86 protein-coding genes and 1 pseudogene (2 of these 87 only partly in view) are annotated in these 115,343 nt (G+C 42.9%); 50 read left to right on the top strand and 37 right to left on the bottom strand.

Features of this window, described 5'->3' with window-relative positions:
- From DF947_RS10950 to DF947_RS10940, 3 genes are all read right to left on the bottom strand, one after another.
- Window positions 1-385, bottom strand: the 5' portion of a protein-coding gene (locus DF947_RS10950; RefSeq protein WP_109929726.1) for an endonuclease domain-containing protein. 122 nt of this gene lie to the left of the window's left edge; 385 of the gene's 507 nt are visible here — the first part of the coding sequence; it begins with the start codon at window positions 383-385; its stop codon lies beyond the left edge, outside the window.
- A 186-nt stretch (window positions 386-571) separates the two neighbouring features.
- The gene (locus tag DF947_RS10945) at window positions 572-1,366 is read right to left on the bottom strand and encodes a tRNA threonylcarbamoyladenosine dehydratase (protein ID WP_109929725.1); all 795 of its coding nucleotides are present in this window, start codon (window positions 1,364-1,366) and stop codon (window positions 572-574) included.
- 71 nt (window positions 1,367-1,437) lie between these two features.
- Window positions 1,438-2,103, bottom strand: coding sequence for a TatD family hydrolase (locus DF947_RS10940; RefSeq protein WP_109929724.1), 666 nt, complete (start codon window positions 2,101-2,103; stop codon window positions 1,438-1,440).
- A 105-nt stretch (window positions 2,104-2,208) separates the two neighbouring features.
- On the opposite strand from DF947_RS10940, the gene DF947_RS10935 reads away from it, so the two are divergent.
- On the top strand, window positions 2,209-2,742 hold the full coding sequence (locus DF947_RS10935) for a thioredoxin family protein (protein ID WP_109929723.1): 534 nt from the start codon (window positions 2,209-2,211) through the stop codon (window positions 2,740-2,742).
- A gap of 66 nt (window positions 2,743-2,808) precedes the next feature.
- Here DF947_RS10935 and DF947_RS10930 read toward each other — a convergent pair whose 3' ends face one another.
- Complete coding sequence (locus DF947_RS10930) at window positions 2,809-3,003, bottom strand: hypothetical protein (protein WP_109929722.1); 195 nt, start codon at window positions 3,001-3,003, stop codon at window positions 2,809-2,811.
- Between the two features lie 212 nt (window positions 3,004-3,215).
- Complete coding sequence (locus tag DF947_RS10925; protein WP_109929721.1) at window positions 3,216-4,916, bottom strand: glycoside hydrolase family 3 protein; 1,701 nt, start codon at window positions 4,914-4,916, stop codon at window positions 3,216-3,218.
- Window positions 4,917-5,397: 481 nt separating this feature from the next.
- Between DF947_RS10925 and DF947_RS10920 the strand changes: the two genes are divergently transcribed.
- Complete coding sequence (locus tag DF947_RS10920) at window positions 5,398-5,577, top strand: hypothetical protein (protein ID WP_109929720.1); 180 nt, start codon at window positions 5,398-5,400, stop codon at window positions 5,575-5,577.
- A gap of 98 nt (window positions 5,578-5,675) precedes the next feature.
- Here the strand turns inward: DF947_RS10920 and DF947_RS10915 are convergent, their stop codons facing one another.
- Together DF947_RS10915 and DF947_RS10910 are read right to left on the bottom strand one after the other, a co-directional pair.
- Window positions 5,676-6,359 (bottom strand): Rossmann-fold NAD(P)-binding domain-containing protein, encoded by a 684-nt coding sequence (locus DF947_RS10915; protein ID WP_109929719.1) that lies wholly within the window; start codon window positions 6,357-6,359, stop codon window positions 5,676-5,678.
- A gap of 99 nt (window positions 6,360-6,458) precedes the next feature.
- Complete coding sequence (locus DF947_RS10910; RefSeq protein ID WP_109929718.1) at window positions 6,459-8,597, bottom strand: S9 family peptidase; 2,139 nt, start codon at window positions 8,595-8,597, stop codon at window positions 6,459-6,461.
- 557 nt (window positions 8,598-9,154) lie between these two features.
- Here DF947_RS10910 and DF947_RS10900 point away from each other — a divergent pair.
- Complete coding sequence (locus DF947_RS10900) at window positions 9,155-10,462, top strand: erythromycin esterase family protein (RefSeq protein ID WP_109929716.1); 1,308 nt, start codon at window positions 9,155-9,157, stop codon at window positions 10,460-10,462.
- A 99-nt stretch (window positions 10,463-10,561) separates the two neighbouring features.
- Here the strand turns inward: DF947_RS10900 and DF947_RS10895 are convergent, their stop codons facing one another.
- The 4 genes from DF947_RS10895 to DF947_RS10875 form a co-directional block, all read right to left on the bottom strand.
- On the bottom strand, window positions 10,562-11,695 hold the full coding sequence (locus tag DF947_RS10895; protein ID WP_109929715.1) for a serine hydrolase domain-containing protein: 1,134 nt from the start codon (window positions 11,693-11,695) through the stop codon (window positions 10,562-10,564).
- A 39-nt stretch (window positions 11,696-11,734) separates the two neighbouring features.
- Window positions 11,735-12,535: an SOS response-associated peptidase gene (locus tag DF947_RS10890; RefSeq protein ID WP_158526262.1), complete on the bottom strand. Its 801-nt coding sequence runs from the start codon at window positions 12,533-12,535 to the stop codon at window positions 11,735-11,737.
- A 393-nt stretch (window positions 12,536-12,928) separates the two neighbouring features.
- Window positions 12,929-13,375, bottom strand: coding sequence for a hypothetical protein (locus DF947_RS10880; protein WP_109929712.1), 447 nt, complete (start codon window positions 13,373-13,375; stop codon window positions 12,929-12,931).
- A gap of 8 nt (window positions 13,376-13,383) precedes the next feature.
- Complete coding sequence (locus DF947_RS10875) at window positions 13,384-13,632, bottom strand: hypothetical protein (protein WP_109929711.1); 249 nt, start codon at window positions 13,630-13,632, stop codon at window positions 13,384-13,386.
- 376 nt (window positions 13,633-14,008) lie between these two features.
- Here DF947_RS10875 and DF947_RS10865 point away from each other — a divergent pair, with 376 nt between their 5' ends.
- The 4 genes from DF947_RS10865 to DF947_RS10850 all read left to right on the top strand — a co-directional run bounded on the left by DF947_RS10865 (window position 14,009) and on the right by DF947_RS10850 (window position 19,589).
- Window positions 14,009-14,662: a hypothetical protein gene (locus DF947_RS10865; RefSeq protein WP_109929709.1), complete on the top strand. Its 654-nt coding sequence runs from the start codon at window positions 14,009-14,011 to the stop codon at window positions 14,660-14,662.
- Complete coding sequence (locus tag DF947_RS10860) at window positions 14,659-16,746, top strand: coiled-coil domain-containing protein (protein ID WP_109929708.1); 2,088 nt, start codon at window positions 14,659-14,661, stop codon at window positions 16,744-16,746. Before DF947_RS10865 ends, DF947_RS10860 begins: the two co-directional genes overlap by 4 nt.
- Window positions 16,746-18,527: a hypothetical protein gene (locus DF947_RS10855; RefSeq protein WP_109929707.1), complete on the top strand. Its 1,782-nt coding sequence runs from the start codon at window positions 16,746-16,748 to the stop codon at window positions 18,525-18,527. Before DF947_RS10860 ends, DF947_RS10855 begins: the two co-directional genes overlap by 1 nt.
- A gap of 207 nt (window positions 18,528-18,734) precedes the next feature.
- Window positions 18,735-19,589, top strand: a complete 855-nt coding sequence (locus tag DF947_RS10850; protein WP_158526261.1) for a restriction endonuclease — start codon at window positions 18,735-18,737, stop codon at window positions 19,587-19,589.
- A gap of 211 nt (window positions 19,590-19,800) precedes the next feature.
- On the opposite strand, the gene DF947_RS10845 is transcribed toward DF947_RS10850, so the two are convergent.
- Both DF947_RS10845 and DF947_RS10840 read right to left on the bottom strand, forming a co-directional pair.
- Window positions 19,801-21,198 (bottom strand): ATP-binding protein, encoded by a 1,398-nt coding sequence (locus DF947_RS10845; RefSeq protein ID WP_109929705.1) that lies wholly within the window; start codon window positions 21,196-21,198, stop codon window positions 19,801-19,803.
- 2 nt (window positions 21,199-21,200) lie between these two features.
- A complete protein-coding gene (locus tag DF947_RS10840) occupies window positions 21,201-21,815 on the bottom strand; it encodes a DUF4062 domain-containing protein (protein ID WP_109929704.1) in 615 nt (204 codons plus the stop codon).
- A gap of 815 nt (window positions 21,816-22,630) precedes the next feature.
- On the opposite strand from DF947_RS10840, the gene DF947_RS10830 reads away from it, so the two are divergent.
- Window positions 22,631-24,655 (top strand): LTA synthase family protein, encoded by a 2,025-nt coding sequence (locus DF947_RS10830; protein ID WP_109929702.1) that lies wholly within the window; start codon window positions 22,631-22,633, stop codon window positions 24,653-24,655.
- A 286-nt stretch (window positions 24,656-24,941) separates the two neighbouring features.
- Here the strand turns inward: DF947_RS10830 and DF947_RS10825 are convergent, their stop codons facing one another.
- From DF947_RS10825 to DF947_RS10810, 4 genes are read right to left on the bottom strand one after another with little or no spacing between them, the layout of a single operon-like run.
- Complete coding sequence (locus tag DF947_RS10825) at window positions 24,942-25,403, bottom strand: hypothetical protein (protein ID WP_109929701.1); 462 nt, start codon at window positions 25,401-25,403, stop codon at window positions 24,942-24,944.
- 10 nt (window positions 25,404-25,413) lie between these two features.
- Window positions 25,414-29,673: a DUF6443 domain-containing protein gene (locus DF947_RS10820; protein ID WP_109929700.1), complete on the bottom strand. Its 4,260-nt coding sequence runs from the start codon at window positions 29,671-29,673 to the stop codon at window positions 25,414-25,416.
- 51 nt (window positions 29,674-29,724) lie between these two features.
- Window positions 29,725-32,892, bottom strand: a complete 3,168-nt coding sequence (locus DF947_RS10815; RefSeq protein ID WP_109929699.1) for a hypothetical protein — start codon at window positions 32,890-32,892, stop codon at window positions 29,725-29,727.
- Between the two features lie 58 nt (window positions 32,893-32,950).
- Window positions 32,951-34,354, bottom strand: coding sequence for a hypothetical protein (locus DF947_RS10810; protein ID WP_109929698.1), 1,404 nt, complete (start codon window positions 34,352-34,354; stop codon window positions 32,951-32,953).
- 903 nt (window positions 34,355-35,257) lie between these two features.
- On the opposite strand from DF947_RS10810, the gene DF947_RS10805 reads away from it, so the two are divergent.
- The 3 genes from DF947_RS10805 to DF947_RS10795 all read left to right on the top strand — a co-directional run bounded on the left by DF947_RS10805 (window position 35,258) and on the right by DF947_RS10795 (window position 36,998).
- Entirely contained in the window at window positions 35,258-35,524 is a 267-nt protein-coding gene (locus DF947_RS10805; RefSeq protein WP_109929697.1) for a hypothetical protein, read from the top strand.
- Window positions 35,525-35,814: 290 nt separating this feature from the next.
- Window positions 35,815-36,279: an Lrp/AsnC family transcriptional regulator gene (locus DF947_RS10800; protein ID WP_109929696.1), complete on the top strand. Its 465-nt coding sequence runs from the start codon at window positions 35,815-35,817 to the stop codon at window positions 36,277-36,279.
- Between the two features lie 80 nt (window positions 36,280-36,359).
- Window positions 36,360-36,998, top strand: a complete 639-nt coding sequence (locus DF947_RS10795) for an RNA polymerase sigma factor (protein WP_109929695.1) — start codon at window positions 36,360-36,362, stop codon at window positions 36,996-36,998.
- 637 nt (window positions 36,999-37,635) lie between these two features.
- Here DF947_RS10795 and DF947_RS10785 read toward each other — a convergent pair.
- Window positions 37,636-38,082 carry a hypothetical protein gene (locus DF947_RS10785; protein ID WP_109929693.1) on the bottom strand — a complete coding sequence of 149 codons (447 nt, stop codon included), beginning with the start codon at window positions 38,080-38,082 and terminating at the stop codon, window positions 37,636-37,638.
- Between the two features lie 135 nt (window positions 38,083-38,217).
- On the opposite strand from DF947_RS10785, the gene DF947_RS10780 reads away from it, so the two are divergent.
- The 8 genes from DF947_RS10780 to DF947_RS10745 all read left to right on the top strand — a co-directional run bounded on the left by DF947_RS10780 (window position 38,218) and on the right by DF947_RS10745 (window position 53,292).
- On the top strand, window positions 38,218-38,718 hold the full coding sequence (locus tag DF947_RS10780; protein ID WP_109929692.1) for a S24 family peptidase: 501 nt from the start codon (window positions 38,218-38,220) through the stop codon (window positions 38,716-38,718).
- An 883-nt stretch (window positions 38,719-39,601) separates the two neighbouring features.
- On the top strand, window positions 39,602-40,732 hold the full coding sequence (locus DF947_RS10775) for a FecR family protein (RefSeq protein ID WP_109929691.1): 1,131 nt from the start codon (window positions 39,602-39,604) through the stop codon (window positions 40,730-40,732).
- Between the two features lie 221 nt (window positions 40,733-40,953).
- Window positions 40,954-44,319 carry a SusC/RagA family TonB-linked outer membrane protein gene (locus DF947_RS10770; protein ID WP_158526260.1) on the top strand — a complete coding sequence of 1,122 codons (3,366 nt, stop codon included), beginning with the start codon at window positions 40,954-40,956 and terminating at the stop codon, window positions 44,317-44,319.
- A 4-nt stretch (window positions 44,320-44,323) separates the two neighbouring features.
- Window positions 44,324-45,742 carry a RagB/SusD family nutrient uptake outer membrane protein gene (locus tag DF947_RS10765; RefSeq protein ID WP_109929689.1) on the top strand — a complete coding sequence of 473 codons (1,419 nt, stop codon included), beginning with the start codon at window positions 44,324-44,326 and terminating at the stop codon, window positions 45,740-45,742.
- A gap of 56 nt (window positions 45,743-45,798) precedes the next feature.
- Window positions 45,799-47,121: a thioredoxin family protein gene (locus DF947_RS10760; RefSeq protein WP_109929688.1), complete on the top strand. Its 1,323-nt coding sequence runs from the start codon at window positions 45,799-45,801 to the stop codon at window positions 47,119-47,121.
- A gap of 1 nt (window position 47,122) precedes the next feature.
- The gene (locus tag DF947_RS10755) at window positions 47,123-49,507 is read left to right on the top strand and encodes a glycoside hydrolase family 2 protein (protein WP_109929687.1); all 2,385 of its coding nucleotides are present in this window, start codon (window positions 47,123-47,125) and stop codon (window positions 49,505-49,507) included.
- The gene (locus DF947_RS10750; protein ID WP_240615363.1) at window positions 49,504-50,661 is read left to right on the top strand and encodes an aldose epimerase family protein; all 1,158 of its coding nucleotides are present in this window, start codon (window positions 49,504-49,506) and stop codon (window positions 50,659-50,661) included. Before DF947_RS10755 ends, DF947_RS10750 begins: the two co-directional genes overlap by 4 nt.
- A 15-nt stretch (window positions 50,662-50,676) precedes the next feature.
- Window positions 50,677-53,292, top strand: a complete 2,616-nt coding sequence (locus DF947_RS10745; RefSeq protein ID WP_109929686.1) for an alpha/beta hydrolase family protein — start codon at window positions 50,677-50,679, stop codon at window positions 53,290-53,292.
- Between the two features lie 104 nt (window positions 53,293-53,396).
- Here DF947_RS10745 and DF947_RS10740 read toward each other — a convergent pair whose 3' ends face one another.
- The 4 genes from DF947_RS10740 to DF947_RS10720 all read right to left on the bottom strand — a co-directional run bounded on the left by DF947_RS10740 (window position 53,397) and on the right by DF947_RS10720 (window position 58,328).
- On the bottom strand, window positions 53,397-53,621 hold the full coding sequence (locus DF947_RS10740; protein ID WP_146202906.1) for a hypothetical protein: 225 nt from the start codon (window positions 53,619-53,621) through the stop codon (window positions 53,397-53,399).
- 367 nt (window positions 53,622-53,988) lie between these two features.
- The gene (locus tag DF947_RS10730) at window positions 53,989-54,483 is read right to left on the bottom strand and encodes a TlpA family protein disulfide reductase (protein ID WP_109929683.1); all 495 of its coding nucleotides are present in this window, start codon (window positions 54,481-54,483) and stop codon (window positions 53,989-53,991) included.
- The gene (locus DF947_RS10725) at window positions 54,480-57,677 is read right to left on the bottom strand and encodes an NAD(P)/FAD-dependent oxidoreductase (protein ID WP_109929682.1); all 3,198 of its coding nucleotides are present in this window, start codon (window positions 57,675-57,677) and stop codon (window positions 54,480-54,482) included. The genes DF947_RS10730 and DF947_RS10725 overlap by 4 nt, the downstream gene beginning before the upstream one ends.
- Window positions 57,678-57,995: 318 nt before the next feature.
- Complete coding sequence (locus DF947_RS10720; protein WP_109929681.1) at window positions 57,996-58,328, bottom strand: helix-turn-helix domain-containing protein; 333 nt, start codon at window positions 58,326-58,328, stop codon at window positions 57,996-57,998.
- 1,482 nt (window positions 58,329-59,810) lie between these two features.
- On the opposite strand from DF947_RS10720, the gene DF947_RS10705 reads away from it, so the two are divergent.
- The gene (locus tag DF947_RS10705; RefSeq protein ID WP_109929678.1) at window positions 59,811-60,041 is read left to right on the top strand and encodes a hypothetical protein; all 231 of its coding nucleotides are present in this window, start codon (window positions 59,811-59,813) and stop codon (window positions 60,039-60,041) included.
- A gap of 146 nt (window positions 60,042-60,187) precedes the next feature.
- On the opposite strand, the gene DF947_RS10700 is transcribed toward DF947_RS10705, so the two are convergent.
- On the bottom strand, window positions 60,188-65,689 hold the full coding sequence (locus tag DF947_RS10700; RefSeq protein ID WP_109929677.1) for an N-6 DNA methylase: 5,502 nt from the start codon (window positions 65,687-65,689) through the stop codon (window positions 60,188-60,190).
- Between the two features lie 54 nt (window positions 65,690-65,743).
- The gene (locus DF947_RS10695; RefSeq protein ID WP_109929676.1) at window positions 65,744-66,184 is read right to left on the bottom strand and encodes a hypothetical protein; all 441 of its coding nucleotides are present in this window, start codon (window positions 66,182-66,184) and stop codon (window positions 65,744-65,746) included.
- Between the two features lie 367 nt (window positions 66,185-66,551).
- Between DF947_RS10695 and DF947_RS10690 the strand changes: the two genes are divergently transcribed.
- From DF947_RS10690 to DF947_RS10675, 3 genes are all read left to right on the top strand, one after another.
- A complete protein-coding gene (locus DF947_RS10690) occupies window positions 66,552-66,962 on the top strand; it encodes a S24 family peptidase (RefSeq protein WP_109929675.1) in 411 nt (136 codons plus the stop codon).
- Window positions 66,963-66,971: 9 nt separating this feature from the next.
- Complete coding sequence (locus DF947_RS10685; protein WP_109929674.1) at window positions 66,972-68,213, top strand: Y-family DNA polymerase; 1,242 nt, start codon at window positions 66,972-66,974, stop codon at window positions 68,211-68,213.
- 253 nt (window positions 68,214-68,466) lie between these two features.
- A complete protein-coding gene (locus tag DF947_RS10675; RefSeq protein WP_109929672.1) occupies window positions 68,467-68,961 on the top strand; it encodes an SOS response-associated peptidase in 495 nt (164 codons plus the stop codon).
- Between the two features lie 40 nt (window positions 68,962-69,001).
- Here DF947_RS10675 and DF947_RS10670 read toward each other — a convergent pair whose 3' ends face one another.
- The gene (locus DF947_RS10670) at window positions 69,002-72,235 is read right to left on the bottom strand and encodes an ATP-binding protein (protein ID WP_146202904.1); all 3,234 of its coding nucleotides are present in this window, start codon (window positions 72,233-72,235) and stop codon (window positions 69,002-69,004) included.
- A gap of 878 nt (window positions 72,236-73,113) precedes the next feature.
- On the opposite strand from DF947_RS10670, the gene DF947_RS10665 reads away from it, so the two are divergent.
- The gene (locus tag DF947_RS10665) at window positions 73,114-74,880 is read left to right on the top strand and encodes a hybrid sensor histidine kinase/response regulator (RefSeq protein ID WP_109929670.1); all 1,767 of its coding nucleotides are present in this window, start codon (window positions 73,114-73,116) and stop codon (window positions 74,878-74,880) included.
- On the opposite strand, the gene DF947_RS10660 is transcribed toward DF947_RS10665, so the two are convergent.
- The 7 genes from DF947_RS10660 to DF947_RS10630 all read right to left on the bottom strand — a co-directional run bounded on the left by DF947_RS10660 (window position 74,881) and on the right by DF947_RS10630 (window position 82,436).
- Entirely contained in the window at window positions 74,881-75,993 is a 1,113-nt protein-coding gene (locus DF947_RS10660; RefSeq protein WP_109929669.1) for a terpene synthase family protein, read from the bottom strand.
- Between the two features lie 227 nt (window positions 75,994-76,220).
- The gene (locus DF947_RS22685; RefSeq protein ID WP_394341488.1) at window positions 76,221-76,430 is read right to left on the bottom strand and encodes a DUF6965 family protein; all 210 of its coding nucleotides are present in this window, start codon (window positions 76,428-76,430) and stop codon (window positions 76,221-76,223) included.
- Between the two features lie 124 nt (window positions 76,431-76,554).
- Window positions 76,555-77,592, bottom strand: a complete 1,038-nt coding sequence (locus DF947_RS10650; protein ID WP_146202903.1) for a hypothetical protein — start codon at window positions 77,590-77,592, stop codon at window positions 76,555-76,557.
- Between the two features lie 44 nt (window positions 77,593-77,636).
- Entirely contained in the window at window positions 77,637-79,628 is a 1,992-nt protein-coding gene (gene mobC / locus DF947_RS10645) for a conjugal transfer protein MobC (protein ID WP_109929666.1), read from the bottom strand.
- Between the two features lie 17 nt (window positions 79,629-79,645).
- Window positions 79,646-80,929, bottom strand: a complete 1,284-nt coding sequence (locus DF947_RS10640; RefSeq protein ID WP_109929665.1) for a relaxase/mobilization nuclease domain-containing protein — start codon at window positions 80,927-80,929, stop codon at window positions 79,646-79,648.
- Complete coding sequence (locus DF947_RS10635; protein WP_205940779.1) at window positions 80,877-81,305, bottom strand: plasmid mobilization protein; 429 nt, start codon at window positions 81,303-81,305, stop codon at window positions 80,877-80,879. The genes DF947_RS10640 and DF947_RS10635 overlap by 53 nt, the downstream gene beginning before the upstream one ends.
- Window positions 81,306-81,509: 204 nt before the next feature.
- The gene (locus tag DF947_RS10630) at window positions 81,510-82,436 is read right to left on the bottom strand and encodes a toprim domain-containing protein (protein WP_109929664.1); all 927 of its coding nucleotides are present in this window, start codon (window positions 82,434-82,436) and stop codon (window positions 81,510-81,512) included.
- A 141-nt stretch (window positions 82,437-82,577) separates the two neighbouring features.
- Here DF947_RS10630 and DF947_RS10625 point away from each other — a divergent pair, with 141 nt between their 5' ends.
- From DF947_RS10625 to DF947_RS10615, 3 genes are all read left to right on the top strand, one after another.
- Window positions 82,578-82,862, top strand: a complete 285-nt coding sequence (locus DF947_RS10625; protein ID WP_109929663.1) for a hypothetical protein — start codon at window positions 82,578-82,580, stop codon at window positions 82,860-82,862.
- A gap of 923 nt (window positions 82,863-83,785) precedes the next feature.
- The gene (locus DF947_RS10620; protein ID WP_109929662.1) at window positions 83,786-84,670 is read left to right on the top strand and encodes a hypothetical protein; all 885 of its coding nucleotides are present in this window, start codon (window positions 83,786-83,788) and stop codon (window positions 84,668-84,670) included.
- Between the two features lie 111 nt (window positions 84,671-84,781).
- The gene (locus tag DF947_RS10615) at window positions 84,782-86,602 is read left to right on the top strand and encodes a hypothetical protein (protein ID WP_146202902.1); all 1,821 of its coding nucleotides are present in this window, start codon (window positions 84,782-84,784) and stop codon (window positions 86,600-86,602) included.
- Between the two features lie 65 nt (window positions 86,603-86,667).
- Here the strand turns inward: DF947_RS10615 and DF947_RS10610 are convergent, their stop codons facing one another.
- A complete protein-coding gene (locus DF947_RS10610; protein ID WP_109929660.1) occupies window positions 86,668-87,186 on the bottom strand; it encodes a hypothetical protein in 519 nt (172 codons plus the stop codon).
- A gap of 137 nt (window positions 87,187-87,323) precedes the next feature.
- Between DF947_RS10610 and DF947_RS10605 the strand changes: the two genes are divergently transcribed.
- Together DF947_RS10605 and DF947_RS10600 are read left to right on the top strand one after the other, a co-directional pair.
- Window positions 87,324-88,256 (top strand): hypothetical protein, encoded by a 933-nt coding sequence (locus DF947_RS10605; RefSeq protein WP_158526259.1) that lies wholly within the window; start codon window positions 87,324-87,326, stop codon window positions 88,254-88,256.
- Between the two features lie 205 nt (window positions 88,257-88,461).
- A complete protein-coding gene (locus tag DF947_RS10600) occupies window positions 88,462-89,130 on the top strand; it encodes an RNA polymerase sigma factor (protein ID WP_158526258.1) in 669 nt (222 codons plus the stop codon).
- Here DF947_RS10600 and DF947_RS22680 read toward each other — a convergent pair.
- Window positions 89,060-89,212, bottom strand: coding sequence for a helix-turn-helix domain-containing protein (locus DF947_RS22680; protein WP_394341490.1), 153 nt, complete (start codon window positions 89,210-89,212; stop codon window positions 89,060-89,062). The genes DF947_RS10600 and DF947_RS22680 overlap by 71 nt on opposite strands.
- Before the next feature lie 235 nt (window positions 89,213-89,447).
- Window positions 89,448-89,774, bottom strand: a complete 327-nt coding sequence (locus tag DF947_RS22115; protein ID WP_146202901.1) for a hypothetical protein — start codon at window positions 89,772-89,774, stop codon at window positions 89,448-89,450.
- A gap of 139 nt (window positions 89,775-89,913) precedes the next feature.
- Here DF947_RS22115 and DF947_RS10585 point away from each other — a divergent pair, with 139 nt between their 5' ends.
- From DF947_RS10585 to DF947_RS10560, 6 genes are all read left to right on the top strand, one after another.
- Complete coding sequence (locus DF947_RS10585) at window positions 89,914-90,471, top strand: RNA polymerase sigma factor (RefSeq protein WP_109929655.1); 558 nt, start codon at window positions 89,914-89,916, stop codon at window positions 90,469-90,471.
- A 142-nt stretch (window positions 90,472-90,613) separates the two neighbouring features.
- Window positions 90,614-91,738, top strand: a complete 1,125-nt coding sequence (locus DF947_RS10580; RefSeq protein WP_109929654.1) for a FecR family protein — start codon at window positions 90,614-90,616, stop codon at window positions 91,736-91,738.
- A gap of 144 nt (window positions 91,739-91,882) precedes the next feature.
- Entirely contained in the window at window positions 91,883-95,281 is a 3,399-nt protein-coding gene (locus tag DF947_RS10575) for a SusC/RagA family TonB-linked outer membrane protein (RefSeq protein WP_158526257.1), read from the top strand.
- A 20-nt stretch (window positions 95,282-95,301) separates the two neighbouring features.
- A complete protein-coding gene (locus tag DF947_RS10570; RefSeq protein WP_109929652.1) occupies window positions 95,302-96,774 on the top strand; it encodes a RagB/SusD family nutrient uptake outer membrane protein in 1,473 nt (490 codons plus the stop codon).
- Between the two features lie 49 nt (window positions 96,775-96,823).
- Window positions 96,824-98,188 (top strand): thioredoxin family protein, encoded by a 1,365-nt coding sequence (locus DF947_RS10565; protein ID WP_109929651.1) that lies wholly within the window; start codon window positions 96,824-96,826, stop codon window positions 98,186-98,188.
- 370 nt (window positions 98,189-98,558) lie between these two features.
- Window positions 98,559-101,105, top strand: a complete 2,547-nt coding sequence (locus tag DF947_RS10560; RefSeq protein ID WP_109929650.1) for an alpha/beta hydrolase family protein — start codon at window positions 98,559-98,561, stop codon at window positions 101,103-101,105.
- Window positions 101,106-101,289: 184 nt separating this feature from the next.
- Here DF947_RS10560 and DF947_RS10555 read toward each other — a convergent pair whose 3' ends face one another.
- Both DF947_RS10555 and DF947_RS10550 read right to left on the bottom strand, forming a co-directional pair.
- A complete protein-coding gene (locus DF947_RS10555) occupies window positions 101,290-101,523 on the bottom strand; it encodes a hypothetical protein (protein WP_109929649.1) in 234 nt (77 codons plus the stop codon).
- Between the two features lie 705 nt (window positions 101,524-102,228).
- Complete coding sequence (locus tag DF947_RS10550) at window positions 102,229-102,612, bottom strand: helix-turn-helix domain-containing protein (protein WP_109929648.1); 384 nt, start codon at window positions 102,610-102,612, stop codon at window positions 102,229-102,231.
- 280 nt (window positions 102,613-102,892) lie between these two features.
- Here DF947_RS10550 and DF947_RS10545 point away from each other — a divergent pair, with 280 nt between their 5' ends.
- The 15 genes and pseudogenes from DF947_RS10545 to DF947_RS10475 form a co-directional block, all read left to right on the top strand.
- Complete coding sequence (locus DF947_RS10545) at window positions 102,893-104,230, top strand: hypothetical protein (RefSeq protein ID WP_109929647.1); 1,338 nt, start codon at window positions 102,893-102,895, stop codon at window positions 104,228-104,230.
- 322 nt (window positions 104,231-104,552) lie between these two features.
- Window positions 104,553-105,002: a hypothetical protein gene (locus DF947_RS10540; protein WP_158526256.1), complete on the top strand. Its 450-nt coding sequence runs from the start codon at window positions 104,553-104,555 to the stop codon at window positions 105,000-105,002.
- Window positions 105,003-105,441: 439 nt separating this feature from the next.
- A complete protein-coding gene (locus DF947_RS10535; protein ID WP_109929645.1) occupies window positions 105,442-105,768 on the top strand; it encodes a DUF4134 domain-containing protein in 327 nt (108 codons plus the stop codon).
- 10 nt (window positions 105,769-105,778) lie between these two features.
- Entirely contained in the window at window positions 105,779-106,222 is a 444-nt protein-coding gene (locus tag DF947_RS10530) for a hypothetical protein (protein ID WP_109929644.1), read from the top strand.
- A gap of 117 nt (window positions 106,223-106,339) precedes the next feature.
- Window positions 106,340-106,984, top strand: coding sequence for a hypothetical protein (locus tag DF947_RS10525; RefSeq protein WP_109929643.1), 645 nt, complete (start codon window positions 106,340-106,342; stop codon window positions 106,982-106,984).
- Between the two features lie 84 nt (window positions 106,985-107,068).
- Entirely contained in the window at window positions 107,069-107,746 is a 678-nt protein-coding gene (locus DF947_RS10520) for a hypothetical protein (protein WP_109929642.1), read from the top strand.
- 143 nt (window positions 107,747-107,889) lie between these two features.
- Window positions 107,890-108,261, top strand: a complete 372-nt coding sequence (locus tag DF947_RS10515; protein WP_109929641.1) for a DUF4133 domain-containing protein — start codon at window positions 107,890-107,892, stop codon at window positions 108,259-108,261.
- Window positions 108,251-109,093 (top strand): hypothetical protein, encoded by an 843-nt coding sequence (locus DF947_RS10510; protein WP_109929640.1) that lies wholly within the window; start codon window positions 108,251-108,253, stop codon window positions 109,091-109,093. Before DF947_RS10515 ends, DF947_RS10510 begins: the two co-directional genes overlap by 11 nt.
- Before the next feature lie 17 nt (window positions 109,094-109,110).
- On the top strand, window positions 109,111-109,905 hold the full coding sequence (locus DF947_RS10505; RefSeq protein ID WP_146202899.1) for a hypothetical protein: 795 nt from the start codon (window positions 109,111-109,113) through the stop codon (window positions 109,903-109,905).
- Window positions 109,906-109,989: 84 nt separating this feature from the next.
- Window positions 109,990-110,802, top strand: coding sequence for a hypothetical protein (locus DF947_RS10500; protein WP_109929638.1), 813 nt, complete (start codon window positions 109,990-109,992; stop codon window positions 110,800-110,802).
- A gap of 26 nt (window positions 110,803-110,828) precedes the next feature.
- Window positions 110,829-113,348: pseudogene (locus tag DF947_RS10495) on the top strand (TraG family conjugative transposon ATPase).
- A gap of 3 nt (window positions 113,349-113,351) precedes the next feature.
- Entirely contained in the window at window positions 113,352-113,801 is a 450-nt protein-coding gene (locus DF947_RS10490; RefSeq protein ID WP_109929637.1) for a hypothetical protein, read from the top strand.
- A 14-nt stretch (window positions 113,802-113,815) separates the two neighbouring features.
- Complete coding sequence (locus DF947_RS10485) at window positions 113,816-114,487, top strand: conjugal transfer protein TraI (protein WP_109929636.1); 672 nt, start codon at window positions 113,816-113,818, stop codon at window positions 114,485-114,487.
- A 1-nt stretch (window position 114,488) separates the two neighbouring features.
- Window positions 114,489-115,133 (top strand): hypothetical protein, encoded by a 645-nt coding sequence (locus DF947_RS10480; protein ID WP_146202898.1) that lies wholly within the window; start codon window positions 114,489-114,491, stop codon window positions 115,131-115,133.
- A gap of 13 nt (window positions 115,134-115,146) precedes the next feature.
- A protein-coding gene (locus tag DF947_RS10475; RefSeq protein WP_109929789.1) for a hypothetical protein crosses the window boundary here: on the top strand, window positions 115,147-115,343 show its 5' end (the start). 451 nt of this gene lie beyond the right edge of the window; only the first 197 of its 648 coding nucleotides appear in the window; it begins with the start codon at window positions 115,147-115,149; its stop codon lies beyond the right edge, outside the window.

The following is a 115,343-nucleotide window of genomic DNA, read 5'->3' as shown; positions in this document are numbered from 1 at the left end:
TGGCTTTATCATAAACCTCCTTGTCGTCATGACTATCGCCATCAATTTCGATTACCAAACCTAATTTTTTGATATAAAAATCAACAATATAATTTCCGATAATTCGCTGCCGATCGAAATCTATTTTATGAAAACGCTTTTTTGTAATCTGCATCCAGAACAGAACTTCGGGTAAGTTTTCTGCATACCGCAAGGCTTTCGCTCTTTCCTTTAAATTAATATTACAAGGAAGGTTTAACTTTGGCTTGTGATAAATAATTATATCATTAATTAAATAGTAATTTTTGGATGATTGATTGTTAACCACCCCGTCCTGCGGACACCCCTCCAGAGGAGGGGAATGCTGGGTGCCAAAATCGGCATTGGGGTTATTGAACTGTTGCATTTTTTAGCAATATAGTTTAGACGTTTTGTAATTCCCCTCTTTTGGAGGGGTGCCTGATAAGGCGGGGTGGTTTTAAATTATTTATGTTATTTTTTCACAACATCTAACTTACAACAATTTAAAATTTTCCCGAAATCATGATATTAACAATTGATTTGGTTCGTGTCTCCACAAAACAAATTAACGCTAAGAATTTTTTTTCTTTTTCTTCGCCAGCGTTTTATGACTAATCCTGGCTGGCCTTTCGGCCGTTTCTATCTTAAGTCCTAATAAATCTCGAATTACGACCGATGCACAAGCGCCACCAAAAGCTGCTGGAAGATAAGAAACGGTTCCGTATGCCGAACGCTTGAAATTGCTTCCATCGGTCATAATCATGGAATTTTTATCCATTTCCTCAGTAGAGAAAACGGCTTTAATTTTATCGGCTCCAATGAGTTTATTCAATCTTTTACGAACGTAACTTGCAAAAACACATTGATAGGTATCGGGTAGCATGGCAATTCTTAATCTTGTTGGATCCATTTTACCACCGGCACCCATAGAGCTTACAATCGGAATATTTTTCTCCAATGCGGTCGAAAGCAAAGTAATCTTCGGCATTACACTGTCGATGCAATCCATAATGTAATCGAATTTCGATTCTAAAATTTCCCTGCACTTTTCGGGTGTCAAAAAAGTATTTACCACATGAAGTTTCAGTTCTGGGTTGATGGCCAACAAGCGTTCCTGCATAATTGCCGCTTTACTTACGCCATGATTTGTTGCCAAAGCAGGCAATTGTCTATTCCTGTTTGTCGGGTCAACTACATCGCCATCAACAATGGTCATTTCGCCAATACCCGAGCGACAGATAAATTCGGCGGCGAAAGAACCTACCCCGCCCAAACCGATCACCAAAACATGTTTCGATTGGAGTTTATCAATTCCATCATTCCCAACTAATAGGGCAGAGCGTGAAAGCCAGCTTGTATTAGACATATTAATCCCCAACCCCTATAGGGGAGTTTTAAATTTAAAAATATATAATTTTTTGTCCCACTAAGACCCCTTTAGGGGCTTGGGGTTAAATTCAATTTCTTCCAGTCGGCAAAAATACGTGCTTTAAGTTCATCAACTGAACATTTTTTTAAATTGGCTGCAGTTTCATAAATTTTCTCGATAGGAGTTTCAGCATCATCAGTCTCCAGGAAAAAATTATCGGTTTGCTGAATAAGTTTTTGTGGCCCTGAATCTACCCTAAAAATAGAGGTTCCAAAAGATAATAGAAAACCTTTAGAAATTAACTGTTTTCCGAGGTCGTCATTTTTGTTAAAACCGTGAATAATCATCGGAACTTTAACTTTTAACCTTTCCTTAATTTCTATTAATTCTGCAAATCCTTTAACACAATGAAGTATTATCGGCTTATTCAGTTCTTCAGCCAGTGTAATTTGCCTTTCTAAAATTATGAGTTGCTTTTCTAAGCTTTCTCCTCTCACTTTATCCAATCCACATTCCCCAATCATTTTAACGTTAGGTTGTTGCGCTTTGCTTCTCAAATTTTCGAATTGAAATTCTAGGTTTTCCAACTTGGCAAACCATGGATGTAATCCAACAGATATTGGCCTGATACTGGCTAAAGGATATAAATTCCCATCTGTTAGCGATAAACTCAAAATGCTTTGAACATTTTGTTTCGGCAGTGGCTGGTGGGTATGGATATCATGATACAGCATTTCAAAAAATTAGAATTGTTAAATGTAGTTGCTCTGTAAAGAATTCGCTAATAATCTACAAAATTAGTCGACTTTATTAATTTTACGTCATCATTCTTAAAAATCATGAAAAAAATATTAATATTATTAACTGCTGTGTTAATTTCTACCGCTGCTTTCAGTCAGGCAAAAAAAGAAACGGTTCACATTTACAACCCACAGGCTAATGCCAAAGCAGATATTGCAACAGCAGTTGCAAAGGCTTCGAAAGAAAATAAACACGTGCTTTTGCAGGTTGGAGGCAATTGGTGTTCATGGTGCATTGCGTTCCACAATTTGGTTGATAGTACTGCAACTTTAAAACAATTCATTAACGATAATTTTGAAACCGTTTTGGTTAATTATAGTCCGGAAAATAAAAATGAAGCGGTTTTGGCAGATTTAGGTTACCCTCAACGATTTGGGTTTCCTGTGTTCTTAATCTTGGATGGTAAAGGCAAAGTGCTTCATATCGAAAATTCTTCTTATTTAGAAACGGAAGAAGTGGCTGCAAATGGCAAAAAGAAAGTTGGGCACGATGTGAAAAAAATCACCTCGTTTTTAAAAGGATGGACGGTTACAGCCGTAAATCCTGAAACGTATAAAGCAAAAGCGAGGTAAGGTAAAGCTTAAAGCAGAAAAGCCACAGATTTGCAGATTAATATCTGAAAATCTGTGGCTTTCTTTTTAGTCATCAGTTTCATCATCGAGATTAAGCTCATACGATGCTCTAGAGGCTTCATCAGCCTGCTCCAGCATATCTTTATCGTGCTCAATGTTGGTGTCATCACCGCTTAATTCATTTATATCGTTTACTTCGTCCTCTCTGCGTAAAGCATCATTCGGATCGCTCGAGTAATCTTCGTCTTTTGGGTCTATCATAACTTTGAGTTTTTATAATTAGATAAATGATTTAGAACATGAAATTGTTTTAAGTTTTTTTATGCTAAAAGACTAAAGCTGAAAGACCAAGGGGCTTGTTGCAAGCTACTCCGTGAATTCTGTGTTACTGTAGACAATGGGCAAATAAAAAATGCCAGATTAATTCATCCGGCATCTCTTTGTGTTCTTAGTGTCTTTGTGGTTAAACCAATCTACAACCCATCACCAAACTTATAATTCGGCAAAATGCTTACCGGTAATTTACCCGTTGGAACCAGTCGATTATTAATCACCGCGGCTGCAGAAATTTGCATGTAATCTTCTTTTTGGTATCCAATAATTAATCCTTTGCTGTTTTCTAGACCAGGTAATCCGGCCAAGTTATATGGATTGGCAAACAAAGCGAAAACTGCATTTTTTGTGCTCAATTCCTTTATAAAATTTTTAACGCCGGCATTTAATGGGATGTTATTTGCTGGCCTCGATCTGCTATCGTGAATGCCAACAATTACCTGATCGAAGGCACCGATTTCTCTTGCCACATTTGAAATTTGAGTTGCACTTGCATCTTTATCTAAAACGTAATAAACCGAGTTATAATAACCCTTAGAAATTTCTTTTTGGAACGTGGTAACCGAAGGAACGCCAATGCTGATAATTGCGGTTCTTCTAATCGGAATTAAGTTTTTAATATATTCCTTTCCTTTTAAAAGCGTAACCGAAGCGTTTGCAAGTTCTTGTACCAATGCATTGCTCGCATTGCGATTTACACCTGCAATAATGCCTTGGGTAACAATGGTGTCACGTTTATTTAGCCCAGCCCAATATTTTGCCGTAAGAATTTTTTTAACGCTTTCATCAATCACTTTCATATCTATTTTGTTTTGACGAATAGCTTTACGAACCAATTTAATTGCCCTATCACTATTTTCCGAAAGCTCCAAAATGTCGTTTCCGGCCATTATGGCCATCAAATCGGCGTTTCCATCCTTAAAGTATTTCACTACACCTTTCATATCCATGGCGTCGGTTATAATCAATCCCTTGAAACCGATTTTTTGCTTCAAAATGCCGGTAATAATTGGTTTTGACAGGGTTGATGGTAAATTGGGTGTGTTGTCCAACTGCGGAATATTCATGTGGGCAACCATTATTCCCGAAGCACCCTGCTTAACCAATTCTTTAAATGGATACATTTCCAAAGTATCCAATCTAGTCGGACTAAAGTTTAGCTGTGGCAAATCATAATGAGAATCTACATCCGTATCGCCATGCCCAGGAAAGTGTTTCAAAGAAGTTAATAAGCCACCATCCTGCATACCCTTCATGTAAGCGCCTGCTTTATTGGCAACATTGTATTTGTTCTCACCAAAAGAACGGTAATTAATTACAGGGTTTTTGGCGTTATTGTTTACATCCGCATCGGGTGCCAAGTTTAACTGCATGCCCATTCGCTTAAAATCTTTGGCTACCTCTTGTCCCATTCTGTAAATCAAATCCTTGTTTTGGATGGCGCCCAAGGTCATCTGATAAGGGAAAGATATCGTACTGTCTAAGCGCATGCCTAAGCCCCATTCGCCATCATTTGCCACAATTAGAGGCACGCGACTAACTTTTTGATAGGCATTGGTTGCTCTGGCTTGCCTAACAGGACCGCCCTGAAAGAAGATTACACCTCCAAGCTGTTCTTTTTTAATCACCATGCCTACCGAGTCGGTATATTTCTGTCCTAAATTGGTATGCGCCCTAACGAAAAACATTTGTGCAATTTTTTCTCGACGGTTTAATTTATTAAAAACAGAATCAACCCATTTCGGCTGATTGACTAACATTTCTAAATAGGTTTGCTTTTGCGCATTTGCAGAAATTGTTGCAATGCAGAAGATAATAAGGAAGAATAGATTTTTTTTCACGTGTGTTTTGTTGTATCCGATGTGCTAAATTAAGAATCAAAAAACGAATTAAACAAAAACCAATCCAAGTAATCGATTTAATACATTAGGTTGTTGATTAAATAAACACGGCCAGACTATAAAATGAATTCAATTTTATTTTTTTTGAAAACGAATGGTTCCGTAATTCTTTGGCGGCATCAGCCCTGCTGTTCGCTATAGTCCCGATGAAGAATCGGGAGCTGCCGCTGCCATCAGGTTTAGAAACGAAGTTTGTGATTTGAAAACCTCGCAGGTTTTTTATGGAATTTCTTTTTCGTAGCCTTTGCCCCTAGTAAATAAACCCGCTTTCCAAATGAAATGTTGAACGTTCATTTTCAATTTATTTGTCTGTCTCTACATTTGTTAAATCCATTCATCATAAAAAATTAAAACATAATTTATTGCCAGCGGTTAATATTAAAGGCGCTCGTTAAACAGTATTAATTAAATTTATAATGTTATGAAAAATGTAAGCACACCAAAAAACAACCCAACAACTCAGGGAAGTTCGATTGCCGATAGAGCAAACCATGATGTGAAAGTGGATAAAAAAATTCAGGGAATTACGAATGGTGGCGGGCAGCGCTCAGACCAAACCTCGAATAAGGACAACCAAAGAAAGTACGATAACAAAAAATAATTAATGGAAGATGTAATATGGAAGATGAGTAATGGTTAACGAACTTTATAGAATCCATCTTCCATCATACATTTTCCCTTTACATTTCCATTTTACTTCTAAGATGGCTCGTTTGCCAGTGCGATAATATCTTTACCTTCCAGTATTCTGCGTTCGTTGTTGTGGCTTAAAGTGTTAATCATTGCATTGGCCAGTTCTTCCATAGTACAAAAACCGTTAGGATAGATTTTTCTTCCGATAGGAAACGTCCAATTCACATATTTATAAAATTTGTGTGCATATTTTTGCGTCTTTATCGGTTTGATAAAACCTGGGCGGAAGTTAAATACTTGCTCAAAAGGCAATATCATTAAATCGTTTTCTGTTTTACCTTTCACCCTAGCCCATTTGAGTCTGCCTTTTTCGGTGCTGTCTGTTCCGCCACCAGACACATAGCAGAAAGTCATATCTTCATTTAACTTGGCCAATGTTTGGGCAACATGCATGGTTAAAGTATACGTCATTTTATAATAGGTGTCATCATCAACACCAACTGAGGAAATTCCTAATCCAAAGAAGCAGGCATTATAACCCGCTAACTGATTTTCCAATGGCGAAAAATCCAAAAAATCTTGGTGAATAATTTCTTTAAGCTTAGGATGTGCATAACCACAAGGTTTGCGGTTAATAACTAAAACTGAATCTATTTCTGGACTTTTTAGGCATTGAATTAAAATTCCCTCGCCAACCATACCAGTTGTGCCCATTATGATTACATTGTTTTCTGCTCTAGTTTTGCCCATGATTTTATTTTCTGTGTTCGTGTATCAACTTGAAAACACGAAAATTTGTTTGCGTTAAAGAAATAAAGGTCTCGATTTTCGTCGAGACCTTTATCATTACTATCTGATTACGGTGCCTTGCATTTTGTAATCTTTGGGTGGTTCAGCACCTAAAAGATTTTGTACAAAATAGTCCCAGCGTCTGCGCATCATATAAGGAGAATATGTGCCGTAGCCATGGGCACTATTTGGAAAAATTACCAAATCGAAAGATTTATTTGCTTTTTCTAAGGCTTCTACCACTAATAGCGTATTATAAGGCGGTACGTTATCGTCCATTAATCCATGCACCAACATCAATTTGCCTTTTAAGTTTTTAGCATAATTTTGATTGGCCTGTGCTTCGTAATCAGCGTTTTCTACCAAGCCATTGTAACGTTCGCCCCAATCATCCTCATAGTTTCTATTTTCGTGATTTCCTGACTCTGAAATACCAACTTTAAAGAAATCTGGATATCGGAACATTGCTCCCGCAGTTGCAAAACCACCGCCCGAATGCCCCCAAATGCCAACTTTGGTGGTATCAATTGGATATTTTTCTGATAACTGTCTAATAGCTGTAATTTGATCTGGCAAAGTATTCTCAGCCATATTGCCATAACTCATATCGTGGAAACTTTTAGAGCGATCTGGATTGCTTGTACCTTCGATAACCACAACAATAAATCCCAGTTCGGCTAAGGCCTGATTATCACCACGAGAAGCTACAAAGCTCCAGCTGCCAACACTTCCACCCTGCGGACCTGGATAAATATAATCGATAACCGGATATTTTTTATTCGCATCTATTTTGGTTGGCGTAAAGATTAATCCATAAATATCGGTTTTACCATCATGTGCCTTAACTGTAACAGGTGTTGGTGCTTTCCAGCCTGTTGCAGTTAATCTACTTACATCGGTTTTCTCTAAAGTTGTAATCAGTTTTCCATCTAAATTTCTCATTAAAGTTACCGGTGGAACATCAGGTTGTGAATACGTATCGATAAAATGCTGACCAGAAGGTGATATTGAAACGATGTGATTTCCTTCTTCAGGAGTTAAGTCTGTTAATTTTTTTCCGTCAAATCCAATTTTATAAAAATGCCCAAAGTAAGGGTTCTTTTTGTCCTGACCATTTGCAATAAAATAAAGCGTACGGGCTTTTTCATCAACTTTTAACAATCGGGTTACCACCCAATTGCCTTTAGTAATTTGATTTTTAACTTTTCCTGTGGTTGCATCATATAAATACAAATGCCCCCAGTTATCGCGTTCAGAATACCAAATAATTTCCTTTGTAGCTGGTAAATATCTCCAGTTAATTGAGCCTTGACCAGATTCGAATTGTGTTTTTACCGTTTCTTCGAAAACCTCGCGAACGGTTCCAGTAGAGGCATTGGCAATTCTAAATTTTTCTTGTTTATGATCTCTTGAAGTAGAAACAAATGCAACTTCCGAGGCATCTGCTTTCCAATCAATATCATCAAAAGTTCCACTGCTCGAAATGTCATCGCTCAAAGTTGCACGGTGCGGGTCGGCGGGGATATTGAAAGAAATTACTTTAGGATTTTCTACATCGATTACCACTCTTCTAATTGTTGGAATTTCTTTATCGCCAGGCAATGGATATTTCCACGCTTCTAGTTTTGGCGATCCCACGTTTGTGGTCACCAAATACATGTCTTTACTGTTTCTCTGATCTTGCTGAAAAGTAGCAATCTTTTTAGAGTCTGGCGACCAGCGCAAAATTGGGGCATCGCTGTGTTTCCAGCCAGCATTATCTGTTGCGTAACCATAATCTTTTATACCATCGGTTGTTAACTGCGTTAATTTTCCGCTTGCAACATCCTTAACATATAAATTGTAGTCTTTTATCAAGATTGCTTTTTTGCCATCGGGCGATAAAACCTCGTTTCTGCCACCGAAACGTCTGCCACCGGTTGGTGCCGTAGCTTTGTAATCTGTAGTAAGTGTTTTTGTTTTCTTTGCCGGATCTACCAAATAGGTTTGCTCGCCTTTATCAGTTTTTGTGGTATACCAAAATTTATCTCCATCGAGCCAGTTGGGCTGAATGTTGGCATTATCAATAAATTTTGCAGTGTTATAGCCCATAAAACTTTCGGCTCTTTCGTAATCTTTGGCAGTTAAAGAATTGCCTTGTTGAGCGGATGCAGAAACAGCCAACGCACAGGCTGTTACCGTAAGAAAATATTTATTCATTGTTTGAGTTTATTCTTCGACGATAAAAATAACCACAGTTCTTACACTTCAATTTAAAGTATTAAGAATGATACAGAATTTGACGGTTGGCAATAGCTTAGAAAAAAAGCGGAGAGGGCGGGATTCGAACCGACCTCATTTTAAGCTACTAAGGGCATTAAATACAGGAATTATATGAAAGTGCCACAATATTGCCACATGAATGTTTAGAAAGTTGCCTGACATCATGATCACTCAACCTGCAAATACTGAGGATTGATCTTGATCGTTTCAAAGAACATAATTCTAGTTAAAGTTATAAAAATCCTGCGGGTTTTACTTTTGTTCCCTCGATTATCTTTCTTAACGTCGAGCCTGATCTTAAGGCACGAAAAGTTCAGGTGATATTGCAGTTGCAAAAGGGGTAAAAGGTCAATAAGAAAAGCGGTACCAATCTTGAAATAGCACATATAGATATCTGAAATAAATTAAGGTTGTAAAAAATTGGCAATGAGGCTAATCCTGATTCGAGTAGTAACAAATAGACGCTTTTAAGGTCTAACTCCAAAGCCACTACTATGAGACTTATTCTTTTTTGCACCCTTATTATCATTTTTCCGCTGCTGTCGGTATTTGGACAACAATCAAATAGAACAACATCTTCTAATGAGATGGAATTTGTCAATTGGGCAAAGGAGAAAGCCCTTGAAATTAAAATGGAAGGGAGTCAAAATAAATCTGATGATATACTGCAGCTAAAAAAAACGCTAGCCGGGGTAAGGGTTATTGCACTCGGAGAGCCCGCTCATGGTTTTCCTGAGCCATTAGCATTTAGAAACCGCTTATTTAAGTTCCTCGTCGAAAATTGTGGCTACACCAGTATAGTTCTTGAAAGTGATCTTGCGGGAAGTCATAATGCTTCGAAATTTGTGAGTGGTCTCATCGTGAGCGCACTTGATTCAGTGAACTTGACCAGGGGGATGTCGAAGGAAAATATGGCATTGATTAGATGGATGCGAACCTACAATCAGAATGCTTCCAATAAAAGGAAAATAGGATTCTTTGGTATGGATATGCAGCAGATTGGATTCCCTGGTGATACTTCGGTACATCACATGGCCTTAGATAACACAATGGAATACCTCACCAAAACAGATAAAGAGAATGCTCAAAACTTCAAAGACCGATTAGAAACTTTTTTGCCAAGGATGTCGGTTAAAAACTATGCTGCCATCTCAATTCCTGAACATGATAAGCTGTCTGGCATCTTAGACGATCTCATCAGTTATTTTGAGAGGGAAAAGATAAGATTGATTGCCAGTAGCTCAACTGATGAGTTCGAATGGGCTTACCGTAATGCGGTTGCCGCTAGGCAAACCAATCGGTTGATAAGACTAAGTCCGCCGGAGATCCCAGGCAAAATCCCTCCCGAGGGCTGGGCATTAATGAGCAGTCGCGATGCTTCCATGGCAGAGAATGTCTTATGGGTATTACAAAGACAATCTCAAGGAGGCAATGTGCTAGTGTTCGCCCATAATGCACATGTTAAAGGTCAGCCTACGAAAGGAAGTGTTTGGGACGCATTTTCTCGACCACCTAATGCAATGGGGGAATATCTTCGTTCCCAACTGGGACAAAAACTATATATTCTTGGATCAAGTGTTGGAGCCAATATAGAAACCGCTCAGGAATATAGCTTTGATCGCGCGTTAAACAAAGTCGGCCTACCACGTTATTTTTTAGATTTAAGGCAGGCTAAAGAGAAAGCAAGGGTATTAAGTTACTTGTCAACAGAAATACCAATGGAGGCAAATACCAGAAACTTTCTTAACCTAAAACCAGTATTGTCTTTTGACGGAATTCTTTATATGGATAAAACCCAATAAAAGTGTACTGAGATGAAACGTAAATCGTAGTGATCGTTGAATCAAATCGGATTGGATATCAGGACATCAAAACAGATAATATTAAATTGTAGCGACCATTTACCGGGTCTTTGCTCCGGATTCTGAGGCCTCTTGTCTAACGAGCTTTGCCATTTCTTTTTCAAGATCGTTTCGGTTGGCCAAGCTATTAGTTAGTATAGCAAACCCTGAATTTAAGCTAGGGTAACATTGTAGAGAACTACGTGAACCACCTGTACCGCCGCTATGCTCAACGTTACGCTGACCATCTATTTCATGTAGGAACCAATTGAGACCCATTCCCTCTTGCGTCGTACCAAAAGTTGGCTGGTGTGACAAGCGAATGGCAGGATCTTTCTCTGTATTATTTGCTGCAATATAGCGGGCTAGGTCAGAGGTGCAAGAGCCCAGCGTGCCCATTGCTGGAACACCGGATAATGTCCAAAATGGTACCACCTTTTTCGCATCATCATGCGGAACTGCTACAGCTTTTGCAGATAAGAGGTGAAGATCTGTTACCGTATGGGTCATTCTCAAGGGCTTTAAAATTTGTCTGTCAACCTGGGTAGAATAGGATTTACCATAAATATCTTCCAGAATATATCCTAATAGTGCTACAGCCATATTAGAATAACCATATTTTTCACCTGGTATTGCAGCCAACTTCATTTGGCGCAACCCTTGGTACAACCCTTCCCTTCCATACCCTTTCAGCGGGTCAGCATCTTCGTATCCGGGACGTTCCCAGGCATTTGGGAAAATTCTGGTGATTCCAGACGTATGGTTGGCGAGGTGCCTGATCGTTATCGGGACATTTTGGTATACAAGGTTTGGAAATTTTCCAGGCAGGTATTTACGTATGTCGTCATCCAGTCCGACCTTATGGTCCAGCAGGGCGTGAGCAAGGAGAATTCCGGTGAATGTTTTCGTTACCGATCCGATCTCATATATCGTATTTGATTTGGGAAGTATGCCACTACCATTTCGGATCTCTCCATAATTGTAATAAAAAAACTGTCCACGCAAGATTACCACAATAGAAAGTCCCACAGCTCGCGAATCTTTATAGTAGGCACGCACTTTTTCATCAATTAATGAATCAATATGGCTGTGTAGTGGATTATCGTTGTGAATGAAATGCCGCTGCTTACTGCTGAATGACAGGAACAATAAGCTGGAAAAGATCAAGATCGATATCAGGCGCTGCAGTTTCATAGGCAAAAAATATATCTGTATTTAAAGAAAAATGGTGACCTAAATCTCTTTTGGCCAATGATCAAAATCTAATATTTCGCTGTCGATGGATTCTTGCTTTATTCTAGGGAGTTCATCATATTGCTGTTTGTTTATAATTCCATCAAGCCTGTATTCGGCACCAATCGTACACTCCTCCAGCATACGGGAAGGTATTTGGGTCATTGCAATTTCAGTAATCCTATCATCGGTTAGGTCTCCCATCAGCCATTCCCATGCAAGGTTATCGGGAAGAATACAAGGCATGCGCAATTTGGAATTATGAACCTGCTTCATTAATTCATTTGCCTGTGTGATCCCTATTGCGAAAGTCCTGGTCACCTCTCCAGTATCTTGGTTTACCCAATCACTGTACAAGCCCGGCATCCAAAAATATTCATGGCCTTTTAAACCAACCAAATGTGGATATTTGGTCGTGGCTTTAAGTTCCTGCCCTTTTTTCCCAAGCTTCGGGATATGTTGGGATTCTATAATACCGGTCGAGAACACCAGGCACCTATTTTCTCTTGCAGCATTCCTCCACATTGATGGCTTTCCACTTTCACTGACGAACAAATTTTCCCCTTTGAAATTTAGCGTGGTAAGTTTTCTTCTAAAGGCGATTGCCTCATCTGTTCCCATTTTGCCTGGCACATAGCCCCATTGCGCCTGTATGAGCTCAAAATCGCGTTTATCGTCGGTCGCAACTGCAATAGCGCATAGCGGATAATTGAATCCGTTATGAACTTCCACATTCAAAAAATCATAATTCCTCACCGCTTTTTCCAACTGCTTCAATTGGATAAATTCAGATCTGGTCACCTTTTGTCCGTTATAATAACACATACTCTATATCTGTTTATCACGGATATGATCCGCAATTAATCTGCCAATTTGCACTGCCTCTGCCTGTCTCCCCTCAGGAATGGACGTCCAAAATTTCTTGTTGTTGGGCCCTATCGCTACGGTGATTGTAAGGGGCTTTTTACTGTCGTTATAATCCACTCGGAAAACCCGTTTAGCACCAATTACATACTCCACGACCCGCACCATCTTTGATTCAATAAAAAGGTCAAACGGTGGCTCAATAGGTCGCATCATTAAAATTAATAAAAAAAATAACGAGACGTAAGTAAAAAACACTTTTAGCCATGCTGGTTAACTCCCAATAATACAAGGGCTTTCAATTGTATTTTAGCTAATGGCATATTTGACTTAATTTATTTGAATATCGCGCACTTCATCTCCGCTTATATTAGAGAGTATAACATTTAAATGTTCATCAAACTCCACATCATCATAAATTACATCTGAAAGGCAGCTTGCAAAATCGCCCAGATCTGTATCATCGGACAGTGTAAGTGCAAGGGTCTCCTGGTCGGTAAATTCTGCTGATAAAATTTCAGAGTATTTCTTTAAAAGTATGTCCTTGAAGGTCGCGCGGTTCTGCAGCTCGTGCAGGTTACCAGAGATTTCTTCCAAAAGGGGCATAAGTTCTTTGTCGTCGGTCTGGAATGCAAATTCTTCATTTCTATTCTTTACCATTACCCCGATCTTCTTTCCCTCCACATGAACATGATAGATTCCACTATCAAAATGCACAATACAGTCTTGAGCCTGTTTGGAGTCAAAAGGGTAAATATTGAAGTGATAACTGTTCATGGTATCTTTTAAACAAAATGCTGCCCGTAAAAGTTTTCCTCTATGATCTGAATGATTTCTCTTTCGTCATCGTTGGAATATGCCGTTGTTTCTGAGAGAAAAGCAACAAGTTTTCCATTGCGCCTGAACACGCATCCGTGATAATATCGATCTACCATGATATGAAAGTGATCACTACCTGCGCCATGTGCGAGCGATATTTCCACATCGCTGACCGTGCCCCAGAAATAACCTTTAAAGATGAATGATCTTATCATAGTCATCAGATTTTGTTTTGTAACGGAATTTATAATTCTCACTATTGTCAACGGTAAATGGATAACCCATTTGTTGCGTCGTAATTTTTGAATTGGTAAAATTATATTTCAACAACACAAAAATGCTAATATTATTAGTGATAAAGATATGTGTCGAATAACTTATTTCATGTAGTCCCTCGAACCTTTCTTTAGTTTGCCCAGGCATCCAATCACCGAATGCCCTAAAAAGCGTGTGGAGATCAGAGAGGACAAACAGATTCAGTGATTTGGACCGCACACATCTTGTGCATTATACAAATGCTTGATTTTTTTATTTAAATTAGATTCCATCTTCCTATATTGGTCGATATATTATTAATGCACTCAAACCACGATGGAGGAAAACCTCAATAAAAAATATAGGGATAGGCTACGTATCCTATTGATAATTTATTTCTTTTCAGAGCCATTCCAGGATAACGATAAACCTAAGGTAATAGCCCGACTTAAAAGTGAGGTTAAGGTACAAAAGCTGGATTTTCTGATCCGCTATCCAAGTTATCTATGCTATGAACTGATGCTTAAAATGAACGAAGACTCATCGATCGATAGGTCTGAAATCAAAAAGCTGGTCGGTGAAATAATAGATTCCCATGAGCCTGAAATAAGAACGATAGACATGAGGAAATTCTTGTACGGTGCTTGGGAGAACCTGGATAAAACCATAAATTTCCTAAAATCCCACGGACTTATTGATTTTGAAAGCAAAATCGACAGTTCCCTCAAGCAATATAACAAAGAATATTTCCTCACCTCATTTGGTAAACAAAAGGTTGAAAATGGTCTCAACACCATTTCAGGTCTAAAATGGTACAGTGACAGGTGTGCGATAATCAAAAAATATTTTGGAGACCTTAAGGGTAGTGAACTCAAAGCACTCCAATATGGGCATACCCAATATAAGGATGCCATGATCAATCAGTATATACATGATATAGCGGAAGAAGCCAAAAATATGTTCAACAAAGAATTTAACGAAGCGTTATGAATTTCAAGTTCGAAGAATTTGTAAAATATGTACACGAAATTTATGCAGCGGATTTCTCACTGGAAGAGGTTAAAGAAATACTTTTTCTTGAAGATGATGGCTACAATAAGAGTGTTCCGGAATCCCCTCAGAAAAGGCTACTGTTGAGGAGGATAATACTTGAAGGGAAGAAAAACGACGATAACGCTTTCAGATATGACCGCCAACTGTTTAGTGGGGTGAGTATGTGGGTCGCGGATAATCTAAAGGGGAAATCCACCATTTTCAAGGCTATCGGATTTGCGCTGACGGGCAGGGATAAGTTCACTCCCCTGGTAAAGACCTGGTTGAAATACATAGCGCTTGAATTTTCCATTAAAGATGCGGTTTACTCGGTCGAATTGAACCTCACCGGTGCACAGCTAAAAGCAGCTGTTTATGCATCTGCCATTGACAGTATTGAGCGTGAAGATCCGATTAAGTCATTCAAAAGCAAAGACGGTTTAGCCGAATTCATGCAGGAACTTTTTTTCGAAGAGTTTGACTATTACCCTATTAAAAGAGTTCAGGCATCACAACCCAGTATCAACTTAAGTGATGCAGATTTGACCTGGGTAAGCTATTACTCCTCGATATACCATCAGTCAAAAGACTATGGGAATCTCGAAATTGGTAATCAGCATGCAATGGTATTCCAAATGCTTTTGGGACTTGAATATACCTTTTCGATCCATGCACTGGAGGCAAAAGCCAAAAAGGCAGAACGTGAATGGAGCCTAAAGACAGAACAGGAAAAAAGTCAATCGATTAGCGTTGAGGATTTACAAAAACTGCGAAATGGTTTAATCGCCACAAATGAGCAGATTGTTAAATTGAGGACTAATCCGGAAAAAAAAGCAATCGAGGAAATCGAAGAAAACCTACATTCATATCAGCAATCCAGGGAGACAAAAAGACAAGAGAAATTGGAAGGCGAAGACAGGCTTTACCAAATGAAAACTGCTTTCAATACTTCTCAAGTTGAGATAAAGGAAAAACAGGATTCAATCCAGCATGGCGCCAGAGAGATCAATAAGTTCCGAAAGCTCATTATTGAATACCAGGATTATATTGATTCCGGTATATTCTTTAACAACCTGGAAGTCACCGAATGCCCGCACTGTGATCATGAAGTGGATAAGGACAAGCGTTTGCTCGAGAAGGAGTCTAAAATATGCATGCTCTGTGACCATACGATGACTGCGGAAGGAAACGATACAGAAATTTGGCAACTGAGAATAAAGGAAGCTAAGGGAGAGATCGAGCGAAATCAGCTACTTTCTCAAAAAGAGAACCAGGCACTCATCAACCTCGAACAAAAGGTTAAGATCAATGATACAAACTTCGCCCGTTTGGAAAATGAGGTGCTAAAATTAGAAACTGACCTTAGTGAATTAGACCAATCAATAAAGGCAGCTGAGGGAAATAGAAACCAAATGATAGCAGCGGCTGAGGGAGACTATTTCAGCAAATTCGAAAATCTTCTTGAGCAGAAAATCAAAACGGAAAATCAGATCGCAATTGCTGAAAAACAGGCCACTATGGAGCTGGACAATAAATTGAAAAAAAAGGCTGAAGTACTTAGAACCGGGCATGAACTGATGCTCAGGAGCAGAAAGAAACTGGGACAGGCCACCCTGTCCGAACTTGAGGCAATCATGCTCAGCCAGCTACATTCGTTAGGACTTTCCAATTACACCAGGGTCGTGATCAATCCGGACAACTTCGTCATCCACTACCACCAGGGAAATGTGGTAAATAATTTCAACGACATTTCTGAGGGCGAACAGTTAAGGGCAAAACTGGCTTTATATCTGAGCCTCATCGAACTGGATCTGGAGAAAGGTTTGGGAAGGCATCCCAGACTGATTATCCTGGATTCTCCAACGAAGGAAGAGGCCGATATCCACTTCGTGGAGGGTTTGAAGAAAACCTTATTGCATATCGAAGAAAAGTTTGGCGAGCAGGTACAGGTGATGGTGGGAACTGCAAATAGGGAACTGACAAGCATTATAAGCTCTGCCGAAAAAATTGAAGTTAGAGAAAGTGGTCAATTTGTCTTTTAATGAACATCCCTAAACAATATCAAGATTTTGACAATTTATCCGAGGCTGAGAAATCGGATTTTTTGGATAGCTTTTTTGACGAAGGCTATTTCCAGAACTATACCCCGCCTGTACTGAAAATACTTCTGCAATCCATTATCGTTCAGGAAACCAACGCGTACATCCGTCAATGTGCGCTTGAGATCTGTAGCAGTCTTGTACTCATTTCAAAACTTAGCCGGCAGACCTTACTGGGAATATTGCTCGAGGATATTGAGGATGATGCAGATCCTTTTGTACAAATATCACGTCTCCGTTTGTTGTTTCTCCACTACGATGCGAGTGCAAACGCTGACCAGGTTTTCGAGCAACTCAGCAGGCATCTGAACGCAGATGTTTCCAGCGAAGCTTTATACAGAAAAGGGCTTTTGGCCTTTCTAGCCATCCCACAAAATGGATCATCAGGTCTCATAGCAGATCTTCAATCCTGTCATTCGCTCTTTTCTGAATCCAGCAGTATTGTTGAAAACCGCGTAGATGCAGCTTATTTCGCCGCCACATGTGATTTCATCCTGGGCCTGATTTCTGGTAAGCAGGAAGAGTATCAGAACCTATTGGCTGAATGCCTAGTCTTACTCTGGAGACTCGAAATATTCAGTAATGGAGAAAATCTGAGCTTGTCCCAACACCTGGGTCAGGTTTTAAGCCTTAGTGTAGACATCATAAAGAAATTGGATGAGGAAAGCAAATGGTGGAATTACGACGCAGAGTTGAAGGAGGTTTTTGCCCTTCACCAGGATTTGATCAATGTACAGGTGAACGGAAGTCTTATCGACCAAACAATTCTTCAACAGTTCAAACAGGTAACCAGTTCTGTGATTTCCCCCCTTTATTCCAGCAATCTGATCGCATCATCAGGGAGACTTGGTGTGTTAATCGAGAAAGAGGTAGATCCGGAATACCAGCGTTTCCTGAAAGAAATACAGGATTCATTAAATCAAAACATACACAAAAAAAAAGACAACGTTCAGATCATCGCCTTTCTTGCAAGGCGATATAAGAACATTCCCTTACAACAGATAGAGGCAGATATTTCCTTGATTTCTGACGACGATCCACTGGCCCTGGCCGGGTTGATCAGCGCCTATGCAGCTAAGGATGCGACCTATTCTATGACCGGATTTCCCCAGGGTGATGAGGTTTTTGCGATGTTGCGCAAGGCTATCGAGAATTTCATACCGCAGTATCCCGTAGAGAAGTTGAATTCCTTTTCAATCGTGCTAAGCAATGTGATTGCTTACGTGGTACGGAGCATGCAGGAAAAAAAAGAATTTTTCCCAGAATTATACAACCCAAAACTGGCTACGGGCAAGACCGAGCACATTTTCCAGGAGAGCCTTTTCAGAAATCTCCGGCAATCTGGGGCAGGATTCCGATATCTGTATGAGGCCAATCAATCTGGGGCCGGGAGAGTTGACGTTACTTATAATGATAACGGCTTGGTCTTCCCGGTTGAAGTCAAGAAGACCAAAACAAAACCTACCTGGCAAGATATCCAGGCTGATTACTTAGCTCAGGCGCAGACCTATACAAACTCATATGACCAGCTAGGAATATTTATGGTTTTTGAACTATCGGACAAAACCGGTAATAACACACCAATAAATGATATCAGGGAGCTGTTCCAATTTCAGCATTTAAAAACCCACTACTCTCTGGGAGGTAATTATCCTGATGGCATTGTAAGTATAATTGTACCAGCAAATAAAGTATCGCCAAGCAGCATGTCCACCTATAAATAGAATGTTGTCTATCCATTCAGCACTAGATGTGCAGTTTGGGAGGGGTTGCGATTTTCATAATGTGCCAGGATCTTGCCGCTATGCCAGCGTCACAAAATTACTATATTTAACTTCATCAATAACCCGTATCGCAACTAACTTATGGGGGTGAAAAATTTGTATGCCATTGTACAAATAATATCATCAGCAAATTATGAATGTTTAATTATGACCAACGCAAACGAACTTAACTGGAAGGAATATGAAGCCATCACCCAGTATATCTATGGCGCGCTCGGTGCCGGGGATGGGGTTAAAGTTAAAGGCTACGGACACAACTGTAAAGTAAAAGGCAGATCAGGGGTTGAGCATCAGATAGATGTATTGACTGAACAGGTTGACGGCAAACGGATTTTGTTAACAGCTATCGAATGTAAATATGCAAAGAAAAAAGTCACCAAAGATGTGGTGATGAAGCTTTCCAAGGTCATGGAGGATTCTCAGATAGACTGTGGCATTATAGTATGTAAAGCTGGCTTTACTATGGATACCCAGACATTTGCCGAGCACGTTGGGATAAAACTTGTTGAATTACGGGAGGCTGGGAAGAGCGATGAGGAATACAAAAAGACGATGGAAATCGGCACTGTAGTATTCAATTTTGACATCAGGCATACCCGTCCAAAGATCACACGTATTGATTTCGGCACCAGAACCATAGAACATCGTGATCAGATACGGGTAATGTCCTCTATAAACCTTCGTAATAGTCATGGAGACTGGATTTCGTTTGGGAAATTTGTATCGGCGTTTTCAAAAGAACTGCAGAAGCGTGAGGAGTCAACCCAACCCACTACTATAGATTTCCCACTTAACTTTAAGCTTTACTGCGAATTTCCCGAAGGCCGGATGGGCGCTGACTGGATTTCCATCACCGGAATACTCACCCATTCAGATGAGAGTTTCAAAAAATCTTTCCGCTTGACCGATCAGGTATGGATGATTATGAATGAGCTGTTCGATCAAAGGAAACTAACTCTATCCAAGAGTGGATTGATCTGGAATTTACCATCTACCAGCTGAGGAAAGGTTTCACCACTAGAACAATACTTCTTTGTCAGTTTCGGTTATCTTACGTGTGGTTATAACCTCTTTCTCCAACAACGAGATATACAATAATCCGGTCAAATCCGGTAAATTTCCGGTAAGTCATAAAAAGCTTATTTTAGCGATAAACCTGTTATTATATTGATAATTAAATAGTTATAAATGAAAATTTATTTCACAAGGAAAGCTATCCGGTAATTTCCGGTAATTTTTTGCCTGTCCGGTAGTATCTGGTCGAAGGGCCATCACCTACTTTTTCTACCCATTGTCCGCTGACCAGTTTCGCTATATCAAGTCTTGCGGTTTTTTCTGAAATGTCCTTAAAAAAGCCGTTATAGTCTTTACTACCGAATGCCACACCCTCATGGAGGGTCTGCAGGAATATCGACATTCTTTCATTAACCACAATTTGCTCCGCAACAGAATACAGAGTCAGCGTTGTATATCCTCCCTTTGTAAGCCACTCCGGCTTTTTCAAGCCATCTCTTTCACAACTGGATAGGATGAGATCAAGGCCACGGCCCAGTTTTTCCATCTTGCCACGCAGATAGAACATATGGGAAATTGTTGGATTTCTCAAAATGGAATGGTGGGGCGATATCCGGTTTTTTCCCTCAATTATGTCATCCGGTATTTCGCCCGAATTGATAATCTCCATCCGGTTGCTATAAATGTTTATCGTGATCTCCCCGGCAACATCACCGTAATCCCGGTGTACCATTGCGTTCACTATTGCCTCATCTATAGCCTCAGAAGGAAAGCGTTCTCTCGAAAGCCTGTCCCAGTTTCCCTGTTTAAAGTCGCTTGCCATTGGGAGCGTTGTGGTGAAGTACCTTTTAAGTTCTGTAAAAGCATCGAAAAGGTTTTCCTCAATAAGATGAGAATCTGCGTAACGCTCTGCAGTCTTTTCTTCGGGCATTACCGTAATCCGGATCCTGGCCTGTGGCAGGTATTTGATCGGATCACGGCCAAATAGCAGAACAGCACCATTTTTTATAGTCTGGTAATCCTTTAACTGGAAGTAACTGAGAAAAGCTTCGGGCTGCTCCGGCAATTTTTTTCCCTTGCCGATTTTCTGCGCCTCAAAGATGGTGTTATATATCTCATCCAGGTTAAGTTCTTCCATTTCCGCATCTATAGTAGCGGACTTTTCCCATAGCGAGGTGTATTCACTTGAACTTCTGATCAATAAACTTAGGTCCTCGGACTGCGCGGGACGCACCTGTCCACGGGTTCTGACAAAGTGTTTGCCTTCGAAAGAATATGGCTGTCTGGACCCACGCACAACATTGATCAGGATCAGATCCTGTTCTTTATAACGTAATGCTTTTGCATAAACCAGTGGCTGAGGGAATATCTGGTTGGCGATCTCTATTTCGATTTGATCGGCAAGATTGTCGGCATCATCTCCGAGATAACCGGCCTGCTTATCGTTAGGGTAACCTACAACGACCCACCCCCCGTCAGAATTGAGAAAAGCACAAACGGCCCGAATGATGCTTCGGACTTCATATACCGGCAACAGTTCAAGCTGAGCGCTTTCTTTTCCTTCCAGAAGGTTCCTTAAAAATGTTTTTCTGTCCATGTTCACTTTTTCCCTTTATCGATAAGTGCTTTGATTCTTTCCGGATGTGCAAACTGGCTATCCAGGTGCATTTTGATCTGGTCAAAGTTAACATATTCCTGTACCCAATTGCCCGTCCGCTTGGAAGCTGGTTTTATATGGTCACTTATGGCCTCATTGTACATTACAATGCACCTGGTATCCATGATACCCCCATTACCTTCCAAGGATACATTGCTCATGTCGATCCGTTTTTGAGTGTGGTCTTCTACAAAGAAAGCATTTTTGAGCAGCTGCCTGGTGAAGACGACCCTGTAATCGGCGAGAACAAAACGTGGGATCTCCAATCCCCTCGCCGTTATAAATTCTGCATGGGTAATTGATTCCTTACCCCGGTCCAAGACACCTGAGCCATAGTCGGGACGGATAAAGCCAAGGAATATGTCACAGGTCTTAACAGCATCAATGCATACGTCCATGTTTGATTTGCTGCTGTCCAGGGGAAGGGTACCTGCGGCAGACATGACCACGTCATAGCCGTAGCCGTCGAGAAGTTCGCGCACGAGCTGAAGCTGGTATTCAAAATTATATACGGTCGAGGCCACGAAGACCCTAATGTTGTTCCTTTTTGCAGGCATGACAATCCTTTACGACAATGAGTATGATGTTCTGATGTTCAATTTCCCGAATTAGAGGGAGTGCTAACAAATTTACATTCTTTGAGAGAATAACGAAATTTTTGATCAATTATCGGGAAGATGCATACTGATTTATTTGACAGGTTATTGTACTAGACATTAAAGGTGTACCGCTCCTCCGATTTATTTATGATAAGCAATTATAGTTTGGCAGAGATCGCATTTTCCGGTGGACAACGGAATAATGTTTGGTTTTTTGTTATTTATTTGAGTTATTTAACCATTTTCTTCATCAGATTTGGAAAATATCAGAGCGATTACGAGATTCAAACTTTCAAACATGATGTCATATGGCCAGCGTTTCGCTGATCTGGTCCTATGTGACTGGAAAGTTTTTTGAAGAACACGTAGAAGTGATAAGAATAGTTTAGTTAATGATTATGGCAATCCCGGACGGATGTTTGGATACTGCCATGGATGGGGTTTAGATACAGTCCTCCACTGCTCCAAGGCCATCCTTTTAGTTTCTTGGGCAGTACTGTTACAGTACTGCTTTTTTGCCAATGATTTCCGTCAATGCACACCCTTCGCGGATAGGGCAGATATTGTGTTGTGAATATAGCAGAGACAACCAGAAAACCATCTTCGCATGTTTCCCGCTTAATCCTTTGGCCTGCCAGGTCTTTGACAAACCAGAGAGGGCTAGTCCAGCGGTAACTTGAGGAGCGTACAAAATCTATCGACTTTTGGCTATCATGGCTTTTGACACCTTTCCAAAGAAATTAAATAAAATGTACATTTGAGGGGATAAAGTAATGCTTGTATATGATCAGAAAGCGGCTGCGCTGTTGAATCTACCGCTCCATTACGGCAACAATCTTCTCCTGTTACGAAAAGTTAAAGTTGTTGTCAATCTAAAAATATATCGACAAATGAACGCAACTACCCCAAAACCAGAAGTCCCATCATCCAGGGCTAAACTGTTAACGGCCTCAATTACGCAAACATTGAAAAAGCTGGCTATATCATGCAGACGGTCTTGGTTTCGTCTGGGATTTTTCTTCAAACATGAAATACGCATAAAGGAATTTATAGTTATTGAACCAAGGGTTCTATGCGGAATCTTTTTGCTTGTATTATCTGGTTTCATCATTCTTTCACCCAGGCCTTGGTCGATAGCAATGCCTTCGCTTACGGGCGAACTTTACGTGACAGAAAATATCCTACGGACGGTGAGTATTTTTATAGGGATCGTATTTTCGTTTATACTTCTTTCATTCAATGTTTTTTATAAATATTTTGGAAGGTTCACCTTCATAACGTTTTTTCGAAGCAAAGAAATCCGATTCATCTTCACATTTTTTATTTCAACGCTCATTTTACTGGTCTATACTACCACCTATTTGAAAGAGTCTACTATGAGGGACAGCTATGGGGATTTCCTCTATTTGGTAAGCGTAGTGATATCGGCTTGTTTAGTGCTATCGGTTATCCCGGTCCTGATCCTTCTTTTGCGGTCTTCCCAGAACCGCAATAACATAAAAATTCTGGTTGCAAGTTTTAACAAAGAGTGGACAGAAAGTGAGTTTCTGAACCGGGTTTTTCATGGCGAGGGAAAAGGATCCAGGACCAGTGACCGTGATCCGATCAATCTTTTGATTGAAGTGGGAACAGCGGCAATCAAGGATTTTGACAGACAGAGCATTTTTGCGATCAAAAAGGAATGTATCTCACACTTCGAGAAAATCCATCGGCAGGAGCATGATTTCGTCTATGTATCACCGTTCGAGTTCTATGGGCGCATCGGTGATATGGGCCGGGCGCTTTTCCCTGTGGCAATCAAGGAGCGAAATGAAATTGCCGCGATGGTGATGATCAACATGCTTTTCGAGGCAGAGGTCTTTTACATCAGGAACTTCAAGGACTTCAATATCCACGAACTCGATGAACATATTTATGACGGTATTTTCTTTGGGGTGGCGATGAAAGAAATGTTTGTAAAGGCATTGCAGTTTAATGAGGATGGTGTTGCAGAGCATATCATAGAAAAATGCCGTTCGTGGCTGGAAGTGGTGATCAACGATTATTTACCGGGCATTAAATATGATTATCCTTCCGGGCAACGCTTCCACACGGATAAACCATCTTTTCTGGTTACAGGTATTTACCAGTCAATGCAAAAGCTTTTCAGAAACGTTTTGAGCTATAAAAAATATCAGCTCTATAAACAGATTTCGCACCTGTTCAGCGTCACCGATCTGACTATAGTCGGTTCCGGAAATACCCGCAGTACAAAGGTTTTTTTACTGCAACAGAACGGGTTATACAATATTGAGGAATTTGAGACATTCATCAAGTTTATTGATTCTGAGATATCCTTTGAGAACTATCCATTTGGAATAGCATCTTCCAGGGAACTTGACGAAGTCAAAAGCCTTGTGCCGCTACAATATGAGCTTAAAGCACTGGACATTCTTTTTACCCAGAACAAATTGAATGTTTATGTAATCAATAGTATCAAAGCAATTGCCCTGCATTCAATCTCCATTCTCAGGGATGACAATAAGACCGGCAAATCAGCTTTACAGCTGATCCTAAAAAAAATTGCGCAGATTAAAAGCTACGTTTCGGCAGGTGGCAGCGATAAACAAAAAGAGGTTTATATCCTGCTCTATAAATACCTTGAAATGATCAAGTATTTTTCCGATGAAAAAAACTTGACCGATAAGGATATTGTTGAAGTAATCCAAAATCTCTTAAGCGGCTTTGAGATGAAGGAAAACTTTGAGAGAGAACTGAACGTGAAGGGGTACTTTGTGCTGGACCATTTGGGAAACTGAGAGGAAAAACTATGTAACCCTTAACAGTGTGGGTGATACAATTTTCTGGTATTTGCTTTTGTAGCTGTAACAATCTTTCGCATATACATACAAATTTATCACGACGTAAAGGATAGGTTATTCACCAGTGCCTAGCAGCACAGGTTAATACTTCATTTGCACAAAAAAACGCTATTCCCTAAATATTTTAGCCCGTCAATACTACTGAGATGTCTGCTGCCAATCGGTGTTCTAATGCAAAAGGTCCCGCTTCCGCGGAACCTTCTGTTCATACAATCCGTTTGGCCTATTCTTTGAATTTAGACGAAGAACATTTCATTTCATTAAGGATGCGATCGAACAGGTCTTTTTTTGCTGCGGGAACCCTGTAATAGCCAACTTTTACCTGATAATATTTACGCTCTTTCCAAAACTTTCCGTTGTCAGATACTCCCTCCAATAACAGGCTATCATAACCGATCATATCTAGTCGGACGCCCGAGCCAAATTTATCAAATCTTTCTTGAGATTCGATACCCTCTAAGGCATCGGTGTATCTAATAACAGAACTGTCCTTATACCAATATTCATGTACCTGATAATGGTATTGCGCATAGCTGCGCTTGGTGTAACCCTTGGGTAATGAACATTTGCATTCATACTCGGTTTCTCGGCCCTTATATCCCTTAAAAGAAATCTGTTTTTCGCTACTGCAGCCTGCAATAAATAGGAGAACTACCGAGCAAAGCTTAAAGGTGAATTTTACCATATCGATATTGCTATTTAACAAAAATAGGGGTTAAGATTGGAATAGACAGCAACTGGGGGCCTAATATCTTGAAAGGATACGGTGGAACATATATAGGTGACCCGTTTGGATGTAACAACTGTATATTGTATACCGTGCCATTAAACTGGTGACCATATATACCTCTTAAAGGCTTGTTGAATTCTTGCCTAAGCATATTCTCAAAATAGGAAGCCCGATATTCGCTGGGTGAAAGTTCTTGTGGTGTTTCCTCATCGTTGCTTGAAATCCCATAGCTAGCTTCATATGCATGGAATAACTCATGTCCTAACTCGGTCACTGGATTTATATCAACATCACCATTGGCCAGCTGGACACCCTGACCTGCAGGATCCCAGTAAACATCGCCGCCCGATCCATCCATATTAAGCTGTTTCCACCCGTTCTTTAAAATCAGACCCATCGCATACGATGCATTACCATCTGTGGCAATAAATGCATCTCCATTGGAACCACCCGGTCTCTTGGTGTTACTCTTAATTGTTATCGTTTTCTGATAGGTGGTCAACCTATTTATTACCTGCTGACCTGTTTTCGACTTTCTCAGCTGATCCAAGCCTCGTTTCGACTGTTTTGCGAAATAATCCATTTTCCCTAAATATTCGCTGCCGTCCCTGTTGGTGACGCGTCCATCTTTCTGATATATAATTTCTACTGGCTTTCCCTTTACTGAAAACGCTATTGCAATGGTATCGCCCAGACGATCTGAATACATCATCGGATTTCCGTTCATGGGGGTATAAGGACTGATACTCTTGTTGGATTTTGGATCAAACTGATTAAACCGTCCAATACCGTCTAGCGTACGGAAGAAGGCATCATATTGATTGATACCAAATGACTGGTTGTACTCGATACTATTAAATTTGTATCTGTTTTCTGTATAGTTATTTCTCAACATGCCGGACGATAACCCAAACATTTTCTGGCCATATGGGTAATAATGTGTCTCTTCCAGCAGTCTGCCCGAGAGATGGGTAACAGTTAAATTATCAAAATATACGTTTTCTGAAGATTCGTTACAAGTCCAGATATTCAGTACCCCTGTTTTCTCAATCGGCATCTTCGAAACTACAAGACTGATCAGTGTACCAGGGTCGCCTGCAACCTGCCTTACTCCGGAACCAGATACAACCAGGTTGTACTGATCATCGTAAAGTGCAAATGCGAGGTATGCTTTTGGCTGGTTTGCATCATTTTGGCCAGGAGTGAGACCTTTTATAAATCCGTAGGCTACTCCATCCAGCTTGGTGTTCAATGCAGATCCCGGGCCTGAAATTTTAGTTCCGCCATCTGTAAGGGTTACACCACCAATTGCCGCAATCACCGAATTTGCCATGGTCGCTGGAAGGGTTGTGGCGGTATTGGCAGTTGTACTTGCCGAAACAGCTGAGGAATAGATCGCAATCGAGTCGCCTGCTTTCACTCTCAGGGCCATACCAGGTCCGACTCTTATCCCTGCTGCGACATTGGTCCGAGCGACATAATTGTTAGGATTAGTGGAATTATCCACCGGATAGGAAACCGGCTTTGAGAGCCTGGTGGCATTGATCTGTCTGAATAACTGGTTTTCTACCGTGGAAGCGGCTGTTTCCATCGTCGCCACATAAACAGCCGTATCCTTTTGGTTTCCGAGTACCATCCGCACATTCCCGAGGTGATCCCTAACAAAATAATCAAAAACAAAGGATACGGTTCCGTTTTTATAAACCGGCCTGATCCTACCTTCTTCCTGCTGGATAGACTGCAGGGTATCATTCCTATAGATACTTCCGTTGATATAATGGGTGATGATTGCTTGGTCAGGATGGGTCGTGGTATCCACATCCATCTGGACGAGTTTTTCACCTGCGCTGGAATACATGTTATAGATAGTACCGTGGCCCTTGACGTAGGTGACAGCCGGCAGATTGTGCTGGTTATATACAATGCTGTCGATGTTCTTGTTCAGATCACGCTTGATATTCCCGTTAGAATCATAAAAATAGCTTTGGGCTGAAGAATTTACCGGGGAATGGAAATCTTCCAGAATACTTGAAGGATCATTGACCGCATCTACGACCGTTTTTAGCTGGTTGCCAGATCCCTGATAGGTATAGGTTAGGCCATCTATCTGTTGTTTGGTAACCCCGTTCATACCAAATTGGCTCATAGAGGTTAGATTCCCGTTTTTATCATATGCCATTGTAGCGGAATAGTCCGCCGCGGTCTGCGACCAGGTGCTTCCATTAGTTTGTGAATAGTACGCTTTGGTAAGCCTTTTGGCTCTATCGTATGCCAGCCCGTAAGCTCGGGGGACCTTATCCCCAGCGGAGGCCCATTTTACACCCGATAACTGGCCGTCAAAATACGAACTGTCAAATCCGAAGTCATAACACAATTGCTCACCGAACCAATTAGATGTTACCGTCGGATTATCTACATAGTCAGGATTGATACCAGAGAGCCAGCCTCGGACAGTGTACTTGTATGAAAACGATTCCATCTGTTCGGAGGCTCCCGTGACGCCTATGCGCTTAATACCTGGTCTGCCCAGCTGATCGAAAGTGTTTACTGCCAATATCGATTTTGTCTCGGGAAGATCATTGATCATCATCGTGATTGAATCGTTTCGATCCATCCAGTCATAATCATACTTTCTCAAAATTCTGACTTCTGGCGTGAGCGTACTCGCCGGATTGGTCTGTCGGTTGTAGGTGCTCAGCAGCTTTCCTTTATAATCATAAAGGGAATTGCTGATATCCAGTCCTCCCCGCATGTTTTCTGCGACCTCCTGAACAATCCTTCCCTTGTCATTATAATACGGCGTTGTTACGAGTGTCTGAGCGGTAACATCTATCCGGTTGTTCTTTCCGGTAATCAGGCCCTTTACCCTGGTACTTGGAACCGATGCATTTGTTTCCGAATAAGGGTTTGCACCCGCCTGTGGTTTGTTTACGTCCGTTGTGACAAAGTTCTTCTTTCCTGGGTAATTGTAGTTATCATAATAAACATGAGTGAGTTTGTAGGTGATTGAACTTGAATCCGTCCATGGGATGGAATTGACAGGGTCAAAAGGGTAAGCATCAATTGTGTTCTGCATCTGCTCCCGATTAAACCCGAATGAGAGTATTCCTGTCATGGAGGGACGGCTTATACTATCGTAATAGTGTACTTGCCACAGGACATCCCGGCGCTGATTTCCATTCTGGGATAAGATCAAAAGGTCACGAAGGTTATAAACATTAACAATAGAGTCCATGCCTGGGCGCTTTTCCACAATCAGTCTCTCTCTACTATCAAATACATTCCGGTAACAGAGATCCGCAGAGACAGCTGCGCTTATCGTCCAGGTCCCCTGGATTGCCTCTACCGCCTTTGGGGGAATCACGAAGACCTGGTTCCCATACATATCATAGACATAATATGTGCATAGCCAGCCCATATGCGCAGTACCGGGAGCATCGGCTGCCTGTTGCTTGCGTAAAATCAGCCGGTTTTCTTTATCAAGGTATTCGACAAACCTGGTCCCCCCTTCGTCGGTTCCAGTGTTCTCCAAGAGTTCGCCTTCCGGATATATTCCCGGTGAGAAAGGGACGCCGGGAGTAGCGTTCCATATCCGTACCGAGTCGGCGACTGTATTAATCGCATAAGTTGTAATCTGTGGCCTGTTTCCACCTGTTTTCGCCCAACTATATCCTGGTGCATAGGTTTTAACCTTACGGTTCAGGGGTGAGGGTTCATATTCAAGTTCTGCTTTGAAGTTGCTTTCTCCAGGAGAGGCACTTCCTGCCGGATAAATCCCCTGATAAAATGCCGTTTGCTCCTGAAACGCATTGGGTCTGAATTTTCCTGTTGAGGTACTGGCGGCATAAGGCAGGTAAACATATTTTTCCCTCCCAAACTCATCGTACACCACGCTGCTGACCATATCGTTTCCTGAAGAGCTGCCTCCTTTAATAACGGTCTGAATTCTTTTTCCCATCCCGTCATAGTAATCTGTCATCTGTTTTACCTCGACATTGGTCCTTGCGGGGTCGGTTACCACATTTACGATATTTGAAGTTACTGCCGGTTCCCAAATTCGTATGTAGTTGATCTTTGTGTTGGTAAATGCATTGGGAACAGCATCCGATGACACTCCAGACGGCCCGCCGGATTTGGGGATATTTTGCGCCTGCACATTCTGTTGCCAGAAGCCAAGAACACAGAGCATACCCTGTATTAAAAAAATTGAGCGATAGTTAATCATACTAAAGAATTTCGATGGTAGATGTGAATTTTAGAAATACCGTTGGGATTGTTATTGCGCTATGGGAACTTGGATACCATACTGCTTGACCTGTACAATCCTGCCGTCTTTGTCCTTGGTGTACCACAACCGGCCCATGGCATCATAGTGGTAAGTGATGTGGCGGCCATTAATATCCACTTCACTATTCCTGCCGACCAGGGGTATGTATGTATAGGTTGTGACCTGGGCGAGTGAATTTGTAAAGGCATTCCTGATTTTGGCAATTTCATCCCTGACCGCCTGGTCGCTGGAAGGATTGTCCAATACAGACTGATTAAAAAGCGGGGTGATGGCAGCATATGTAGATCCTACAATCTTGGCAACGATCAACTGTTTACTATACCCATAGACAAATACCTCGTGGGCATCATTAGTTTTAGAGGACTCCAAGATATTCCCGATAGTATCAAACCTGTAGTTCGTATACCTCTCTACCAATGGATTTACACCTTTTTGAATTTGATAGTTGGCTTTTACAACCATATTTTTGAGTGAATTGGTAAATACGTAATTCACTTTGGTTGCCCCAACCATTGTACTGTTCAGAAACTCCTTTCCTTCTACGATATAATCGACCATATTCCTCTTAACCATCGTGTCGTAAACAGTGGTTCCGGGATAATTTGTGGCGTAATTGGCATAATAAGTTGATGTATCGCCCTTGCTGGTTACATTCTGTGTCCGTGAGATGTTGGTGTTGAGTGGCCAGTAATCATAAAAATAGTTCGTTTTGACCTTGAACTGTTTGTTGTCATCGGAGAACAGAATCTGTTCCTCTGTTGCGAGCCCGACAAAGTTTTGATAAAACGTAAATTTGGTCATGTCGAAATACGAATAAAAACTAGCCGGCGTGAAGTCAACCTCTTTGAAAACCCTTTGTCTGAAAGCATAACCGTTGCGGGATTGAGGGCTTGCAATGACCTTGTAAGTCTTATTAACTTTTTGCACAAGTTTAAGCGTATCACCAGATTTTTTAAACAGTGACCTAGCTGTTTCCAATGCGAATTCGTCCCTCAAAAGGGTGAAAGGGCCGGAAATGAAAGGAATTGGCGCATAATAAAATCCTCCAACCTGAGCAGTTGAAAAGGTAGAAGGCTGTATGGGCAACCGGAGTTCGTATTCAAACCTGGTAGCCCCGTTCTCCATATTATTCCCATAGGTTTCCGTTACGTCTTCGTAATAAATAGGTAAGGCCCCATGAGAAAATAAATCTACCAGCGAAGAATTCTGTTGGATCTTTGCATAGCAGATCGAATAGGTAGTATTGCTGCAATAGTTCTGGGTATAAAGTTCTTCCGTAAAAAGCGGTGTGGTAACAGGCCTTCCTGAAGAATTTGAGGTGCCGAAAACATTATAATTGTATTTTTTGATCATTGGCGGCCCGAAGTTGTTATTAGAGGCAATTGAGGCAACGCGCACACCCGCGAAGGGATCGTTATAGTAGCTGTATGTGTAACTGGTCTGTTGGAAAGAACACTGGGCACTGAGATCCTCCCCATAAACCTCCAGCCTTAGGTCAACGACCAGTGTATCGTTGGCCCCGAACCAGGAATTTGTACCTACAGATGTATAGGGGAAGGTAGCGGTAAAAGGCGAGGTCTGGCTTGGGTAGATCAGGGGTGAAGAATAGAGTGTCGCACCCGTTGCATGGTTTAAGACCACGATCTGCATTTTCTGGAGGTCGGGTGCACTTGCCAGTTGCCACGCACAATAGCCCGAGACGGTGATATCCCCGTCTGATTTTCTTAACGTCCTTACGGCAGTATACGCTTTTAGGGAATGGTCGGAGAGGCCATTTCCTGAAAGTGAAGCAAGGTAGTTTGTATAGGGAACCTGATGACTTGCGTAAACGGTATTGGATTCATAGGTCAATGAGTCATAACCGCCTGTAGGATACTCCAGTCTGATCATTGTTCCATACTTTGCCACAGTAGGGTTTATGTTGAGGTTAGTTGTGCTCGCATTATAATAGCCAAAACCATCGGTTTGCCGAACTAACCGGTCGGGAAGCCCATTGATATTATCATACATCATCTTATAGGACATGGAATCGGTCAGGTTGCCTGCTCTTAACTTTACGCCAGTTAAAAAAGGCCGTTGTTTGCCGCTTGCGAAGCTGTATTCCAGCGAAAATCTCTGGATCATGGAATCTCTGGCAATAGTTGACTGATAAAGATCAATAAGTGAAAGCAGATAATCGGAAGTGTTATCAGGCCTGTTCCGGTATCCGAAAGTAACCTTGGCATTGGAGGTGGTTTTGATATAGTTTAATTTATAAGCGTTGACATCCAGATAGACATCGCACGCCTGGTTGGTCGGAGCTGTACATCCGCAGCCGGGAGACACCGTTGACGAAGACAGTACTTTGGTGACCAATACGTTAGAAGTATAGTGAACGGAGTAAGCATCATAAACAAAGGAAGCGGTATCTTTGAAGGGAGTGATAATCGACTTGAGATGCCATGCAGTTGGATAGTAAGTTTCATCCGGCACGTATCCGTCAACAGGACATATCGTCGAGGATTTCGAGGTTTCGACAGCCCCGGCACCACCGTACCACAGGATGTTGCCCATACCGTCCGTTACCTTCCATAAGCTATTTGGAAATGCCGCTGGTATCCTTACCGCTTTGTAGGAGGTATTGCTGTTCAAGAAAATGGCAGAGTCATTGCGAAGAAAAAACTTGCCCGAAAAATTTGGAGTGCTCAAAGTGAAAAGATCTGGCTGTAAGTCATTACCAGAGGTGATTCCGTTGTGGAGCGACAAATTAATAGAATCAGTGGAAACACCCGGGACAAGCCTTCTGGTTTCATCCTTGCTAAATTCGTCCGGATCATCAAGAATTGTGCGTCTGATGGAGTATAGCCCGGTAAGAGAAAAATCAGTGCCCACCTGTCCGGCCATATCATCCACTTTAACTCCATTTGTCGCATAATGTAATGAGAGTGGAATAGTGTAGTTTTCCCGGAGTTTCAGCTCGGTCAAGGGAATATCAGCATTCCCCGACCCAGTAGACATTTCAACGGACGATGTTTTGTAATTTCCCTTAGCAGAAGCGCCAGGGGAGGTTTGCGTGACGGGAGAAAAGAAGCTTCCATTGTTTTGCTGCCCCAAGGCATTCCCTGCCTCTATTATCCATGTGATAACGAGCACAAAAACGAGTAACATTTTTTGCATAATAATTAATTGATACAGTACTTATATGTGAATGGGATGTTCTGCGATTTCACTGAGCCTAAAATGTCTGGCCAATGCGCATTTTTAGCGGTATACCCTTCGACCTGTAATCCAGCCATTCTGTGAGGTCGCACAACAGCATCAGCTGCTGCTTGGATTTGTTTCCGGTGGGAAGTTTCAGGCCCAATCCTGCCAGACCTGAGCATTTCCAGCTACTGTACCGATATAGCTCCGTGAACGCCTTGAAGGGATTCGTTCTATCGAGGTCGATACCTGCATTGAAGAAAAGGACACCTCGCAGCTGATATTCTGCAAAAGCGCGGATCCCAAACCCCCTATGGCTGAAACTGATATTCTTTATTGGAGCGCCAAGACCCAGTTTATAATAAGCGCCGAATCCGATACTGCCTTTCTTGCTCAACTTATATGCTGCCTGGACTGCGATATCGTACATGCTGGGAAAATATTTAGAGCCCCGGGTTGGCTGAAGGTTATAACCGAGTTCCAGCCGTTTAAGAAATTTTTTATTCTTCATTTCATTCGGCTCATTTGTAGGGATTTCCCCCGCATCCTTTAGGTTGAGATATTTTTTAGCCTTATCGATAACCCTGTCGGCAATCTGCTGCCTACCAGCAACTATTCCTGCAGCATCTGCTCCGGTACCCTGGAGCTGTGAACGGAAATTATCGACCATATCCCGCGTCTGTAGCCCGTCAATTGATCTGCTTTCGTTGATCAGGAAAAGATTCACGATTCCATTTACGTATGTGTTTTTGGCCATGAAGTTCATGAAAGCGGGATTTTTCTGAAGTATCGACATCGCCATCCTTTTAGCTTTGTCAGCATCCCTTAGACAATTGGTATACTCAGCAACCTTCCCGTTGAAATAAAAGGATTCTAAGCTGATGTTGTTGAGGTTTTTGCTAAGTCCCCTGTATTTTTCCAGGGGACCGGTTATCTGGGACATGGTTTGCTTGACGTAGTTCTGTACCTCCCCGGCCCGTTGAAGTTCAGATTTGACATTTTCGATATTCTTGAGTGCCGAGGTAATCTGCTCCTTGCCGTTCACCAGAGCGGAGTTATCGCCCAAAAAACCTAGGACGTTCTGAAGAGAATCCAAGCTGTTGCCTGTAACTGCTCTTTGGAAAGGAACAAATCTCTTAACCTTTCCCAGCAGACTTTCCCTCATTCTTTTAAGGCTATCGATCGAGCAAGACAGGGTTTTGCTAATGTCAGAAGCCGGATCAAGCCTGGCGAGCTTTTCCTGTATGGATGTCTGTTCTTTAATGTAAATGTCGAGGGCCTTTTTCGTTCGCCTGTTCAGGTCCTGCTCAAGTGTACGGGTTTTAGCATTTACCTCGCTCAGGTAACGGTCTGGAATTTTTCTTATCGTTGTATCTGGAGGAGATGCGTACAGCTGAACAGGCAATGCGATTGTCAGCCATAAGATGAAATACTTCATGGACAAGATTTTGGTTCGTTATGATAAAAGAAGCCTTTACATCTTTTGGATTGCATAGGCAGAAAAGGATTGGAACAGAAAAATAAGCGCAGGAATTTATATTCAGACGCCAAAATATCTGTATCAATACAGTATCTAAACTTTGCTAAAGGGAAACAGCAATCGAAATCAGGAGCGGTTAGAACTGTCAGACGGATGTATGACTGATCACTGGTATAGAATAGATAATGACCTTTCTATCGCTGAATAAATCAAGGCTGTACGGGACTGCGCAAACAAGCGTGTTAATAGAATGCAGTAATGTATTTCATGCTTACAGTTTTCTTTTGGGAATCGGAAAAATCAATATTCGCAACAATGTCTGCCCAAAATTAGTTAACAAATTTTATCAGGAGAGTTAATATCAGGTTAACAAATGACCTTTCTATAGCTTTTCGTCAATTAATTAGCTGAAAACCAGAATCTACACAGCGAGGATGTCTGCGGTTAAAGCAAATTACGGGTACATTCGTGCATTAAAGTTTTCCATTGTCTGCAGAAAAGCCGGCATCCACCGGCTTTCCATCATTAACCCTAAACTAAAATTCAACTGTTATTTATATTGGGGGGACCGTAATCGAACCGCCCCCCCATAACATCGAAACCAAAGATGGCTAGTGTGCGCCTAAAAACATATATCTGATACTAAATAAGCGTAATATTAAAGTTCGGGTCATAAATTCGGAATAATATTTCAAGCGTATCATCCTGCTCCTCTCCAATTGCCCAATCTATGCCGCGGTCATTCTTAAGTTGAAAAACTGCAATACAAATTCATTGCCATCCTATCCGAGGCAAGCTGGCAGGGACTATCAAATCAAAACTAAAAACATTAAGTTTGTATAACTCCAGGAATTATTACCAATGAATGAAGACATCAAAAACGACTGGGTAGATAACCAGTTATATATTTCCCACCGGTTCAACGGTTGGTTGAACAAAGTTCGAAAGGTCGAGCGTGTGTATCAGCTCGAAGAGCTCACCGTAGCCGAATTGTTGGATGCTGAGGGCATGACAATTCCAAAGCTCAAAAGGATCATAAAGTTCATGTCCCAAAATGGGCTGAACATGGCAATGACTGCAGCAGAAATCGGAAATGTGAACGACCAACAGTCGGATAATCAGTATTGAGTAACCCCTTCATATAACGGACGCTAATTATACTACATATCATTGTCCATATGAGAAACCATCGATGCCATAGCCAGATGTGTTTTAAACTTTATGATTAGCGAATACTCGGCATTTTTTTACTGGCGAGAAACCCTTTGAGCAATTTTGGTTGCTCTAGTATAGAGCACAGCTTATGAAGCTCAGCGTTATAATCACCAGGGATCTTGACAGCAAAAAAAAATGTTTCTATATTTAGCCCATCATTATAGCTGCAATAAATATTAACCGGTCAATATTATTGAGTCGTAATGGAAACATATTCTTTAGATCAAACCGATAAGGATATCCTAAGATGCCTTCAAAAAAACGCTAGGATATCCATCAAGGCGCTCGCGCTAACAGTTCACAAATCACAAAGTCCCATCCAACTGCGCCTGAAGCGCCTGGAGCAGCTGGGCTACATCAGATCCTATATCACCCAACTGGATTATAATAAAATCCGTGTCTATATTCTCGCTTATGTCCAGATCAAACTTCGGGAGCATAGCATGGGGCTTCTCGAGCAGTTTAATGAGGAAATGGTAAGTATTCAGGAAGTCCAGGAATGCAGCCAGACTGCAGGTTTATTTGACTTCATGCTCAAGATCTGCGTCACCGATATCCAGGCCTACCACCAGCTTATCAAGGATTTGATTACCAAGCCAAACATCGAGCAAGTAGTGAGCTCGATTGTCTTAAATCAGGGCAAAAATGAGAACAACTGGTCATTTTAAAAATCAACCCTACCCTTCTCTCTTATGATAATCACAGCTTAAATAAAGGGAAATACATCCCGCAGGAACGAAAATTAACAATGGCAGAGAAAAGCTGCCAACAAGCTATGAACCCCTACACTAACCTAAGCGATATCGAGCTTACCGAGAAATTTAACGGTAAGGACACCAGAGCCTTTGCCGAAATCTACGAACGATATTTCGCAGCCCTATTCAGTCACGCCCGCAGGATGCTTCAGGACGATGCCCAGGCAGGTGACGTCGTACAGGATACTTTTGCCTCCCTGCTTGAGCGTATGGGCGGTCAGACTTTTGAAGGGTCCCTTTCAGCCTATCTGTACGTTTCGGTTAGAAACCAGATCATTTCGTTGATGAGGAGGGAAAAGACCAAAACGAAATACCTGGATTCCCTGAAGGCCTACTTCAACTCTGGTGGCAATCCCTCCGATCAGCAGTTACTCGAAAAGGAAATGTACAGTCTTATTGAGTCGGAAATCTCCAAGCTTCCTGAAAAGATGAGAAATATCTTTGAACTTAGTAGGAAGGCACATTTGAGTTACCGGCAGATTGCCCAACTCTCGATGGTTAGTGAGGGGACAGTTAAAAAACAGGTCTATTATGCCCTCAAAATTCTGCGCAGCAGGATCAATACAAAGGTATTATTAACCTTTATGTACCTTTTGCTTGCCCTCAACCGGATATGGAGGGGACTGTTCTGACCTGAAAATGTAAATTAAAAAAATAACGCCAGGAGGGGCCACATTGGTCAAATGAATAAGTAGTTGGAAAAAGCCTTTATCCAAATTGAGCCTTTTTAAATATTTCCTGCCACTATATGGCATATAAAAATAAAGAATATAAAATAGATTGTGCTTATACGCGGTATTTTATAACTGTAATAACAAGCTTAAAGCAAAAAAAAAATGCCACTACCAGAACAGATCAGGCACAGGAAAACATTTTTTCCAATGGGTTTTCAATTTCATCCTGCGAAATATAATCTGCAAAACGAAACGTCCCATTTTTAAAAACCAAACGTCCCATTTTTGGCATAGGACACTACATTTTATTCAATGCCTGAAATAGATAGTACTCAATAGCCCACACAATACCTTCAAAATCATCTAAGGGCATGTTAACACTTTGGCGATCCCATGAACCATCACCATTCTGCATTATCGCCCAAGATATATCATTACCTACACGGACATGCCAGCCATTCCAACTAATAAGCGGCTTATATATCCAAACCTCACCTCCTTCAGTGTCTGTGAATCGAAACTCCAACATAACCAAATATAATAGAAAAGGCTGGGCAAAAACCCAGCCTTCCACTATAAATTTAGACCCGACAGCTTAAACACCCTTCTTCTCATGCTGCTTAAGCCTTTCAATCAATTCGGCCTTCTGATACATCATTTTAGCCATCTGTTGCCTCATTTCATCCTCAAACATTTTTATAAACTTAACCACGTCATCTACGATTGATTGCGGAGCAGAAAGGTAAAGCGCTTTTAGACGCATTTTAAGTAGCTGATCTGTCCCATATGGTATACCTTCCGGGTTAGTTGATTTAGCATGAATCCCAGGCTGCGGATCACTCTCCTTATCAATCAACCATTGCATTGCGTCTAACCCGTCTACACATAGGTATATTGCGTCTAAAAGCCCCTTCCTAACCTCCACAAACCTAGTATGCGCTTCTTTTCGCTGGGTAGGGGGCACGATCGCAACCCAGTTCTTATCCCTTAACGCAATAATGGTTTCGGATACATGTTGTTCAAGTTCTTGTAAGTCTTTCATTTGAATTGTTTTAAGCGAAATTATTGCCTGAAACTTTGGGAAAAAACCTGTAACTGTAGGGGATTTTTCCCCTTTTTAAAACCGCTTTAAAAGCCTTGGTAACTCTTAAATATATTAGCGATATCATCATGTGATATGCTCAGGAACAATGATGTTGCTCCTGTTGAAGTAATTCCGGTAGGTAACCAGCGGGGAAAATCTGTGATTCTTCAGTCTCAAGCCGTCCCGGTGTATGATCTTAAGGCTACAGCGGGCATTGTGGAATTAATTAGGGACAACAATTCTGGAACACACATCCCTATTGACTATTTGTATGTCCCTTACCTGCCAAAGTGTGATGGAGCACTGACTGTACGTGGTGATAGCATGTATCCGCTTTTGAAGTCTGGGGATATGGTATTGTACAAGGAAGTTAAAAACTACAATAACATCATATGGGGGGAAATGTACTTGATAGCAATCAATAACGATGGAGATGAATTTTTCTTCGCAAAGTATCTACAAAAGGGTAGCACCGCGGAGCATATCAAGCTGGTTTCTAGGAATGAACACCACCAGGAGAAGGAATTCCCGATTCGCAGTATAACCGCTCTGGCATTAGTAAAAGCTACGATCCGCATTAACACCCAATCCTAAAACGAATAGTCCAAATTTTGACCCATTAAAACCCCAAATAAGGACTAAATTAAGACCATATCCTGCAAATGATTGATTTTCAGCGATATGCATAATATCGTAGGGAATGTGTTTTGTCCTTATGGGGTATCTAACGAGGAATATTCCTGATTTTTGTATTGATTTTTTCACTATAACCCTATTCAAATGGCTGTCCGTTTAACCCATTTTTGTCACAGCAACTGTCACCCCAACTGTCACCCCAACCACAAAAAGGGGATTTTTCCTGTATGAGAATTTTCCCCGTTTTTAACTGGGGATTTTTCCTGTTTTTTGCCAGTTTTAAGCGGCTTTAAAGCCTCATTCCGGTTCAGTTTAATCCAGAAATTAACCCTATTTGCACATTAGGTTAATTAGCCCGATTAATAGTTTACCTGATATTAACCCAGAATGGAACTTTTGGGACGTTTCGTTTTTGCTGACATGGCATAAAAAAAGCGGCGCAAAGCCGCTGTAGTTGTGCGTTCTCCGCACTTTTTTATTTACTGTATTCTGGGACACTTCGTTTTAATGCCCCTAGAAAGTGCTGACCGGGTAAGGAATTACAAAAGGGCCTGATCATCCGTACGGTGAAAGAAAACCGGTATACTTTAAAACTGCAATCAAAACAATTCTATCCCTCAGCAAGCCCATGTTCCACTGTTCGGAATAAATTCGGGTGCTGGAACTCTATTGCGATTCTTTTGAGACCCAAAAGGCGCTGAAAATATCTAAATAAATGTTCACGATGTCAGACGAACGTGGAAGTCAGATGGAGATTACCTCACTGTTAAAAAAATATTAATTCCTTCTACCACTACCGGGCTACCATTGCGTATTAACATTATATAGCCCCAGACGCGTAATGGAAACCAGTGACAAAAAGTTGAAAGAAACCCTTAAGAAATTCGAAGTGGGAACATCCACCCCGGATGAACGCAAGGTCATTGAGCAATGGTACGCGCATAGATCCGCAGAGATGGAACATACTGAAGACAATGGTGAATACATTTATTATAAACACCGTATCTGGGATCAGTTGAACAATAATAACAATAGGCGCTTCTGGACCAAAATTGCTGCAGGAATGATGCTGATTCCGATGGCCGTCTACCTGATTTACTATGCCGATCACATCGTTAAGCCAAATACCGAACATCAACAAATCACAGATATTGCCCCGGGGTCCCAAAAAGCGATCCTGGTTTTGCCGGGAGGAAAAAAGGTTACGCTCGATTCATCCAATAGCTCCGCGTTATCAAAAATCTCTGCTCTGAATCATGAGCAGAGTACCCGCGGCGCAATCACTTATAAAAAGGGTCTAAACGATCAGCATACCGAAAACCACCAGATCATTACGCCAAGGGGTGGAACCTACCATGTTACGCTTTCCGACGGAACAAGGGTATGGTTGAACGCCCAGACAAAATTAAGTTATCCTGCATCCTTTAGCAGCGGCATCAGACAGGTGACCTTGATCGGCGAGGCTTATTTCGAAGTGGAGAAAGATAAAATGCGGCCTTTCCAAGTGATCACTTCCGGCCAGATCACTACCGTTCTGGGCACCCATTTTAACATCAAAGGCTACCCCGACGAAGATAATATCCATACTACTTTGCTGGAAGGAAAGGTAAAGGTTTCAGATAAACAATCCTTTGCAGTTCTGAGCCCCGGAGAAGAGTCGATAAGCTCTGATGAAGACCCGATCAGAATCCAAAAAACTGATACAACCCTTGCCAGCGCATGGCATTATGACCGTATTCTTTTTAAAAAAGCTACCATTAAAGAAATTCTTGCGCAGGCCTCCAGATGGTATGATTTCGAAGTAAGTTATCCCGATGGCGTGCCCACGGGAACATTTAGCGGCGGTATGTCGAGAAAGTCCAAACTGTCGGCCCTTCTGGAAATATTGCGCTCCAGTGGAATAGCCTTCAAAATAGAAAAATTAGAGAACAAGACGATTTTGGTCGTACATAAAAGCGAACACAAAATGTAATGAGTCGTCCCTTAATAGAGTTAACTAACCAAGTCAAACCCATAAAATCAAGGCCTATGAAGAACAAAATGTAAATGTCAATCGAGTTATAATGATAGTGAATCCATCCCAAAAAAAATACCGGAAGCGATCTGACCTGCTCCCGGTAATATCTCCATAAAGGAGATGGGATGGTTCTAGTAAACGCACCAACGTTAACCAAAAAACCAACAAACAAAAATATGAAATATTTTATTTATTCCTCCTGGCTTGGCAATCAGCTGAGGCACGGGGTAATGAAAACCTTTATCGTCATGAAGCTGTCCCTTCTCATCACGGTCATAGCGGTTCTGAATGTAAAAGCTGCAGCTAATGCGCAAAACATCAGCATTAACGTGAAGAACCAAACCATCCAGGAAATCTGTAAAGAGATAGAAAAGCAAAGCGGCTACACTTTCTGGTATAGTGATGAGCTTAACCTGCAAAAAAAACTGAGCATAACACTAAACCATTCTACCCTGACAGATGCCCTCGATGCATGCCTAAAGAAACAAGGCTTCGATTATCAGCTAATCGACAAGACAATTTTGCTTAAAAAAAAGGAAGAAAGTATAATCGATAAGGTTAAAAATCTCTTCAAACGCATCAACATCACCGGGAGGATTACGGATGAACAGGGAAATGCCATTCCAGGTGTAAATGTAACGGTAAAGGGTACCAATGCTATAACTACAACGGACAATGCCGGAAAATATAATATCGAAGCGGATGAAAATGCCATTCTGGTATTCACTTACGTAGGCTACGAAATACAGGAAACACCCGTAAACAATAGAAAAACCATTAACATCCGGTTAAAGGCAAGCGACAACCAACTGGATCAGGTACAGGTTATCGGTTACGGCACAACAACACGTCGACTAAGCACAAGCAATATCGGTAGCGTGAAGGCAGAACAAATAGCCAGGCAACCCGTTAGCAATCCATTGCTTGCACTCCAAGGGAAAGTTCCAGGTTTATCCGTTACGCAGACGAGTGGGTTTGCAGGTGCAAATGTTGACGTTACCATTCAGGGTCTTAATAGCCTTAGAAAAGGGAATGACGCATTCTATGTGATAGACGGTGTTCCATATAGTCCCCAACAAATATCTACGCCTGTTACACCAACATACTATCCTGGAAGTTCAACTGCAGGAGCCCCCACTGGGGGAAGTGCACTAAATTTTATCAATCCAGCGGATATTGAGAGTATCGAAATATTAAAAGATGCCGATGCAACAGCAATTTATGGATCAAAAGCAGCCAATGGAGCAATATTGATCACGACCAAGAAAGGAAAGATAGGAAGGATGAAGGTGGATTTAAACATGCAGAGCGGGATTGGAGAAGTGGCCAAAGAGATAAAACTTTTAGGTACCGAGGACTATCTCAAAATCCGCAGAGCAGCATTAGCTAATGATGGCACTGCGATAGGAGCAACAGATTATGACCTGAACGGCACATGGGACCAGAATACCCAACATAACTGGCAAAAGGAACTTATCGGTAATACGGCCAGTTTTACCAATCTTCAGGCGAGTATTTCCGGGGGGACGGAAAATGTCCAGTACCTTATAGGTGGAGGTTATTTGAGGGATGGCAGTGTGATGTCTTCCAAATTTAACGATACCAAGGGAAATGCACATTTCAATCTCAATGTAAAATCTCCAAACCAGAAAATCGGTGCCAACTTAACAGTGAGTTATTTACAGGATCTTAATAAAATGCCTACGGCGGATTTTACGGGATCAAGCTACATTCTGTTAGCTCCTAATTCACCACAACTGTATAACGAAGATGGAAGCATCAACTGGGCACCATTGCCAGGAAATCCTAATTCCTCAACATTCAGTAACCCCATTGCAGCTCTTGACAGGAGTTATATTTTTCGGACAACAAATATCATATCGAATGCGGGGATATTTTATAACATCATACCGGGACTCGTTCTGAAAGCCAATATAGGCTATAACCGTCTCCAGTCACAGGAAGACCTGCTTAATCCACAATCAAGTTATTCACCCTCAATAACAACAAATTTACGATCACATAATTACGCAAACAAATATGTCAACTCCTATATCGTGGAACCGCAGTTGACCTATAATCGAAATACTAAAATTGGACATTTTGAATTCTTGCTAGGTGGTAGTTTACAACAAAGCGACAACAATTTAAAAGCATTTAATGCAAGCGGTTTTGCGACGGACGGACAACTGGAGAACATGCAGGCAGCATCTACCATCACAGCCAGTGCAGCGCTTCAAAGCAGGTACCGCTATTCAGGTATTTTCGGTAGGGTTAACTACCGGCTGAAAGATAGGTACATTTTGAACATATCGGCCAGACGGGATGGCAGTAGCCGATTCGGTCCTGAAAATCTCTTTAATAATTTTTACGCACTTGGAGGTGCCTGGATATTTTCTGAAGAGTCTTTTTTAAAGGAATCTCTGGGTTTTATTAATTTCGGGAAATTACGCATAAGTTACGGTACAACAGGTAACGACCAGATAGGGGATTACCAGTTTTTAAACCTTTACAACAACTACACTTCGGGAATAGGTGTTCCCTACCAGTCGACTGTCGGTCTTTTGCCAACCGGGCATAGTAATCCCTACCTGCAATGGGAGGATACCAACAAACTTAATATTGGAATAGACCTTGGATTCTTGAAAAACAGGATCCTTTTTAACTTAAATTATTTTAGAAACCGCTCAGCAAATCAGTTGCTTCCTCAGCCACTTCCTGCTTATACCGGCTTTGCATCTGTCACAAGTAATCTTCCAGCTGTAGTACAGAATACCGGCCTGGAGATGACGCTGGAGGCTTCGCCAATAAAAGGTAAAAGTTTCAGATGGGAAACCTCTCTGGTACTTACCATACCAAAGAATAAGCTTGCATCCTTTCCCGGACTTGAACAGAGTACGCTTGCATCCCAGTATGTCGTGGGGCAGCCTATTAACGTCCTACAGCGTTATAATTACGCAGGAGTAAATCCGCAGACTGGACTTTATGAATTCTGGAAGGCCGATGGCACACTTACGACCTCACCGGTAGCCCTTACTGATAGGACTGTACTTGTAGACTTAAACCCCCAGTATTATGGAGGCTTTAATAATAACGTAACATACAAATCACTTTCATTAGATTTTACCTTCCAGTTCGTCAAACAATTGGGTGAAACATTTAAATACGGCTTTGGCGGACCAGGTAGAATAAACAATAACGCTCCTGTGAATTATCTCAATTATTGGAAGGCCCCTGGTGATCAAGCAGAATTTCAGCGACCTAGTTTAACAAGTATCTCCTCTACTGCATATTCAAATTTGCGAAACAGCAATGCCATTTATGACGATGCTTCTTTTATTCGCCTGAAAAATGTATCCCTAAGTTATTCCCTCCCACAGTCATTCCTCAAAAGGATTAAAATCCCCAATGCGGCGGTATTTCTGCAAGGCCAGAACCTGCTTACAATCACTGGTTATCAGGGCCGGGATCCCGAGAGCCGAAGCACGTTGGGACTTCCGCCGTTAAGGGTTTATACAATTGGCATACAACTAAGTCTTTAAAAAAATGGAAACAAAATCTTTAAAATATCACAGCTCAATACTTATATGTTTTGTCGTGATTAATATCCTATGTGGCTGTAAAAAGTTTATCGAGGCAGATACTCCTGTTACCAGTACCAATTCGGCAAATGTATATAACGAAAATAGCACAGCTGCTGGAGTACTCACAGGCATATATGCAAAAATGAGCAGCCGTTTCGCATTTAATGATATTACCTCAATCTCCGCTTATGTTGATCTTTCTGCAGACAACCTTTCGCTTTTTGATACCTCAAATGCAACGTACTTTTCGTTCTACCAAAATGCTCTTCTCTCTCAGAGCTCACCGTACTGGAACAACCTTTATACTTACGTTTATTATGCCAATGCCGCAATTGAGGGACTTAAAAATTCAGCGACATTAACACCAGCAGTTAAACAACGTGCACTTGGAGAGGCTTATTTTATCAGAGCGTTCTGCTATTACTATCTGGTTACCTTGCATGGTGACGTTCCCTTAGTGTTGACCACCGATTATGCTGTAAATGCATCGCTAACACGTTCACCAGTGAATGATGTCCTTTCCCAGATTATGAACGACCTTGAACTTGCCAAACAGTTGCTTGATGCCCGTTATGTTGATGCCACACTGCTAAATACAGGTACCGACCGGGTGAGGCCGAATGCCAATGCGGCACGGGCATTATTAGCCAGGGTTTTGTTGCTTAAAAAAGACTTTGCAGGGGCAGAGCGCGAGGCAACGGAAATCATTTCACAGACAGGTATATATACATTATCCGCGTTAAATGGAGTTTTTCTTAAAAACAGCAGTGAGACGATCTGGGCCTTACAGCCCACGAAGACCAATGTCAACACTGATGAAGGGAATTTGTTTATCCCGCCAGCTGGTGGGTTAGGGGCACTTAACCCTTTTATCTTGAGCACTGATTTACTCAATGCTTTTGAAGCCGGGGACAATAGAAAAATGAGCTGGACAGCGGCGATCACCCAGGGGGGGAAGACTTACAATTATCCCTTCAAATACAAAATTAAGACCAATAGTACTATAACTGAATTTACCATTGTCCTCAGGCTTGCAGAACAATATCTCATCAGGGCAGAGGCACGGGCTGAACTTAATAACATCCCTGGTGCCCAGTCTGATCTCAATGCAATAAGAAGCAGGGCCGGGCTTGGAAGTACAACTGCTGGTAATATTGCTGATCTCAAGACTGCAATATTAAGGGAGAAGCGAGTTGAAATGTTTACCGAATGGGGCGAGCGATGGCTTGATCTGAAACGAAGCGGAAATATTGATGCAGTTATGACGGCCTACGGACCTGCCAAAGGAATTCAATGGAAACCCCACATGTCCCTATTCCCCGTATTACAGGCAGACATTCTAACCAATAACCAGATCACACAAAATCCGGGCTACAACTAACAAAAGATCGGATACGCATAGGGTGGTGTTTTCCGCCACCCCTCAATCTTTAAATTATGAAAAAGATAACAGTAATTACCATGTGGTCAGTTATGGCCACGAACTTCCTATTTGCGCAAAACCAAACAGGGATACATTTTTTGAACGCTAAAAATATGCAGGAAGTACTTCAAATGGCAAAAAAGGAGAACAAGGCCATTTTCATCGATGCTTTTACCACCTGGTGTATCCCGTGTAGAAAAATGGACGATTCAACTTATACCGACCAAGAGCTCGGAAAGTATATGAATGAAAATTTCGTTTCGATCAAAATCCAGATGGATAGTACCAAAAACGATGATGAATCTATAAAATCCTGGCGCAGCTACGCTAAGACACTGGAGAAACAATACAGCATTTATTCTTACCCAAGTTTTATCTTCCTTGATGTTAACGGTAATCTTATCAATAAAAATGGTGGGTTAAAACGTCCGGTAGCGTTTCAGAGACTTGCTAAAGAATCGCTTGAAAATGATCAACGAATAAAAGAGCTCGCGCAAAGATTCCGAAATCAGCAACTATCTCTTCCAGAGGTTAGGGAACTTGCAATATTTGCCAAAAAGCTTAAGCAAGATTCGATTTCAAAGGCAGCTTCCCGTTTCTACAAAAATCAATATATCGACAAGAGTGAGCCGAATAATATCTTGGATAAGGAGACCTTATTGTACATCATTGATTTTACGAAGGATTTTACACTGGATGATCCGATAGTTAAGTACCTGTACCAGCATCCTGGTACATTGGAAAAGCTAGCTCCCAATACCAGTACAACTAGACTTGTCAATTCTTTTGTAGTCAGGGACTATATTTACCCTTATGCTTATAAGAACGGGAATACAAAGTTGGGGGCAGTTGAACATGAGCCTGATTGGATTTCTATCGGAAAAAAAATCGCCGCCAAACTTGATCAGAATACTGCAAAGAACGCAGTACTTGATGCTAAATGCCTTTATTACGCTCAAACAAAAAACTGGAAAGCAGCAGCTGATGCTGAGCTTGAAAGGATAAGGAAGAACGGCGTCAAACTTAATACCCCTATAGAGAAACAATCGAGCAACATCATGTTGTGGGAGGTTTTTTTCGAGCAAACTGATGATGTCAAAAAACTGAACGAAGCCACGGGCTATATGAAACAGATACTGGATTCAGAGCCTACGGCACCACCTTATATCGATACCTATGCAAATTTGCTATATAAATTAAAGCGTAATAGCGAAGCCGTAGAGTATGAAAAGCAAGCCTTGGATATAGCTACCAAGAACAGAGATAAGTCACAGATTGCACTTTATAGTGAAACCATCGAAAAAATGAAGAAAGGCATTCCTACCTGGACAAAATAACATGAAAAAGATTTCATTACTGTTGCATACAATAGTTTTACTAACAAGTTCAAACTTATGGGCGCAGGCTAACCGAAATACTATTTCCCCTCAACTGAAAACGAGGTGGACTAATGAGGTAGGCCCTGAAAGTTTAAACGCAGAATACCCCCGTCCCCAGCTCACCCGAAACTCCTGGACAAACCTCAACGGGCAATGGGACTATACGATCACCAAAACCAACGAGCAGCCAACATCATGGCAGGGAAAAATATTGGTTCCCTATCCGATAGAATCCAGCCTTTCACGCGTTAAAAAGAACCTCAAAGTAGACGAGGCGCTTTGGTACAAAAGAACTTTTAATTCAACGCTCTCAAAAGGCAAACGTCTACTGCTCCACTTCGGAGCGGTAGACCAGTTGGCCACTGTATTCATCAACGGCAAAAAAGCCGGTGAACATGCGGGAGGCTATACCGCTTTTACCTTTGATATAAGCGACCTGGTGAAGGAAGGCAATAACGAATTAACGGTAAAGGTCCTTGATCCAACTGACCGGGGCATTTACCCACATGGTAAACAGGTCTCAAATCCAGCCAATATCTACTATACGGCCTCGTCAGGTATCTGGCAGACGGTATGGCTGGAGACTGTCCCTGATCATTACATCAGCGATATCAAAATGACACCTGATATCGACCGCGGTGTGCTTTACCTGACCGTAACAGACAAAGAGGGCAATGGTGAGGGAAAAAACGGGGCTTACACTGTATCGGTGATGGACAAACGGGAACAGGTTGCTATGCTTACTGGCCAGACCGGAAAGTTGATCGAAATCCCGATAAAAGATGCAAAACTATGGAGCCCCTCTTCACCGCACCTATATGACCTTACGATCAAAATGGGAGAGGATGAGGTCAAAAGTTATTTTGGTATGCGGAAAATCTCCGTTGCCAGGGACGAACAGGGCATTGAGCGAATTATGCTCAATAACAAACCCTATTTCAACCTTGGAACACTTGACCAGGGATTCTGGCCCGACGGGCTGTATACCGCGCCCACGGATGAAGCGCTTGCCTTTGACATCAAAGCTATCAAAGCTATGGGCTTTAATACCATCCGTAAGCACATCAAGGTGGAACCTGCCCGTTGGTACTACCATGCCGATAAAATCGGTATGCTGGTATGGCAGGATATGGTCAATCCCCACCAGGGCCTACCGGAAGGTGCTAAAAAGGCATTTGAACAGCAGAGCAGGGAAACCATCGACCAGCTTAAGAATAGCCCCTCTATTGTCGCCTGGGTACTCTTTAACGAAAAGTGGGGCAGCTATGATCAGCAGCGCCTAACCGATTGGATCAAAGAAACGGATCCAAGCAGACTGGTAAACGGACATTCCGGTGAAATCCTCTACGTAAACGAGAAATTACGTAGCCCTTCACCGAATGCCTATGTTTCGGCCAGTATGACCGATGTCCACGCTTATCCCAACCCGATGATGCCCTTAAAACAACCGGGCAAGGCCCAGGTAGTCGGGGAGTTCGGAGGTATCGGGGTCTTTGTACCCGGGCACCAGTGGAACACCAATACCGCCTGGGGATATATCCAGGAGAAACCTGCTGCGCTTATCACCAAATATTCCATGATGAACCTCGACCTGCAGCTTATGAGGGACAAAGGCCTATCGGGTAGTATTTACACCCAGCCATTTGATGTGGAAGGGGAGCAGAATGGATTAATTACCTATGACCGTGAAATCATCAAAATACCATTCGAAAAGCTCCGTGAAATCCATGCCGCGCTGAACCCCGATATCGGCCGTTTTGAGCAGGTAAATATCAAGGAAATGGACCTCACCGATCCCGTTGAGAAATATGAAAAATCTTACAGGGCATATCTTTCAGGACACAAAGAAAACAGCTCGATCGTGAACCTTGCAGAGATGGCTAAGCAATCGGGCGACAATACGGCTGTGCGTTTACTCACCGAGGATTTTATCAAGGAAAAAAACACTGCTTTTTCAGATGAGGATCTCCGCTTCATCTATCATGTGAGCGAATCTGTAAGCGACCCGGGATTTACGGTTATCCTACAGCAACGCGAAAAACTCAATGTACTGATGGGCGGAAGAAAGGCTGATAACAAGATCATGAATGCACTTTACCGCGATCATATTGAGCCTTACGCTACTCTTCAGAATGGACCCGACTGGAAAACAGCAGAGGAAAAGATTACACCATATGGCACCATCGGTAAAGAAATCCTGCTCAGGGCAAAAACCATCCACTATCTGAACAAAAAAGACTGGGACAGTTACCGGCCCGTAGCCAGGGAATACCTCAAATCATACGCACAGTACCTGACTTCAAATGAAAAGCATATGCTGGAAAAAGCGCTGGACAACCCATGAGTGAAATAGACAACGAAGCTACTTACAGAGAAAACCAAATGATAACCAAATATCAGTTATTCAGTATGGCTACTGCCATGCTGATATTCATTAATTGTATGGAGACACCAAAAAACATAGACTGCAAAGACCCAATGAGAACTATGCAGATAGATTGTCCTGAGGAAAAGATATTTACCATAGTTAACGGTAACGGCATGCGGGCAAAGTTCTGCAACTATGGCGCCAGGCTGATGTCGCTAATGGTACCCGATAAAAATGGAAAGCTTATCGATGTGGTCATGGGCTTTGATGAACCTGAGGATTACCAGAAGTCTACCGAACCCTATTACGGTGCAACCATAGGCAGGTACGCCAATAGAATCAACCAGGGGAAATTCAGCATAGACTGCAATGAATACCGGATCACTTTGAACAATGGAAGCCATGCCCTCCATGGCGGTGAAAACGGCTTTCAGGAAAGGGTATGGGAAATGCACCAGATCACCGACAGTGTTATCATTGCCCGCCTTCATTCCCCCCACATGGATGAGGGCTTTCCGGGAAACCTTGATGTGAGCGTTAAATTCACCCTCACCAAGATGAACCATTTAGCCATTAACTACGAGGCTACAACTGATTCGCCCACTGTTGTTAACCTGACCAATCATGCTTTTTTCAATCTTAACGGATCAGGCTCTATCCTAAAACACACCCTGCAGATCAATGCTGATGCATATACACCGGTTAACAGCGAACTTATCCCTACTGGGGAAATCGCACCGGTGACCGGTACACCGTTTGATTTCCGCATTGAAAAAAACATTGGCAGCCATATCAACGACAATGATGTGCAGCTTAAAAACGGCAAAGGATATGACCACAATTTCGTACTTAACAAAAGCCAGGTTCTGCCGGTTGCGAAAGTAAAAGGAGATAAGAGCGAAATCATCATGAGAATTTACACCACTGAACCTGGATTGCAGTTTTATTCCGGAAATTTCATGCAGGGAAAAAATAATCTTAAGACCGGTCCAGATAATTATCGTACAGCATTCTGCCTGGAAACACAGCATTTTCCCAATAGCCCGAACCATCCGACATTTTCTACCACAATTTTGCGTCCTGGTGAGACTTATTTAAGCAGAACAATCTATGCCTTTACAAACCATTAACAGATTAATATTATTATGACTATTATTAAATACAAAACTGTGATAATTCTGTTGAGTGTCTTATTTTCTAGTAAAGCAGTTGCGCAAAAGATAAACCTTGATCTCAACAGTTACAAAACTATTCCAATAATTGGACCAGTCAAAGTTTCTCCTACAGGCGATTTCGTTACCTATCAGATGAAAACAAACGATCAGTCCGAAATTGTATTAAAATCAACCAATAATGATTGGCAGGCAAAGTTTTCTTCTGGGAGAAATCAAAAATTTTCTGATGATGGCAGATTCTTTTTCGTGCAAGAAGGCAACCTTGTAAAACGCGTAAATCTACAAACCAAGACCCCGACTGTCGATAATATTGGAGATGCTGACGAATTCAAATTAAAGCATTACAAAAGTTTCCATTATTTAATACTTATAAGCAGTGTCAAGAGTAAAGTTACAATCTGTAATCTGAAAGGAAATATTATTCTCGAACTTGATGATGTCATACCATCAGAAATCGATCAATCTGAAAGATATGTCTTTGTCAAGAACACTAGTAAGATTAATCGGAAACAATCATTGAAGTTGATTGATCTGGCGAATGTTGAAGTACATGATATATTTTTGGGGTATCCAGTATCCAACATAGTGATTGATAATAAGGCAGAGCAAATAGCATTTATCGAAAAAGAATCGCCAAAAATAAAGAGACTTTGGACTTATGCAATTAAATTGAAATGGCTTAAGAAACTGCTCTCTGATGAAAACTTTCCTCAACCTTTTGGACTTGAATTTAAAAATGCGTTAAATCTGCGTTTTTCGAAAGATGGTAGGAAGTTGTTTTTCTTCATGCAAAAAGATCATCCACCTGTCAGTCCGTTTCCAGGTCTATTGGAAATTTGGAAATACAACGATATTAATTTGGTGGATAATTTCTATGGTTCAAAATACAGCAAAGGATCGCAACCAGATGATCGGGATTATCTATGTTCGATTACAATCAGTTCATCCAAGTTTGAACAGATAAATGATAGTTCAGAAACAATAGTTAAAGAAAGTTATAAACCCAATGCGAATAAATTTTGCATCATAGCCAAAAGAGCTGACATTCCAATATGGAAACTTGATGTTCCAACTGCATACTATTTGGTTAATTTGGATAATAACACGAAGACGCTCATTGCTATATATAAATCCAAAATGCTTGACGTTATTGTCTCGCCCACTGGTAAGTATATTCTCTACCATGATTACTTTTCCAACTCTTATTTTTCAATCAATACTGAAACAGGAGCTTCTTATAATATTAGCAAAAAAATCAAATCTCAACTTACTAAATATGTTCTATACGACGAATATATTCCACTTAAAACTACATCATGGCTTGAAGATAATAAACGGATATTGATAAACTCGAGGTACGATTTATATCTGGTAGACTTGGAAAATCGTACTTTACCTGTAAATCTAACTCATGGAATCGGCGAAATTAACAAGGAAGTTTTTAATGTTCTAAACTTTCCAGAAAAATCATCAGAACTTATCGACCCCGGTAGGTCTTTTCTTGTGAAATCTATGAATTTGACCACAAAGAGAGTCTCATTTTATACTGTCAACATATCTAAATCTTTATTTGAAAAAAAATTTTCTGATGATATTTATATAGATGGTGCAGAATTCCCTTATAGTGATCTCAGTCCAGCAGCTATTGATCAATCCAGGAATAATTTGAGCTGTGTATTTAGGGTAGATCGGAAAGGGCACTACCCAAATCTTTTATTCAGCAAAAATTTGCACGATTTTAAATATTTGACAGATTTCAAGTTTGATAGTAATTACAATTGGATTCGTTCTGAACTACACGAGATCGTTCAAGATGGTAGATCTTACCAAGGGATTCTATTTAAGCCGGAATCATTTGACAGTAGTAGGCTGTATCCCGTGATATTTAATGTTTATCAATTGAAAAGTAACCTGCTAAATAAGTTTATATTCCCAAAAGCATCTCCTGGTGATATTAATATTCCACATTTGGTTAGCCAAGGCTATTTGGTTTATCAATTTGACATGCCTATTAATCCCGGTGCAACTGTCAAAAGTATTATGAACGCTACCGGTGCTGCAATTAATAATTTGGATAAACTTCCTTATGTAGATAGAAACAGGTATGGGATTTCTGGATCTAGTCTTGGCGGGTTTGAAACTGATGTAATTATTTCTCACACGAATAGATTTAAAGCTGCGTTTTCTGGATGCAGTCTAACTGATCTAGTTAGCGGTTACACCGATGTACTTTCGATTGGAATAACAAAAAAAGGGGTTATTATGTATGGAGGATACAAGATGGAAAATCAATTAAGCGATGACTTTTCATCATATGTAGATGCTTCTGCTATATATAACACATCAAGAATTAATACACCATTGTTGATGTACCATAATTCCCAGGATGATGAGATTGATTTTAGACATAGTAGGACATTATTTCTTATGCTTAGGGAACAAAATAAACCAGTATGGTGGTTGAATTATGTTGGAGAAAAACATGGCATTTCAGCTGAGGATTCAAAAATTGATCTAGGAAATAAGGTTAAGGATTTCTTCGATCATTATTTAAAAGATAAACCAATGGCAGACTGGATGAGATAGCAAACTAAATGGCGACTGTTTAAATAGTGACAGTCGCCATTTGACGAAAAAGAAAACGAATCAACTACATTTTTGTTAGGATTATTTTCTTTTGAAATTCACAATTACTCAGCTGGCCATGCAGTTAACGGACCGCATGTAGTGGTAGTTGTTGTGGATGCGAATTCATAAGCAACTGGTGGATTAGCGTTCGGCTCCGTTGTGCGGTCGAGAACTTCTACAGTACATGGTCCATCAATTTCGGCCGTAGAATAGATTTTGAGTTCAGGATTACGCGCTTTAAATGCGAAACTGATCCCTGCTACTGCAACCAGTGCGGTAGTCAACATTAAAACTTTAGTCTTTTTCATTTTGTTTAATTTTAATTGTTCGTGAAAGAATACCTAGTATGAGCTCAAATTTTAGGTTTATGAAAAAATCTTGGTTCAGTAATTTAATTCAGCCCTTAAGACAATTGGTGCTATGCGATTAGCCAAGCCCTCATGGGTCCGCATGTCAGCGTAGTGGTCGTAGAAGCGAATTCATAATCCTTATGACGATTGGCGTTAGGCTCTGTGGTCCTGCCGTTTATTTCGAGCGTACATGGCCAACCCTGTGCAGGCGCGATATAAATTTTAAGATCAGGATTCCTTGCTTTGAAGGAGAGGGATAAGCCTGCAACCGCTACTATCATGAAAGTGGCGAGAACAATCTTTTTCATGATTCAGAGTTTTTATCTGAGAGAATAACTTTCGGTTCAATTTCCCCTCTAAAGGATTTGATAAACTTTCTGTCTTTGCTATACAATACAATAAAAGGAAATGATCGGATGGAGAAATGGCTTGCCAGATTTCTATCAGAGTCGACTGCAATGGTTACATTCTCCAATTCAGCGTAACCCGATTGTTTTCCATATTCATTCACCTCATCAAAATTTCTGTTCCAGGTAACCATTAATATTTTTCTTTTTTCCAGTAGCCTACTTTCCTTTTTCATTTCTATTAATTCCTTCTGGCAATGCGGACAATCCGTGCTGAAATAGAATAGTAAAAATGCTTCTCCCCTGCTCCATTCCCTGGTATCCATCACTTTTCCATCAAGCGTCGTCAGCGTGGATTCGGGGAAGTTTTCGCCTGCACGGTTCGTGTTTCCTTTCTTTAATCCACAGGACTGGATCAGAACAATAGATATTAAAATAAATATGTATTTCATTGTTGAAGGTTTAACACATGCCCATCTACCGGCGAAGTATCAAGTTTCTGCCTTTGTTCTTTTAGTTTTCCCGACGTATCATAACGTAGGATTGCATCTAACCAGATAAAAATTGAGACCGAGCAACAAATAAATCCGAATAGCTGCATTCGTAGGGATACCGGTGCCGCATATATACTGAAAAACATATTAGCAAGCCATATAAGCGTCAGCAGGCCCCATGCCTTTGCAATCTTTGACGGAATGTTTTTCCGCATGATCAGAAAAAGACTAAAACCAACCATCAGATACACCGCGTTCAACATTCCGACTACCAATGGCATCCATTCCAGTATCGTCACTTGATGCCGGCCCCGTTCAGGGAATTTTACCGAGTCATATCTGAACCATGATTTTGCAATGGGCATGATTGAATCCTGTCGCGTGTTGTACATGGAAAGGAATTCGGTGGGAGGGGAATAGAATTTTAAAAAATTCGGGTACAGATAATAGAGCAGAAATTCCCTCGGATACCGTTTGATCAGTTCATTTCCGTAATCGCCATATAAATTTCCTGCTTTTGACCACATTATAGCCTCACTTGCATTCATATTGTTCCTGCCGAATGTTTTTTTCATGTAAACTCTTAGTGGTGATGTGCTGTCCCACATATAAAATGTAGATGCCAATAGCCTCTCCTGAGGAAAACGCCCAACATTGCGTGTAGAATCAATGTAGTTTCTCACATCGTTGTCAATTCCCGTGTACTTTCCTGGAAGATGGATCCTATCCTCTGATTCTACAAAGCGATAAGCATTTATTGCGTTGTTTGCGATCTGCCACCCTGAAAACGGGGAGAATTGGTATATGCCAGATATCCTCTGATAGCCCTTTTGGGTCGTCTGTACGAACAACATTATCAAAAGGCACCCTGCGATAAAACCTGAAAGTTTCCATACCATCATTTTTCTTCCACCCAGCATGATTCCAATGAAGGATATACACGGGTACCAGAGGGCGTTATAACGGACTGTAAATGCCAGGAAGATGATAAGCGAATGTGTTAGAATTAAACTTCTGGACGGTCTGTAAATAATACCTAAAAGTGTTGTAACCCAAATCAGGCTCAGTGTGAGGAACAAGCTGTCACTTGATACATAATTCGCCACATAGTAAAAAACCGGATTACAACATGTCAGCAGTGTAACCGTAATCTTCAATATGCCTGACGCAGATGTGATAAAGAACATGCGCATTAAAAAATATAATATCGAAAGCTGGAGCATCATAAATTGTAGCGATACCAAATACAGATCCGAACTGGTAAAAACACTTACCAAACGGAGGAATCTAGGGTAACCAATCGGGTAAGTATGTATGGAAAAGTTATTAGCTGCTGAAGTAATATACTCATATGAATCTCCATTGATAAAAGCTGGAATCGGATAATACCACTTAAAAACGCCCCACATCGCCGCACAAAAACCTAAGACTACTAAACACAAGTTCCTGTTTTCTTTCCTCAGGACAAATGCCCGGAAACTTTCCGGTTCCCGTTCTTTTTCCTTTTCCTGATTTCCCAGGGCAGGCAAGGCATCCACCGGTTTTTCAACACCGTTATTTTTAGAAGCATCGATGACCCTTTCATGGTACTCCTTCTCGGTGTTGATTTTCCAGATATTATCCTTCGCCTTCTCCCCGGAAATGATATTATCTACCGCTGTCATAGCTGTCAGCATCGAATGATCGGAATTGTTGTATTTGTGCATGCCGTTCCTTCCGATAAGAAAAAGATTTTCGAAGCTGTCCAGGTAAGTCCTGACCTGATCAAATTCACCATAACTACCAAAATAAGCTGGATATGCTTTTTCCATCCGGATGACGCAGGTATCCAGAACATCTTCCCTGGCCGCCAGATTTATTTTCGTCAGCTCAGTTACCGCAAGAGCAGCAATCTGATGATTGGACAAGCTCCAAAACGCGTCTCCCGACTGGCAGAAAAATTCCATTCCCAGCCACACCGTATCAGGATCTGCCACCATATCTGGGGACCAGTTATTAAAAAGCTGTAACCTTCCCACCTGCACGCTGGCATCCTGGATATAGATCCAATTGTCCGCTAAATTGATTGTCTTTCTCCCAATGCCGTCAATAGCTGTAGATAACCGGTTGAGCAATACCCCAACGGTGATGAAATCACGGTATTCAAGTCCCTGAGCCACAATCCTCACCTGCTCGGGTACACCGCCCGATAGCCCCTGTACCAGTTCTTTAACTGGCATGGTACTGAAGAAATAATCTCCTGACAGGCTGACTTTCTTTCCGTCATTTAAGGCACTCTCCACCTGAACAATCGAACCCTCCTTCTGCATGATTGAAGTCACCTTATGTCCAAAATGTATCTCTCCGCCCATTTCGAGCACCGAACGAGCCACTTCTTCCCATAACTGACCTGGTCCAAGCCTAGGATATAAAAACTGCTCAATGAGGCTAGTTTCGATATTTTTCTGACGAATGCTTTTTTCGCTATTTCCAAATGCAGCATTTAAGGCATGCTTAAGTGCTTTAGCAACGTCAAGCCCCTTGATACGTTGCGCTCCCCACTCTGCCGATATCTCCCTGCAGGATTTACCCCACACTTTTTCGGTGTAGGACCGAAAGAAAAGTTTATACAGGTAACGCCCGAAACGGTTTATAAAAAAATCCTCCAGACTTCGTTCCTGACGGATTGGAAATATACTGCTGTACAGATATGAAACACCAACGCGAAATGTCCGCCACAAGCCGAGATTTTTAATGGTCTGAAGATCCATTGCAAGCGGATAGGAAAAAAAGCGGTTCAGAAAATATATCCGCGACAGCCGACGGCGTACGAGCATTGCCTTTCTCTTCGATGTAGTTTCATCATGTTCTTTAGGCGTAACTGTTGCGTTGCGGTTATGATAACGGATCTCAAATTGCTCCAGTGCGTCATTTTCCAAAGGCATAATGTTCAGCCAGAAGTCCATCACGCGCTGGGATTTAGAAAAGAAACGATGTCCACCGATATCAATCCGGTTACCCTTATATACTACGGTCTTGGATATACCACCGATGTCGTGTGACTGCTCGATGATAACGGGGATGATGTCTGTCCTGGTGAGAAGCTCATAGGCAGCAGTGAGCCCTGCAGGACCAGCGCCGATAATCACGGCGTGTTTCCTTTGCTGGTTCATAAAAACATTTTTATCCTATCTCTTAAAACGGAAGTGCTGAACTGGGAAATCAGTCTGGGCAAGAACATCGCGGTATATCGGCATATCAAGTTTACATTAACTGGGCCGCGACTGGGGAAGAGCTGTTATCCGGGTTCTGATCGATGGAGGGCATTAGAAGTAAAATTTTCATCACGCTATCCACCTCTAAATTACATACGCTAAATGAAATGGAAATGAAAAACCTGTTAACCAAAAAAGCCGACCTGTTAACCGATAATGCTGTTTTTTGGAGTGAACAAAACGGGCAATCCCACTTCGGTAGGGCATTTCAAGAGTTTAGATTCCATATAAAAAATAACTGGGCGGAAGCTGGTGGATTTTTTTGAATGCACGGGTGAAGCTTCCGGTCGTTGAATAGCCCAGGGTAATGGCAATCTCTTTGACCATAGTCCCCCGCATCAGCGCTATTTTCGCATAATCCATTCGAAGCTTCAGGTGAAAATAATTAATGGAAATTCCAAAAATTTTGATAAATCCTTTCATCAGCCTCACAGCTGAAATTCTATGCTTTTCTGCAAGCACTGATATGGAGAGCGCTGAAATGAAATCAGCGCGAAGATCGCTGTGGACCTGTTTGACCGCGTGGATCTCATGTCGGGTCATTCGCATCGGGCTATAATTTAAGATTGAGCAATCAGGGTCTAGGATAGGTATATGGTAAGAGACTTCTACAATTGGCTGTTGGAAATTTCTTGTGTTTAATTTCTGATTTTTTTTGCTAAACAAAAGAGATTTTTTTCCTCTTTAAAAGTAGGTGATGTTGGAATTTTTAGATTACGGGAAACCTGAGAAGGGCAGATCAAGCGAGATCCAGCCCTTTAGGTGTCAATATAATGCAGTCATCAATCATTGCGAATAACTACTCACAAACTATGTAGCTTCCGTACATACTTTATCCCGTCCGAGAGCAATAAAATTTTCCAGATTGTTTTTCCAGAAAGTCTTCAGGAATGACCAAACCGGATAACTTCGGCATTTTCTTTTGTAGACTGGGCAAGGCTTTTCTATGTATAATTTCAGGAGCCAGCCAATCGAAAAGGCATTGACGGTGAGCTAATTATTCAGTAAAAAACACTTGAACTGTTGCACGGCCGATCAGCAGTTCAAATCAGACTTGAGCGAATAGGTTACAATGACCAAATAGCTAATGGTGTCAAAGTGAAGTTTGAAAAGAATTTAACTTTTGTCAAATACTCAGATTTCCCCGGTTAATTTCAGGTGTGGAGGGAGTATTGCATTGATCATCTCACCCCAGGTTTCAAAAAATTCTTCATCTATTATAGAACCGTCATGTAAGTGTTCATGAAAATTTATAAACTGAAGCTCCTGTGGAGAGCATTTTTCAAGCCACCATCTGTAATATAGATCAAAAAAGAAATCATCATATGTCATGCGGTTTTTGCGTTTAAAACAGAACATGTGCTAAATGTTTAATTCAAAATTGATGGTTTAAATATACTACTCAAGAAAAATCGTTTAGGAGTACTCCCCAGAAACATATTTTTTTAAGCTATAGTTAATTGAATGGAATTCAGCAATAACCCACTAAACATAATTTTTGGGAGGGTGCGAAACATTAAGCCCTGGTAACTTCCTTTGACCATCTTAAAAGATTTATCATGGAACTTAGCCATATTAACATGCCTGGGCCTTGCTGAAAGGGAAGATTTTATGACAGGACTGCCAGACTTTGTATTATCGCAGCCTAACTTGAAGGTCAGCAGAGTTCTACTGGAGATGGTCGCCAACAGATTCATCGCCGAAGAAATTGCAGCTATTCCAGAGGCCCGGTATCCCAGATTTGTCAGGTTAACGGCAGCTGCGTCGGGAAAATCGTTAGCATCCAGTATAAAGTAAGTTTATAGCTTCGTTCGGAAGATTACAGATGTGTTTAAATTTCTATGCGACCACAGGGATAAAGCAAATGAAAACTGCTGACATATCAACCCCAATGATGGATCTGAGGAACTCAGTTCCCGTTGGAGCACAACGCCTTTGACAGCAGACACAGCGCAGCGTCTGCAAAAATAGTTGCCCACCCGATACCCCTTGGTACAACACTGATACGTATTAACCCTAAAAGCTCTACAAATGAAAAAAAAAGAATTGCAGGAACTTCTCACACGCTATTTAGATGGAACATCTACCGAAGGAGAATGCGCAGATGTCGAGTCCTGGTACAACCACATGGTCAGTTCACAGCTTCCCGCAACTGGAAAGATCAGATTATGGCGCGAATGGATCTCTGCACAGACCGATAAATGCCGTTATCATGTGATTTACATCGTAATTAATGCATTGCGGCTTATTGGTAAACGCTAGGAAAGGAAATTTGATCATCTCTCTCAACTGCCTTTTCGGGAAAGCATTTTTCCAATTGACATTCGGATCGTGTTTAACCCAAAAGCATAAAGGTGTCTTACGTGGACACCTTTATGCTAAGGCTATTCGATAACGTTTAAGCAACCCTATAAACGCATGGGCCTGCGTTGGCGGTCTTGTCCGCTCAGGTCCTTAAGGGCATCCTGTCCCGGACCGTGCTCTTGGAAAGCAAAAGTGCTATTAGGCAAAGTTGTAACCTGTTCCTCACCCGTACCGGCCGATGAGGAGTCAATCTTGGAAAGCTTTTCCAAAATTGCCTTTTGAAGTTTACCAAGCTCAGTTTTCAGTTCATTGAGCTCTGTCTCCTTCTCAAACGGTTTGGAAATGATTTCCCGTAATTTGGGCAGGTATTCTTTTTTTTCCTCAATTTCCAAAAGTGTTCTTTCCCGAAGGACGGAAACTTTGTCAATAGCTGAAATAAAGTTTCTTGCAGCACCTTTTGGAAAGTCCTCATTGATTGCTCCATTGTTCGAGGTGTACTTCACCGACCCTTGGGGATGTTGGGCATAAAAGAGATTTTTCCATTTTTCAAACTCGGCAGACCCTGAAACGCTCTTCTGGATATACAGATCGAACCCATAAAGCGATCCTATTTTTTCTTTGGATTCCTTTTTTTCACCAGCTTTCCAATTACGGCTCATATCGATCAGATAGCTACCGATACGTTCGGGATCCGTGCTGCTGAGGCCAAAAAGTTTCACCGGATTACACTTAGTGCCGTCTTTGTCGAAAGTCAGCTGGGACTTATAACAGTTCTCATCTCTTAACAGCTCAGGATAAAGTTTCTCCTCAGCGGCCAATGACGCGGCCATTCTCTGTAAGTCCCCTTTGTGTGTATGGACCTGTCTGAAATGCGCTGTGCGGAGACTTTCCATCGACGCTACTTTTTTCTCAAGCCTGGTTTTTTCCAGCAACGAGGTATCTCCGGAGAGGATTGCAGTGTATTCTGCGAAGTTCATTCCGCTCTTTTCATCCATTGCACCCTCATCGATGCTCCTCACGTTAAGCTCATTGTTTTTCATTTGGGAAATGAAAGTCTGTTTGTTCTTGAGCAGATTGAACTTGTAATTATCCAGAGACTTTTCGGTGGCGTAGATCAGGTTCTGGATTTTGTTGTTGTTGAATTCCTTCGCTGCCCAGTTTCCCTGCCTGGCCCCGCGCCCGTTTCGCTGTTCCAGTTCTGAGGGTTTCCATGGAATATCGATATGGTGCATAGCTACCATTCGTTTCTGTACATTTAGCCCGGTACCAGCTTTTTCCGTGCTGCCCAAAAGGATCCTGATCTCACCGTTATTCATCTTCCGGAAAAGCTCAGGTTTCCTCGCATCGCTCCAATCGTGTATGAAGGTTATCTCATGGGACGGAATCTGCAACTCCTCGGTGAGTTTGAATTTCAGGGCATCATAGATATTGAACTGATCAGGCTTGGGTGTACCGATGTCACAGAATACAATCTGCGTCCCCCTATATTTCGTGCTTCCCAACCAAGCCTGTCTGACATACCTCGCGCAGGTGTTGACTTTGTTCTGGTGGTCATCACTATAAAGCCTGTCATCAATCAGGCGCATATCGGTTGCCATTTTCTTGGCATAATTGGTCGCGATGAGCATTCTTCCCTTATCCTCCGATTCACTCAGAGGCTCCCGTCCGATCAGCCTTGCATCACCCGTTTTTGCAAAAGCAATGAGTTGGCTGGTAAAATATTCCTGGTCGCTACTGGGAGATATATTGATAAGCATTTCATCAATCGCTGGCTTATCCAACTTAATGTGCTGCGCAGTTTTGTAATCAGTGATTTCGTTGTAAAATACCTGTAGCTCGGGTACTTTGATAAAGTGTCGAAAGCGCTCTTTGGCAATAATCTCATTGGTTACCGAAAACTCGAAATCAGTTGTTTTCTTCGCGAACACTGCAGCCCATCCGTCAAAGTTTTCAATGCGCTGGCGCTCAAGCTCACGAGGCCGAAGGTACTTAAAGATCAGGTAAAGTTCGGTCAGGCTGTTTGAAATCGGCGTTCCGGAGAGGAAAGTCGCGCAGAGGTCAGAGTCATATTTATCCTGAAGCGTTCGGACTGCGAATAGCATGTTCAGTGCCTTAAGACTCCCCTGGGTATTGCCAAGTCCCGCAACCCTTTCATGTCTGGTGGTAAAGGTGAGGTTCTTGAACTTATGCGCCTCATCGACGAACAAATGGTCAATGCCCATCGATAAAAAATCGATTCCTGAATCCTTTTTGCTTTCTATTGCCTTTTCTACGGCCTTGAGCTTTACCAAAAGATTGTTCTTTCTGATCTCCAGTCCTTTGAGCATACTGCGGGAAATGCTTCCCCCAAGATTCTTTACTGTCTGCAGGTCACGCTCAGTATTATTGAGTTCTTCCTGAAAAATTTTGGTCTGTATCTCATCAGACTGCGGGATTTTTAAGAACTGGTCATGCGTGAGTATAATACAGTCCCAATTGTTGTTTTTGATTTCGTGAAATACGCGCAGGCGTTTGGAAGGCGTAAAATCATCTTTACCGGGATACAGTAAGCGTGCATTCGGATAGGCCTTCCTATAAGTTGCTGCAATGTCGCCGACGTTTGCTTTCAGTGCGATGATCAGCGGTTTATGAATGATGCCCAGCCGCTTCATTTCGTGCGATGCAATGATCATGGTAAGGGTCTTGCCAAGGCCGACCTCATGATCAATCAGTGCTCCACGGTTTTGAATGATCCGCCAACAGGCATCCTTTTGAGAGGAATATAGGTCTTGGATACCAAGGCCCTGTTTGTCCAGACCGGGAAAGGTCTGGTGCCCCCCGTTATACTCCCTGAGCACATAACAGTTGAAGGTATTGTTATAGAGATCTGTGAGCGCTTTCTGATCGCTGGCGGAAATTCCCCGGAGCCAATCAACAAAAGCGCTACGGATAGATTCAATCTTTTGGTGGGCGAGTTGTATGGCATCGTTGTCAGGAATCCTTTTAACCTTATCCGGTCCATCCGGCACTTCATAGGAGAAGTATGGGCTTGTATTTTCGAGCGCATTCTCCAGTAGTAAATTGCCAAATACCGTCCGCCCGGATTTTGGAGTGATGGAATATTCCTGAACCATTTTTGCTGATCGCTCGGGACTTTCCACCTTGAAAATATCCGAAGATCGGATGAACTGTATGCGCACGTCCTGATCGAAGAAATCTGATGCGAAGCGGTTATAAAATTCTATGGGTATCCATCTCTCTCCAAGATTGAAATCCAGCAGTTCGAAAGGGACCTGTTCGGGCTGCACTTTTTCAATCTCCGCTAAGCTGCGTTGGTATTCTGTATTTTCAGGCTCCGCTTGGCATTTTGCCCGGGCGATCTCCAGCTTTAGAAACACATTGCCAGAAAGATAGGCGTCCCTTGTTTCCCAAATGTCAGTCCCGGGATTGAATATGATATGTCCGCGCAGTTCCTCGATGAGATCCCCGCTGGGTCTTCCTGTTATCCGGGCAATGTTGACCATATCGACCCTGCCCAGATCATTGAGAGTCTTGGCAAGTGCCTCGGTTGCGAGCTCGGTCCTGAATTCCTCTGCCCTTGCCACCAGGGAGCCGGTCAGTACATCGGATTTTGTGAAGCCGTTTCCTTCGCGGCGTTCCAGTGAGGAGAGAATTAAATTGCCGTGAACTTCATCCCTGCCAATGCGCTTAGCGTTAGCGTTGCTGTTCAGCTGTTTGAAATCCACCACAAAGCTGTCATAGAGCGAATTTAGCTGCTCGCGTTCCATGCGGTTTCTCTTCTGTAGATCCAGAGCAGCAAAACCGATATAAGTATCTCTCAGGCCAATATAGCGCTCGTAAAACTCCACATCCTGCTGGTCTTTCCATCCGTGGAATATAGCATTGCCCTGAGCATGATCGACCTGTTCCAGATGCCCCACAGCGCCGTTATGGAATACAAGGGAATTTTCCTGATGGTGAGGGAGCAGCTCTTTAAATTCGTTTGGTGGAATGGGATTTAAATTAAGCTGATGTTCCGTCTCCCTTTCTCCTTCGTAAAGGTATTTGTGATCAAATCCCCTGAGTGCTTCGGAAACCCTTTCTATCTCTTTTGATAAATCATCACTGTTCAGCCATCTACTCTTTGTCTTTACCTGGGCAACATTGGAATGCATGCGGTAGATATAGCGTTTAGCCTTTCGGTGTTTTGCCGCAACGATCACTATCGATTCATGCTCTGGGTTATCCTGCGTTCTTATGACCGAAATAAACCTCGCGCTGATGGGAGCAACTGTACGTGCATCTTCGGGCGATATATACGCCTGAGGCCTATTAACCTTTTCTGGTGCGAGAGTATCAAATAATCCCAGCTGCACTGTTGAGGCCTGCACTTGATCGGCCGGTTGGGATAAATAAGTGAGCCTAGCTGTTGGAGAGGCAGCAATAAGCGGCTGTGCAAGTTCCAGACTATTGAACAGGTCGACATTCAATCTCAACGCAAAATCTTCGCTTAATAAACGGTATAAAGGTGCCTCGATGCTGTCGAGAGAAGCATTCATCCAGTTCATATGGTGGGCCTGACCATATTGGTTTTTTCCCGGACCCTGCTCGTCGCCGATATACAGTTGCTCGTTCTGCGCCAGAAAAGCGTTTATAGCATATTCACCAAACTCGTTGTTGCCTTTGACTACCTCTGTCAGCAGCATTTCGCTCGGGGATAGCTCCTGTTTGGAAACATTTTTCTGAAAGATAAGTAGATGTGTTGGCGCTTCTACATTTGCAGAATCCTTCATAAGGTTATCGGGCAGCGCCGCAAGGCTCACAAAATTGCCCTGGGACAACAGGTGCCTACGGGCAGAACCATTCTGATAGCTGTTAAGAAATCCAGAAGTGGTCAGGAAAGCAAGTATGCCGCCATCCCGCACCTTCTCCATTCCTTTGACAAAAAAGTAATTGTGAATGCTTTGTTTATGGCCCTGATCAGCCATATCCGGATCATAAACCGTAAAATTCCCAAACGGGATATTGGAGACCACCAGATCATATTTTCCCTCATCTTCCTTGCCGGTATGCTCGAAAGGCTTGACATCAATATTGCTGGAGGTAAACCATGTGGAGCTATAAGCTTTTAATACCCTTCCGGTGATGAGATCCTTTTCAATCCCCTTCATTTTTTCCAACGTGGGAAAGCTATCCTCGGCCCGGGTTAAAAAGACGCCAAGTCCCGCACTGGGATCATATATGCTCTTAGGCTGTATCCCAGCGTCCCACAAAGCGGAGTATAAGGTATCTGGGAGCGTTTTCGGTGTATAAAATGCCGTGAGCACACTGTTCTTCAGCGAATCTATACTCTCCTGGTACTCCTGTACGCTCAAGTGCCTTTGGAGCAGACGGTGGAGTTCCATTGTCTGTTCATAAAGCCCCATGTCTGCCTGGGAAGCCCCGGCAGCCTTCCAGGCTTCCGGGGGTCCCTCAGGAAATAAAATCTGTTTAAGTCCTCCGAATCCGGAGTAAAGCGAGAGCCTCTGGCCCTCTTGGGAACTGAGTTGAGTTGTTCCGTCCCACTGCAGTGCAATGCCTATTGCATCGATGTTCTGCATCAATTTTTCTAGCTGATTGTAAGCCATACCACACTTTTCCTAAATCACAAACCCACTTACTTTTTCCAGCTGTCTATTCCGTTAGACAATAGCTGTATTGAGGTAGTTGTCTACCTCGCCGATGATGGAGTATCGGAGCATCCTGTCCACATCTCCCTGGTCATCGAATCCCATCTCTTTGAATACTTCACTACAATGGACGATTATATTGCAGATCTCAAACCGAAGGGTTCCACTACGCACCATCCGTAGATACTGCTGCTCGAAATCTTCCTCCAGTACCGCCTTGATATAGTTGTACCGTGAGTTTCCCAGTGGCTTTCTAAGAGCCTCCAGAGCTGTTTCCACAACAGTTGCCTGCGGAGCGTTGCTCCCGATCAGATCGTTGAGCAGAGGCTTAACGGCTTCGAGGCTTTCCTCCAGGTATATGCTGACCCGTCCGGTATCCTCCAATGAAATTCCGAGCTCTGGGAAATCATCGCAGATGTACGCCCAGAGCTTTTCTTTTAGTTTTTTTTCCATAAGTTTTTATTTAAAAAATTATCTTAAGCACACCCCATGTTGTAAACCGCTTAGCGCAGGTATGATATTTTAAAGATACACTCCTTTTGTTCCGCTGTAAAGGACAATGACAATTGCCTCCCAGGTTGCCCCCCTCTGTTCTATAAGGCCTACCAGTCATAAAATGTGTACTTGAGGCTTTTTCTCCTCCAAGGATTTATTTCCAAAGGATCCGCTTTGCAAATTTCCTGGCCTATCGTTCGCCTTAACACCGAACATCAGGGATGTGGCTTGTCACAGAAGTGCCAAAAGGAAACGACGGTTATGTGGATAAATGCAGCACAATTTACTAAAATTTTTAGCAATCTTTGTAATTCAAGAACAGAATATGCTTAGAGAAATTGAACTGCCCAGAAATATTGATCTTGAACCGTTGGCCAATCCTGAAAAAGTATCCGGATTTGTAAGTCCCAGTGAAGACTATAAACAAAGACGCCTGCATATCTCGCAGAAGTTTGTCGATGACCCGGTAAACACCCATTATTTTGAGGCGGCAAGTGATGAAATGAATGCCTATGGGATCAGGGCTGGAGCCACGCTGGTAGTAGACCGGTCTAAGCCAGTGGTGAGTGGAAGCATCATCGTCTGCAGCTTGGACGGTGAATGGCTTGCACGCAAGCTGATCATCAAAGAGACCGGCGCATTTCTTACAACCGGCGACGAGCGGGCAGCGATAGACGTGACAGACCGGAATATTGTGGTATTTGGTAGGATTACCTGCGTCCTGTTTAATCTTTAATCTGCTTTCATGTTTGCACTTGCTGACTGCAATAATTTTTATGCGAGTTGTGAAAGGCTTTTTAAGCCTACACTTATCGGCCTGCCGATCGTTGTCTTAAGCAACAATGACGGCTGCGTTATTGCGCGCAGTAACGAGGCCAAGGAACTTGGCATTGCAATGGGCGCACCATATTTTCAGATCAGGGAAAAGCTGGAGCAGAACAATGTGGCGGTCTTTTCTTCCCACTATACGCTCTATGGTGACCTCAGTGCCAGGGTGATGACCAACCTTGCCCGTTTTTCCCCTGATATTGAAGTATACAGTATCGATGAGTGCTTTTTCAGCCTATCCGGGTTTTCAGACCTAAAAGCCTATTCAGATAAAATTCGCTCAACGGTTATCCAGAATACGGGAATACCCATTAGCATTGGTGTAGCCCCTACCAAGGTACTGGCAAAAGTGGCCAATAAAAAAGCTAAAAAGGCCGACGGGGTGATGGTCTTGGAGGGCCCGGCGGAAATTTCAGATGCACTTGCAAATTTTCCCATCGAGGATATATGGGGGATCGGCAGGGCACATGCAACCAGACTGTTAAAGCTCGGGATAGAGACTGCGGATCAGTTCAGAAAACTGCCAGAGGAATGGGTACGCCGTGAAATGACGGTAGTCGGTGCAAGGATATGGAACGAACTTTGGGGGATGAGCTGTATACCACTGAAGATGGTACTGGACCCGAAAAAGAATATGTGCACGAGCCGGGCGTTCGGTAAGCCCATAGAAGAAATTTCCGAGCTGGAACAGGCCGCAGCATCGTATGCTTCCAGGCTAGCGGGAAAGTTGCGAAGGGAAAAACTCTGTACAAATGTTTTATCTGTCAAGCTGTTGACAAACAGGTTCGGTGATTCCGCTGCCCAGTACTTTCCATCCTTGTCCATTCCACTTGATTATCCGACCAGTAACAGTGTTGATCTTGTTAAAATGGCTATCAGGGGGGTACGACGGATTTATCGCAGGGGTTACCGCTATCAAAAAGTGGAGATTATGGCTACTCAGCTCATTCCTGAATCCGAAATCCAGATGAACGTCTTTACCGGGCACAGTACAAAGAAAGATAAGATAAGTAAGGCTCTGGATGAACTCAATAAATATTACGGTGCGGGAACGGTCAGGATCGCAAGCGAGGGAATAAAGCAGAAATGGAGCCTCCGAAGAGACTTTTTAAGCCCCCATTACACTACCGATTGGAATGATATCATCAAAGTGGGTTAATGTGTGCGCAAGCCGTGGGCCTACAGACACATCAGTGCCATAAAAAGCGATACATGTGGGCAAGATACGTTCTCTCCAACATCAGCAAGCAGATGCTGCTTGCGCAAAGAGGCCTGAGCGGCTGGCAGTTTGAACCAAATTATAACCTTTCTCCAACGCAGATCGGACTGGTGGTTACTACCGGGGAACGGCAGTGATGCAGCCGATGCATTTTGGCCCAGTACCTTTCTGAGCAGAGACCAGCAAACTGAATATGTCGACACTGAATGCCAGAAGTGACGATGTGCTGGAAAAAACCACCTATGCCCCATTGATCAGGCACAACAAGATTTGTCTTGTACTGGCAAACGGATTTTATGAATGGGATAAAATGAGCGGTAAACCCATACCGCACGGTTTCAGTTTAAAGGACCGAGAAGTGTTTGCCTTTGCAGGGCTCTGGACTGAGTGGAAAAGTAAATCAGGCGATGAAATTTACCGGTCATTCACGATCATGACCACTCGTGCCAACGACATCGTAGGCAAGGTCCAAGATCCAAAATTCAGGATGCCGGTAATACTTGATTCTGCCGAAGAAAGGCTGTGGCTGGACAGTAATTTTGCTCCAATGGAAAAACTAAAACTGTGTGACAGGTATCGTGATGATGTAATGCAGGTACATATAGTAAGCTCATCAGTGAACATCACCGCAGTCAAAGGGGGGCCCAACAATCATCCGGCTTTTATATTGCCGATGAACAGTCAGTAATGATTGGTATTGGACATAAGCAAAATCCCGCGCTGTTGCCCTATTCATTTTCCAGAACAATCCCTGATAGATCCAGGAATTGATCAAAACTTTTGAACAGCCTGTTGAAATCGACATCAATACCGATGCTGAGGTATAAACGTGGGATCATGCCAGGAAGCAACCATGGGGAGTTCTGGGAGCGTGTCAGCCCGGAACGTCCGGTGAGTGCTGCATGTAGAATGGCCAATATCTGCCCGCGGAGTTCCTCTTTAGGAAAACACTGAAAAATGGAAAGATCACTCAACGAGACGTAATAGCCATCTGCATATGCGGCCGCCTGTGGTGGGGTAAGCCCCAGTTCCGGGATCAGAAAGGCGTTATCGGCCGTGAGCACACCCTGTTCAAATCTTTCGTGGGGCGTTGGCTGCTTGTATGTTTTTTTTTCCTGCGCCAGGACGGTATAGTTGAGCCCTTTGGATTTAAGCATCTCTTGGTCGGCCTCTGTTGGCTCCACCTCAATTTCAAACCCAGTTAATGGAAGTATCTTCTTAAACCTTTCACAATAGATCGACTCCAGAACGTTTTTGAAGTCTGAAAAATTCAGTTTTTTGTGGAACCGGTGTTCACGGAGAATTTTATGCATTGCCATGTCAAACAGGTCCACACTAAACACATTGATATAATTGACCGGTAGGGAAAACCAATCTATGATAAGGTCATCAGCCTCAAACTCAGAGTTAAGATTGTTAATAAACAAGGGAGGGTGAAGCTCAAGATAATTTGCAAGGAGGTCTCTATAGCCTTTCTCGGACACCTTCTGAATGTAGCAGATGAGTGCTACCGATTTTTTCCAGTCCACGCATAGCTTCTCCTCAAAGATGCTCAGGGCGTGGTCAATACGGATCAGCGAATAATCTTTGCGCTGATGGTATTTGGTCCAATATTGCCAAATGGCTTCGATGTCGATCTTTTCGCCCCGGTGCAGCGAAAGCCGCAGGTAGCTATGGATATCCGGCCAGATATCAAAACTTCCCAAAAGGCGGTTTTCCTGAAAATAATCTTTCAAAGTCCCCAAATGGAAGTCACCCTCAACATGCAATAAGCCAAGCGAGAGCAGATTGGCCTTTGTACCTGAAAAAATGGATTTGACCTGATGGTCGGCAAGGGGCTTAGCTGAAAAATAGGAAGTGAGTGCATCGGTTGCCTGATACAAATTACCATCAAGATAGCAAGATATGGCCTCAAAGAGTTTTGGAAACCCTGCTCGGTGATCAGGATGCAGGAAAAGATCCTCGAGGACATAACCTACATGACGGGTAAATTCGAAACTGCTCCTGTCATCCAACAGCTCACGCATTCGGGAATATGACAGCACCTGTGCATGCTGTTCGAAAAAGGACCGTTCATATTCTATTTCCTGCTGGTAGGAGCGGTAAAAATTTTGTGTGTCATGGTGGCGTCCATTCAGACAGGTTAAAATGTGAGAAGCGTCTTTGCGATCGATATAATATAATGTGCCGAAAAGATAGCCCGAACTGGTAACATCTTCCCACCCATATCCATTCTGCATTAGCGCAGATGCGTAGGTAAAAAAGAAGCCATGCAAGGTGGACACATGGTCCCGGGGTATGATGTTCAGAATCAGTGAAAGGTCATAATATCCATAAATGTCGAGCGTTTGTGGAGGAAGGGAAGTCAGCAGCTCCCGTAACTGTCCATAAAATGCCTGAACCGCCTCAAAGTCGACAGTTCCCTGGAAATGGAGATAGAAATATTGCATATTACAATACTGCCCAATGATTTTTCCAAGATCGACGGCATTAAGCTCGAAAAAAGAAACCCTCGATTGAAAGCGTTTCTCACCCGAAAGAAGGGACTGCACTACACCAGCATTTACACGGTCTCGCATTTTCGAATACTCAAGTCCATGCTTTCTCAAAAATGTGATCATACTATCGTGAAAAAGGCTCACCCGGTTCAGGCGAAGTTCGAAGAGATAAGGGTGTTCAGTGATGAACTCGTTGACAAAAGATGCGCCGTAATCTTCCAGAAACATATCGATTTCACTCCTCATGAAAAAGCTATGTGACGTTAAAAAAAGCACAAGAGCCTGTTTGCTCCGTTGCGGTTCCAGTATCTTGGCATAGTAGGCATCAAGTGAACTGAACTTTTCCCAGTCCGGCAGACATCCGTTGATTTTGTAATGTTCTGCAATGTATTTTACCAGAATCGGATAACCATCGCTTATCCGGTAAATCTCGTAAGTATCTTCGGCCTTATGCACATGGTATAGCTTGGAAAGTACCTGCCTGGTCTGATCAAGGTTCCAATTGGTTAACTCTTGTACTTTCCACCCCAACTTGCGAACCAGTGGCCTGCTTAATACGATCGTCGGAGCCCATGTTGAAAGCTTATCGATGAAAGCTATGAATGCCTCAAGGTCAGCGGCATTGTAATTTTCTACGTGGTCAAGGCCGTCGATGATAACTGTTCTCCCGTCAGCTTTTATTTTCTGTAATATTTCTTCTTCCGAAAAAGATTTGAGATTATTAAACAATTTCTTGGAGATATCCCGTAAAAAGAGGTGGAATTTTAGTCGGTCATTATACTCCCTATCCTGATTTGAAATCCAAAACCGATAAACCAGATTGCACGAGAATTTTTTCTGAAGGAAAGAGACCAGATGGCTTTTGCCTATCCCCGGTCTGCCTTCAATATGGATCAGCGATCCGGCCTGCACGATATCACGATCGAGGATGACAGAAGATTCGGTCAGTTGAGTGTTGAATAGGTGCAACGCAGGTAGCATTTCCCTTTTCAGTACAAAATTTCTACGGTCAAGGTTATCATTGAGAAATTGCTGGATCAATGCCAGTCTGTGAAAATCAGATTGGAAAAGTCTCTCCATCCTGCTACCGATGGTCCGGCGGTCCATAGCAATTAGAAAAACACCATCGAGTAGGTAGGCTTCAAACCCCAGTATTGTGGTATTAGGCTCAAATTCAAGGGCTTTGAAAAAAATGATGTTCACTTCTGCCGAAAGACGGTGCGGCTTTCCCGCGATTTTAATGCTGTTCCCACTTATCTGCAGATCCGAGAGTGAAATATTGTTGATGTCTTTGATCTGAAGGAAATAATTTTGCTTCCCCTTTTGTATCCAGATATCATCGAATTTATGTTCCACATCAGCCTCGATCGTAATCTGCTCGATTTCCCGCTCTACGTCCATCACCCCGATGATCAGCGCAGCAACCTCATTTTGATAGGTATATCCCAGTAAGCCTGTTTTCATAATCTGTTTTATGCTATTCCGATGAAACCCGTTTAGAGAAGAATATTGCATATGGCTTTATCTTCTTGGATTATCGTGTCATGGCCAATTTAAGCATTTCATTGAATGTAAAGCAAAGGGGAAATATTATTTCTCAGCCCACGGCTCAAAAGGCGGCTTGAGGATCAGCATGCAGTTTTTTCAAGATTAAGCATCCACCAGATAACGAGAGGTAGTATAAAATAAAAGACCCCTGGTGGATACCAGGGAAGTCTTGTCTATGAACATATATTTCTTGAATTGCTTAGAAAGCCGTTAGAAATCCTGAAAAACGTACCTATAGTGTGAGCCATAGTATCATAATTGGCATATGGCATTTTTTTCTAGCACCATTTACACTGATAAGGCTTGGCATGACCGCGCCAACCCGACCGGAGCTATTACAACAGCACATATAGCTATGGGAAAGACCATAAGTCTTCAGTGTAGGAAAGAAGCCAATAGTTTACAATGTCTGAAGTGAAAATAGAAAAGATATGGATAAAAGAGGGTTAATGAGACGTTAAGAAAAATGCCGGCTTTAGTTTGGCCCCATCCTGCCGGACCCGGCTCCAGGAGTTACTTCATTTTATACTGATTGAGAACTTTGGAGGTGCAGGGGCTTAAAAGCTAGAATGGAACAACTAAAACCTGTTCTGTTAACGGCATATTAACTCAGAGACGGTACGCGATTGGTTAATTTTGGCAAGGGGATTAACGATCTGCCCCTCAAGGGACAATCCTGTTTTTCCACGCCTGGATGATGTCCGTGGCATTCATGAAAGAAACACTGGATCATCTATATCAAAAATTTCCATTAAAGAAGTTAGACATTGTTGACTATCAAACACTATCCTACTATGTTCCTACAACACCTGACCGAACTCGGTTTAGAGAATGGAATGAAAGAAGAAGAGATTACACGGACGAAGATCATCAATTGGCTAAATCTTACTTTGGGTATACTGATACTTCTTTTTGGGAGCGTGTTTTGTGCACTTTCAGGAAGAGCAGACATCATTATTCCAACTTTGGCCGAATTTGTTTTGGTAATATGCAGTATGATTTTGAATGCACAAAGCAAGCATCTTTGGGCAGCATTTGCTACCTACGCCGGGCAATGCGCCAGCGTGCTTTATTTCGGCCTGTTATTAAGAGAGCATTTGGAACTCGACTGTATGGTTGTTTACCTATTGATCATTTTATGTCTGATCTTTAAGGACCGGCGTTCAAGGTTGCTGGGTTTTTTGGCGGGTATCGCTGTGTTGGTTGTACTTGAAACATCAAGTTACTTTCCTGCCCTTCTCTCCCCTGTAATTGTCGATCTTAGGACACATATTATCTTCAGGTCTGCTGGCATACTGGGCGTAGTATTTCTGATCGTATCTGTTTTCCGGACCTATGTTGAGAGCAACGATGATAACCCTGAACTCAAAAGGTCGAACGCAAAATTAGAGCTTGCAAATGCTGAACTTGAACGGGTCAACAACTATAAAAGGCTTTTCGTTGCAGAAGTGACCCATGAACTGCGCCAACCTCTCCATGTAATACAGCTAGCCTTGGAGATATTGAGGAAACGCGTGGAATCCGAACCTCAATTCTGGACCATTAAAGATCATCTGGATCCGATGTGGGCCGCCAATTCAAATGCCAGGAATATTATCAATAACGTCCTTAGCCTGGCAGAGATTGAACAGGGAACCACACGGGTGGCTTCGGACGTGTTTTTCGATCTGATCGGTGTGCTCAATGCCAACATTGCAATGAGCAGGGGTCTGGCTGCACAGGCCGGGGTGACCTTACAGCTATTGCCCTACACAGGCATTCCAGGGGCACTAAGGGGTGACCGGGACATTCTGGTCCAAATCTTCACCAATATGATTGGAAATGCCATCAAATATTCTGACCCAAAGACATCCATAAACATAGCCGTTCGCAAACAGGGTGCTTATTATTTGATTACCGTTGGCAACCATGGTAGGACGATCAGCACGGAAAATATGGCTCGAATCTTCGACCCCTTTGTGCACGGAAAGAGCACAAACGGAAGCCTGATGGAAAGCACTGGACTTGGCCTCTACCTGGTCAGACAGTGGTTAGAAAAAATGGGGGGCTCACTGTCTGCCGAGAGTGAGCGTGGTTATACAGCGTTCACTGCCAAAATATATTTGGAAGAGGCTAGTATTGCTAATCTTTCCTTAGCGGAACTGCCCCAAATGAAAGTCACGCAGGAAATGATAAACGTTTTTGGTGCGGATGATGACATGATGTGCCGTTCGATGATGGAGATGCACTTCAAGATGATGCCGGAATATCGGTATACACATTTTCAGAATGGTGAAGAACTGCTAAAAGGGCTGATGAAGGAGACGCCAGACATCATTTTGTTGGACTGGCAAATGCCGGAGATGGCCGGTCCGGAGGTACTAAAGAAACTCAAATCTTCTGGGTTGGGGGATATACCCGTTATTGTGACTACCGGCAATGGTCTCGAAGAATCCCGTAGACATATCCTCCGCTCGGGAGCGAACGGTTGCATTGTCAAGCCATTTCTTGCGGATGAGCTCATCCGGGAAATATCACGGGTCCGAAGCCATACCGGTAGTCAGTTATCTTTCCAGGGGTGATCAGGCTATCTCAAGGGATGTAAGTCTTGTCTCTTTCCATATCGAGAGCTTGCGTTTATATCTAGGCGTTGCGACCTGCCATACCCAGCTTGCCTGTACGCAATTTTCCAGTGCCATTAGGTGTGCTTCAAGCCGGTCAACCTGATTACTGTTATGATCCAGGTGAAAGACGGGTTTTTGCCTGATGGCATCGGTAAGGTGTGCAAAATCAGAAAGATATTGCCGAACAATCCCGGCAGACTGCATGATGCATTCTAGCAGATCAAGCGTGGGGCTGTTGAGGGCGACGATTGCAACCAGATTATTATCGGATTCGAAATCAATTACTTCTTTCTCAAAAGAAAAAAGATCGTTCATTAGGCAACCGATACAGGCAGCAATGTGCCTTATTTCCCTAAGTTCATCGGCCAACTTGTTTGTCTCCAGCCATTCCCAATCTAAGAACTGACCTTCACAATATTCCAACAGGTACACGGTGTGATGCATGCCGGAAACGTGGCATCGCTCCAGGATATATTCTTCAATTTCAGGTACCTTTTCTGTCAGGAGCGTATTACAGTTCCTGCAGCTCATGGCGACATGCTGATTGTAGAGTTTCAGGAAATCGTTGAACCAGTCCAATGGACTGGAATCTCGAATGTCGATCATCATCTCTCGGTTTGCCCGCTCCAAGGAAGTGGCATATAAGGGCAGGTTGAAAACGGTGACAGGGTCTGTCATCCTGCCCACGAGCTCAGCTGCTTCGCGCTGCTGATCGGGTGTTAATTTGGGATAGATTTCCCTGCCGATCGTGTCATTAAGATAAAAGTCTATTGCGCAGTTTTTGAGTACAGGTGGCATGCGAAATAAGTGCCCCTTCGAAAAAAGGTAAAGTGCACAGCTAATGTAGTTCTCTGCACTGGGAAGCCATATGTCAAACTGACGGCCAAACTGTTCCACAGACCTTTTCAACGGTGCCCGGTGATGATGGCTACGAAAGGTCGTACAGTAGTCATCTAGTTCAAACTGTCCGGGACTTAACATGGAGTGAAGATCAAACGGTCTCAAGTCGGAAACAAGAAAGCGCTGATAGGCAGAATGAATGTTCTGCAGGACATTTTGGATTTCATTCATGATGCTGGATTTTATGTGAAGTAAAAATGTCGGAAAAATGGGCATATATATTACCAACAGGCGTCATCCGCTCAATGACGGCTAAGTACATATTCAGGTTCAGTGAAAAGCAGCAGTATTTTGTTGCCGCGGAAAGCATAGGAAAAAGCCAGGCTTGCGGCATTGGGAGTCTGGCTTCCGGGTAGGGTCAGGATAAAGGGATGCCTTGAAGCTGGAACGAATTATGGCTATCCTGTGGCCTTATCCAGCAGTATGAAATAAAGTTTCAACAGTCGCGCGTAATGCTGGGGTGCACCAGTGATGCCAACCCGTTCGAGAACGAGAAACTGCGTTTGCAAAAAGAGCTCCACATCTATGATCCTGGATCCTCTTTCAAGCTGTATCGAATCTGGTATTTTCTGGGATTCGAAAAATGCGCGGAGTGCCTTGACATCCATAATCATAATCATTAAAAAAGTTCTAAGCCAATGGAACTAAGATAGATCTCCCTGCCGCTGATATATTGCAGGGAGAAATGTGGTATATGGACAACAAATGAACGAAACCCGCTGGACAATAACGTTAATTAGGAGTTAAATCCAAGAGCTGTTGTCTTTGTGTCAGCAGATATCCTATCTGTTGTGATTCCAGGTCACCGTTGATCTCATCGATAAAAAATAGCGGCGTATCGGTTGGCAGAATTGTACATACCCGCTGTGAGAAAACCTCCATATAAATACGGTCGTGCGTTTTGGCAAAATCGAAGAAGGCTTCCATAGCGCTTATTACTCCAATAGCGACCTGATAGGGCTGGTCCTTCTTCCTGAGCCTATAGATTTTATCCATTAACATAAAAGCATTTTTACGGTTTCTGTCTGAAGCCGGATAATCTTTGGGCCGATAGTTGGGGGCCAGTGAATCATAGTAGCCGACCGCCTCTTGAAGTCCCTTATAGATTTCTGTCCTGCCCAAAAGGCCGAAGCTGCTCCGGGAGAATTCCAAGAGTCTTTCCATCATCAATAGTGAATAGGCCATAAGTATACTGTAAGGAAGCTGTGCGCATAAATGTTGCCGTTGCTGACCGTCCTTGCGGTGATCTGGTTTCAATTCGCCATGCTCGGATATAAAGAGTTTTGTGGGTATTTTCCCAAGGATATCCGGCCAGCGCGTCTCATGGGAAATCGAGAGAATAAAGTCATGAAAATCTGAGGACAATAGTACAGGTGTCCGAAAAACATTGGCGAGGTAGACGGGAAATTCTCCCTGGTTTTCAGTAGCACTGTTCCAGAAGAGATATTCCCCTTGCAGGCTATATGAAAACGGCAGCGCATTCGCAATGATCAGGTTTTCTTCAGCTTCATTTTGTGGAAAATAGAGGTCTTCGATTAATACTGACTTTAAAAGGTTTGTCTGTGCCTGGAGACCATCAGGATCCGCAGGATCGGTTTTGGGCAGAAAGATTTTGAACCGGTCCAAAAGGCTGCCTGCTCCAAGCTCGGCACAGAATAACAAGTAGCTTTCAGGTATCCTGATCATCCGATTGCCAGAACGGACATGGAGTGATTCGTTTGAGAGTGGTGTTGGCGGCGGGACTTTCATTTTTAAATATGTGCTGTACATAAGCTTCTGGTTAGTTACTGAAATATAAACATTATACTGATTAATCAGTTTTTCCTGATCACCAAGTGGGAAAGTGCAGGGTCTCTCATCAGTCGGGCCATCTCATCCTGAATGATATCCTGGACATCCTTTTTTACCTGAAGAAAATTGGCCTGGATCATTTGCTGATCTACATGCCTGATCAAAGGTATCGGCTCGTATTCCGCCTCCTCTTTGGCAATAGCCCTGAAATCCGCCTGAACGTCGCAGTCGAATGCCTTGAGCTGGATGCGTTGATCCGGTATATCGGAAAGGATTCCCGCAAACTGGCCCGAAGAGAGTTTTGCAATCTTGGATGGCGGTACGGCAGCTTCGAGCTGACGGCTTTTAGAGATAGAGGTGCCGCTGTCACTGATAGACAGGGATTCCCTCTCCTGCATGATTTTTCCTATCTGCTCGCTCAGCTGTTTTGCACTGTCACCAGTTTCCTGACCAGCAATAATATTACCTGCTATGGACATGATTACGTCCGCCTGCTCCCTTCCATATTCTTTCCTGAGTTGATTGATGCTCTGCACGCCCATTACCACTGCTATTCGGTTTGATCGCCCGGTGGAAATTGTAGGGACGAGATCCAGTGTGACGGTGGGATACTCATCGAAAATAAGCATCGATTTAAGCTTATCTTTTTTGTTGATTACCTTTAATAAACGGTTTCCAAAAAGTGAAAGGACGGCTCCATAGATCTGCTGCTTCTGCGGATTATTGCCAATACAGAGCACCTTGGGATGCTCAGGAGAATTGATATCCAGGGTAAAGTCATTACCGGTTAGCACATAGTAAAGCTGCGGAGAAGACAGACGCGCCAGTGCAATCTTTGCACTAGCGATCTGGCCTTCCAACTGCTCCATCACATCGTTGATATAGGCCTTTATAAAAGGGTTGACCAATACCTCAATTTCCTTTTGGGTCTGTAATATGCTAAAAAGTGGATCGTAGTCCATTTGTATCAGCTCTATCGCATGGGGCAGCGTACAATAAATTCCGTTCTTATATTTGCGCAGGAACCAGATAATTGCGGTAAAAAAATTGATTGGTGACTCCACGAAAAAATCGCCCTGTTTTTTTTGCCACTCTTTTGAAAGATTGAGCAATATTGTTCTGGCGGACTCTGTTGCGTCAGTGATATCGGTCATACTGTGGGGCTCTAACGGATTGCCCCGATGTGATCTTGACGGTTCTTCAAAGTTAATGAAAAAGCATTCCGCCTTTGCGGGGTATTTATGTTTGTTTTTTAAGAAATGGTTATAAGCGATGATCGATAGATCGGGAAACTTGAAATCGTATATCAGCATCGTATATGGTTCTGGGGATTTTCCAAGTGCCTGGGCAATAAATTGACGGATGATAAATGCAGTTTTACCCGCTCCTGCCGAGCCGCTCACCAAGGTTGAGCGGTAGGGGGCGATAATGTTCAGAAAACCGTCCCGGGTTTTGTTTTTTAGCTGATATTTGGTGGGGATGTTGATGGAGTTTTCGTTGACCAGCAGCCGTTCTTCCTGGGGAAATGTTTCGTTTTCACTGTTAAAAACATCACTGTTGTCAAGGCTTTTGATGATGATGCGTGAAATTGTCGTTCCTCCGGAAATAATTAGCAGGAAGCCTACAGAAGTGATGGCCATATAACCAATAGCCAGAATCTCAGTTTGCATGCTGAGGTAGAGCCATCCAAAACTCAGGAAATAAAGCAGCAGGCCCAGAACAAGGTAAGTCCCTGCCAAGCGGAAATTCATTTTCTGATCCTTTCTTCCCTTTGATCCAATTAGCGAGACTACCAAAAAAAGAAGTGCCCAGCACTTTGATAGATGAAAGTTTTTAAGCAGACCGGAATGCTGGATGTTGGCAAGAATCCGGTCAGAGAATCCGCTTGAGAGTCCCCAATTATGGAACGTTCCGTAGAGATAATAGTAATAGTGGATTACCAGGACAACAATTGAAATTAGCCTGGTAAAGTCGAGGATCTTTCTAAGACCCTGTTCGTTTTCGCCTGTATTCATGATAGTGGAATTTTACCTTAGTTTTTTCGTTTACGTTTTTTGCGTGCGGTTCTTCGTAGCTGATATGGGAGTGGTTCATAGCTGTACTCGCTGCGTAAGAGGATATCCAAAAAGCTTTCGCTCTCGTCTGGGAGAAATGATTTGGCCGCAAAGTGACCACTGGATAACCTGCCCAGATCAGAGGAAGGTGGAACCTTGTTGGCAGCCATTAGGTTCTCATTCCCAGGGGTCAGCTTTTCAGTTGCGGCTTGCTTCTCTTCTATGCGCTTTTGCAATGCCGACGCACTATAACCTTTGCCCAGGTCGGATCCGATGAATGCACATTTTTTTATGTTATCGACAAAGGTTACTCCGTAGAGGAAACCCTGCGCATTGATGTTAAGTTGGGTATAGATGCCTTTGGTGCTGAGATCATTCACCAGGCCTGAAATGCTGACGTTTGAACTATGGAAGTAAGCGTCGATGAGCTGTCGGATATGCTTCTTGAACGGGAGCCGCCTAATGGCGTTTTGCTTAAACCTTTCTTGGAGAAATGCCATTGTTGGGGAAGGATAAAAACGGCTTGCTTTTATCGGCTTGGTCGCAGGTTTACATTTGTCATCCAGTACAGTATATAGTAGACCTCCGGACTGGAAAACCCTTGAATTTTGACTTCCCCTGTCAGCGAAGACATTGTACTGCCTTAGTATGGCATTGTACTCTTCCAATGAGGTGTAGGCATACTTGTGAGGTACTGTGCGCAGGATATTATTAATTTCTGAACGCACTTCTGATTTGCCGGCTACTATTCGTTTCAGGTCGACCGGTTTGAGCGTATAGCTTTCTTTCATTTCTTGATCTGTGGCAACAGTAAGCCCATATATACCTTCAAGGGCTCGGGTTGCCGTCCATGATTTACCCGCACCGATCCTGAAGGTGTCAATCCGTTTGCCGTCAGGTTTGATGTTTGTGGTCAGCACATGGACATGGGGATGTGCGGCGTCGAAGTGCTGATAGACCAGATAAGGCTGATCCCCGAAACCAATTCTCTCCATATAATCATCCGTGATCTGGATGAGCTTATTACGGTCGAGATCATCATTGACGGAAAAATTAAGGCTGATATGCAGGCAATTTGACGTTGCCTCGCTACGTGACATTAAGCGCAAAAGTCCCTCCTCCTTGTCATAAAAGTTCAGTTCAGCCAGTTCCTTCAAATATCCATTGGAGTGGATGAATTCTGCACGATTTTTATCGACCTTCTTTTCGTTATAGTTCATTGCTTTTCTCATGCTGTCCGGGCTGCTGACTATTGCGATCATCGTAGTATATTTTCAGTGTGGTTTTTTTGGTTTCTTCAATCTTATTGATCAGGATCTGGCGATCGATGTTCCACCGGAGATACCACTTTTTATACTCGGGAATTTCCTTAATCAGGTGAAGTTTTTTCACAGCCTGATTGAAATTATTGCCGATGCCGTTAAGTGTTTTGAAAAGCTTGGTGAGCAGCTGTAGAAAATCATCGCTAGACTGATTCCTGTAAGTAAGTGTAACCGGTTTTTGCATCAGCATCTGACGCGCGTATTGACTGAATTTTGTATGGGAGCTTTTTTTGAATAGACGGTGTATCTCATCATATTCCTCTGGCTTTACCCTGAAGCTTATCCAGTTTTTGGTGTTTTTATGTTCTTCTTTCATCACTAAACTATTTCACTTTGAACATGCCCTAAAGGGCTTATTTTAACAACCCCGCCGAGTTCCGAGGCAAGGGGAAAATCCAAATGTTGCAACATTTGAACACCTTGCCGGTTCTGCAGGGAACCTGGAACCGACGGGACCGTGTCGTTTCGGGATCCCGGTAATCTTATCCCTGTCATTTATTTGCACCAGCCTTCATTTTGTTTAAAAGCGGTGCCCACGTCTCAATTTTGGAGGCTTTGGATTCTGCATGTGCCACCTGTTAAAATCCATTTTGTCCCCGGCAAAAAACTTGCTTGCATCTACGTAATTGGCACCCTTGGTTGCTAGTGCTTCACGGGTAACCTGACGCCCTTTGTTGTCGTGGTCCAGGTAGAGGTAAATAGCGCTATGGGCTTCCAGAAAAGGGCGGAGTTTGGGGAAGAAAACGGCGCTATTAAGGATGGCAAAATTTTTTTTCAAAGCAGCCGTATTTTCATTTCTGGTGAGGAAGGTCAGGTAGTCAAAAAATCCTTCGAAAACGCAAACTTCTCTGCAGCCATTATCAACGGTTGTTACCCCTTTGGGAGAACTGGCCCTTTTAGCATATTGATTTCTAATTTCCCATCCGCCGATGTCGTTCTTAAAGCCTATTCCAAAGTAATTTCTTCCGGCGATCTGATAGTGTACTTCCTTACAGTGCCGGTCAAGAATATGACGGGGTATGCCACGTGACAGTGCGTAGTTCACGAGTGAATATGCATAAATTCCGCGCACGTTGGTAATGATTACAGGGTTTGCTGGTTCCTGGTGTACCTTCTCTGATATACGGGGTTCAACAGGTACCGCTAAGGCAGTGTTGCCAAACTTTTCTGCAACTTCCCGGCTGCTCCAGCCATGCAGCATTTTCATCAAGGTAATCAGGTCACCGCCCAAGGGACCTCCCTTTGCAGATGTCTCTCCAAAGTCTACCCACAGTCCTTTTGACAAATCAACTTTGAAACTTGCTGTACGTTCCTGTCTGAACGGAGAACGATATAACAGGTACCCAGCAAAACGTTTCTGAGGGCTATGGCCCAGGGACGATAAATAATCCTCCAGGGAAAGTTCCATCTTGATTTTAGCCAGCTTATCTTTTAGCTCTTCTTCCATAACATGTCCTTTTCAATTTCGCTACAATGACAAAAGTATAAAGCACTTCATTCAATCGGGCTACCACTGCGAATTTGGAAGAGGAGGAACACCTTTATGATAACTACATTTGCTTCATGTTAAACCATAAAAAAGAGAGAAATGAAAAGTGATGCAATGGAAATGGTGGACACGATGATGAGTGTTCCGGGAATGGGTGAAAAGGTGAAATTCATGGGGCAGTCGACAACAATGTCCAGGCGTGTGATACTCATCCTTTATAAGCTGATCGCAAAGGGTGTCAATGACAAAGAGGAGCCAGGACACCTGCTGGAAAATATTCCGCAGGATGTAGCGACTGAACTGAAAGCCTTTGCTGATGACTGTCTTGAAAAGGCAGGCCTGGTTGATTTCAACAAAGGACTCAATAAGCTTCTTGCCAAATAGTTCAAGGCGCTAGTTCAATTTCCTGCTACATGTTCGAAAAGGTTATTTCCAGCAGGAAGCACCGGTTCTGGGTCATGATCTGGAGCCGGTTTTACTTTATTGCACATTTCTCCGTCAGCCCTTATATGGGATACATATCCATCGGCTGGGTATGGGTAAATTCCCAGCAATTTCCGATGCTATACTAACAGTTTAACGTGAGCATTAAATACTTTTTTCTTCTACTCAGAACCCGATGCGCTTTCCGACAGATCAGGGATGAGAATTATTTATGCTGTATTATTTTAAATTTTTTCCTGACCTCCACGTTACCTTAACGAAAAAAATAAGACATTCACAGCTTCCAATCTTCATTTTCTTCACTGCATTTATGGTTCGGACAAGATTCAAAAGCATGCTTTTTATATGGCAGAATTAGCATAAAATAAATGTACCTATCGAGGGATCATTACAGCGCTTCCATTATGATGCCTTATCATCCAGACATCTAGGAATGTTGCATAGGCTTTCATGATAGGCCTGGATCAATACTGTAGGTTCCAGGAGCATTCTCCAGCGTCGACCCGTCAAAACGGTTTAATGTATAAGCAATTCGCACCATGTACTGTAGAAATCGTCGCGCAGTAAAATTGCCAACCACAATACGGAAAGGATTTTTCCTTTTTGATTAACGAGACATTAACAATGGCATATAACTGTTGTTTTTTATTTTCGCACTGAACGCATGAGGGGACTGTGAACCTTCTAACGTTATAAAGCCGCATTGCGCAATCGAAAAGACATTGTAATTATTGACAACAAAAAATTCCCGATGCTAAACAGTTTCCAACCATGTCGTTCTCGACAGCTAAAAGCGTATGTTCCTATAATTGCCAACCGCCAGGCCTGATCTTAATCCTAGATTTTCCACCAATCAATTGAGTATGGAAGTGACCAAAGGTTACTTCACCTCCGGGAATTTGATGATACCGCATGAACTTATTGTGTTCCTGCAACGGGATGTCATTGGAGACCGAGATGTGAAAGGAAAGCTCTCCAGGCTGTATGGCCTGCTTACGACACCTGGATCTATTGAAAACAAATTGGCCGCTTTGGTAAAGTCAGAGAATGATCCTGTGCTGATGGTAAATGCCCAGTTCCTTCTTGAAAACTCACCCAGAGTCAGAGAAGGGGACGTCGCCCCTTGCATGTTTGAAGAATATATCTATAACATCATCCGGTCCCTGGAATCAAACCGGGGCTTTAAGAAAATTGCCTATCAGGAGTCCGTTGTTGAAGGTCTAAACCGAAGCAGAATGTCAACGATAGCATTCAGCTTTCGTAACCGCATCTGCAACCCCGGCCTAAAAGAGCTGAGTCAATACTTGACTGATTGGTACAACCTCCTAAGGGAAGTTTTTTTGATGGCCAACCACGGCCTTTGCCTTCATTTTCAACAGATAGATCCTATCAGGTACCAGATGATGGAAATACGGTTGAGGCGAAGACTTATTGCACAGAGCTCACTGGCCTGTCCCCAAGTTTATGAAGAAGGCGCATTTACAATTTACTATACCGGCATAGATATTTTCTCTCAGATCATTTTTGGTGTTTGCAGCCTGGCAATCCAGAGTGATCTAGGAGTGCAAAAAGCCAGAGGTGTTGGGGAAGAATATTCCTTAACATCATTCTATAGCCTAGCTAATAAATTAGATGCGTCGGTGAGGAAAAAAGCACTGGACAGCTTTCAGTCATTAAGCCTTATATCTGGGAAATGCCTATTGGAGTTTGGCCCTACACAATTGCCCGAGCTCTTGGCTATAATATAGGACAGGACCACCGGGGGGAACCGGGCGGCGGAAAAGCCGCCGTCCCGGTCCGGTGGTATTTGGCATCAGCTTTACAGATATGAGGTAACAAAAATTAACACCAGAACAATCATGTACAGATTTAATCCCCCGTATGATGGGAGTCGCTTTGATCAGATGATCAAAGATTTTATCATAAAGGAAATTGTCGGGAGTTTGCCAGAATTGAGCGCATTGGGTTGCCTGTATGAAATGCTGGACCATCAAGGTGATATTGCTTCCAAAATTCGGATAATGGGGCGTTTCATAACTGAGAGCAGCTCATTGAAGCAATATCAAGATGTCTACGCGATCTCTTCTGAAAGGGAATCACTCACTCACCAGTCAAGTGCCTTCGATGAGTTCCTGCTATCCCAGATTGAAATACTGGATCCAGCTTTAGGGATCCACTCAAAAAAACAGGAATCTCTTATTGCTGAATTTTGCGGATGGGAGGTTGGAATGATTCAACTGAACTTTGCAGAACATGTGGCAAATGAGGAAGCCCTGTTATATGAACGGGCCCTTGGAAAGCTATATGAAACAATACTTCATGCATTTCTATTTGGCAAACATCGACTTTGGCTGAAGCGTGGAGAACGGTCGAAAGAGCCTTCTCAGAGAATTGCTATTGGTGTACATCGAAAACTAGAATACCACACCCGGTTCCAGAGCTCATGCCTATACGATGGCCCCACATATTCGCTTTATTTTACCGGTAAGCATGAGCTCCTTTTCCATTTGCAGATGGCTAGCCAACTTGCTGTTATCGTTGCCAGGTCAAGGTCAAGTGGAGACCCGCTCCCCAAACTGATCAACCAGAAAGAATTCTGCCATGCCCTGGTTAAAGACATGGATTATCCACTGAATGTGAGGGAAGAGTTTATCGAAGAGATAAGTTCGGGAATTGACTCTCTGATCGAAATCTACAATGTGAATGAACCAATTTCCATCAGTTTAGCCACTGTCGATCCGACTGTTGCTGAAACTGAAGCTGACGGAGTTTTCAAAGAACGAGTAAGATCAATTAGAGGCCTTGTGTTTAAAACTGCTTTATTGGTGATCTTCCTGATACTGATCCTGTTTATGACGAAAAAGATGTCAGTCATGGGGCTCGATCTGTTTGCCATGATCATCATAGAGCGGGGCAGTGTGTTAAGCATGATGTGGTTCTTTGCGCAAGTCTCATTATTTTTTCTATTGATTGATTATTATAGGCCTTTTGATCGGTCAGACATTTTGTGTGCTGGACTGCTCATGTTACTTCCCATTTCTGTCCAGATCTTCCAGTACCCCCAACTGCTATACGGCCAGTTCGGATTACTTTACCCGCTGATTGCATTCGTCTTTGCACTATCGGCTACCATTTTTCTTCGCAGCCCTGAAAGTAGGCCGGCAATCCCGGGAGTGCAAATCAAAGAAACCGAAAATGGGGCCGCTGCAGAAGTCGGGAGTTTTAAAGGTCCAACTGGGAGGGGTCATGAGAACCATGGAATGTGGAACTGGCGAAAAACGGGCGCTTCCGACACTTTTCAGTTTGCCGGGTTGATCGCCTTCATGCTCATTTCAATCGACGGCAAAGACCATGAAACAAGTATGATCGCCTATGTTTTTTCAATGTTATTGTCCGTGCCCGAGCAGCCTGTATATTCTGGTCTGGTCTGTGCTATCGGTCTGGGAATTATCTGTGGGAATGTTTTCCAAAAACTACCATTGGCAATTAATGGGATAGCTCTGTTGCTGTTATTAGTTCCGATTTTTGATGTTTACTCAAAGTTGGGTTTTTCAAAAATCGATAAGGTGGGATTTTGGCTGCCATTTCTCCTGTCAGGCTTATTTTTTACCATGTGGCTATTCTTCGAAAACCTGGAGTCAAACAACCGGAACCCGCAGAATGGCAAGCCCCGCCGGTAGACTTCAAAGCACTATGGCTGGAAAAAAAATGTCCTGCATGCACATGCAGGACATGAGTTCATCATCTAGTGGTCACGCTTAATTTTCCATTTCCCCGCCACCTTTTCCAGCTTGGCTTTCCGGGAAAATAGCCGGCCGATAAGGCCAGGACTAAGTGCTGCGAACGGTGTGGGATCGGTATAGATGAGTTTGTAGTGCACTGTTACTTCCTGCTGGTTTCCATCATGCTCAGTCTCTATTTTGATATCTGAGATATTCGCTCGGGCGACTATGATATAAGCGATAGAACTATTGGATGCAATGCTGTCAATATAAGTGGAGGCTTTTGCGCTGAACGTTACCAATGGATTGCCATTAACGATTGAACCAATGGTCGGCCTTTTATCAAAGCTGATAAGCCCCTGTTTTTCCGCATCACTACCAAATAGTCTGGGTATGTCATGTGGATCGGCAAAATAGTATTCAGCAACATAATTTGCTCCAAGGTCTGCAGAGATGATTGATCTAGCCTCTTGCTCGCTAGGAACATTGGTACAGGAGGAGATCATGATCGCAGCTGCACCCATTAAAAGAAAATTTCTCATGTGACAATAATTTTGTTTCAGGCAAATTACCGGACAATTGCCCGCAAGGATGTTACCATTTCAAAATTAGAACGGCAAACCCGGTCTTCGCGTTATCAGGTCGTTAAGCGGCAAAAAACTTCCATTAGTATCTAAAGGTGTTTAATATTGATCATTTATCACTCAAAAAAAATCTTGTGGCCTACTATTTCAAATCTGGTAATCCATTTTTTGTTCCTGACAGATCAGTTCTGAACAGGGATCAGACACTTAATGTGCAATTTCAATTATCGGCGCTGTTAAACAAGTATTTCCTTCGAAACGGCAGACGCGCAAAGCTCGACGCACTTTATCGTACGCTCTTTGCTCCTGGAGATATACATTTTAGAAAGCGTGTGCTGGGCAAGTTGCTCAACACTGGCGATGGTGAGATCCCTTTCGAAGGGTTTCGGAATGAAAAATTTTACATTCCACGGGGGGCTCCTCCACTGGAAACGCTCATCTCGGCGCTGGAGAAACAGATCGAAGTCATTGATTACTACGACAGCAAACTTCGGCATGGCCAGATAGAATACTTTTGGTACAATGAGCGAAACCATACCAGAAGCACCCATGCCTATGTTACGGATAGTCCTCGATGTACAGACAGACGCTTCGAAAAAGAATTTTATGCTTTATATACGTGGATGCAACGTTGGTTCTGGATAGCCACTGCCAATATCAGTTTAGGTTATCACGGATATGATCCGAAAGTGTATTTTGTAATGCCCCTGGAATTTCTTGACGAATACTATCGGGCCGATCCGCTCATTATTGAGCGTTCTCAGGGCGAAACATCTCCATGGATAGTAAGCGGGAATTCAAGAATACTGACGTTAGTGGATGAATCCATAGAGAGTCTGGATAAATTGATTAAGAAAAACAAGAATATTGACCCCACCATGGAGAATATCGAACCGATCTGGTCAATAATGGAAGACCTGCCGTATTCCAATTTTCTGAAAGATGAACCTCACCTAATGGCTTCACTACAAGCCGTATATCAACTCGGTGTTAAGGCCCTGGGATTACACCAAGCGGTCCCTGTCTGAGGTCATACGCTATCTATCTATTAGATGCGAATGGTTAGGCCAGTTCGGCACAGGAACAGAGAATTATGAATGCATGCTTTTGTTAATATATATCCAAATGTTTATGTTTGTATATCATTTCGAACTATGCATACAGCACGATCCCAGTGCTTTAGCGGTCCCGGAAAATAAAGCATACCACTGCTACAAACTAACCAACCATGATATGAAAGCACAGGCTACACTTTCAGATACCGAGCTGGCCACCAGATTCAATTCCAGGGATGTTTCAGCATTTATATTGATCTACGATAGATATTGGGCACCCTTATATCTGCATGCAAGGCGAATGTTACAGGATGAGGAGCAGGCCAGGGACGTTGTTCAGGATGTATTTACCAACATGTATACCCGAATGGGAAGCTTTGAGCTCAAGTCTACGCTTTCCTCATTTTTATACAGCAGTGTACGTAACGGGATCATCAGCCTAATCAGAAAGAAGAAAACTCGAGTCGACTACCTTTGGTACCTTCAGGGCAATTGGAATGAGCAGGTTGAATCAACAGAAGAATACATGCGGGGACTGGAACTTAAGGAAAAAATAGAGTCTGAAATCGCTGCCCTGCCTCCCCGCATGAGGAAAGTCTTTGAGCTGAGCAGGCGTGCACATTTAGACATCGGGGAAATTGCGGGGGAAATGGGAATAAGTGAAGGTACCGTAAAAAAACAGATGCAGTATGCCCTCAAAATACTAAAAGGTAGGCTTACGAGTATCATCCTTCTTGAGTTCATGGCCTTTATTCTTTGGTTCAATAGCTCGGGAGCTATGTTTGCAAAGTGCCATCGAAATCGAACAGCTCAGAAAGAGATACATCAAAATAGTTGCAGATCCTGATCAGGTAGCGTACGCTCGGGAGTACCTGACCTTTTTCGAGACGGCGCAGAAAGCCGTAGTCAAGTTCGGTAGAATGGCTCATCTGTACAATTGTCTGCCCTCGCGCCCTCCTGAGGTGGGCCACACGGTTGCCCAGCAAAACCATGGTTTTTTTCTCATCGATCATTCCGCGAACTTAGAAAATCTTATGATTCCAGTCATTGTTCAGAAGGCTTGCGATGAATGGCTAGAGACACGTGGCTAGAGATTCGTATATTTATCCTTCATTTATTCAAGCCGCCCCAGATAGGGTGACCAAACCATTTGGATATGCTATGTCAGTTAGGATTATCACCATTGACAACATTCATGTCAAGCTGAGGAAGATTGTGGGCCGACCGAAAGAGATCGAAGCCCGATACCCCAACAACAGACTGCTCTTTCGCTTTGATGACCCGATCATTCCACAAGGGAACATCACCGGAAACATTTTGGACAAAGTCGTTCTTGCCGATTTCCAGGTAGAGGTTGAACAAGGGTTTCTCAATAGTATCAAAGGTTGGATTGTGTTTTATTTTGGCCGCTTTCCCGTAAACAAAGCTACAAGGCACAATCCCAACAGTCCAGAGGAGGACAATGTTAACGGGGATTGACAGTGGTTTCAAGCGCTCAGCAAATAATTTCCATCACGATAACTTCATATTAACATTCCAATTGATTAATTAACTACCTGGGATTTACTTTCTTCGGCTGATTGTATTATCTTTAATATGAGTCAGAATCATGTTACCATTGTCAGAGTGAATGGAGAATTACGCAAACAATAGCCTTGAAGGGGAAACGCTTATACAGAAACTGAACCAGGGCGATCCATCTGCATTTACCGAGTATTATAACAGGTACTGGGAAGTTTTGTACGTCCATGCCCGCAGGCTACTGGGGGATGCGGAGTCCGCGCGTGATACGGTGCAGGATGTCTTTACAAGCCTTCTTGCCAGGAATCACAACTTTAAGAGTGAAGAAAATCTCCGCCGCTGGCTCTACAGCTGCACAAAAAATAATATCATCAGTAAATTCCGCAAGGCAGAATCCGTTCAAAGATATTTAAACAGTTTCGAGGCTCATAATACCAGGCAAGAATGTTGGGAAGAATTATTCGGAGAACAGTTGGCACGTGTGTTTGATACTGCTGGAAAGCTTGCAGACAAAATGGGCCAAGTGTTTCTGATGTACCACCAGAAACACATGAAGCGTTCCGATATAGCCCACATTAATTCAGTTTCGGAACTCACTGTTAAATCACAGATTCAGAGCGCTATGAAAATCATCAGGCGCAGACTCATCTTGATTCTATTTTTTTAATCCCCACAGTACTTTACAGACTTTACCTAAAAGCGTCCGCCTGATGTTGACCTGCTAACTGAAAAAATATTTTTTCTAGCCTCTACTCTTTTGCTGATGCCCGCGCGTAGATACTATTAGAAAAACAACTATAGGGATCAAAATGGATAAAGCGGAATTTTTATTGCTTCTTGAAAAGTATGAAAATGGCAAGTGTACGGATGCTGAGCGCGAGCTGGTGGAATTATGGTATCTGGACAGAATCGACCAGAGCCAGGATATCATTGTAACAAGCAGAGAGCTTAGGAGGGCGAAACGGCTTATCCTTGACGGAGTCTTAAACCGGCGCAGACGCGCTCTCCTATCGTCTAGGGCGATACCTATTGCGGCTTTAGTCGCACTCTCTTTCTTAGCTACATACTTTTTGGTCCATACCAAAGATATTTTTGAATCCGATGGTGCAAAAAAAAATCAGTTGGCTATTATCCCCGGAGGGAGCCATGCGTACCTTACCACAGCCGAGGGACAGCAAATCGTATTGGACAGAAAGGCGAATGGCCAGATCACAGAATTTGATGGGGGAAGGGTTCGTAAAACCGGCAACGGAATCATAATTTATGAGCTTTCCCAAACAGCCAGCTCACACAGAAGCACTACAGAAGTGAATACCATAACCACCCCAAGGGGTGGGCAATATGAAGTTGTTCTGCCAGACGGGAGTCATGCCGTTTTAAATGCAGAATCTAAATTAACGTTTCCTACCAGATTCGACGGCTCTGACAGGCGCGTCGAATTAGAAGGGGAAGGATACTTTGAAGTCGCAAAAAATGCAGCTAAACCTTTTTACGTTGTCAATAGACAACAATGTCTAAAAGTAATCGGCACACATTTCAATGTGAGCTGCTATAATTCTTCGCCAGTAGTAACAACTCTCGTAGAGGGCAAGGTGGAAATCTCACGCCCGAATTTTTCTCAAAAAACCATCTTACATCCAGGTGACCAATCCATTACCGACAATCAGGGCGTTAGGGTACATCAGGTAGATACCGATGATGCACTTGCCTGGAAGGACGGGAATTTTGTGTTCTCCCAAATTGAATTAAAACAGGCGCTTACTGAAATTGGCCGGTGGTATGATCTGGAAGTGGACTACCAATCCATTCCTGCTTCGACCATTGAGGCCAGTATGTCCAGGAGCGTCAAAATTGAAAAAGCTTTGTCTATCCTCGGCAAGGCTAGTAAACTAAATTTAAAAATTGAAGGAAGGAGGATCATTTGTATGAAATAAATCACCCAGTACCATTAAACAACTTTAAGCGAAATCATGGACAAATCATAATGATAAACCGGGATGTGCAACCATCCCGGTAAAGTCAGTTCCGTCTTTTCGATTGTCGATCAACCAAATATTAAAACCAACCAACACAAATTTATGAATAATATTCATAACGAAGGAAGGGGTGTGCCCACACTGGGCTGGCCTCTCCCCAATCAAACTTTACTCAAATACCTCGTGGCAATGAAGGTTTTCCTCTTGATTATTGTATTCAGCTTAAACGTTTCAGCTGCGGCGTATTCCCAGCAAATTAATCTGAACGTTAAACAGGCTTCTCTTCGTAAAGTGATGCAGAGTGTGTTTAAGCAGACTGGTTATGCAGTAGCATACCCATCGAGTTTTTTAAAGAAAGCCAAACCCGTCACCGTAATCTTGAAACAGGCAACTATCGATGAGGCTTTAAGAGAGATATTTAAAGATCAGCCTTTCGACTACCAAGTTGAAGATAAGGTAATCACCATTGAAGAAAAGAAAGAAAAGCGTGTGGCAGTATCAGAACAGCAGCGAAGGGAACTTGCCGGAGTTGTGACGGATGTCGATGGCAGGCCAATGATCAATGTAACTGTTACGGTGAAAGGCCAAGGTAGACTGGTCACGATAACCAATGAACGTGGAGAATTTAGCTTTAAAAATGCTCCTGACAATGGAGTGATCGTCCTAAGTAGTATTGGCTACGAGACAACACAGTCACCATATGATATTTCCCAGAGAGGTCCATTTAAAATCCTGATGAAAACCCTGACCAGTCCTCTTGACGAAGTTCAGGTCATAGCCTATGGAACGACAAGCAAAAGGATTTCGACCGGCAATATAGGATCGATCAAAGCGGCAGACATCACCAAACAGCCTATTTCGAATCCACTTGTTTCCATGACCGGTAGGATTCCGGGAATTTCGGTAATTCAAAGTACTGGGCTGCCCGGAAGTGCGGTTACGGTAAGGATACAGGGACAAAACTCAATAGGTAAAGGAAACAATCCATTTTATGTTGTGGATGGGGTTCCATTCATTTCAGAAAACCTGCGGACGATCAGCACTGTTTTAGGCAATACGCAGGGTGGTGATCCCAGTCAGCCGGGATCGGGAAACCCGTTCACCTATCTCAATCCAGCAGATATTGAATCGATCGAAGTTTTGAAAGATGCCGATGCTACGGCCATATATGGATCCAGGGCGGCCAACGGGGCTGTACTGATTACGACAAAGCGGGGCAAGTCCGGCAAAACTGCGGTTGAGGTAACCATGCAGAGCGGAACAGGCAAGGTCGGTCGCTATATTGATGTACTCAATACCGCCCAATATTTACAGATGAGGAAAGAAGCCTATCTTAATGATGGACAGCCATATCCGGATAATAACAGTTTCAAGGATTTCAGCAACTATGACATTACAGTCTGGGATACGACCAGGAGCATGAACTGGCAAAAAGAGATCCTTGGCGGAACCGCGCGTTACACTGATGTACAAGCTTCCTTATCTGGCGGCAATGCTTATACTACCTTCCGTTTCAATGCAGGGTACCATAAAGAAACAACAGTGTTTGGGGGTAATTATGCCGATACCAAGGGTTCGATCGGTATGAATATAAACCACCGCTCAGCAAATGGGAAGTTTAAATTTCTGACAAGCGTATCCTTACTGAATGATGCAAACAAACTACCAAGAACAGATATCACCAATTCTGCACTTACGCTGTCGCCTAACGCACCGACATTGCGAAAGTCAGATGGCCAGTTAAATTGGGAGCGGATTTTACTGCCAGGTTCCACAGATAGTGTTTCTACGTTTTTCAATCCACTGGCTGAGATGGAAGGAATCAATGAAATACGGAGTATGAATCTAATAGGAAGTACAAATATCTCCTACTCGATTTTTAAAGGGCTGACACTGAGATCAAATTTTGGATATACATATCTAGGGAGCGATGAAGTCCAAACCCTTCCGTTGACTGTAGCCCTACCTGAGGACAGACCTTACAGTCAACGGTATGCGCAGTATGGCAATTCCAAGATTACAAGCTGGATTGCTGAGCCTCAGATCGAGTATCAAAAACCAATTGGCAACGGCGTCTTGGAAGTTTTGGTCGGCACAAGTTTTCAGGAAAGGCATAGCAAGCTTCAACAGCTGACCGGATCAGGTTACACTTCAGACGAGGTATTGAGGAACTATGCAGCCGCGACTGATCTCACACCGGGTTTTGGCGTGGTCGATGCAACCTACAAGTACAATGGTGTATTTGCGCGAGTTAATTATAACTGGGCACAAAAATATATCCTCAACATAACCGCCAGACGCGATGGCAGTAGCCGTTTCGGAAGAGAGAACCGCTTTCATAATTTTGGTGCTATAGGTGGCGCATGGATCTTTAGCAGTGAAGACTTTATCCGGGAAAACTTCAATGCTTTAAGTTTCGGTAAGTTCCGTGCGAGTTATGGCACTACGGGGAATGATCAAATAGACGATTACACTTATCTAAACGTCTATAACCCAAGTTCGTCCGCCAATAACTATCAGGGTGTCAGTTCACTAAGTGTGGCGGGGCTCTATAATCCATATCTTCAATGGGAGCTCACCAAAAAGCTTTCCCTGGGTATCGACCTTGGCTTTTTTAAAGACCGTATAATCTTCACTGCCAATTTCTACAGGAATCGGTCAGGCAACCAATTGCTTAACTATGCACTTCCCAGCATCTCTGGTTTTACCAGCCTACCTTTAAATTTTCCAGCATTGGTTCAAAACCAAGGATATGAGTTTAGCATAAACACACGCAACATCGACAAAGGCAATTTCAGCTGGTCGACAAATATCAGTTTCACTACATCCAGAAATCAGTTGGTGTCATTCCCGGATATAGAAAGTTCTTCTTACACTTCTCTACTGGTAGGAAAGTCAATAGACATCATCAGACATTATAATTATGCTGGTGTCAATCCGCAGACAGGGCTATATCAGTTTTACGCGGCGGATAAGTCCGTGGTTGCCACACCCACCTCACCCAGAGACAATAACTTTATTTATACCGGGATGCCAAAATTTTTCGGAGGTATCGAAAACTCATTCTCCTATAAACAGATTCGTCTGGACATCTTTTTTGAATTCAAAAAGCAGCTCGCGAGAAATTACGATGTAGGGTTTGGATTTTCAAATGGAAACGCCAACTTCAATGCACCGACCTCAGTGCTGGAAAGATGGAGACAGCCGGGGGATATTTCCACAATTCAAAAATTCAGCACCAATGAAATCTTTTTTAATGCAATCACCAGTGACCGTTCCTACTCTGACGCATCGTATCTAAAACTTAGGAATGTATCTCTTTCTTACATGCTCCCAGCTGCACTGATCAAAAAAGCTCATTTGGATATGGTAAGAATATTTGCCTCTGGACAAAATCTCTACACGTTCACCAAATATAAAGGATTTGATCCCGAGAACTTAACGATCAGTAGTGTGCCTCCATTGAGACTAGTCACATTCGGAGTTCAATTAGGCCTTTAGTTTTACAAAACGCATTCAAAATGAAAATTACATCTTTAAATAAATCAACCTTGCAACGCATAAACCTGGCTTCTCTGGCAGCGATCTGTTTGCTGATGCTTCTGCCAGCATGTAAAAAGTTTGTAGAAGTCGATCCGCCTACCACCAAACTCAATACAGACAATGTGTTCCTTCAAGACGGTACCGCAATATCAGTAGTCACAGGGATATTCTCCCAGATGAGCGCTAAAAATGGAGCAATTGCAGGATCTAGCGGTGACGATATCACACATATGTGTCTATATCCTGGACTATCTGCGGACGAACTTAAGCTGTTCAGCAGCATCAACAGTACTTCGCCGCTTTACAGTTACTATAAGAATTCACTAACCATAAATACCCTGACGGGCACGGACTTTTGGGAGAGTTCTTATTCGAGAATATTCCAGATCAATTCGGCAATTGCCGGTCTTACTGCAAGTAACTCCCTTACGGCTGATATCAAAAAGCAATTATTGGGTGAGTCTTACTTTCTGCGGGGTCTTTATTATTTTTATCTCACGAACCTGTATGGTGAGGTTCCTATTGCACTTACAACGGATTATTCCATCACCCGGACCTTGGCACGCTCGCCACAGAATCTGGTTTATGCGCAGATCAAGTCAGACCTGATACGTGCCAAAGAATTGCTGAGCAGCAATTATCTGGCGGGCAATCTGACGACAACGACAACCGATCGGGTTCGGCCAACGAAAATGGCCGCTGCGGCATTATTGTCACGTGTTGCGCTTTATACTTCCGATTATATAACAGCAGAAAATCAGGCTTCTGAGGTAATTGCCAACGGTTCTTATGATACTGTCCCACTCAGCTTGGTATTTTTGAAGAACAGCAAGGAAACCATTTGGGCACTTCAGCCTGTGAATTCAGGTACTGGCCAGAATACCGGAGAAGGCGCATTGTTCAATCTCCCCCCCTCTGGACCGTCCGATATCTATACCGTTTACCTGAATCCCCAGCTCATCGACAGTTTCGAAGCTGGCGACCAGCGGAAAACCCAATGGACCAATAGTTTAACGGTCCAGGGAACAACTTACAATTACGCATATAAATATCAGGTAGGCAAAGTCAATACCGAAACCGTCGAATTTCCGATAGTGCTCAGATTGTCTGAGCAATATCTCATCCGTGCCGAGGCAAGAGCCATGCAACAGCACTTCGTGACGGCCATGGAGGATTTAAATGTAATCCGTCGCCGTGCCGGCCTTTCCGGGTTGTCCAGCAATTCTACCGCAGATGCTTTGAGCAAAATCATTCATGAAAGACAGGTCGAGTTATTTACCGAGTGGGGCCATCGTTGGCTTGACCTGAAAAGAACCGGAAAAATAAATGACGTCATGGTCCAAGCTGCTTTAGCAAAAGGGACGACATGGGATCCAAAATGGGCTTTATATCCTATTCCTATCAATGATATCAATCGCGATCCCAACCTAATTCAAAATCCAGGATACTGAAACTTGTCTGGGTATCCGTTTTAATGTTATCCAGCCTTTATTTTTTTATATGATCAAGTTATTATTACAAGGCATGCTAGTTGGCATTTACTGCCTTTGCAGCCAGCATTTGCGTGCACAGGAAGGAATCAAATTCTCAGAAATAAAAAGTTTAACAGAGGCCTACAAAGCTGCGCAGCAGTTGGACAGACCGATATTCATAGATGCCTTTACAACTTGGTGCGGCCCATGCAAAGCCATGGATAAAAACGTTTATTCCAATACTGAGGTTGGAAAGTTTTTTAATGAAAATTTCATCAATATCAAACTACAATTTGATAAAACCAATAATGATGATGAAGCTGTCAAGCGTTTGTATCAGGATGTGGCCGATTTACAGTCTAAATTTGACGTCAAAGCCTTTCCAAGTTATCTTTTCCTCTCCAGCGATGGCATCTTGTTAAATCGGGACCTTGGCCTAAAAAGCAGTGATGATTTCATTGAAATCGGAAAAACAGCTTTATATCCAAAAGCCAGGATATTGCAGAATATTACCGCTTTCAGGCTTAACAAACTTAGGTTTGAAGAGTTTCCAGCGCTGATTGCCATAACAAAAAAAGAGGGAAAAAAAGAGATTGCCGATAGCCTTGCCGATCGTTATATGAACATTTATCTGAACCAGTTGACGCAAGACAAAATATTAAACAAGGAAAATCTTTTTTTGATAGAAAAAAACCAGGCTTATTTGAGACCTGGAAGTAGGTTGTTCAAAATAATCGAACGGAATGCAGACAAAGTGGACAAAACTTCCAGGATTACAGGCTTATCCCGACACATTATAGAATCTTCTGTATACAATTGGGAGATATGGCAGAAGGTAAAACTGAACGACACGACATACAAGGACGCTGTGGACTGGAACAGACTGGAGGGCAAAGTTAAACTAAATTACCCAAATATAGATGCTGTCGGACTGATTAATGATGCCAAGGTAGAATACTATTACCAAAAAAAAGATTGGCGGAAATTTGCCATGATCAAAGACGAGCAGATGCATTCCGTCCCCTTAGAATCCAAACAAAATAGGACCAAACCTGGATACGGTGATGCCTGGATGCTAAACGCAGCAGCATGGGAACTATTTGAAGCTACCCCGGACACTGTTGCGCTCAACATTGCTTTGAAATGGATCAATGAGGCCTTTGTTCTGGATACACCTGAACCGAATATACAGTTGTACGATACCAAAGCGAACATACTCTACCGTCTTGGCAGAATAGACGAGGCACTAAGCTGGGAACGAAATGCCATCATAGTGGAGCAACAAAATGCTATCGAGCGGAAAAGTCCTACCCCCTTCACCAATGACTATTTGAAGATTATTGAAAAGATGGTGCGATCACAACCTACCTGGCCCGAAGCCACCAAAAAATGAATGATCGTTCAAAAGTGATATGGACTGGATGGACCTTGGCAGTTATAGGTGGCTAAGGGATTTGTTTAAAATTTTATCATAGAACTGATCCAATTTATAGGTGTGGAGAAAGTGATGAATCGAAGCGCAAAGGGACAGGCCGGAGCACCTCTCCTACAACCTTTGAATAACCATTTCAAGTGAACTCCGGCCCTCCCATTTATTGACGTTCTTCAAATCACTTTCATGTGAAGGTAAAATGCAGTCCCTCAGATCCTGACCAGAAAAGCAAAATCTAGTCGGATGTCTGGGCATCACATAAGGGCGGATACACTGAAAGTGCCTCGCAGAGCAACAAGCTACATTTATTATCAATATTGAAAAAGCTACAATGAATATCTATAAGTTAACACAAACCTTTTTAACGGCCTGTGTATTGAGCATCGGCATCTCACATAGCCAGAATATCCCATTGGATTTCAACGCGCTCGACACCTGGCCAAGGGTTTCGGAAGGCCGGATAAGTACCCAAGGGAATTATTTTTCCTATGATATCTCAAGAGCCAACCGTCCGCTGGAAACGGTTCTTAAGTCGATGGACGGCAAATGGGTCAAGCACCTCACCAATGTTTATGAAAAGAATTTTTCCTATAAACCAAACGAATTCTGGTACCGTTCCGGTGACACATTATTCACGCAGCACCTTGGAACAGCCGAGGTTTCACACACTGTCCAGTTAAAGGATTACAAACAATTTTCTTCCAAGGGAAGGTTTTACGAAGTATTATATCTAAAGAACGGCAGTTTAACCGTTGCTGATCTGTCAGCTAAAAGGCAACTTACGCTTCGGGACGTGTCAGAGTTTCGAATCGATAGCGACAATGATTTCATCGTAGTGCAATCTTCAATCAATACCGGAGTAAACCTGAACATTATTAACCTATCCAGGTTTGATTCTGAACAGATAACAGTTCCGCAGACAACAACTGATATCATCTTTGACAAAAGTTATCTTAAAGTCGCCTACCTTGACGATGAAGAGAGGATAATCTCCATAGACCTCAAAAGTAAGTCAAGATATGTCTCCAGGCCTATACCTGATATCGAAAGTCTGAAGAGCTTCGCCAGCCAAGATATCATTCTCTATACCCTGAAAAATCCTTCGGAAAGCCACGACAAAGAAAATGACATTGTCGATGTCTGGGATTATAAGGCGCCATTGCTCAAATCTGCGCAGCTTGCAGGTGTCAGTTATCTCAAAAACAAATCCATCGGTGTTTACAATACGGACCACGATTCCTATTTTATTGCAAACTCCGATACAGAGGCGTTCGAGTCGCTGGGCAGCACAGGTTACGCCTTTATTTCGAAAGTTGCGGGAATTTATAGCGAGCGATACTGGAACGATTCGGCCTATGTTCGTTCAACACTGTTGAATCTTCGAACGATGGAGAAGAAAATCGTCGATTTGAACTATGTCAGAATTTCTCCGAACGGCAAGTTTATAGTGGGTTACAATGAGAAGCTACAGGACTTTATCCAGGTCGATTTAAATACAATGGTAAGCCTGCCACTAACTTTGAACCTTGCCATTTCCAGTAACAGGGAGCATAACTATCCAGGTGATTCTTTAAAACGATTTGTGACCTTTGGCGGCTTTACCAAGAGTGGTGACATCATTATTTATGATGACTATGATATCTGGTTATTGGATAAGGACCATAAAAGACCGGCGAGAAATCTCACGGATTTTAAGGGCCGGGACAACCACACGATCTTTAGATTTGTGGAATTACGTGCCCTCAAGCCAGATGTCACTTCAGAAACCGCATTGCTTACTGGGTTTTCATTCAATGATAACAAGAACAATTTTTACAGCCTCTCTGGACGTGGCCTGAAAAAATTAAGTAATGACGGTTTTTTTTATGGTCTTGACAACATGGGAGAATTTCCCGGAACCCAGATGGTCAAAGCCTCGGGCAAAGACTTATGGCTGGTCAAAAGAGAATCCTCTACCCAGCAGCCCAATTATGCATTCACCAACAATTTTAAGGATTTCATGCCCGTTAGCGATATGAACCCGGCCATCAGATATAATTGGCCACGGGTGCAGCTGTTTTCCTATCCGACCAGGAGGCAAAAGACGGCAAAGGGCCTAATCTATTTTCCGCAGGGTTTTGATAAGCAAAAGAAATACCCGGTAATTTTTCAGTTTTACGAAGTCAGGTCATACAAACAAAATCTTTTTCTATTCCCGGACTATGCACATGATGAGATCAATATACCATGGATGGTCAATCAAGATTACGTGGTTTTCGTTCCGGACATCGAGGTGGAAGCAGGGAGACCTGGTGAATCTATCATGGACTGCATCATGGGTGGTTATGATTTTATAAAATCACAACAGTGGGCTGATACGCTTCGAGTGGGCCTGAACGGACATAGTTATGGGGCGAATGAAGTGCTTCACATTATCACTCAAACAAATAAATTTGCCGCTGCAGTGGCGGTTTCCGGGCTTTCCGACCTTGTCGCTGCAATCGGCAACGTCACCCAGGGAGATGGCATGCCTTACCATCGCGAATGGGCGGAGAGAGGTCAGGGAAGGATCGGTGCTACCTTATGGGATAACCCTGAAATATATCTGAAAAACTCACCTGTATTACAGTCCTACCGTGTGACTACTCCATTATTGCTTGTAAACAATAAAAAAGATGATATCATCGATTTCTCCCAGGGAGTAGAAATGTTTACTGCATTGCGGAGGCAGCGCAAAAAGGTGTGGCTATTACAATATCGGCTAGGTGCGCACAGTATTTATCACCATGAAAGTGAAGTTGACTTCACCAAAAAGCTAGATGATTTCTATAATTTCTTCCTCAAAAAAGGCAATCTGAAAAGGTGGATGGGCGGTGACGGTGCTTCCGGTGGTAACTAAATCCAAAAAACACACGTAGATGGGCATAGAATATAGCTTTACTTAGATATTTGCTGTATATACACAACTATCAGCATTGTTAACGATTCGCATGAAGATCACTTGGCATTGCCATACATGATAAATACTTCGAATTAGTTGCGAAAAAAGTTGTGGAGGTAGCTTTTGCCACCTCCACTAACATTTAGCTCTGAGTAGTTGTAAATGTTGAAGGAGCAGGTGCTGAATAAACCGCTGTACAATAGGTGGTAACAGCACCAACTGCGGTCAGGCGTTTGTTGAGCACAGTGGATGTTGCTGTCAGGTTAGGTTGATTGGTACAGTAAATAATTGCACCCCTGTTCGCTCTGGTTGCCATTACGCCACCTACTACTGCGAACACTGCCATACCGGTTAAAAGAATTTTCGCCTTTTTCATAAAAAATGTTTTTTATTGTTTTTGGATTTTCCCTACTCTTTTCAAGGGTTTTCGGGTTACCCCCTTTGACATAGATCTAAGTCACAGATTTTAGTATGGTTGGGCCATTTCATCTCATTCGTTTATAATCCCGCCGTACACTTTAACAAAGCCTTGTGAGCAATGCTTCATGTTGGGCAAGCAAGCTTTCTTTCGCTGATATTAATAGTGTATGTAAACACAACCACAGGCTCATAGTTTGTTACCTATATTGTCGAGAACTGAGAGCATGACAGGGGTGGGCCCACCCTTATCTAACTACAGGCTGAACGGTTAGCGCAAGCTTAAATCAAAAAAATGCGAATAGAATATTTTAACAAGGGAAAGCCGCACATCGGGTGCTACGTATACGACTTCCCTTAATTAATGAAAAAAGCTAAGATTAATGCTCGCTTTAGCTGGTGTTATATTAGCAATTTGTATGGGTTAACTGAGGAGAAACTAAAAGTAGATGTTATAACACAAAAGTGTTGATTTTTCGAAGAGAACAAACGTTATATTCGCTTATCCTTATTCTGAAATAAAGTTAATGCTTTCGGGGACAATAATTCAATAAACTAACGCCCATTTTAGGTAATCTCAATACCTAAATTCTCCAATTGATACCAAAAGGGTAATCTTCATACCGTATTTGTCTCAATTTATTATTTAACCAAAAAAGTCACCTCAAATGCAACCAAGCAACATTTCTGCCGTAATAATCCCAATTCCCAACAAAGACATGAAGTATCGGAAATGTTCTGGGGGGTGACCATGTATGCGCCTGAACGCCCTTGCAAAGCTACTAGAGGAGGAATACTCCATCGCGATGGCCAACTCCTTCACCTGCACGCCTGATTTCAATATTTCCAGGGCATGGTTCATCCGGATGGTGAGGTGGTAAGCCATGATGGATTCTCCATACATGAGTTTGAATCCCTTTATCATCTTCGATCGGTTTAGCTGAAAGCTATCCTCTAGATGAACTAGGGAGAGTCTTTCCACTGGGTGATCCTCGATATACTTTTTTATGAGCGTTAGGGTTTCAGCTTCCTTGAAGGTTAATCGCATATGGAAATGTTATGGATCAGGAATGTTTTCACAACAGTGCGAACTGGCTAACAATTTTTTTAGGGTTCTCAGGGACAAAAAAAATTATTTCCGCTGAAAAAAAAAAATTTACGGCCGGATGCAATTATACCGCGACTGCTGTGTCATGTAATGGAGTTGATAGGTCATCGAAAAGTCATTTTTCGGATGACTAAATGGTTTTAGCCTTTTTTTAAAACAAATGCGATCATTATCGATTTATCAGCTTTACTAAGAACAGCTACTATTAACGAATCTACGTATGAAAACATCATCCTACTTGTACGAGTGGCTTGACAATTTTGTCATCCATGAGCTTAACCCATCATTTCTACACCCGTTCCCTATGCTGGAGGAGGCGTCCAAGCAGCTTTCATGGAAATTAAAGGAAGAGATGCAACGGCTCAAAAGCGAGTTACAAGCCCAGTACTTTACCCTAACCGAACAGCCCCAGAGTGCATTGCTGATAGAAAAACACCATGAGGCCATTATCGTTCTCATCGGCAAAGCGTTCGAATACCAGCACCATCCCCGGACCGAGGCTGCAGGGCTCAGGCCAATTATCAGCGAAACCATCAAAGCACTCGAAGATTTCGTGAGATATTTTGACATCAACTTTGCAAAATATCTGACCGGAGAAAGGCACCTGCCAATTACCCAGCTTATGGAAATCAGGGAACTGATACTTTCCAAAAAACAAAGTATGTCGGAAAGTCTTTCTAAGGGAGGGAACGGAGAGCATGTAACAGCAATAGTAATGGACGTTATGGATGAATTCTGCGCAAGGATCGAACGGCATGAGCCTATAAAAGTTAGAGAATCCGATTACCACCTTTTGATCGTCCGGGATACTGAGGACCATGGCGGTCAACAAAGTGCCATAACGAACTGTCCATCTTTGCACGAGCTCCTGGTCTACTGGAACTTAAACAGCAAAGCATGCATCAGATATTTCACGATCGGATTGGATAATATCATAAAGAGCAACGAGACAGTAGAGGGTAAACTGGAATTCATGCGCTTCCAGATGAAAAATATTACCCAGTTGCCCCAGCTTCCAGATGTCATTTATAATCCCTTATATCCAGGTCTCAAAGAATACTTTAAAGATTATCTCGCAAATGAAATCTCCTACCTGGAGAACAAGACGATTGGATTTGTGAGTAAAAAAGAATATGAAGCGAAACAGGAAGAGAAAAAGGTTGCCTTTAAGATCAAGTCCACATTATCCGGCGACCAGCTGGGTATGATCTTACGCGGGGCCAAAGAGGCGGGGATACTCGAAGGCTCATTGAATGCAGTGTTCAAAGAGATCGTTCCCCTGCTGTCCAGTGCCGAAAGGGAGGAATTGAGTTGGAAGAGCATGCGCGGAAATTCCTACAATGCCGAGGAGCGCGATAAAGAGATCGTTGTCCAGACTTTGGAAGATCTTATTTCCAACGTTGGCAGTTTTGATGCCCTGGGTTCTGGAAAAGAAGATATGGTGAACTCTCTGCAGGGCATTCTGGATGCAGTACGGTCCCAATATGCCAGTGAGCAGAATTCAGAGCTTGCAATATCACGCATTAGACAGGTCATAGAGAAGGTTAAATCCTTTTAAGCTTCCAGATCCTTATCATTATTTCAAAGCAGGGCCATTCGTCCTGCTTTTGGTTTTTTACGACAGCCTGTAGCGAGATTACTGTGCATTTAATGATATCCCTTTCCTACATGGCTCTGCTCGAACAGGCTCCCCGCCTGTCGCTTGTTTTTTTTAAAAAAAATAAAATATTTTCCTTCTGACTATCAGACACTTACAATAGGGGCAATAGGGAGGCAACTCCTGGTTGCCCTTTACGGGCGTGTTCAAACGCGCTTACTTTGATCCAGAAATTGTTAACCGGGCATCACCATAGCCGTGGCCCCAAAAAAAGAAAAAAAGTATGGACATGTTTAAAACAATTAGTTGGGCCCAATACCTTTTGGCAGTAGCGGGTATCGCAGTTTTCTACTACATATACATCGGCCTGAGGTACTATGTATTTGACGTTAAGACCCTGATGAACAGACGCAGAAAAGCGGGCCTGAAAACCTTTAATGAGAAGGATGAGGCGGAAGAGAAAACTGAAACAAGTGGATCACTCTATGAAGCCAGCGAGGACACGATAGACCAGGTTGAGCTACTGGTATCTGAAATCAGAAGCTTGATTGCACAGAATCCGGGAATGGATGGTAGTTCCCTCCGCAATACCCTGAAAGCATTACTCAACGGTCACCCCCAACTCAAAGATTCAAGCTACCGTGATGCCATCAACGACCTTATCATTTCAGAGAGCGATAAACATGAAGCAGGGATCGATCCCACAGAGGTTGATGGACTATGGGCCAGCTAACTGCCGAACAGGTTGAATAGAGAAAGCAATAAAAATAATGGCCAACAAGAGCTATCGTCGTCCACCTCAGCGAGAACGGAAAGATTGGATGGGTTGGGAGGCCAGGACGGCGATCTGTTTCCCGCCTCCGCATGGTGCGTGTGCGGAGGGACAGGGAACGGGTAATTGAGACAAAGTTAATATCCATTCCCCGGACGGGCCGAATGCCCACAGAAAAAGAATTGTGCCGGAGGGTAATGGCGCTGCATCCCTACCTGTCTCAGATGGCAGGTAGGACGCAGATGTAAAAGAAGTCAGAGAGGATACACTGGCCCATATCGTGGGGTGAAAGGTAGATTAAGGTGTAGGTTGATCGATATGGCCAGTGGCCCCCGGTTTCCGCCACAAAAGGTGGCGGATATCCGGGAGGTTTTTAGAGTGAACTTAAAAAGTGTGAAATATGAAAAGGTGTGTTTGGAAAAAAAACAGCAGCAAGCGTGCACTCGCTTTAACAGTGCTAATGTTGGTGGCTAGAGCCGCCCTGTATGCCCAGGATGGCGTGGCTGGAATAGAATCGGCAGCCACCCAGGTCAACGGATACTTCGGTGTGGGTACAAAACTGATGTATGCACTGGGAGCAGTTCTCGGACTGATCGGGGCAGTAAAGGTCTATACAAAATGGAACAGTGGGGAACCGGATACGAGCAAGGTAGCGGCCAGTTGGTTTGGAAGCTGCATCTTTCTTGTCGTGGTGACCACGATCATCAAATCGTTCTTCGGGGTCTAAAAGGGATGAAATGGTAAGAAAATCCATACTTGACGGGCTTTGGAATTACATTCTCGAAAACAACCCGGACCTGATGTTTTCATTACAGTGCAATGGCCAGGTCGAATGCTACCTGAGGGAGAAGACCGATGGAATTATGCCACTTGCTGTCTCGATGGAACAGGAAGGGGCTGCGCTAGAAGCGATAGTCAAAAATTGCCTGGAAACGCTTACACGACAACTCCGTCCATCGAAATATCTGTACATGAGGGATCTGATGAAATCGGAATTCCCTCGTGAATATACGGCCCTTCGCGAAGCTGGAGTGCTAACCCAAAGGGTAATCTTGATGATCGATGCCTGCAAAGAGATCTTTGAAGCCTATGATTTTTCAATGGCAACAGAATCTGATAGGTTTCTGCGCTATGCAGTCACGCAGAAAGTGAGCTCGATACTAAACACGCATGAGAGCTGAAGCAGTCATAGAATTTTGTCAGCAATGGTCTGACGATACAGAGGCTATCATAAAGATAGGATTAGGTTGAATGAGAACGCCTGTGGGATTTTCTCCCACGGGCCATAATTAAAAGTGATGAAAGAATCAGAAGCAAGGGTACTCCCGGAAATTTTGATAGAAGGGATTAGTTTTTTGGTAGATGCCTATCTGGGTGAACTCAGGGATGCAGGCGATCCAAGGAACCGTATCAGACTCGCGGACATGCAGAATTTTGCCGACAGAAGTGAATTTTATTTTGACCGCAAAAAAGGAACTGCAGCTTCGTTACCCTATCCTATGGATGCAGATGTAACGCATGTGGTGATCAGGCCTCTTCCCGCACTGGATCCCAAGGGGATGGATCAATTGGTGGGTTACCCCAATCAGTATTCACAGACATATTTTGGGCAATTGCCGGTAATTGAACTCCACGGCACCGAGTTTTATGTTGATCCGATAAAAAATGGGTTCAGGGAATGTACGAACGTCTGGAACACGATCGGCTTTGATAAGATCGATAAAGCACTTGGAGGTTTCTATTACGACAGAAACGCGAAAAATGTGCCCTTTGAGGAGGAGATGAGAAATTACAAAGCGGACAAAATGCCGCATATATCTTTTACAGCGGTTCCCAGCAATGAAAGCCTTGCTCGGATGGTGAAGAAGAAAACGTTGTTTGTGAGCAGTAACCTGAAGACCATAGAGCTCAACAAAAGGATTCGCAGCGGGCGTAAGCTATAACATCCGGGATGATTGGACGCTTAGACCGAAGCGAAGCATTTATAAACAGGGCAGCAGACGAAGATAACATAGAGGATATTGACCATGGAAGAGATGCAAATGAAAGATCAGATACTCATTGGCCTTACGATTTTCGAGGCAGATTATGGGCAAAAGAAATGGGTATCGGAAACAGATACGAAAAACGTAATTCCATTTTCCGCATTTCAATCAGAGGGTGCCGGAAACGCAGCCATCAATTATGACAAGCATCGAGAGCAGCTGATAACTTCTGATAATCACAAACCTGATTTTAACAGGTATAACATTCCTGAAATATTGATGGAAAGACCTTTTGCCAATGACGAGAAGCTGATTGCAAAACTAAATGCCCAAGGAGCGCAGAACGACTTTTTGGTTATAGACAAAGATTTCAGAAACAGATATTACATGGGATTACTTCCAGAGGTGCTACTTGGGAATGATCGGTGGACCGTTGATGGTTATATGGGACAACTTAGACTTGTCAAGGAACCTTGGAAGACCTTAGATGTAGAGGAACTTTTTCGCGGGGAATCCGATAATTATCAGCTTATCTACGATAGTAAAAGGCACCGCGATGTCACCCGGGAAATGGAGACCGCCCTGGCGATGCCCTGCACATGGCGACATATCAGTATTCCCAATATTTATGAAATGGATCCACTTGGTGCGTGCAGGCGTACACCGTCTTTCCTATGCAACCGTGTTCGGGGTGAAACAGCTTCATCATGCTGTCTATAGTTTGGATGGGGACAAGTTGGCAGCGGCTAAAATCAGGGAAAACAGGGCCGCCAAGGGACTGCCTGTAGAGCAGAGCACTCAATCACAAACCAGGAAAAAAAGAGGCAATAAAATGTGAGGTAAAACATAAGCTATAAAATAAGATGGCAAACAGTGTATATCAGATCAATAAGGGCATAAATAAGAGTATAGAATTCAAGGGACTCAAAGCACAGTACATCTTTTACATGGGTGGTGCCATGATCGGGCTGATATTGGTGTTCTTCATCCTGTACTACATCGGAATTCCCCAATATCTTGCCCTAGGTATCGTACTTGCTGGCGGTGGCGGAATGATCTATTACATCTACGGTCTGAGCCACAAATATGGAGAACATGGCATGATGAAAGTACTCGCCAAACGGGCCATTCCAAAGCGGATCAAAATCAAGAGCCGATCGGTATTCATCAATATGAACGGTAAAAGTACAAGTGTTAAGGATAAAAAAACCTATAGAAAAGACAATGGAAGATAAGATCATATATCGCGCAGGGCAGATACTTTTCGGCTCAGCTGTGTTCGAACCCGATTACAGCCGCAGACAGTTCGTGGACACCGAAAAAGCTGAAAACGTTATCCCTTTTTCTTCACTGTACCACCGCAACGGCTGGTCATCTGAAATGGTATTCAACAGTGTTTTGCGGCGTCCGCATAACGTGTTCACCGATAAAAACGTTGACCCCCTTCTCCTGCTAAAAATTGTTTTGCCCAACGAGCTATTGCGCCCGGACAATGAGATTTCGCAAAACTACTTAAAGGATATGAACGCTCAGGCGCTTTATTCCCGTTGGAACATAGGAATTGTTACCCAAGCTATCGCCAATAGGCTCAATGGAAACCTGCCTCAAGTCGATCTGATGGGTGACCAATGGAAAGTAGATATCTCAAACCGCAGACTGTTCAGGGAAAATGGGGAGGTTGATGAAGGCGAACAGAAACGGTTCACAATCATACGCCTTAACGGAGACTTCAGCGAACATGGCACAAACGGGTTTCAGTTTCCATACAATACCAGTGAGAAGAGAAAAGAAAATTTACCGATGGGTTCCATGCTGGAACTCCCCAAGAATGTAGTTTTCTTGCGCATACCGGATGAACTGACCCTCGATCAGGTCGGATATTCCATTCGCGAACGCAATGCTCCAACAGATCTGCTGACCAGATTGCCCTTCAATGAAAAACACAAAGGTGAAAAGGTTGGTTGGCCAGTTGAAATCCTCAGGCGAATTGATGTCAACAGACAATTGAGGGGCCTTAAAAGTTTAGAGATTATATACGGCAGGTCTAAAGGGCTTGGAGTTAGATAGGTGATAGGACAATGTTTATGGAAGGGCCAAGAGATCAGATAACCCTGTACGATACGCTTTTCGATATCGTCCGTCACCGGGAAGAATTTGCAGAAGTCGAAAACAGGCGTAATACCATTTCGTTTCATGCATTCCAGGAAATCAAGGGACACATGGTGATCGGTTATGATCCAGATACCAGGAACGTATCCATACCCTGGCAGCAGGGTAATCCTGATGGTTATGAGAAGATCGTGAAGATTCCCAAAATTGTTTTCAACGCACGGCTTGATAAAAGCCCAGGACTCCTGGACAGCCTTAACGAGGTAGCGATAAAAGAAAACAAGCTTTTTCAACTGCTGGACAAACAGACCAAAGAGCGAATTGACGGGAAACGTCCAACGTTGCTTATAGGCGATGACGCATTCACGTTCTGGATAGAGGCAAAGGAACTGAGACACGAACATTTACCTTCTGTTATCATCAATACCAGATATTTCCACGATCTGGGAGATCACAGGCACTGTGAATTCGTTTATGATTCCCAGAATCGCAGAGAGGCAAAGATCTCGGCTGAAATGGAGACAATGCCCAAGCATTATTTACTGGTGCGCCTGCCGAACCAAACCGTCCTTGACCCGGTAGGTGACACACAGTTCTATCCACGAAAGCTGTCTACGGCATTTACTACGAGATTTCCCTATAAAGAAAGGGTAAATGCGGAAATAGTCCCGTGGACCGCCCAGAAGATAGTTGAAGTTGTGCTTCGTAACAGAAGAATGGAATTGAGAGAAAACGCCTTTGGCCTGAAGCATAAAGGGAGAAAAATCTGATCGGGAGAAACAGGCAGGTGATAAAAGTACATAGGTCCAAAGCGGGCAGATGCCGTGCTGTTTGACAAAAAAAAGGAAAGTGAGATGGAAAAACGTGCAGTAATATTAATGAACAAACTCTATGACTTTGATTACCCCAGCGGTATGATCAAGCCCCGGATGGATAGCCACAGGGGAATTAGTTTTGATGATCTTGAAATACAGGAAGGATATCGGACGGTAGTTGTTACCGGAAGGGATGGCACACTTTGTTCTCCCAAGGAGTATGTTCAGGAAACCCTTGAAAGAAGTTGCAGGGTGAGAATTGATGAACGGCTGTTTGACGCTGAGAAAGCAAATAATGAAGTAATCATCGAAGAGGTGAATGCGGTTTCATCCGCCAAGGGATACCGTTGTCACATGTTGACGAAGCCTGAGCGCTTACGGCTGCATGGGGTTCCACCAATTGTGCTAATCGCCGATCAGGCATTCACGGTAGATCTTGAAAGAAATACCCTAAATCCTATGCTAGAAAATACCGGGACAGTTACAATTGATAACACCTTCAGGGATGAGGATGGAATTTACCTGCTCATGGATAAAGAAAGCAAAAAAATCCGGCCAATAGCCTGTTCAGCAATCACTCAGCTGCCTGCAGGATGCGCGCTTGTACAGCTGCCTCCCCCACATGTACTTGACATCCATCACTACATTAAAAAAAGCCGTGATGGTGATTACAGTCTTATGCTGCGATTTCCGGTGTCGGATACATTGAACGCCAAAATTTTAATAGTCCCACCCTGCTCGCTCCAAACCCTGATGAGCTTAAATAGGAAAAAGACAGGCCTGGATAAAGACGGACAAACGGTAATGAGAGAACAAAGAATTAAATATAGGCCCAGAGTTAATAATAAATAAAAGAACCACCAAAAGAAAGTAGACCAATGGAAAAATGGCTAGAAGATATTTTGCCGATCATGGGCGTTGAACATGATTGCATCCTCTCCAAGCAAGGAGATTTTACAGTAGTATATCGGGCAGAGCTGCCCGAAATATTCAGTCTGAGCAATCAAGACTATGAGGCCTTTCATGAAGCCTGGGTGAAGGCGATCAAGCTGTTGCCCAAACATAGCATACTACACAAGCAGGACTGGTTTGTAAAGAGCGAATTCAGACCTGATTTCATGAATTCCGACAACAGCTTCTTATCCAGGAGCAGCGACCGGTTCTTCAATGAGCGACCGTTTCTGGATCACAACTGTTATATCTACCTGACCAAAAAGCAAGGCGGCAGGAAGCCGGGAAGCTCAATGTTTTCAAATTTGATACGCAGTTCGATAGTTCCTGAACAGACAATAAATCCGGTGATGTTCCAGGATTTTTTGGACTGCTGTGGTCAATTTGCACAGATATTGAAAGATAGTGGTTTTGTGAACCTTAAACGTCTGCGCAATACTGACCTGGTAAGCCACCAGCGCAAGAAAGGTCTGATAGAAAAATACTGTTTTTTAAGCGAACGGGACGACACCTTTCTGATGAGGGAAATGGTCTTTGACGAGGGAATCCAGGTCGGCGATCAGCACGTCCAGATCTATACATTGGGAGATGCAGAAGACCTTCCGGCCCTGTGTGGCTCACGCATCAATTACGACAAGTACAGTACCGACCGCACCAAGTTCTCAGTCGGCTTCGCCAGTACTCTCGGACAGCTATTGCCCTGCAACCACATCTATAACCAATATGTTTTTATTGACGATGCCCAGCAGACGATAAAAAAGCTCGAGAGCAAAAGGCTGCGCCTTCAGTCCCTTTCGGCATATAGCAGGGAGAATGCAATTTCACGTGATGCAACAAACGATTTTCTTAACGAGGCGATCGGTGCACAGCGGTCTCCGATCAAGGCGCATTTCAATGTGGTCGTATGGACCGATAATAAGGAGGAGCTCAAGGACCTAAAGAATATGGTTGGGTCGGCCCTGGCCCAGATGGATGCTGTTGCGAAGATTGAAAACGACGGAGCGCCGCAGATTTTCTGGGCAGGCATTCCGGGTAATGCTGCTGACTTTCCCATGAATGATACCTTCGACACTTTTGCGCCACAGGCAACCTGTTTCTTCAATATGGAAACCGGTTACCGCACTTCGCTGAGTCCTGTTGGAATCAGGATGGGAGATCGTTTGACCGGAAAGCCCGTCCATGTGGATATAAGTGACGAGCCCATAAAAAGAGGGATCTGTACCAACCGGAACAAGTTTATACTTGGGCCTAGCGGGGGGTACCGGGCTATTCTTAACTGAGTAGCCCGGTACCCCTTCCAAATTGGATCTGGAAAATCATTTTTTACGAACCACATGGTTCGAAGTTACTACGAACAGGGAACGCATATTGTTCTAGTAGATGTGGGCCATAGTTACAAGGGACTTTGCGATATGGTAAAGGGTTATTACTTCACCTATACCGAACGCAATCCCATCCGTTTCAACCCCTTCTACATCGGGGAAGGCGATAGCCTTGACACGGAGAAAAAAGAAAGTATAAAGACCTTACTGTTGGCTTTATGGAAAAAAGACGACGAGCATTTCAGGCGGAGCGAATATGTCGCGCTTTCCAATGCCATCGGAGGTTACTACCGCTTCCTGTCAGAGAAACCAGAAGTGTTTCCATGTTTTGACAGCTTTTACAACTTCCTGCGCGACGACTTTGTCAGTGAGCTGCAGGAGGATAAGGTAAAAGACAGTGATTTTGATGTCAACAATTTTCTTTACGTACTGCGACCCTATTACCGAGGTGGTGAGTTCGACTATCTACTCAACGCAACCGAGAATCTGAATCTCCTGCAGGAAAGATTTATCGTTTTTGAGCTGGACAATATCAAAGACCATCCTATACTGTTCCCCACAGTGACGATCATCATTATGGAGGTTTTCATTAATAAGATGAGAAAGGTAAAGGGTGCCAGAAAGATGATTCTGATCGAGGAAGCCTGGAAAGCGTTGATGAAAGAAGGTTTCGCGGAATACATCAAATACCTTTTTAAAACGGTCAGGAAGTTTTATGGAGAGGCCATTGTTGTTACACAAGAAGTGGAAGATATCATCTCTTCACCCATTGTCAAGCAGGCCATTATCAATAATTCAGACTGCAAAATCCTGCTTGATCAAAGCAAATACCAGAACAAGTTTGATCAGATACAGGAGCTTTTGGGGCTGACCGAAAAAGAGAAGGCAATGATCCTATCAGTCAACAAAGCAAACGATCCCAAACTAAAATATAAAGAAGTATTCATCAGTCTGGGCGGCAGTCATTCCAGGGTGTACCGAACCGAGGTTTCTGTAGAAGAATACCTGGCCTACACCACCGAGCAAAGTGAGAAGGAAAAGGTAATGGAGTATGCCGCACGGTTCGATGGCGATATCAGGAAGGGAATCGCTGTTCTGGCTGCTGAAATGAAGCAAAACAAATAGACCATGGAAAAGGAACTGCTAAACGGGATTGAAACGGTCGCAAAAGTACTGGAAGAAAAAGGTTACAAGGATCACTATAGAATCGCGGGAGTTGGAAAATATGCGCCGCTGAGAGAAGCGCTGACCACCTATTTTTCACTACTTGACATGGGATATCCGTGTGCAACATCCCCTTTAAAGGTTTTCGCCGTGCTGGAGTCTGTTTCTCCAGGGGACCCCTACAGTCACATTAGTATAGTGTTCGACGAGCCTAAAAATGGAATTCTCAATCCCAGCGGGTATATCTTAAGAAGAATGGAATGTTGGGAAGGGAACCAGATAGGTCTTGTAGAAAGAAAAATCGGCTCCAGCAAAGAGCTGCCCACAGCGATGGAAGCACAGGAAATGCTTTTGAAAAGTGAAGCGAAAGAAAAACTGCCCAAAAGGAATAAAATGCCTCGGCACAAAATATAAAAGGAGTACAAAGTATGAAAAAGACAATTATAGCAGTCGTAATGTGTATAGTGCTCATCGCTGCTCCAACCCAAAAAAGCCAAGCCATTGTTTGGGTAATCGTCAATGCAGCAGTTAAAAAAGTAGTTGTGGCCATTGACCTCCAGATCCAGCGGCAACAGAACAAAGTGATCTGGGCGCAAAATCTGCAGAAGCAGATAGAAAATGCGCTTAGCAAACTTAAGCTTGATGAAATCACTGACTGGACAAAAAAGCAGAAGGAGCAATACCAGAAGTACTTTGATGAACTTCAGAAGGTACGCTCATGGATAGCCTATTATCAAAGGGTCAAGGAAGTGATTTCCAAACAGAAAAAATTGGTTCGGGAATATCAAAAAGCCTGGACGGTGGTTCGAAACGATAAGCACTTTACACCCCGTGAAATAGAACACATGGGCGAGGTTTACCTGGGCATCCTGAAAGAGAGTCTGGAAAACATCGACCAGATCACCGTGGTCATGACTTCTATGAAAACCCAGATGTCCGATCAGAAAAGGCTTGAGATCATTAACCATGCCGCAGACCGGATAGATTTCAATTATTCGGATCTACGTGATTTTAACAATGAGAACGCGCTGTTAAGTCTTCAGCGATCAAAGGACCAGTCAGAAATTGAAACAATCAGAAATCTTTATGGAATCAAATGATATGAAAAGAGCAATCATTATCCCATTTCTGCTCGTGGTTTCATTCCAGGTAAATGCGCAGACAGTGGTCGGAAGCATCTTTAACCAACAGAACAATGAAAAGAAGACCATGATCCAGCAGATTCTCTTCACCAAAACATACCGAGAGGCTGCCAAGGCAGGTTACAATATATGCAGGGAAGGATGGAACACGGTCAAAGGTTTCAGGGATGGGGAATATAATCTTCACAATCTATTCTTTACCTCTCTGAAAAAAGTAAATCCGGCGGTGAAAGGCTATCTGAAGGTAGGTGAGATTATCAAGCTTCAGAACGATATCATCCTGGAATGTTCGTCTCTGAGAAAAAACTTGAACAGTTCCCAGAACATGACTCAAGATGAGCTCAGGTATGTCGGAAAGGTATGCGAACGCTTGCTGAAGGACTGCGAGCAGGCCATTGAACAGCTTTTAGCGGTCCTCTCTGACTCACAACTGGAAATGAGGGATGATGAACGTATCGAACGCATCGATACACTTTACGAAGAAATGCTCGACAGGAGAAGATTTTCAAACACTTTCTATCTCGGCGCAGTGGAACTCTCAAGGGAGAAGAAAAGCGAGCTGCAACAGATCAACACCTTGCGCAGCTATCTCAATATTGAATGATAAACAGGTAAACATGAAAAAGAAAATAATCATCGCAATGGTGTTCTTGGCTTCCTTGTGCCACTGTGCGCCTGCATCTGCCCAGTCATTGGCGAACCTGCTGATCAAGCTCGGTCTAAATGTAGAGAAACTGGCCCAGTTTAAGAGCAATCTTACGGAGATCAAAAACGGGATCAAAGTCCTGACGAAGGGATATAACGCTGTCAAAGA

It is taken from the genome of Pedobacter paludis, from assembly GCF_003173575.1.
Classification (GTDB): domain Bacteria; phylum Bacteroidota; class Bacteroidia; order Sphingobacteriales; family Sphingobacteriaceae; genus Pedobacter; species Pedobacter paludis.
Note: the sequence above shows the minus strand (reverse complement) of the source record. Positions and strands in the feature narration are given on the sequence as shown.

Bases quoted from the DNA above. Each gene is read 5' to 3' on its own strand.
- DF947_RS10805 (WP_109929697.1), top strand. From the start codon at position 35,258: ATGAATGAAGACATCAAAAACGACTGGGTAGATAACCAGTTATATATT.
- DF947_RS10565 (WP_109929651.1), top strand. From the start codon at position 96,824: ATGATCAAGTTATTATTACAAGGCATGCTAGTTGGCATTTACTGCCTT.
- DF947_RS10580 (WP_109929654.1), top strand. From the start codon at position 90,614: ATGGATAAAGCGGAATTTTTATTGCTTCTTGAAAAGTATGAAAATGGC.
- DF947_RS10720 (WP_109929681.1), bottom strand. From the start codon at position 58,328: ATGCGAATGACCCGACATGAGATCCACGCGGTCAAACAGGTCCACAGC.
- DF947_RS10490 (WP_109929637.1), top strand. From the start codon at position 113,352: ATGGAAAAGGAACTGCTAAACGGGATTGAAACGGTCGCAAAAGTACTG.
- DF947_RS10850 (WP_158526261.1), top strand. From the start codon at position 18,735: ATGACCAACGCAAACGAACTTAACTGGAAGGAATATGAAGCCATCACC.
- DF947_RS22680 (WP_394341490.1), bottom strand. From the start codon at position 89,212: ATGAGCCATTCTACCGAACTTGACTACGGCTTTCTGCGCCGTCTCGAA.
- DF947_RS10740 (WP_146202906.1), bottom strand. From the start codon at position 53,621: ATGTTGACTACCGCACTGGTTGCAGTAGCAGGGATCAGTTTCGCATTT.
- DF947_RS10730 (WP_109929683.1), bottom strand. From the start codon at position 54,483: ATGAAATACATATTTATTTTAATATCTATTGTTCTGATCCAGTCCTGT.
- DF947_RS10670 (WP_146202904.1), bottom strand. From the start codon at position 72,235: ATGAAAACAGGCTTACTGGGATATACCTATCAAAATGAGGTTGCTGCG.
- DF947_RS10575 (WP_158526257.1), top strand. From the start codon at position 91,883: ATGAATAATATTCATAACGAAGGAAGGGGTGTGCCCACACTGGGCTGG.
- DF947_RS10660 (WP_109929669.1), bottom strand. From the start codon at position 75,993: ATGAATGAAATCCAAAATGTCCTGCAGAACATTCATTCTGCCTATCAG.
- DF947_RS10795 (WP_109929695.1), top strand. From the start codon at position 36,360: ATGGCAGAGAAAAGCTGCCAACAAGCTATGAACCCCTACACTAACCTA.
- DF947_RS10635 (WP_205940779.1), bottom strand. From the start codon at position 81,305: ATGAAAGAAGAACATAAAAACACCAAAAACTGGATAAGCTTCAGGGTA.
- DF947_RS10615 (WP_146202902.1), top strand. From the start codon at position 84,782: ATGTACAGATTTAATCCCCCGTATGATGGGAGTCGCTTTGATCAGATG.
- DF947_RS22685 (WP_394341488.1), bottom strand. From the start codon at position 76,430: ATGGATGTCAAGGCACTCCGCGCATTTTTCGAATCCCAGAAAATACCA.
- DF947_RS10535 (WP_109929645.1), top strand. From the start codon at position 105,442: ATGAAAAGGTGTGTTTGGAAAAAAAACAGCAGCAAGCGTGCACTCGCT.
- DF947_RS10700 (WP_109929677.1), bottom strand. From the start codon at position 65,689: ATGGCTTACAATCAGCTAGAAAAATTGATGCAGAACATCGATGCAATA.
- DF947_RS10875 (WP_109929711.1), bottom strand. From the start codon at position 13,632: ATGATAAGATCATTCATCTTTAAAGGTTATTTCTGGGGCACGGTCAGC.
- DF947_RS10640 (WP_109929665.1), bottom strand. From the start codon at position 80,929: ATGATCGCAATAGTCAGCAGCCCGGACAGCATGAGAAAAGCAATGAAC.
- DF947_RS10765 (WP_109929689.1), top strand. From the start codon at position 44,324: ATGGAAACAAAATCTTTAAAATATCACAGCTCAATACTTATATGTTTT.
- DF947_RS10920 (WP_109929720.1), top strand. From the start codon at position 5,398: ATGAAAAATGTAAGCACACCAAAAAACAACCCAACAACTCAGGGAAGT.
- DF947_RS10500 (WP_109929638.1), top strand. From the start codon at position 109,990: ATGGAAAAACGTGCAGTAATATTAATGAACAAACTCTATGACTTTGAT.
- DF947_RS10485 (WP_109929636.1), top strand. From the start codon at position 113,816: ATGAAAAAGACAATTATAGCAGTCGTAATGTGTATAGTGCTCATCGCT.
- DF947_RS10545 (WP_109929647.1), top strand. From the start codon at position 102,893: ATGAAAACATCATCCTACTTGTACGAGTGGCTTGACAATTTTGTCATC.
- DF947_RS10930 (WP_109929722.1), bottom strand. From the start codon at position 3,003: ATGATAGACCCAAAAGACGAAGATTACTCGAGCGATCCGAATGATGCT.
- DF947_RS10540 (WP_158526256.1), top strand. From the start codon at position 104,553: ATGGACATGTTTAAAACAATTAGTTGGGCCCAATACCTTTTGGCAGTA.
- DF947_RS10760 (WP_109929688.1), top strand. From the start codon at position 45,799: ATGAAAAAGATAACAGTAATTACCATGTGGTCAGTTATGGCCACGAAC.
- DF947_RS10815 (WP_109929699.1), bottom strand. From the start codon at position 32,892: ATGCAAAAAATGTTACTCGTTTTTGTGCTCGTTATCACATGGATAATA.
- DF947_RS10750 (WP_240615363.1), top strand. From the start codon at position 49,504: ATGAGTGAAATAGACAACGAAGCTACTTACAGAGAAAACCAAATGATA.
- DF947_RS10530 (WP_109929644.1), top strand. From the start codon at position 105,779: ATGGTAAGAAAATCCATACTTGACGGGCTTTGGAATTACATTCTCGAA.
- DF947_RS10770 (WP_158526260.1), top strand. From the start codon at position 40,954: ATGAAATATTTTATTTATTCCTCCTGGCTTGGCAATCAGCTGAGGCAC.
- DF947_RS10940 (WP_109929724.1), bottom strand. From the start codon at position 2,103: ATGCTGTATCATGATATCCATACCCACCAGCCACTGCCGAAACAAAAT.
- DF947_RS10755 (WP_109929687.1), top strand. From the start codon at position 47,123: ATGAAAAAGATTTCATTACTGTTGCATACAATAGTTTTACTAACAAGT.
- DF947_RS10895 (WP_109929715.1), bottom strand. From the start codon at position 11,695: ATGAAACTGCAGCGCCTGATATCGATCTTGATCTTTTCCAGCTTATTG.
- DF947_RS10855 (WP_109929707.1), top strand. From the start codon at position 16,746: ATGAACATCCCTAAACAATATCAAGATTTTGACAATTTATCCGAGGCT.
- DF947_RS10505 (WP_146202899.1), top strand. From the start codon at position 109,111: ATGGAAGGGCCAAGAGATCAGATAACCCTGTACGATACGCTTTTCGAT.
- DF947_RS10600 (WP_158526258.1), top strand. From the start codon at position 88,462: ATGAAAGCACAGGCTACACTTTCAGATACCGAGCTGGCCACCAGATTC.
- DF947_RS10910 (WP_109929718.1), bottom strand. From the start codon at position 8,597: ATGAATAAATATTTTCTTACGGTAACAGCCTGTGCGTTGGCTGTTTCT.
- DF947_RS10520 (WP_109929642.1), top strand. From the start codon at position 107,069: ATGGAAGAGATGCAAATGAAAGATCAGATACTCATTGGCCTTACGATT.
- mobC (WP_109929666.1), bottom strand. From the start codon at position 79,628: ATGAATACAGGCGAAAACGAACAGGGTCTTAGAAAGATCCTCGACTTT.
- DF947_RS10625 (WP_109929663.1), top strand. From the start codon at position 82,578: ATGAAAAGTGATGCAATGGAAATGGTGGACACGATGATGAGTGTTCCG.
- DF947_RS10695 (WP_109929676.1), bottom strand. From the start codon at position 66,184: ATGGAAAAAAAACTAAAAGAAAAGCTCTGGGCGTACATCTGCGATGAT.
- DF947_RS10620 (WP_109929662.1), top strand. From the start codon at position 83,786: ATGGAAGTGACCAAAGGTTACTTCACCTCCGGGAATTTGATGATACCG.
- DF947_RS10915 (WP_109929719.1), bottom strand. From the start codon at position 6,359: ATGGGCAAAACTAGAGCAGAAAACAATGTAATCATAATGGGCACAACT.
- DF947_RS10510 (WP_109929640.1), top strand. From the start codon at position 108,251: ATGGAAGATAAGATCATATATCGCGCAGGGCAGATACTTTTCGGCTCA.
- DF947_RS10820 (WP_109929700.1), bottom strand. From the start codon at position 29,673: ATGATTAACTATCGCTCAATTTTTTTAATACAGGGTATGCTCTGTGTT.
- DF947_RS10810 (WP_109929698.1), bottom strand. From the start codon at position 34,354: ATGAAGTATTTCATCTTATGGCTGACAATCGCATTGCCTGTTCAGCTG.
- DF947_RS10845 (WP_109929705.1), bottom strand. From the start codon at position 21,198: ATGGACAGAAAAACATTTTTAAGGAACCTTCTGGAAGGAAAAGAAAGC.
- DF947_RS10825 (WP_109929701.1), bottom strand. From the start codon at position 25,403: ATGGTAAAATTCACCTTTAAGCTTTGCTCGGTAGTTCTCCTATTTATT.
- DF947_RS10775 (WP_109929691.1), top strand. From the start codon at position 39,602: ATGGAAACCAGTGACAAAAAGTTGAAAGAAACCCTTAAGAAATTCGAA.
- DF947_RS10840 (WP_109929704.1), bottom strand. From the start codon at position 21,815: ATGCCTGCAAAAAGGAACAACATTAGGGTCTTCGTGGCCTCGACCGTA.
- DF947_RS10515 (WP_109929641.1), top strand. From the start codon at position 107,890: ATGGCAAACAGTGTATATCAGATCAATAAGGGCATAAATAAGAGTATA.
- DF947_RS10690 (WP_109929675.1), top strand. From the start codon at position 66,552: ATGCTTAGAGAAATTGAACTGCCCAGAAATATTGATCTTGAACCGTTG.
- DF947_RS10585 (WP_109929655.1), top strand. From the start codon at position 89,914: ATGGAGAATTACGCAAACAATAGCCTTGAAGGGGAAACGCTTATACAG.
- DF947_RS10865 (WP_109929709.1), top strand. From the start codon at position 14,009: ATGGAGGAAAACCTCAATAAAAAATATAGGGATAGGCTACGTATCCTA.
- DF947_RS10560 (WP_109929650.1), top strand. From the start codon at position 98,559: ATGAATATCTATAAGTTAACACAAACCTTTTTAACGGCCTGTGTATTG.
- DF947_RS10745 (WP_109929686.1), top strand. From the start codon at position 50,677: ATGACTATTATTAAATACAAAACTGTGATAATTCTGTTGAGTGTCTTA.
- DF947_RS10880 (WP_109929712.1), bottom strand. From the start codon at position 13,375: ATGAACAGTTATCACTTCAATATTTACCCTTTTGACTCCAAACAGGCT.
- DF947_RS10555 (WP_109929649.1), bottom strand. From the start codon at position 101,523: ATGAAAAAGGCGAAAATTCTTTTAACCGGTATGGCAGTGTTCGCAGTA.
- DF947_RS10675 (WP_109929672.1), top strand. From the start codon at position 68,467: ATGTCGACACTGAATGCCAGAAGTGACGATGTGCTGGAAAAAACCACC.
- DF947_RS10900 (WP_109929716.1), top strand. From the start codon at position 9,155: ATGAGACTTATTCTTTTTTGCACCCTTATTATCATTTTTCCGCTGCTG.
- DF947_RS10685 (WP_109929674.1), top strand. From the start codon at position 66,972: ATGTTTGCACTTGCTGACTGCAATAATTTTTATGCGAGTTGTGAAAGG.
- DF947_RS10945 (WP_109929725.1), bottom strand. From the start codon at position 1,366: ATGTCTAATACAAGCTGGCTTTCACGCTCTGCCCTATTAGTTGGGAAT.
- DF947_RS10800 (WP_109929696.1), top strand. From the start codon at position 35,815: ATGGAAACATATTCTTTAGATCAAACCGATAAGGATATCCTAAGATGC.
- DF947_RS10830 (WP_109929702.1), top strand. From the start codon at position 22,631: ATGCTTGTATATGATCAGAAAGCGGCTGCGCTGTTGAATCTACCGCTC.
- DF947_RS10935 (WP_109929723.1), top strand. From the start codon at position 2,209: ATGAAAAAAATATTAATATTATTAACTGCTGTGTTAATTTCTACCGCT.
- DF947_RS10650 (WP_146202903.1), bottom strand. From the start codon at position 77,592: ATGTACAGCACATATTTAAAAATGAAAGTCCCGCCGCCAACACCACTC.
- DF947_RS10785 (WP_109929693.1), bottom strand. From the start codon at position 38,082: ATGAAAGACTTACAAGAACTTGAACAACATGTATCCGAAACCATTATT.
- DF947_RS10860 (WP_109929708.1), top strand. From the start codon at position 14,659: ATGAATTTCAAGTTCGAAGAATTTGTAAAATATGTACACGAAATTTAT.
- DF947_RS10780 (WP_109929692.1), top strand. From the start codon at position 38,218: ATGCTCAGGAACAATGATGTTGCTCCTGTTGAAGTAATTCCGGTAGGT.
- DF947_RS10630 (WP_109929664.1), bottom strand. From the start codon at position 82,436: ATGGAAGAAGAGCTAAAAGATAAGCTGGCTAAAATCAAGATGGAACTT.
- DF947_RS10570 (WP_109929652.1), top strand. From the start codon at position 95,302: ATGAAAATTACATCTTTAAATAAATCAACCTTGCAACGCATAAACCTG.
- DF947_RS10480 (WP_146202898.1), top strand. From the start codon at position 114,489: ATGAAAAGAGCAATCATTATCCCATTTCTGCTCGTGGTTTCATTCCAG.
- DF947_RS10550 (WP_109929648.1), bottom strand. From the start codon at position 102,612: ATGCGATTAACCTTCAAGGAAGCTGAAACCCTAACGCTCATAAAAAAG.
- DF947_RS10665 (WP_109929670.1), top strand. From the start codon at position 73,114: ATGTTCCTACAACACCTGACCGAACTCGGTTTAGAGAATGGAATGAAA.
- DF947_RS10525 (WP_109929643.1), top strand. From the start codon at position 106,340: ATGAAAGAATCAGAAGCAAGGGTACTCCCGGAAATTTTGATAGAAGGG.
- DF947_RS10610 (WP_109929660.1), bottom strand. From the start codon at position 87,186: ATGAGAAATTTTCTTTTAATGGGTGCAGCTGCGATCATGATCTCCTCC.
- DF947_RS10725 (WP_109929682.1), bottom strand. From the start codon at position 57,677: ATGAACCAGCAAAGGAAACACGCCGTGATTATCGGCGCTGGTCCTGCA.
- DF947_RS10705 (WP_109929678.1), top strand. From the start codon at position 59,811: ATGAAAAAAAAAGAATTGCAGGAACTTCTCACACGCTATTTAGATGGA.